Here is a 115343-nt window from a genome sequence, read left to right as displayed (position 1 = left end):
TCGAGTTGAATGGCAGCGACTATGTTCTGTACGCACGTGCGATTGATGGAACGAGCCTGATTACTGTGAGCGTTGTTAACCATGACTCTCTGGTTGCGCCACTATTTGATGCAGTGATTGGTCAAGTGTTGGTGACGCTACTTGTGGTGATCGTATGTACCATACTGTTTAACCTGTTGTGTACGATTCTATTCCGCCCGTTGAACCACGTTTCTCAAGCACTGGCGCAAATCGCGAATGGTAGTGGTGATTTAACTCAACGCATTCATGTTGAAAACCAAGATGAAGTGGGCGAGTTGGCTCATAACTTCAATACCTTTGTTGGAAGCTTACAGCAGTTGATTGGCCATATCCGTGGGCAGTCAGAACAGCTAAACAGCCAGTCAGAGCAAAGTGCTCAGCGTGCGAACCGTTCGGTGGATGAGCTTAATCATCAGCAGCAAGAAATCACTATGGTCGCGACGGCCGTAACTGAAATGGCGAGCGCCACGCAAGAGATAGCATCGCATGCCGAGCAAACAGCAAAAGCGGCGCAAGATTCAGCGACAAGCACTAACAGTGGTCACGCTCTGGTTGTGGATACCAAAGGTTCAATCAATAACCTAGCCAATGAAGTTAATGAAGCGGGTAGTGTGATTAGCGAACTTAACAAGCATGCTCAAGAGATCTCGACTGTACTCGCAACGATTCAAGGCATTGCAGAACAAACCAACTTACTTGCTTTGAATGCAGCGATTGAAGCGGCTCGTGCTGGTGAACAAGGTCGTGGATTTGCTGTGGTAGCGGATGAAGTACGTGTGCTTTCACAGCGTACCCACTCTTCAACGGAAGAGATCAAATCAACAATTGATATCCTGCAGCGTACAACGGCGCAAGCGGTTGAGCTGATGGAGAGCAGTTCTAAGTTGGCAATACATTCAGTAGAAGATGCCGATCGAGCTTCGCATGCGCTTGAAGAGATCAATACTGCAGTTGCTTTGATCAGCGATATGGCGACTCAAATCGCGACGGCTGCTGAAGATCAAACACATGTGACGGGTGAAATTACCCAGAACGTGACGACCATTAAAGATGTTACCGACCACTTAGTTGTGGGCGCACAGGACAGCTTAACTGAGTCGAACGAACTTAAGAGCCAAGCCGCTGGCTTAAGTGACAAAGTGGCGACTTTTAAGCTTGCTTAACTGGTTCGCTCACTGATGCCTGATCAGTGAGTGCACGTTAAGCAATAAGCCAAAGCGACGTAGATTACGTCGCTTTTTTTGTATTTGTGAGTAATCGAATTCTTTACTAATCTACTTCTGAAAACTCTTTCAGCGCACTCATTGCAGCTTCAGCTTTGTCTTTCTGAACGAAGATATGGTCGTGATAAAAGCCAGCAATCACGTTGGCGCTAATGCCGTAAGAACCAAGCTTGGTGGCAAAGGCTGCTGTTAATCCAACCGCTTCAAGACTGGAATGTACCGACAATGTAATCAGGCTAAACACACCATCGAAGTCTAGCTGAGCTTTGGTCGCAACTTCTTCTTTCAGAACCAGTGTTAAACCTTCTTTCTCACGAAAAGTCGAGATTGGATTGAGCTGAACATAGTCTGCCAATCCCCCGCCTACAGTACAAAAAACATAGCTCCCGTCGATTAATTCTGGTGACATGGATTTCAGTAGAAGGTCTAGGTCGGTAATGGCAGCCATAGTCAGTTTCCCTGCGTGAATAAGCTAATTGATGATGTATGCAGTCACGATAGAAGCAACTGACAGTTAAGTAAAATTAATGATTTTAATTCTGCATCAGTTTTACTAATGGCAAGTTTTCCTCCTTAGTGATGGCATCGTACTTCTACCAACTTGTCGATTGTTCCATCTCGTCAGATAAATGGTCGATAAAGGCTCTTAACAGCGGTGTGACTTGTTTACGCGTTCCATAAATAGCATGAACACCGAGCGTTTTAGGTTGCCATTCAGAAAGCAGTGGCACTAATAGACCATCACGCATCAAGGTTTCCACTGAAGGGAAGGGCAGTAAACAGATACCGTTGCCTTTGAGTGTGGCAGAAAGCAGAACCTCTGAGGTGTTTGCACTGATATTCCCTTTAATCGGAACCGATTCGAGCCCATTGGGGCCATTGAACGTCCAAGCGGTTTTGCCAAAGTAACTGAACGACAAACAGTTGTGGTGCGCTAGATCTTGGGCTTCTGTGGGTGTGCCTTTCTCTTTTAGATATTGAGGCGATGCGCAAATCACGGAGCGGCATTCACCGATCTGCTTCGCGACAATATTGGGCGTCAGTTCGTTGGTTATGCGAATGGCCAAATCGATGCGTGACTCAACCAGGTTGACGGTCTGATCAGTCGAGATAATGTCGATAGAAACCTCTGGCCATTTGGCGATGAAGCGACTAATTGATTCCATCAAGAAGCTATCGACAATCGAGTAGCTCGCAGTAATACGCAGCTGACCTTTTAAATGCTCTCGGTTTTGGTTTCTGATCCCAGCTAGGGATGTTTCCAGTGCCAAAAGTTCTCTGGCGACCTCAAGTGTTTCTTTACCTGCGCTGGTTAAACTCAAGCTTCGTGTTGTTCTGTGAAGCAAGCGTGTGTCCATCCATGCTTCTAACTCACCCAAATAACGAGTGACCTTGGTTCGTGAGAGATCAAGGTGCTCTGCCGCAGCGCTTAAACTGCCACGTTCCACTATGGTGACAAAGACATTCATTGCCTCGAGTTTATCCATTGTTTTATTGCCTAGAGAATTAAACCGACCTCAGTATATGTCCGAAAACTGCAACAGTTAAAGTTAATTTGATGTCTATTTCATCTAAAAACAATCAAATAAGATATTTGGACATTCAGCGAGTTGGCAGGTGTTCAACTCCAAATATCGGAATAAAGCCATGAATACGTTATCGAAAACCCTGTTATCAAAAAGCATGCTTTTAGGAACCATAAGCCTAGGAACCGTGCTGGCATCAAGTGTTGCGCTAGCGACAGAACTGAACATTACTCACTATAACCCCGGCGAGAACGCGATATTCCCGGCAAGCTCGGTATTGGTCTCGGGTGAGAAAGAAGTGATTCTGTTTGATGCGCAATTTAGTGTGGCTGATGGACAAAATTTGGTGGAGCAAATCAAAGCGACTGGCAAAAAATTATCGATGATTTACATCAGTAGCGGCGACCCAGATTACTACTTTGGTTTGGAACCGATAGTTTCGGCATTTCCTAACGTTAAAGTCGTTGCCAGTGAAGCCGTTGTCGCGCATATCAAACGCACCAAAGATGCAAAGCTTGAATACTGGGGGCCTATATTAGAAGGCAACGCGCCCTCTAAGGTGATTGTTCCAATGGTGATGAACGACACAACATTAAGCATCGAAGGTGAAACCATCGAAGTGAAAGAGATAAATACACACCAAGCTTACCTATGGGTTCCGTCTGAAAAAACGGTGTTTGGTGGCGTGTCGGTGTATAGCGGTGTGCATGTATGGATGGCAGATACTGCATCGAAAGAGATTCGTAGCCAGTGGTCACAATCGTTGGAGCGTATGAAAGCACTAGAGCCAGAGGTTGTAATTCCGGGTCACTATTTAGGTGAAATGCCAACAGGAATAAATGCAGTTCACTTCACGAAGGATTATGTGGTTGATATTGAAAAAGCGTTGGCGAGCAAAAGTAATCCAACATCGGTCGAGATCAGTGATTACATGAAGAAAGCCTACCCGAAATTTGAGGCTACGGAAGGCGATTTAGAACTTGGCGCGAAAGTGCTAAGCGGCGAGATGGCTTGGCACTAGAGTTGATTATCTCGGTTGTGTCCCAGAACAGTCTGAAGATTGTATGCTAGATTTATTGGTGATACACAACTGGAGATATCGATGATCTGGCTTTCAGTGAAAGTACTACAGATTGGACTTGTCTATGGATACAGGAAGTATCAAAAAACGAAAAGAGCTCCAGCTTAGGAGCTCTTTTTTTGTTTCGGAGAGACGACTTTCTATTTCAAGTGAGAAAGAAAATCAGCATTTACCCGGTTTACAGTTAGTAGTCAGATTAGCCTAGTAGCCAGATCCGCCCTGCAACTCAATATCACCAATAAGCGAAAGTATGTTGAAAATAGAACCCATTACTCCTCACATCGGCGCTCGTATTCACGAACTAGAGCTTTCTACATGCAGTGCTGATGAACTCGATAAGGTGTATCAGGCACTTATTGCCCATCAAGTGATCTTTCTCGACGGGCAGACTTTGTCTCCAGAACAACACTTGATGATTGCACAGCGCTTTGGAACGTTAGAACCTGCACATCCTTTCTTCCCTCGCGTGGAAAGTGCGCCACAGGTGAGTGTGATTGAAACAACCCGTGGCAATGCGCCAAAGGAAAGTTATTGGCATACCGACTTAACGTGGCGCAGCTTGCCGTCGAAAGCTTCCCTGTTGCATGCTCAACACATTCCAAGCATTGGTGGTGACACTATCTGGTGTTCTATGACTGCGGTTTTTGAATCTCTACATGAAGATATGAAAGCTAAGTTGAGAGGGTTGTCGGCGACTCATTCGCTTGTGGCCTTTGAAGGTATAGAATCAGAAGACATTGATCTCGATTGGCACAAATCCTTGATTAAAACAGCACAGGAGAATCCGCCAGTGGTTCACTCTGTTGTTCAAGTTCATCCTGAAACGGATAAAGAAACGCTCTGTATCAATGAACAGTTTACTCGTTATATCAACGAACTCGACCGCAAAGAGAGTGATGTTTTACTCAGCCAACTGTTTGAAATTGCGAGACGCCCTGAGTTTCAAGTTCGTTTCAAATGGGACAACGGCTCAATGGCGATCTGGGATAACAGGGTAACGCAACATCACGCAGTGATAGATTACGGGGATACTCCAAGAAAAATGCATCGAGTAACAGTGACATAGCAGTAAGCTGAACACAGTTATCAAAAGAACACCGCGCATGCCCATCCCTGAACCAAGCACTCGTACTTAAATTTAAGCGTCAGCAGGGTGCATCATTCATCTACGCTTAATAATAAAAACAAATGCGTTGGTACATATTTGATTGAAACCTCACTGCTCGGACGTGATGTGTAATATAATCGGCGCCAAAATATAAGTATAAAAACCAAATCATAGAATTAATAAACGTCAGGGCTTAGAGAGCAAAGTATTTCGTATGAACGCGATTCGTAAAGTTTACCAGTACGCAGAACCGAATTTAACCCTCGTGGGTTGGATGGGCTTTGTCGGCTTCCCAATTTACTACATTGTGTGGGAGTTTTTGTTCCCGCAACCCTACGAAAACTTAGCGCTTCGCCTGTTTTGCTCGGTATTGTTCTTTGGCATTATATTTCGCAATCGCGTCCCATTTGAATGGCGAAAATACCTTCCGGCTTATTATCAAGTTGCCGTAACTATCTGTTTGCCAGGTTTCTTCTTCTACATGCTGCTAATGAATAATTGGTCCAACGTTTGGGTTATGTCATTCATGTCGGCTATTTTCCTCCATATTTTATTGGTGCACGTGACGAGAGTGATGTTTGCACAAACCTTTGCCGGTATTGGGATTGCTACCTTGTGCGCTTGGATTGCACAAGGCTTCTACCTCGAACTCACAATGGATTGGACGCATGTGCCAATCTTTTTGTTTATCTACTTATTCGGCAACTTGTTCTACTTCCGCAATCAGGTGGAACATGAAAACAAGGTGTCATTGGCGAAGTCTTTTGGTGCGGGTATTGCCCATGAGATGCGAAACCCTCTAAGCGGATTACTTACCTCTATTGATGTCATGCAGTCCATATTGCCGAACCCTAAAAGTGGCGATCAAAAAGGGCAATATGCGTTAAGCAATGAAGAAGTGATTCAGTTGCGTGAAGTGGGCGATGAAGCGATTGAGATCATTCATTCCGGTAACGAAACGATAGATCTGTTACTGACTTCAATTGATGAAAACCGAGTCTCTCGATCTACGTTTAAGAAGCATTCAGCGCAAGCGGTGGTTGAGGATGCGATAGACAGTTTCAATTACAAGCGCTCTGCTGATAAATCAGCAATCTCTTTAGACGTACAGAGTAACTTTGATTTCTTGGGTAGCGACACTTTGTTGAAATACGTCATGTATAATCTGTTCAAGAACGCATTCCACCATCGCTGCCCTGAAGATTTTCATATTCATGTCACCATGTGTAGTGATGAAGTGGCCAATCAAATAATGGTTACCGATAACGGATCAGGCATCTCAAATGATGTGATTCGACGCATTTTTCAGGACTTTTATACTACTGGCCAATCGGGTAATTACGGCTTAGGTTTGCCATTTTGTCAGAAGGTAATGCGCTCGTTTGGTGGTGAAATTAAATGTCAGTCTGAAGTGGATCAATGGACACAGTTCACGATGACTTTTCCGTCTTTGTCTTCCCATTCGGTGAAAGAAATCAAGAATGAACTGACTAAACTTAAGACTGTGCTAATGGTGAGTGACCAGAAAGTTCTCACCAATAAAATGACTGAGGTAGCCCGTTTTATGGGGTTTGAGCTCACGGTGTTGGATGTAGCATCAGCGCTTAAAAATAAGGAATACCAGTTCGAATTCGACTTGATATTCGTTGACATGGAGAGCTTGGATTTAAGAGCAAGTTGCCTCGATAGGGTTGAATCTTTACTTTCATTCACTGAAGCTCGAATCATCTATTTGTATGAACATCACCCAATTAAACGTGTCCGAAACGTTGCTTTTGAACCTATTTGGGTGGAAACACAAGTTTGGCTACTGAATACCAAGGCGACCATCGAACGCTTACTTTTCGACTCCAACTATGTGATGCCATCAGTTTCTGTAAAACCGTTAGAGGCTACCAATAAGCGCACGATCATGGTGGTCGATGATAACGAATCTCTGCGCCGATTTACCGCGATGTTATTGGAAAAGCAGGGTTTTGATGTCGTGCAGAAAGAAGATGGGCAACAAGCCTTAGACGCGTTGGACAGCGATGATATTGATTTAATTCTGATGGATATCGAGATGCCAATCATGGACGGTGTTGAAGCTTCTCGTCGAATTCGAAGCGCTAACAAAGCATACTCTTCAGTGCCAATTATTGCTCACACGGGTGACAGTTCTCCCGTTACCTTGGAAAAGATGGAATCATCAGGCATGTCGGACTTTATTGTTAAACCTGCCGATAAAAACCGACTGTTTGATAAAATTGCTCACTGGATTTAGCGGGTGTAATAGTCTGAAGTTCACGGCCATTGGGTAGACATAGATTCAAGAAAGAGCTCAGCGAATTGCTGGGCTCTTTTTGTATCGCGACATGATAGCGTCCATTCAGTCCTGCCGTTGGTGTTGGTTATAAATATGGTTCGAAAAAGGTTACACGAACTCTAACTCGGGGTGATGGTACGCTTCGTGACAAACCGTGAGCACATGGTCAATGTCTCTTGGTGTCATATCGGCATTCACTGAAAAACGGATGATGTTTTTGTTCTTGCCAGTCGCAGGGCGGCAGAATACCGCACCGAACACATCACGTTCTTCTAAGAAGTCTCGCACACGCTCCGTGTTTCTTTCATTGCCGCACTCTAGCGCTACAATTTGAGACTCACTGCGGATATTAAAGCCAATTCGCTTTAGCCCCGTAGTCAGCGACTTAGCCCGATTGAATAAGGCTTCTCGTTTGTCTTCCGCACCTTTGATCACCTCCAACGTTTTCTCTAAACGAACCACCTCTTGTGGTAACACCGTCGAGCTAAAAATCGCAGGGTACGCGACAAACGGCAAGGTTCTAGACAGTTGTTTAGGACCAAGGATTGCCCCGGCGCGATAAGCAAAGGTTTTTGCCAAGCTAACGGTGATGAAGTCTACTTGGTTGGTGAGCCCTAATGCTTGTACTAAGCCTGCACCATTTTCTCCATGTGTACCCAGTGAATGGGATTCATCAACGACGACCGCACAATCAAACTCTTGCGCCATTTCGTAGATGTCGCGTAGTGGGGCAATGGTGCCTATTGTGCTGTAAACAGAGTCGACAACAATGACGCCTGAGCCGTGGCGCTCTAACTGTTTGCGTAGGTGATTCATATTGTTATGCATAAACGGATGGGCAACTGCGCCGGCAGCGCGAATGCCTTCCCAGAGTGACATGTGTGCAAGGAAATCAATATACACAGGTGTCCCCGGTGGGCAGATGGTTTGCAATAGCCCAATATTGGCCGCCCAGCCTGATTGAGAAAGCAAACAGCTCTCCATTCCGACATAGTTAGCGAGTTCTGTTTCAAATGCGGGTTTAGACTGCTCATTTTGTAAGAAAATCGCAGACATCACCACGTTGTCATCGTGCTCACAGATCGCCGCTTGATGGGCTTGTTGGATCTGTTTGTTGTGTGACAGCGCTAGGTAATCATTGCTCTGCATCACAACGGAATTACGCTGGGGGCGTTTACCCAATACTAAATGCTTCTGGCTTTGGTTCTGGGTAATCAGGTCTTGAATATAGAAGTTCAAGCGTTCTTCGATAAAGGAAGGTAGTGGTTTGTTTTTTGTTTTATCACTCATAATAGTTCTCTTCAAATACAGGAAAACGCCAGCGCTGACGGCTGTATATTGACGATAAAAAGTGATGTGTCATTAGCCAAGTTGCATAATTTTGTGGGTGCTTGCAAACTCAGCATTTAAGGGTTTTGAGGCGAGTGGGTTTCCTTACGGTTCGGGGCTTTACCCGAATTAAGATAGGAATAATAGCCTTCTTTTTTATGACAAAAGGCTATTAGAATTCGGCATTCGAAGGCATTTAAAAAAGCGGATTTTGAAAGGCTACTTGCTACTTGCTACTTGCTACGTGCTGTTAGCTGTGAATATGGATAAGCTCGATTAAGGCATCCAATTGCTGCTTGGCTCCACCCTCTAACGAATACCCAATATTGATGCGTAAGCAATTGCTGTAAAGGTCGAGAGTGCTGAACAGGTGTCCAAGCCTAATATCAATGTTCTTCTCGGTAATGCCCTGAGCAAAGGCTGACTGGTTCAAGCTTGGGATTTGCAGCCAAAGCACCATGCCACCTTGTGGATTACTTATCTTCACATCTTGAGGAAGGTGCTGAGCCAAATAACTTAGGTATTGTTGGCGCAAAGACAAGATCTGAGTGCATCTTCTCCTCACGTGCTTAGCGTATTGGCCAGATCCAATAAAGTCAGCAGCCGCAAGCTGAGTGGGCAGGGCAACGCCGTAGCTCGCAGCTGAGAACTGAGCCTTGTATTCGTTGATAAACCTGCCCGGCAAGCACCATCCCAAACGGTAACTCGGTGACAAACTTTTCGATACTGATCCACACCATAAGACAAAACCGCCTTTGTCGTAGTATTTCGCGGGGAGCGGCGTGTGTGAGGAGTAGGGCAGTTCCAGATACACATCATCTTCAATGATCGGCACTCGATAGTGATTCGCTAATTCAGCCAGTTTCTGCTTTTGAGTGGCTGACATGTTGATCCCTTGAGGGTTCATATGAGAGGTACAAAAGATCGCGGCATCGACTTGTTTATTTTTCAAATGCGCTTCCAGTTGTTGCAAGTCGACACCATCATCTAGAGACGGGATCTCGATGATTTTTCGCGACATTTGTCCGAGCAATTCCAGAATACCGTTGAAACATGGCGAGCTAATAGCGATGGTGTCGCCTTCTTTAGTGCAAGATTCAAGTGCGGCCTTAATCGCAGACATACAGCCAGCCGTAATCACCATCTCTTCAGGTGAAAAGTGCACATCGAGCTTGGCAAAATGAGTGGATAATGCCTGTCGTAAAATCGGCTCACCTTGTGTATCTGGGTAATGGTTAAGCCTGTTGCTCATACGCCTAATAGCGCGACGAAAACTTCGTTCCAGTTCAACGATCGACTGCTCATCATTAGTGGTGCTCGAAACCCCTAAAGGCCCATTGATTGAGTTGTGAGTCGATGAGGTTTGCCTAACGCTGGACACCTTACTCTCAAACTGTGCCCACTCTGGGGTTGAGTGAGCAGGTTTATGAGGAGAAACAAAATATCCCGCTTGCGGTCGAGAATGAATCCAACCTTGTGATTCCAGTTTTTGGTAGCAGCTCACCACGGTCGACATGCTGATCGCCTGTTGCTTGGCGCTACTTAGTCAGTTATGGCTTTGTGTTCGGTGTGGGTATCTGGGGTATGGCTTCATGGTCGATCACTGCTGGTTTATCGTCTGGGCTTTCATCGGTCTTGCTTTCAACCAACGTATTAATCGGCATGGCGGTAGGCGTGTGGTTGTTCAAGGAGAGTGCTTCTATTCGTAAATTATTGGGTGCGATGCGAGCTATGTGTGCATTGGCGGTATTGGTATCTGCAGCTACGGGTAATGTCACCGTTAATGGCGTGATCTTGATTATGATTGCGGCGTGCAGTTGGACCTTGATGGGCGTGATTGTTAAGGCATCGAAAACCACTCAAGCTTTTGCGTTCAATGTCTGGGGGATGCTGTTTGCTCCAGTGCCATTTGCCGTGATGTTACACGGTGACCAAATAATCTGGCAGGGCATCGAACAATGGGATTGGAACACGACGATTGCGGTGCTGTTTCAAGCTTACCCAACCACGCTATTTGGTTATTGGGTATGGAATAAGCTGCTAATCCAATACCCGTTAAGTACGACCGCGCCGTTAACCTTGTTAGTGCCTATCTTCGCATTGATTAGCGGTTACTTTATGTATGATGAGGTGCTGTCTGTGGCTCAGGTTGTTGCATCAATACTGTTTCTTGTCGGGATTGGTTTGATTGTGAAACCTGCGAATGTAACGAATACCAAAGCGACACAAACACTTGCTGAACAAAAATGATTGAAGAAAGCTGATATTGCATGAGCAGCTTTGAATGACAAATAAGACCTCGCACTTGTGAGGTCTTATTCTATGTCGAAGAAGTGAAGTTATTTAAATAACCAACTTACTAAGCAATCAACTAACCATACACGCAAGTAACTGGCTCTCAAGATCATATTCTATTTCTAGACCGATCATTTCTATTCTGATTTCGATACACTCATCGAGTTCTGATTCCGTCAAGCCATCCTCTGTTAAGTTGTAACCGAAAACCTCAAAAGAACATAGGCTTTTATAAGTGAATTCGAATTAAATTCTGAAATGATACAAATCTTATATTTAATAACGCTTATTTAGTAACCTTTGTTGAGTCCCATATCAAATCAAGTGGCTGATTTTATTGGGTATCGGAGAAAAGTCTCAAAAATTATTATTTAGTTCGCTAAAGTTTTAAATTCTATTAATGGTTGTTTGTATGGGATATAACTCCATTTCGCTACTGTTGAGTAGATGGTTTTTAGCTATATATGTGAAATTTGAAGCGAGTTATCTTTCTGATTTGAAAGAATAATTAAATAGTTAAGATAAAAAAGTTGGCGAAAATCAGAAGCTTGGCATACACTTTCCTTGTAAATGACCTTATCTCATTGATTGAATAGGGTAAATGCTTTGGCGCTACTGGCGATGGTAGCAATGTTTAACATAGCTTTGAGGAAAGTTTTATGGCACTCACGAAGGCCGATTTGGCTGAGAACCTGTTTGAGACACTCGGATACAGCAAGCGGGATGCCAAGGAAACGGTGGAAGTGTTTTTCGAAGAAGTTCGTAAAGCGCTCGAAAATGGCGAACAGGTAAAACTGTCTGGTTTTGGTAATTTTGATCTTCGCGAGAAAAACGAGCGACCTGGTCGTAACCCGAAAACTGGTGAAGACATTCCAATTTCTGCTCGACGTGTTGTTACTTTTAGACCGGGACAAAAACTAAAGGCCCGTGTCGAAAATATTAAAATCGAGAAGTAGCCAAGCAATAGACCACGCCTAGCGTGGTCTTTTTGTATCTGCATAGAGTTTAAGCTAAACGCATTTCTTTAATTTTTAGTAACCTTTCTCAAACTCCATCTATTTACTGTCCGGTAAGAACTTGCTTTAGATGCGAAAACAGAGGCTAGGCCTCTGACTTTGAATCTTCACTCTAAAGGGCTTGTTGAACCTTACTTGCGATGTCTTCAGACACCCAAGGCTTCCATACCTGTGGTGAGCTTTCTAGAAAGTAATACATGGCTTCTTCGGCGTCGGCTTGGTTGTCTTCCATCCAGGCCAGCAACTCACTCATTTGTTTATTGGTAAAACCACGCTTTTCAAAGTATTGGTAGGCAAGAGGTTCGTTATTAGCAAAGGCTTCTGTGGTGATTGTGTGAACCGGTGCTGGTGGATACATGGTCACTTTAGGAGGTTCACCATCAGGTTGTGTCGTACAGTTACGGAATTCCTCAATGTCAGTACCACTTCCGAAATCAACCTTCACCATTTCATACTTACCTAGCACAGGCGTAGGCGACCAGTAATATCCAAACCATGCTTTTTTGCGTTCGTAAGCTTTCGCTATCGTACCTGCTAAAGCGGCGCCTGAGCCGGGATCAACCATTTCAAAATTGTGATCTTCTAACTTAAGCGCATCGAACAGGTGACCGGAGGTAATCTGACAAGTCCAACCCGCAGGGCAGCTATAAAACGCAAACTTCTCATCATCTTCTGGGTGTTCAAACAGCTTTGCGTTTTTAATCACACCTTCAATGGTTGTAAGCTCTGGGTACTGTTCAACAAGGTAGTTTGGTACCCAGAAACCTTCTTCCCCGCCGTTGACCAAAGACTTGCCCGCGTAACGTAGACGCTTATCCGCAACACCCTTATCCAACGCTTCTTTGATGCCATTAGTCCAAAGCTCTGGCGCAACATCAGGTTGACCTTTTTCAATCATTGACGTGCCCGTAGGGACGCTATCACCGGGGATTAAGTCCGCTTCACAGCCGTAGCCGTTATTCAAAATGAATTGGTCGACATGAGCAATAGGCTCGCCGAGTTCCAGTTCATGTCTGCAATGGTGATCTTTCCGCATTCGTCAGCACTAGCGTGTACAGAAAACGCAGCAAGTAGCGCGATGGAAAGCATGGATTTGTTATTCTGCATTGACGTAATTCCTTTTCTTGTCAGAAGCTTATTCGCTATAGAAACAGAAATGTTCGATGGAGAAAAGAGACTGAGATCTAAATTTAAACGATCTGATTATTTGGGATAGGAAGTGGAGAGGCTACTCAACAAGTACTAAAAAGGGCTGCGAGTGCAGCCCTTGTGATGTTTATTGGAATAGCCTATCTATGTGTCAAGCCGCTTTAATGTGCGTTGTAATGTACGGTTGCCATGCTTGTTGGTAAAGCTCTAAAGATTGGCGTCGTAGGCTATTGATTTGTGCCGCTTCGATATCGTTGATTGGGCGATGTTCTGCAATTGCGTGACGCTCAATGCCTTGGATAATTTCGTACAGCTCGTGCTCAGGACCACTTTTCACGTCAGCAATCGCTTTTAAGTGAAGTTGAACCTCTGCAATGATGTTGGTTTTAGGCAAACGAACCAACAAGTTAAGGTCACGGTAACCAGAGTCAGCCGGCGATTTAAACTTATTTTTCAGCTTAACAACGTCTGCTTCACGGCTTAGCGCTTCGTAAACTTCAACCAAGCTCTCTACATCGTTCGCGATGATAGTTGCACGGGCTAAGTCGGTAATTTTTGTCACATCACCATCAAGCTCAAGGGCGATTTTTTCTTCTGCGCGAGCTTGAGATTTAACGCCAGCAAATAGCGCTTCAGAATTGGTGAGTAGGGCAGTACTTTTACAGATAGTTTCTAGTTCAGCTTGGCCTTGATGCGCTTTGCTGTACAAAATATCGAAGTCGGTGTAAGGCTGAGTCGGGCGTGAGTCGAAGGCTTTGATGCCGTAAAGGCCGCTCAAACTATGACGGAATACGTTTGAAGATACTTGGTTTTGCGCAGGAGTGCGCGTTTGATCTGTTGAACTTGTTGAAACAGGTGCTGCTGCGAATGCAGGCGCTCGGCTCAATACCAAAAGCATTAGGGCCGCCGTACGGAGAAATACACTCATTCAAACTCCAAAATACAAGGTTACAAAAAACGGGTAGTCAAAAGGGCTAACCAGTAACGCACAAGAGTAAAAACAGCTTAACTAATTTCACTACATATTAAATGAGGCTAGCTAAGACAGAAACCAATTCTAACGTTTAATATTGCTTTAAAATGTGAAGATATAGCCAAATAACCCAACCGTTAGTTCCGCAATTATCAGAACTTTGAACTTAGCCAGTTTCTGATTTTATCGAAATCAATTTAGTACTTTAAACCAAGCTAAGGTTGCTCTTACCTCTCTATACTGTACCCTTGCATTATGACTGTTTAACATGAACGAAAGATGAATAATCCTGAATTTTGGCACAATAAATGGGCAGCCAACCAAATTGGTTTCCACCTCGAAGATGTAAACCCACTTCTGATTAAATTTTGGGAAAAGACTGAGCCTAGCTACGAGAAGAGTGTGTTTGTTCCACTTTGTGGCAAAAGTGAAGATCTGATTTGGCTAGCTTCAAAGCATGAAGATGTTCAAGGTGTCGAGTTAAGCCAGATTGCGGTTCGCGCATTTTTTGCAGAGCACCTTTATACCCCGACTGTGACTCAAATTAGCGGTCAGCACGAGCTCTACCAATTCGATGAACTGAACATCTACACGGGCGATTACTTTTCAGCGCCAATCCAACCTGTCGATACCATTTATGATCGCGCGTCTTTAGTCGCATTGCCTGAAGAGATGCGAGTGCAGTACGTAGAGCGCTTAAAACAACTGCTGAAACCGGGCGGTAAGATCCTTCTGGTGACTCTGGATTATGATCAAAGCGAGATGGCGGGGCCTCCGTTTAGCGTACCTAAGTTAGAGATTGCTCAATTGTTTGCAGGATACAAAATTACATTGTTGAATCAAGATATAGCGAACGATGAACATCCGAAGATTGCTAAGAAAGGCTTGTCTCGCTTCTGTGAAGAAGTGTATTTGATTGAGTCAGACGCTTAAGTTCAGTCTGCTTAGTTAAGCGAACAGATAACACCAACAAAAAGACGGGCTCGATAGCCCGTCTTTTTATGGTTCAGATTTGAACTCGTGATTGTTCAGAATTGAATAGCAGGTTAGTAAATCACTTTTACTTTTGACGCGCTCTCAATGGCATCTTCAATCGCTGTTTCTGTGCTGTTACGACGAGTAAGCGCCACACCTAAACGACGGCGACCATCGATATCAGGCTTACCAAACAAGCGAACTTGCGTTTGTGGTGCGTCTAGCGCTTCTGCAAGGCCTTCAAAGCGGATATTCGTTGATGTGCCTTGACCAAGGATAACCGCTGATGCACAAGGGCCGTATTGCGTGATGGATTTGATCGGCATACCTGTAAATGCGCGTACGTGTAGTGCAAATTCCGATGAGTCTTGAGACATCAGAGTAACCAAGCCAGTATCATGTGGGCGAGGGGAGACTTCATTGAAGATCACGTGGTCGCCTTTAACGAACAGTTCAACACCAAAGATTCCGTGACCGCCTAATGCGTTAACCACTTGCTCTGCCGTGTATTGCGCCGCTTTAAGTGCGTTGTCAGACATGACCTGTGGCTGCCATGATTCACGGTAATCACCGTCTTCTTGACGGTGACCGATAGGTGCACAGAAGTGAACACCGTCGACAGCACGAACGGTTAGAAGCGTGATTTCGTAATCAAAGTCGATGAAGCCTTCAACGATTACACGACCCGCGCCAGTACGGCCACCTTCTTGTGCGTAGTCCCAAGACTTCTGAATGTCTTCTTCTGTTTTGATAACGCTTTGGCCTTTGCCTGAAGAACTCATTACCGGCTTAACAACGCAAGGCATGCCCACGAATTCAACAGCGGCTGAGAAATCTTCAAAGGTGTCTGCGAAGCGGTAAGGAGAAGTGCTCAGTTTTAGTTCTTCTGCCGCTAGACGACGGATACCTTCGCGGTTCATCGTTAGCTTGGTCGCATTCGCAGTTGGAACGACATTTAAGCCTTGCGCTTCTAGCTCTACCAACTTGCTGGTGGCAATAGCTTCAATTTCAGGAACCACATAATCTGGCTTTTCTAGTTCAATGATAGCTTGTAGCGCATCACCATCTAACATGTCTAATACATGGCTACGATGCGCAACTTGCATTGCTGGTGCGTCTGCATAACGGTCACAAGCAATAACTTCCAAACCTAAACGTTGGCACTCGATAGCAACTTCTTTGCCGAGTTCACCTGAACCTAATAGAAGTACACGAGTAGCATTTTCACGAGTAGCAGTACCAAACATAGAAATTCCTTCCGATCTTTTGAACGATTGATTGAAAACGGGGAGATCATACTTATTTCAATGACAAAAGCAAACGTTTGCGCAAGTTGTTGCGTTAATTACAGGCATAAAAAAAGCAGCCCTGTTAAATAGGGCTGCTTATTTAAATTTTTGTTAATTAGATGTACTTAGATTGCTAAGTAAGTCACTGGAATGTCAGGATTAATCGCTTCTAATGTAGATTGCGTATCCGCTAGGTGACTGATGCTACCTTCTGCGATTTCAACCAAAGCAGCACTTTCAATTTGTTCGAAATCGAAGCCAGCCAGTTTAAGTTGAATTAACGCGACTTGCAGAGGAGGTAGGCTCGGGTTGAACGCTGCGTTTTCAGCGTAAGCTCCCGTAAAAATTTCACCTGACGTCAGTTGTAGTGAAACACCACTTAGGTTTTTGGTGTAAGGAGCATGGCTGCGGTTTAGTGCTGCTAGCGCTTCTACAACAATAGGCGTTGTTTCTTCGGTCGTGTACTTATGATCAAGCTTTGTCATTAGGCCAGTTGTTACCCCTAAATCAGCAGGGCCGAACGAGTCTGGCAGGTACTCTTGCAGAGACATTTCATCACGTTGTGGAAGCTGAACTTTAAGTTCTCTTGCTGTTGTCAGTTCGTTCATGAATTGACGACAGTGACCACAAGGACTGAAGTTGATGGTGATATCTGAGATACCGAGTTCGCCTTTCATCCAAGCGTGGCTGATTGCAGATTGCTCAGCGTGAACGGTTTGACCAAGTTGAGCACCAGCGATTTCAAGGTTTGCACCAAAATACAGAGTACCAGACAAACCACGCACGATTGCACCAACATAAAAGTCAGATAACGGAGCGTAAGAATACGCTGCGGCAAAAGGAAGTAGCGCAATACGTAGTTCGTCATCCGCTAGACCACTTGCTTGCAGTAGGCTAGCAAATTGTTCTGGAGACAATGTCGCGTCAAAGTTGTCTGCTAATACGATGTCACTCAAAAGCGCTTTCATTGATGATGGAGCACTTTCCAGCGCCAGGGTAATACGACTGTTCATGTTGAATCCTTAATTGACCTTAGGCTTTAAGTTTATGCATTGCTCAGGAATTTTCTGTGATAAAGGTCACTATTGAACTGTTGTTGTTACATTGGCTTGCATAATTAGAGTGAGGTCACACTTGAAATCGATTACAAGAGCCATTTATACCGCTGATATCGCACTTATTGCTCGTAAAAGACCGTGACTTGACTGCTATTGCTAAATAAATGCGAATAAAAAGCCCAAACAGACACTGTAATAAACAGCATTCTGGTTGGGCTGAATCGTGTAGTGATCGTTTAGGTTAAGAGTAGAACCAAACCACGAGCGAAAATATACTCGGTGCGATGATTGAGGTAATGACGCCACAAAGCACAAGAGCCAAAGAACTGAATGCTGCATCTTCCTGATTCTTTTCCGCACAAGTCGCGGTGCCTAAAGCGTGAGACACGGTACCCATGGTTAAACCACGGGCGATCGGGCTCTTAATACCAATGAGGTTGTAGATTGGGTAAGCAAAAATTGCCCCAAATAGACCCACAATCAATACCAGTATTGCCGCAATCGCTGCTTCACCACCTAAATGGCTCGATACTTCCATTGCAATTGGCGTGGTGACTGATTTGCCTAACAAGCTCGCAATCAAAGTTAAGTCCGCTTTAAATGCTACTGCGATCACTGCCGTTGTTGTCATCGACATCACACTGCCTAGCGTGCACGCAAAGGTAATGATGCGCCAGTTGGCTCTGATTTGAGGTAGCTGCTCATAAAGTGGGTAAGCAAGTGCAACAACCGCAGGCTGCAGCATGTAGGTAATCCAAGTGTTGTCAGCATAGTAAGTCTCAAACGGTACTCTAAAGAACGTGAGAATCGGAATGATGATACCAATGCTGATAAGCAGGGGGTTACACAGCGGCGAGTTTACTTTTTGACTTACCCAGCGAGCAAATAGGAATACCACGATGGTGAGTAGAATCCACATGATCAGTTACCTCTCGAAAGCAAGCGGTCTAAGAACCATGATAAGGATACTAACACCAATAATGTGCCACCAACGGCGCTCGCCATAATTGGCAATGCGTTCGCGATGAGCATGTCGAAATGATCCATCAACCCAACACTGATCGGAACAAACAGTAAGATCATTAGGCGGATAATCAAGCTTGCACCGGGTTGTACCCAGTGCGAAGGAACAATACCAATCACCATGGCGGCAAACAGAATCAACATGCCAAAAATACTGCCAGGGATTGAGGTATCCAAAAAGTGCTGTAACGCGTTACCTGCTGTAAGTGCACCTATGATTAAGGTGAAGGAGATTAAGCAGTAAACCAGTTGGATCAATCTTTCTTTCAAAGTGTTACGTCTCTTGATAATGGAATTAGCTAGCTAACTTTTCTACGTACTGATAAACCGCCTTCAAGATAGCCATTTTCTTCTCGTCGCTTTCATGTTCGTGCGCGAGGTTTTCAAGGTTGAGCATGTACTCTTCTAAACGGCACTCATAAAACTCACGACAATGGTTCGCCCATTTCAATTGCTCAGCTTCGTCGAGCGTCCATGGGAAGTTACGCGCACGGTAACGGAACAGTAACGGTTTAATTCGTTCGTCACTGAAGGTGATATCCAAAGCCGCCAAGTTGTTCGGGTCAGTTTCGCGAATGATGTTCATCGCTGTTTTATCAGCAGGTGAAAAGAAACCGTCGTAAAGGTGTGTATCAACATCATCACTCTTTTCGTACTCGCGCTCTTGTGAATACAGGCCGATCAGTTTTTCGCGGATCTCTGGGTGTTCGCGCAGCAGTGCCAAGTTTTTCAGGCATTGTTGGCGATCGATACCGATGGTTTCAGCATTTTCAGCCGTTAGCGTTTTGGCTGGAGCAAGAATAGGGCACTTGTTTAGCTGAACCAATTTGATGGGTACGGGTAGTTCGTCTTCACCCAGTTCACTGCGTTTGGTATAGAGCCTTTCTCTGAGTTCATCAGCGTCCAGTTCTAACAGTGGGCTTGGATCTTTGGCTAAATCAACCACGATAACCGCATTTTGATTGGTTGGGTGCCAAGCCATAGGCACAATCCAGCTGGTGTAGTTGCAGTCACGGCCAAACATGCCTGAAACGTGCATTAATGGTGTCATGTTTACGATATCAACCAGATCATTCAGCTTACGCTTATGACGCATGTTGTAAAGGTAATCGAACATCTTAGGTTGCGCAGCTTTCAGCTTCTTCGCTAACTCGATGGTCGCAATAACATCGGCCATCGCATCGTGCGCGTTCTCATGTTCAATGCCGTTTGCCACAGATAGGTGTTCCAGTTTGAAGCTTGGGTAACCTTCTTCGTTCTCTGGCCAAACAATGCCTTCAGGGCGCAGTGCGTGAACAGCGCGCATTACATCTAATAAATCCCAACGCGAGTTGCCGTTCTGCCAGCTCCACGCATATGGGTCGATGAAGTTTCGGTAGCAGGTGTAACGCGTTACCTCGTCATCGAATCGAATACTGTTGTAGCCAAGGCTTGTGGTGTTTGGTTTGGCTAACTCAGTATGGATCTTAGCGATAAACTCTGGTTCAGGAAGACCTTGTGAAGCCGCTTTTTGTGGTGTGATACGGGTGATCAGTGCAGCTTCAGGCGCAGGGAGGTAATCAGCGGGAGGTTGGCAATAGATAACCAGAGGCTCTCCAATAACATTGAAATCTTGGTCGGTACGAACACCCGCAAACTGACTCGGACGGTCTTTTGCTGGGCTAACGCCCCATGTTTCGTAATCGAAAAAGAAGTAGGTTGGCTGATTATCTGAACTCATTGAATTTCCTGAACAGCAAGCGCGGAACGTTTACTGTGGCTGAAGGTTAGTTTTGTTCAGTATCTGATAGTATGCGGTACGCGTGCAACCCAGATCACAAATAAATTGCAGGAAAGTGCTGCATTCCTATTCAATCAGACCGCTATCGGGGGAATGGAGCCTTAGATTGATTATTTCTTGGCAAGATGAACTAACAAAGTGCTGCGGTTAAAGTACTCGAAGCGGACACAATTTGGAGAGGCGAGTAAGCTCTGGACAGCCAAAGCGCTCTGAGTCTAGCAATGAGTGTGTTACCGCTTGTATTTACCTTACATCAAGCTTTCAATGTCACGCGCTTTTCTGCATTCAACGCTCGTGAGAAATGAAACTGAATAGGTCATTAGAGCAAATCACAGAATCAGTCATTAATATCAAATTATTCTTCTTTTTGGACGTTATTTAATAGTCTTAATCACCGTAATAAATAATGATTTGATATGTCTTATTTTTAATACACTATCAATAGTGAGGTTAAATAATTAACCCCTGGCCAGTTATTATTTCAATTTTATTACAAGGTTAAGGTTTCTCCAGTTTGTTTCAAATTTGAGACTTTATTGCAACATGCTGATCTATATATTTCGTTTTTTAGTCTGACTTCAAATTTATCTCGTATTGTATTTTTTAATATATTCTAAAAAATTAGGTGTGCTTGATTAAATAAATAGATTAATTAACTGATTAGGATGTAAAACAAGTTTTATATATTGTTGGATGAAATGCTCCAATACCATTATTTTTATTAGTGTTATTTCTATCAATTTGCGTGATCTTATTCTCACTGCGCCTCATTTCTTTATAAATAAGTGTCAATATATATATTTTCTAAATAGGATTGTTGTTACTTAATTGTTAACTCTGATTGACTATTAGGTAACCCTAATAATAAAGCCGAATTTATATAAAGGATTAAAGAAATGAACAAAGTCTTTAAGGTTGTTGCTGTATCTGCACTTTCTATCTCTTCAGCGAACGTTTTCGCTGTGAGTGACACTTTTGATGCAACACTAGAAGTAAAACAAGCAATTACAATGACAAAAACAAGTGATCTTGACTTCGGTATCATCACTTCAGACAACACAACGGACGTTGTTATCGCTCAAGGTGATGCAGGAGCGGCGGCATTTACTCTTTCTGGAGAGTCTGGTGATGCAGTAACAGTCAGTATTTCTGATACTAACTTGGTGAATGGCGTAAATACGATTGCAGCTGAATTTGACTTTAATAATGCTATTACCCTTACGGGTGGTACTGCGGATCTTAATATTGGCGGCACTGCACGTACTTCAAGTGCGACATTAGTTGCTGGTACATATGCTGCTAACGTTGCAGTAGATGTCACTTACCAATAATTAAATGAAACCAGTATAATATTACGGCTGTTGAAAAGCAGCCGTCTTTACTATGAGTGTTCTATTCAAATATGCGATTTATATCGGCCTTATTTTTTATTCTAGTCCTTTTCATGCGCTAGAAATTATTCCTGAGAATATGGAAGTGAAATTTCCAGGCATGTATATCTCTGGATCGGGTCAGAATGCGGACTCAAACCCAGCCAATAGTCAGGTATATGTGGTGCGCTTTTACGTTGAAGGTGAGCCGGGTAAAAAAATCATGGTTTCTCTCCCTTCTAAGCAATACCTAAACCATTCTCGTAAATCCAAGCGCCTGCGTATTAGAAAGTTCTATTTTGGTTGTGGCTTATCAAAGCGTGGTAGAGCCAAAATCAAAGGGAATGGAAGAAGCAAATTATTGTGTATTGGTGCGAAAGTGAAAATCGGCGCTAACCACCCCGCTGGCCTTTACACCAGTACAATCCCTTTTGAGGTTAATTATAAATGAAGTTGTTTATCTCATGTGTTCTCGGCTTAATCTTCACAACAAAAGCCTATGCTCAGCTACTCATCGCTCCGACTCGTTTTGTTTTGGATGCCGACACTTCGGTGACTGAAAAAATCGTCGTCGAAAATAACTCAGATCAACCGATTCGCTTGGAGATAAAACCGATTTATCGCCCTGTAAAGGCGAGTGGCTTAGTTAGAACTGACGCTAATATTGCTGAATCGGAAGACATCGCGAGTTGGATTAAAGTGTCACCACCAATAATTCGTGAACTTAAACCCAATCAAAGACGCACGGTTCGTTTACGTATGAATGCTCTGCCTGCTGACATGGCTGATGGTGAATATCGTGCTTACTTGTGGTTTTCCCCAATAGCAAAAGCCGCAGAGTTATCAGACATTGCGCTATCTTCAAGTAAAACCAACAGTGACGGTTCAGCCTTTCAACTGAACTTTCACATAAACAGTTATGTACCCGTTTATGTTCAGAAAGGTGAGCAGGTACAAGATGTTAAGTTTGCGTGTGACAACCAAAGCATCAAGATTCGTAACGATGGTAACTTTCAATTTACTGCAAGATTGAATGTCGACGAGCATAGCGAAAAAGTGGTGCTACTTCGTAATGCTGAATTAACTAAGCCTTTCCCAAAAGGGTCGAAGATCTCACTGGTTCAGAACGAACAGCCTCTGTACGAATGTGTTCTGTAGTGCTCGTTTCATTGTCGCAGACTCTTTAAAGGCTAGTGTTCAATTGCATGCTTTGGCGACTCTTTTTGCTCGCCTCATTGTTTCCTTTTGCTGCGTATTCGCAATCTGAAGAAGAAAGTGAGGCGAGCGAGCTCTATCCAGCCCATGTTGAAGTTCGAGTCGGGAAAGTGGGGGATAGCTTTTATCGTGTCATGATGGATGACTACGAAGAACCCTTCATTTCGATATCCAACGCCGCTTTTTATCTGCTCGAAATGAATGGTCAGTGTGATAAAAGCGGATATTGCGAATTGTACTTGCCACAAGATGTGGGAAGAGAATCTCCGCCGTATATTGTTGATACTGAACAAGCCATCTGCTATCGCGATGATAACAATATCCAGTCGATCAAATATCAAGTCATCGACTTAGAAACTCACATCCACTGGTACAGCTTACAAGCTTGTATCCCAGCTAAAGTGCGTTGGGATATTGATGATTACCGACTCACCGTTTCTCCAGAATTTAGCTCATTGACTGAGTTGGAAGCGGCTATTTCTAAGATGAAAAATGAATCACGTAAGAAGGCCGAGGATCTCAAGCGAGCTGAAAACACGCCAGCTTTCGAACCTGTCGCCGCTGTGGGTTTGGCGACTCGGTTAGCGGCTTCTGTTTATCACGACAGTGAAACTGGCGGTGATGTATACGCAATCTCAGACACCATATTAAGCACTGAACACTCCTTGTCTCGCTTGTCGATTGATTCACGAGAAGATAACCCCATCGTTTATTATAACATTGCGGTTGAAGCTCATGATGGTGAAGGCTCTTTGGAAGTCGGCCATGTGTTACTAGATGGCAGCGTCTTTACTGTGAATCAAACCCTCGAAGACGGGCTCTATTACACCAATCGAAAGCGACAGACAGAGTTCGGCAACCTTCAACTCGAACGAACCACTCAACCTAACATCAGCATCGATGTTTTGGTTAATGGCATCTATCAAACCACTTATCGCTCTGATGAGTTCGGACGCTTCGTAGTTGAAGAAGACAATATTTCCCCCGGTGACACCATCAAGTTTCGCTACTACTTGTCGAAAGGTGTCTGGCAGGAAGAAGAGATCACCGTGGCCGGTTTAGAAGATGCATTTCTGCCACGCAACGAGTGGGGCGTGCAAGTGGTAGGCAATGAAGGTGCAGACCGAGCGGGCGCTGTGTCGCTTGAGTATGGGCTTGCCGATTACTTCACCGTGGGTAGCGCCTTTATGAGGCAACATGGCAAAGACCTGATTGGTTTTCAAGGACGATATTTACCTGCGCACTGGTTTGCGGGCCATATCGGTTGGTTACCAGAGTTCAATCGCTTTCCAATGGAGTTTGATATTTTGATCAACGGCGATCAGTCGGCATCGATAGAGCTCAATAAAACCGATGAATTGAATTTAGAGTCAATGGAATACGATGTTTTCAAATACAACCTGTCGCTTGCAAACCTAACAGCCTTTTTAACGGTAAGAGATGATGACGACGAATTGAGCGTTGAACCCAAGTTGAACTCGAAAGTGGCTCGTAATCTGTTTGTTTCATACGCTGGCGACTATCGATATACCAAAGCTTCTCATCAAGATGACTATCTACATACGATTGGCTTGGCCAAAAGCGGGTTTTCGGATACATCGTGGAATATATCTGGAACTGTTGATGGCTCTGGTCATCATGAACGAACGGAATTGTCTTTAAGAAATGCGTGCAAAGAGTGCCTGCTCGATCCGTTGGAGGTTTTTCAAGAGCTCACGACCAATGTATCGGCTCGTTATCAGAAACAAGAGGTTTCGTTTACGGCTTCTTTGGAAGCTCGAGTGAATCCTTATTTGCTCTTTAAGCTAGAAGGAACTGAAGACCGATATGGTGTCGAGATGACGACAGAATTCGGTGCGAAGACTTACTTTGATGAAAGCATTGGTGAGTTTGTTGAGTGGAATCGATACAACCATTCTAAGCTGACGGGCATTGTCTACGATCACCACAAACAACCCATACAAGGCGTAAACCTACAAATCTTGGACCAACGAGCGGTCAGTGATGCAAAAGGCCGATTTGAATTCTCAAGTGTTCCAGCTCGAGATAATCTGCCTATCTATATTGATGAAGGGGCACTCGACCTTAACCTCACGCCGATTCAAAACCCCGTATTTGTAAATACTAAGCAAGTCGGGCTAACTCATGCTCATATCGAAATGGTGGTGTCATTTGGCGTCGATGGCACGGTAGAAGGTGACCTAGAAAACAGTGCTTATCTGCACTTTAAACATATCCAGAAAGGCACCGAGTATTCGAGCGAGATTGAGAGTGATGGCTTTTACATGGTAGAGGGGCTAATCGCGGGCAAATACATTGTGACTTTAGAAATGGGAGACAAGCGATACGTGCAAGGTGCCGACTTGGACGGCGATTTCTGGGTAAGCGACCTCGCATTCAACCTCATCGATTTTCATAAGGTGTATTAGACCTGATCGCTTTGATTAGTCTGAAGGAGGTGAGAGTATCAATCGCACTTTCTGTTTCATGGTTAACTCTCGGTTCTTCAAATCTTTGAATATGGCCTTCCATTCTTGAAAGGTGACCACTATCGGGTTAAAACTGTTCACGGGCTTGGTGACGCCGTAACGCACGGTTTCAATTTCAGGCTCGAACGTACCAAACAATTTATCCCAAATGATCAAAACGCCGGCGTAGTTCTTATCGATGTATTGCGGGTTTTTGCCGTGATGTACTCGATGATGCGAAGGGGTATTAAAGATGTATTCAAGTGGCCCCAAGCTTCGTATCCATTGTGTATGGACGAAGAACTGCAAACCTAGGTTGAGAAGCACCACAAAGATGACCCACTTAGGGGCAAAACCTATGATGACCAACGGTATCCAGAAAAGCCACATCCCAGCAAGTGGATACATTAAGCTTTGACGGAAAGCCGTACTGAAGTTCATGTTTTCTGAACTGTGGTGTGCCACGTGTGCTGCCCACATCCAGCGAACACGATGGCTTGCTCTGTGGAACCAGTAATAGCAAAAGTCTTGCAACACCATCAATACAACAAAACTCAGCACGCCCATTTCAATGTCCATTAAGCGCCAACCAAACATCCAGAGATACAGCTGCACGACCAATAACCCGGTGAGCAAATCGGAGAGTTGATGCATTCCCGCCAGCGTGAAATTACACATCACTTCTGAAAGCCTATAGCTGGAGTTATCAGGCAGTCGACCTTGCTTCTGACCGATAAAATACTCAGCTAACATGCACACCACGAATAAGGGCGCTAATACCAGCAGTAGCCATTCTGGGTGATTGATTAATGCGTCGATATTCATGTTTTATCCTTGTTGAGACGCCATACGCGTTCTTAGTATCAAGTTTACTTAGACTTGCTCGCCTGAGATTCAATCAGCAGAATTACGTTACCAGCGAGCAAAGTGATCTTCTGTTAGGCCAAGAACACCATCGAGTTGATGTGTCACTCCATTGTTGTCTTCAATCGAGCCAGAAAAGTGACCAATGAACTGACGAAAGTTACTCTTTAACAGCCATAAATTGAGCTTTTCGCTGCGGTTATTTAAGGGCGTAAAGGTCAGGTTTATACGTCCATCTTGTGATGTTATCTGCCAAGGCAAGTTCGTGTCTTGGCGACTGAACGTAAACTGTACCGGGTTAAGCAAGTGTCTGGTTCCATTGACCCATAACACGTTTTCGCAGCCTCCGGTTTCATTCACGCCCGCCGCGAGATTTAGGCCAATATCTGTGCCATTGGATTGCGTGTTGATACTTGCCCAGCGCCAACTGGTTTCGCGTCTCATGTAGCCCGCTGAAAAGTCATAACCGGCACGAGCTTGTTCGAGAACGAGTGATTCTCCTTTGATTTGGATTTCACCGCTGATGCGCAAAGCATTGTGCTTTTGGGTGTAAGTCCAACCTGAATAACCCGTTGGGCTGCACATCGCCAAGGGCAAGCTGTCGGCTTCAGGCTCTAAAGCGATATCGGCCTTGATGAGTTTGGTATTTAATCGAACTTGCCATTGCCCGCCTTCAATATTAAAGATGATGCTTTGGCCTGCAATGTTTGTCGTGCCGTCAAATGGTGAAGGCGTTACATGCTTATCAAACCCTAATGGCCTCAACCAAGATGACTCTTCTAGATGGTTGTTTTCAATATCGTACAGATAACAAAATGCCGAGCCCAAGTAGCGAATATCCGCGATAGCGATACCAATAATGTGTGTGTCGGTGACGATGCTGACAAACTGAAATTGCTTGTAGTGGAAGTGCTTCTGCCAAGGGGCTGCTTTTGAATCCATCGAGTTTCGGTAGTCAAAGTTCTCGATGTTCAGGTGCTTGGGGATGCCATCGAAATGTCCAATGCTCGGCTGACCATTAGAATCAATCAAACTGTGTGGGGCTGGGTTCGTTTTTATCATTGCGATGCTTCACATTAATTTAACAATTAAAGCCATTGTGCGATGAGTAGCGTAGAATTGGGAGGTCATATTCGGACAAGAGCGCGTTGCCAATCACGATTTTGTCAGTAGTGTTGTTGAAGCTGAGTAGTCATGTTGATGGGAATGGGCTCGATATAAGGAGAGACGATTGGAGATTATCGCGGAGTATAAGCCGACCGGACATCGGCATCAGTTGGGTACATTAGATATCGCGCTGCTGTTGAATACGCTAGAGCAACGAGGTATCGATATTGAAAGGCTACTCAATGATGTGGGTTTGCCGAACATGGATTGGCGAGACCCGAATGGAAAGCTGACTTACGCTGATAAACTAGCGTTATTTAGCGTGGCGAATCAGAGCTTTCCTCACGATGGCTTAGGGCTTGGGCTGGGGGAACACGCTAGCTTGAGCCACTTTGGTGTGTTGGGTTATGCGCTATCGACCAGTCAAAATGTCGGGGAGGCCATCAAGTCGGGCTTTAAATATCTGCGCCTGAACGGTCCTATTTTCTCGGTTAAATTGTTTCTAGATTCCGAGCATGCAGTGATTCAGATTGAGAACACCTTGGAAGTGGGCGATCTGCTCCCTTTCTGCAGTGAGTATTTCTTAAGTTCCATCGTCTCTTTGTTCAAAGAACTGACTGGTCATGAGCTGGATATTCACACTTTGGCTTTGCCTTATGCTCGTCCCAATTACGCTAAGCTCTATGACGACCGTTTCCAGTGCCCTGTAGTTTTTGAGCAGAGCCATTGTGAATTGCGTTTTGATGCCTCGGTTTTATCACAGACCTTATTGACTCATGATGCCGCGACACTGAAGCGCTATCTTGCGTCTTGCCAGTCGATAGTCGAAACGTTGGACTCTGAGCATCTGCTGACTAATCAGATCAAAACGATCTTTTATCAAACCGCAGGTAGTTTCCCGAATATTGAACAACTCGCGGATGAGTTTGGTTGTAGCTCTCGTACACTCAGGCGAGAGCTAGTGACCCATGAATCCAGTTACCAAATATTGCTTACCGAAGTTCGAGTGGAGCTGGCCAAAGAGCTATTACTCGGCACAACCATGAGCATTGATGACATCGGTGAAAGGCTCGGTTATAGCGACCCTGCAAATTTCAGAAGGGCGTTTAAAGGTTGGCTCAATAAAACGCCCGCTCAGTTTCGTGATGGTTTAAGTTAAGGCGTTACTTGCTAAAGAACTGCTCCCTGAAATCGGTGACTTGCTGTTGATAATAACTGTCCCAATCTTGTTGAGTCCAAGTGGCATAACTTGATGAGCGCTGAGAGTCTAAGGTTGCTTTGAGCTGATCCAGTTGCTCGTGATAACTCATCACGGTTTGTTGCTGTTGTGCGACTTGTTGTTCTCGCGCGGCAATGTTGCTGGCCTGCGCTTCATCTAAGTAGGCATCTTGAAGGTCGGCTTTGACTGATGCTACTTCAGCAGGGCTATACCTGCTGGGTATCAAAGATACTGCCAGTTCATATTTTTGAAGCTGTGTTTCGGCGTTTAACGTGCCCGTATTGTTTTGCCATTCACTAAGCAAATCTTGATAGTTGGCCAAAAACTGGCTCGCTTCGTTCTTTTCAAGGGTGTTAGCGTCAAGCGTAAAATCCAGATGAGCAAACTGGTCAGCGAATAGCTGGTGGGCCAACTCTCCCCATACTTGTTGTGCAGATTGCTTGAATAAGGCAACACGATCTTCAAGAGTCTCTATGGATTCAAGTGGGATAGTGCTTGGTGTTAATTGCCAGTCAGCCGATAGCTGCGGATAGTCGCTCAGTAACTCAAACCATATGCCCGGCAATTCTGATTTCAATCGTGCGAGTTGCTCTGCGCAGTCATCGCGTTGTTGGCAAAGCTTCCAGAACCCATCGAGTTCATCGAACAAAGCCTTGCCTTCAAGCTCACTCAAGTTTTCAGCAAGAATTTTACCGTCCAGTGCTCCGGCTTGGGCTTGATTGCTGTGCGATGCGGAGTTTTCCGAACTAGCGGTTGCAGTAGGCGTGGAATTATCGTCATTAGTTGTCGTAGAAACACGCGGCTTAGGTTCTGTGTGTTGAGCAGAAGATAGCGCTGTTTCAGTGGATTTTGATGACCACGAATAGCCAATAATGCTCGCCGTTAAGACGAGCATTAGGATTAATATAACTCGATGCATTATTGGTTCACCGCGCTACTTGATCACGGCACTGACAGGGAAGTGGTCTGAAAGGTTGTAGTGCTTCCATAACTCACTGCTGGTTGATCTTGGGACATCCACGCGATTGTCGTTATGAGCTTTAGCTGCATATTCCGAGCTCACTACCACATAATCGAGATACTCAACGTTCTCACCACCCGACATAGGTTCACCCGCAAAGTTGTTGATGCGTGGGTCAAAGGTAGAAGCGGTATAACCTGAATACTCAGGCTCAGCGGCTTGCAGGTTAGCGAACATCTGTTGGTAGTCGTCTGGGAACTTCAGCTTGTTCACGTTGAAGTCGCCGCTGTAAATAACCGTCTCTGAAGTTGGTATTTCCAGTGATTGAGCAAGCTGACGCATCTGTTTAAATTGGCGCTGTCGGTAGTCACGAGCGGTATCGGTATCAAATGATGCCGTGTGAGTACCAAACACGTGGTAAGCCTGGCCGTTTTTGATGACTTCAGCGTAATTCACGCCTTTGTCTGCGAAGCAGTCCGTTCCGGTGCAATCAGGAAAAACGTACTGTGCTTCGTTGACGATAGGGTAGCGGCTGACAATGATCACGCCGCCGTCATAGATGTTAATCCCGTCTTTATCGAGCATTTTGGTTTGATAAGGATACTCTTTGGCAAGTTCACGCAAGAACTCATCTCTGCCGTTAGCAAACACCTCTTGTAGCGCCAACACGTCGTAGCCCTTTATGTATTGAGGAATCAGATCGTAGCGGTCACCAATATGCGAAGCGATGGCAGGCAGCGCCCAGATGTTGTAGGTCATGACTTTGAGTGTATCGGCATCCGGTTCTGGTTGCTCATCCACTTTTGGTGGGGTGATGGTGTAATAAATATCATCATAGCGCGCTGTAGAATCGGCTTTGAGGGCTAGCTCTGCATTGACCCCGAACGCATCGGTTGTGCTGCGATGAATATTACGATCGTCATGCAATGTTAGGTTGACGTCTGCGGCACTCAAACCATGTTGCAGTGTAGAGTTATACCAATGTCCCTTCATGGTTTGGTTGAGCGTGACACTTTCGCCCACAGCGTTTGATACCACAGTGTCAAACTCATAGGTCTTCCCAGATTTCACACCAGTCCAGCGGTTGAAACTTATCAGCTTCTTCGTCTCCCAAGGACCAATCTGTTCAACATGCTGTTGCCACTCATCACCGAGTTGAAGCAGGTCGGTACCAGTGTGGTTGGCTTGAATGGTCATCACTTGATTGGTGTTATTGGTGAGATACACGTCGGTGTCTGCGATCGCAGAGGTCGAAGCGATTGATGTGGATGCCACAAGTGCAGCTAACCAAGTCCATTGAGTTTTCATCGTTTACGTTATCCTTATTGATTGATGTCTAGAATAACGTAGTCAAGAGTTATGACATTGGAGTTATAACTCTATGGCATTTATTCAAATATGAGATATATGCCAAGGTTTTATAAAATTGATTAACCATTGAAAATTAACATATTGTCTTGTTGGAATGATAAATGGTACGCGCGCGAATAATAGAGTCAGATAATGGTTTTGAGTCGGTGGGGCAGCCAATGTTGGCATGCTTAAATCAAAACTGTATGTTCGGGGAGAGTAGAGATTGTGAGCAACAAGAAGGGAATATGGACACAGCTTAGAGCTATCAGCATAAATTTTGCGATTGTTCTGTAATTTACTCTTGTTCAGTAAACAGAAACCTCAAAAACAGGTATGATAGTGCCGTTTTTAATCCTGAACTGGGAAAGTCATGGCAAAGTTAACACTCCAAGAGCAGATGCTTAAAGCTGGCTTGGTAAATGAGAAAAAATTAAAGAAGGCGAAGAAAGGCTCTAAAAAGTCTCGCGTTCAGTCTCGTGAAGCAAAAGCGGCAGCTGAAGAAACTAAACTGGCGCAGCAAGCGAAAGACAAAGAGCTAAACCAACAGTTGAAAGAACAACAGTTGAGCAAAGAAATTAAAGCTCAAGTGAAGCAACTGATTGAGATGAACAAGATCGAACAGAAGAACGGTGAGATCAAATACAACTTCACCGACGGTACGCTAGTTAAATATCTTTACGTAGAAGAGCTGACTCAAAAGCAACTAAGTAAAGGCATTCTAAGTATTGCTCGTCAAGGCGAGAGCTATGTTGTTATTCCAACAGCAGTAGCGAACAAGATTGCTATGCGCGACGAAGAATCTATCGTTGATACGCAGGCAGGTAGCACAGACGAAGTAGACGAAGATGACCCGTACAAAGACTTCGTGATCCCAGATGATCTAATGTGGTAATCCGTTTTACCTAGCTCCATTTTAATGGTTAGCTAAGTTTACAGGATCTAAGAATGCAGCGAACAATCACTCGATTGGCGCTGCATTTTTTTTGGCGCGAAATGACTTCAACAAATCTTGAATAAAGCTTAGTGTTCTGACATGCCGTAAACAAGGCTATCATTGGCACTTGCATGATCGATAAAATCGGTATTAGCGCGCTGTTCGTGTTGGTCATAGCCATCGAAGTAACAGTCGCCAATTTCATTGCGCGGGCAAACGTGAATGTGGTCTTTGATGACCAGTTCGGTAGAGCAGCATGGGCAGTGTTTTACATGTCCAGTGAGTACCGTAGATCGATTTGGTTTCATACATCCTCCTGATAGGCACTGTAATATGATTGCCTATTTGCACCCTAAGTTACGCAAATTAGTGTGTCGTTATGATTTCATTTTTAAGTCAATAAAAAACGATTCGTAGAGTGAATGTTTAGGTATTAATGTAAATGTAAGAGCAAGAAAAAATAAAAGAACTAGGACGAATAGGCTTGAAAGTAGATCGGCCATATAGTCGACTTTCACTGGTATCACATTCAGCCGAAGAGGTTGAAGTAGAGCTCGCTACGACGAATATGTTGGCCAGATGAAACCAACAAGCCCTAGTGAGCTGTGCATCATTTTATCGACTTAAGCTTTCAAAGTAATGCTGAACAAATTTAACGAACACTTGGTGTTTCTTTGCCGGATAAATAACTTGCGGATAGAACAGATAAATACTGTTGCCTTGTTGCAGACATTCATCAGGCAGCACTCGCTCTAATTCTCCCAGTTCGACCTCTTTCGCAACGTAGTAACTTGCAATACGGATGATGCCACTGCCTGCCATAGCTTGTTGCTTAAGCAGGTGGTTGTCATTACTTGAAAGCCAGCCGGACACATCAATATTTACCGATTTTAAAGGCCACTCGGTTTGGTGCAGAGTTGCTAAGCATTGATGATCACTTAAGTCACTCACATTGGTAGGGCGACCAAATTGGTTAAGATAACCGGGAGTCGCGACTAAATCGTGTTGATAGCTAATCAAGTGTTTCGCCACCATGTTGTCAGGTGGCGTATTGGTGGCACGAAACGCGATATCGATATCATCTTGATTGAGATTAAAGTTGGTGTAGCTACTGTTTATCTCGAAACGAATCTCAGGGTATTGCTGCCTAAACTGTTGGCAGATATCGAATAGATATACCTCAGTAAACATCTTTGGCGCAGTGAGGCGTAATAGGCCTTTGACGATGTCGTGTTGCTCTGAAACGCTGCGTTCAAGTTGTAAGACTTGCGAGCGAATCGTTAAGCCTTGTTGTAACGCGCGTTCGCCTTCTTGGGTTAAACGAACACTGCGCGTGGTTCTGACCAAAAGCGGGCACTGTAAATCATTCTCTAGACGTTTGATCTGCTCAGAAAGGTAGCTCTTAGAGATACCGAGCTTTTCGGCTGCCTTGGTAAAATTAAGTTGCTGAGCAAGTTCTACAAACAGGATCAGTCGTTCTATTCTTTTGTGTTCGTTCATTCGCGCGTTCCTACCAATCTATTGTTCGTCATATCAAACAATCATTTCGTAAATAGCATATTCTGTTTTTTAAAAAGAACAATATGATAGAGGCATATTTCTGGTCAGCAAATCTTCTAAGCGAGAATCGATATGACGAACAGCACTGAATCTACAAACAAAACGAATGACAAAAAACGTATCCCATTACAAAATTATCTACCGAATGTTGGGCAAATTGCCTATGGCTGCATGGGGTTAGGTGGTGGCTGGAATGATAATCCAGTGACGAGTGCGGATGTTGCTCAAACACGAAGCGTAATCGACACCGCACTAGAATCGGGCATTAACTTATTCGACCATGCGGATATCTATACCTTCAGCAAAGCTGAGCAAGCCTTTGGTCAAGCATTACAACAAGCGCCTGATCTGCGTGAACAGATGTTCATTCAATCTAAGTGTGGGATTCGTTTTGAAGGCGAGGGCAATGTTGGTCGTTATGATTTCTCGGCTGATTGGGTAGGCCAATCGGTAGACGGTATTCTCAACCGATTGAATACTGAAAAGCTTGATGTGCTGTTATTACATCGCCCTGACCCTTTGATGGAACTCGATGAGTTAGCAAGAACGTTAGAGAACATAAAAGCGCAAGGTAAGGTCGATTTCTTTGGTGCGTCGAATATGAACAGCCATCAAATTCAGTATCTGCAATCTGCGCTTGGGCAACCTATCGTCGCGAATCAAGTTGAGATGAGCTTAGCCAAATTGGATTGGTTGAATGATGGGGTGATGATTAACTCGCAAGGGCATCATCAATCAGACTTTGCCGCAGGCACGCTAGAGCATTGCCAAATGAATAACATCCAACTGCAAGCTTGGGGCTGTTTAGCACAAGGCCGATTTGCTGAGCAAGGTTTGTATTCAGAACATGAAAACGTGAAAAAGACAGCGCACTACGTGGCTCAGTTAGCGAACCAATATGGCGTAGAAAGTGAAGCGATTGTGTTGGCATTTTTGCTTCGTCACCCTGCTCGTATCCAACCTGTAATTGGCACCACAAATCTAGAGCGAATCAAAGCTTCGGCAGTCGCGACTCAGATAAACCTGTCTCGTGAAGAGTGGTACAACCTATACGTGTACTCACGTGGTCAAGCACTGCCATAAGGAATGAATATGTTGAATCAAAAGATCGCGCAACAACTGGTGTCTAACGCTCTAGACATTGCTGAGCGTAATCAACAAGCAATCGCGGTGAGCGTGTGTGATACGCACGGTGAGTTACTGGCGTTTATTCGCATGGATAATGTGAGTGTTCAAGCCGGATTGTTAGCACAGAACAAAGCTTATACATCTGCAAGAGATAGACAGCCAAGCGGTAACTTAGGTGCTTGGGCGAGAGAAACTGGTAAAGACTTAAGTTACTGGACTGACCCAAAGATCACTGGCTTTAAAGGCGGTGTTCCCATTGAATTAAATGGGCAGGTGATTGGCGCTATTGGTGTCAGCGGATTAAGTGAAGACGACGATGAAGCACTTGCCGAAAAAGTCATTCAACTTGTGTTTTAAGCTGTTGCTCGTGAAGTAATGGAAGTTAGAAGTAACAGATAATAAAAAACCGATGCATGTGCATCGGTTTTTTTGTTTAACGAGACTCAAGTGCTTGAATCAATCGAACCCATTAAGCGTTCGCTTGTTCCAGATCTTGTTGCTTGTCTTTCTTGCCTAATAGGCGGCTTGTGATCGTACCGGCTGTCATAGCACCAGATACGTTAAGCGCCGTACGTGCCATATCGATAAGTGGCTCGATAGAGATAAGCAGTGCTGCAATCGTTACAGGAAGGCCCATAGCAGGAAGTACGATAAGCGCCGCGAACGTTGCACCGCCACCTACGCCAGCAATACCGAATGAGCTCACTGTGATAATAGCAATCAGAGACAGAATGAAGTTGATGTCCATTGGGTCGATGCCAACTGTAGGCGCAACCATGACTGCTAGCATTGCAGGGTAGATACCCGCACAACCGTTTTGACCAATCGTCGCACCGAAAGAGGCAGACAGGTTAGCAATCGCTGGTGGCACGTTTAGCTTAGTGATTTGAGCTTCAACGTTCAGTGGAATTGTTGCTGCAGAACTACGAGACGTGAAAGCGAACGTCAGTACAGGCCAGATCTTTTGGAAGTACTCTTTCGGGTTTACACCAACAAAAGAAACCAACACACCGTGTACGACGAACATCAGTAGAATCGCAACGTAAGATGCAACGATGAAACCCAGTAGGCTGAGGATGTCAGAAGCACTTGATGTTGCAACTACCTTCGCCATTAACGCTGCGATGCCGTATGGCGTTAGTGCCATGATCATCTTAACTAAGCGCATAACGATAGATTGTGACGCTTCAACGAAAGTACGGATTGGAGATTCTAGTTCTTCTTTCTCTGCCATCACTTTACGAGCAGCGATGCCCGTTAGCACACCAAAGATAACAACCGCGATGATAGACGTAGAGCGAGCCCCCGTTAGGTCTGCAAATGGGTTAGTCGGAATAAAGCTGATCAGCATTTGTGGAATTGTTAGGTCTGAAACGCTACCGATGCGGCTTTCAAGTGTTGCGATACGTGCTGTTTCGCGAGCGCCTTCTGTTAAACCTTCAGCAGACAGGCCGAATGCTTGCGTTACAACAATACCAACAATCGCAGAAATCGCGGTTGTTGCTAACAGTACAGAAATGGTGATACCAGAAATCTTGCCCAGTGAGCCGCCTTTTTCAAGCTTCACTACTGCTGCAATCATTGAAACCAATACTAATGGCATGATCACCATTTTCAGTAGGCCAACATAACCACGGCCAACAATATTTACCCAGTCTAGTGTTTCGTTGATGACCGGATTGCCTTCACCAAATAACAGCTGTAGACCAAGACCAAATGCGCTACCAAATACTAAACCGAGTAAAACGAGGCGAGAAAGTGTGTTTTCTTTTTTCTGCTGTCCGTAGAGAAAAAAGAGGATACCAGTGAATACCGCTAAGGCAGCGATAGCTGAAAATGACATTTGTTTTCCTTATGAATCTCTTTAAATCGATAGGGCGCTTAGATATATGGGCGCAAATACTGTTAGCTACATTAGCGACCTGTAACAAAACGTAAAATAAGGAAAAGTAATTTATTAGAACGATTAGTAATATCCACTCAATAGGATGGGTGGATATTCAACATTGTGATGAATAGGTGAGCTTTTTAGCGATATTTTGCCAATAAATTGAGCATGTCACTTGACGAGTAAATTTCGATATTTTGGAAATTATTTTCGAATAACCGGAACAACATTGCTTTGGCTACGTCTTCCGACTGAATAGGGCGTAGGTTTTTGAACTTACCAAGCATAAATGGAGACAGCAGAGGAAAGACACTTTGCAGGAGTTTTTCATCAGCTCTAGGTTCATCACGCTCACCCACCAGAGGCCCAGGGCGTGCGATGAAAAGCTGCTTGAAGCCAATACGTTTTAAATTTTGTTCCATTTGTCCTTTACAGCGAAGGTAGTGCGAATAGGAATCTGGTGAAGCGCCATAGCTAGAAACGACCGCTACGCGTTGAACCCCAAGAAACTTCATCGACTGTGCGACTTGGCTAACCAGTTCCACATCGATTTTGCGAAGCGCTTCTTTTGATCCTGCCTTTTTCTTAGTCGTACCTAAGCAGATAACGCCAAGATTAGGCGTCGCATTCGTGTCATCCCAACTGGTAACTTGCAGGTCGCTGTGAATGAGTGTGTGGAGCTTGTTGGAATCAAACTGTGAATCTAACGCTCGGCGAGATAGGGCATAGATATGATCAACGGCGGGTTCATCGATGAGCAACTTCATCACATGATGACCAATTAACCCGGTTGCACCAGCCACCACGACCGATGTTTTGTCTCCAGAAATGCTCATTTTAATCCCTTCTTCACTCCACAAGTGCTTGTTTAATATAAACAGTGTTTGAATTTTAAGCGAATAAAAGTTTGTTAAACGAGTGGTCAGTAGTATGTGGGGAGTCGCCTGTTTATGGAAAAAGAGATGATTTAGTTTGGCTCGACGCATAAGTACGGTCTGAAGCATAAGTACGATATGAAACATAATGGCGGTGGGAAAGATAAATGCGGTTTGAAACTTAAGTTAGGCGTTAAACATAACAAAGCCCGCTGGGCGACGGGCTTTGTTACTTTTCTTGCTTCTTACTAGGTAAAGGACAGTGGGATTTTCCTTACCTTTTTGCTAGCTTTCTTACTTGATTTATTTGGTTTTCTTTTACTTGAATTTGGAATCATTACACCTCCTAAATCGTTGTTCTGTTTTGTCTTTCAATCGATGGTCTTTCTTCGTGTAGCGTCAGTGTTGTGGGCATTCACTGTATGGGTACTTATCAATGGAGAGATTAATAAGTAATTTAGATAAGGCATAAACGATGCCAAAATGTAAGTTATTGATAAATCTATTATCAGCATTATTTGTGTTTTAGGGTTCGTCAATTTGACTGTCAATCTGAGAAAAAACCAGTGTGATCTGTTTAAATTAAGAACACTCTCTGCGGTTTCTGCCACATAGCCATAGATACAGCCTTGCTTAACACGTAAACTGAGTCGTAATTCACATAGACCAAGGACGTGCTATGAACCTCAAGCTTGATACTCTTGCTCCCACTCAGATTTATCACCTGATGACACAAACCGTTGTTCCTCGCCCGATTGCGTGGGCATTGACGGAATCTTCTGACCAAGAGTACAACCTCGCGCCTTTCTCTTATTTCACGCCTGTTTCTAGTAATCCGCCGTTACTGATGTTATCGGTTGGGAAGAAGCCGTCCGGCGAAATCAAAGATACCACTCGTAATGCCCTAGAAACGGGTAAGCTAGTGATTCACATTGCTTCTTCAAGTTCTGCCGAAACCATGACGGCGACAGCAGCTACCCTTGAACATGGTGATTCGGAAGTCACCGCGAATAACATTGATCTGGTTGAATTTGAAGGCTTCTCTTTACCGAGATTGAAAGAGTGCGCGGTCGCTTTTGGATGCACCTTGTACGAAGTAAAAGAGGTTGGAGAAGTGCCACAAAGCCTTATCTTTGCTCAAGTCGAAACCGTGTACATTTCCGAAGACGTGATCGACAAAGACAGTGAGCGTCTTAAGATCGACGCGTTAGCACTTGATCCTTTATCTCGATTGGGTGGCGGTGAATACGCCACGCTTTCCAATGTGTTTTCTGTCGCACGCCCTAAGTAGCAATACCTAAGTAGCAGCCCTATATCAACGTACCCAGAATAAGCGTTTTTAAAAACTATGTTAGATACCCAATACTCGCAGTACATCCAACACCGAATTGACCAAAAAACCAAGCCACTTGGCTTACTAGAAAAAGTCGCACATCAACTGGCTTTGATTCAGAGCCAAGGCAAAGAAGCTGCGGTTGAACACATCGAATTGAATAAGCCAAGTATCATCATTTTTGCTGGCGACCATGGCATTGCTGACGAAGGCGTGAGTATTGCTCCAAGCGCGGTAACACAACAGATGGTGTTGAACTTCTTAAGCGATGGCGCGGCGATCAATTGCTTCTGTGCGGTGAATAATATCGATATCACGGTAGTCGACACGGGGATATTGTTGCCTGTGGAATCAGACAGTGACATGTTGATCTCTCAGCGTTTGGGTACGCGAACCAATAACTTTGCCAATGAAGCGGCAATGAGTTTAGAAACGGTTGAACGTGGGATTGAACTGGGTACATATCTTGTATCTAAAACCATTTCGAATGGCACCAATATCATCATGTTTGGTGAAATGGGTATCGGCAATACCAGTAGCGCGTCAGCGATTTTAAGTGCGGTAGCAAACCGAACTGCTGCAGAGTGTGTAGGCTTAGGCACTGGTATCAACAACGAACAGTTATCACGAAAAGTCGAGGTGGTTGAGCAAGGTGTTGCACGCTGCACAGGACTCGATCCTAAATCGATTTTAGCTCAAGTCGGTGGTTACGAAATAGTGCAAATGGTCGGTGCTTTCCTTGGCGCTTATCAAAACAGAACTCCTGTACTAGTCGATGGTTTTATCGTGTCAGTCGCTGCGTATGTTGCGACCTTAATTGAACCGAATTGCCGTGACTACATGATCTTCGCACATCGCTCTGAAGAGTCAGGACACAACATTCTGTTAGAGCTGCTCGACGCTGAGCCACTGCTCGATCTTGGATTGAGATTAGGCGAGGGCACAGGTGCTGCGCTAGCTATGCCAATCATTCGTGCGGCAGCCGAGTTCTATAACAACATGGCGAGCTTCGAAAGTGCTGGAGTCACGGTTTAATGAGTGATGCACCAGAAAGATCGTTGAAAGATCGAGTTACTTATCAGTGGGAGCTTTTTGCGCTGGCGATGGGTTTCTTTTCTCGCTTGCCAATGCCGAAAAACACGCCCTATTCAACAGAGCGAATGAACCGTTCTGGTCGCTACTTTTCAACGGTTGGTTTGTTGCTTGGTGTTCTGTGTGGCGGTGTGTTCTTGCTACTTGATGCCATACTGCCGAGTGCAGTAGCGATCTTTTTGATGATGAGTTTTAGCCTGATGCTCACTGGTGCATTCCATGAAGACGGTTTGACCGATATGGCAGATGGCATTGGTGGCGGCATGACCCTAGAACGCCGTTTGACCATCATGAAAGACAGTCGAATTGGCACTTATGGCGCGTCTGCACTGGTTATGGCTTTGCTTGGCAAGTGGGTGTTGTTGAATGAGCTTGTCAACATGACGGCTCTGTTTATGGTTATCGTGACCAGTTATACCTTTAGCCGCGCGATTGCTGCATCGCTAATTTACGACATGCCTTATGTCAGTGATTTAGATACCAGTAAAAGTAAACCATTGGCCAACAAGCAAACCAAAGGCGAACTTGTCTTCTTGTTGCTGGTAGGCGTGCTGCCTAGCCTGTGGTTTGGTCTTGAATTCGCTTTGGTTTTATCTGTCGTCGCCTATCTGTTCAGAACAGGTTTTAAAACGTGGTTAACGGCTCGAATTGGCGGCTTTACTGGGGACTGCTTGGGTGCGGCTCAACAGTTAATGGAGTTGCTGACTTACCTTGTATTCATTACTGCATTTTACAATGGCTTTCTATAACGGCTTCCTATGACCAACACGAATGAAACTATTCAAGCTAATCAAATTAATCAAGCAAGTCAGCGAAACAGCCATTTGGTATTGGGCGGGGCTCGTTCTGGTAAGTCTAGTTTTGCAGAGCAACAAGCATTATGTGCGCTTGAAGCATGTTCAAATGGACGCCTCAATTATATTGCGACAGCGACATATCTTGATGATGAAATGCGAGAACGAATCGCGCACCATCAACAACGTCGTGGCGAGCAGTGGATTGAGCATGAAGTCCCCGTCGAATTATCCGAAAAACTGCAGTCTTTTGAGAAAGAAGATGTGGTATTGATTGATTGCCTAACCTTGTGGTTGAACAACATCATCTTTGAACTGGGTGATGACGCAACTAATGAACAGGTTGAAGCCGTGGTTGAAGTATTGGTCAAAAGCGTCGAGCAAAGTCCGGCGCAAATTATCATGGTCTCTAACGAAGTCGGTTTAGGTGTGGTGCCGCTGGGTAAAGTGTCTCGCTTGTTTGTGGACAATGCAGGACGAATGAACCAAGCGCTAGCTCGCGTCGTTGAGCGCGTCACGCTGGTTGCTGCCGGATTGCCGCTGCACTTAAAACCATCTAATCACTTGCTTGATATTCAAGGCTAGGTCGCACACATGGTCAATGGAACAACCAAAAACATCTATTTGTTAAGACATGGCAAAGTCGAAGGAAAAGCTGCGCTCAATGGTTTATCTGATGTGCTGGTCAACTCTGATCTTCAAGAACAGATATGTGAGGCACTAACTACACAAGACATTACCTTTGATAGCGTGGTTAGCTCTCCACTAAGACGATGTGGTGATCTCGCGAGCTTGTTTGCAGAGCGTATGTCTGTGCCTTTATCAGTTGCATCGGGTTTTCAGGAAATGAACTTCGGTGAAGTAGATGGTGTCCCATTTGATGAACTTGAAGACAAGTGGGGAATGTTAGAAACCTTTTGGAAAGACCCTGCTAATCATCAATTAACTGGCGCAGAAAGTTTACAGAGCTTCCACGACAGAGTAACTCAAGCTTGGTCGCAACTTTTGAATGATTCAAGTGACAACATATTGTTGGTTACTCATGGTGGTGTGATTCGCATACTGCTAGCGCACTGCCTTAATATTGATTGGAAAAACCCGAGTTTGTACTCGAAGTTATCGATAGAAAACGCATCGATAACGCATATTCAAATCACTCAGTTTGCGCAGAGCTTTATCAGCGTTAAATCGATAGGGATACCTGTTCTCTGAGTGTTCAAAAAACACAGTTTAAGAATTAACAATCTTTTAGATCTGTAAATAGAAACAGAAATATAAATAGAAGTATAAAGCGGCGTTCACAGCCGCTATACCTGATTGGTATTACTACCTACGTGAAAGGAATTTAGTCATGACAACACCAAGTTGGGATCTAAGCATTGCTTATAGCGATCTTAATGATGCAAAAATCGAACAGGACATTGAACTCATTCAGCAGTGCATTGAGCTGTTGAACCTACACGTTGAAAAGCGTCATATCATTCTAGCGATGCAAAACGCGATTCAGACTTCAGAAGCGGCAGGCACGTTACTGAGTACAATCAACACCTTCGCTAATTGCCACGCATCGGTCGACGCGACCCACACAGAAGCCAAAGCGTTGCTTGGCCGTGTTGCAAAGCTTAACTCTGAAATGTCTCAAGCGTTTAGCCCTTATGAAGACACGCTGATTCACGCTGAACCAGAGTTTATTGATGCGGTTTTAGAACACGAGAGTGCAGATGTTGCAGGCCAACGCTTCGCGATTGAGAGTTCACGTAAGCTTTCAAGCAGCCGACTCAGTGTGGCTGAAGAACAGCTGTTAGCAGCAATGAAAGTGGATGGCCGTGATGCATGGGGTCGTTTATACGACAACCTAACGGGCTCTTTGAAACTGTCGCTAAAACTTGATGGTGAAGAAGAAGCGCTTGGTTTCTCACAAGCGGCGAGCTTGTTGTACGGCAGCGAATTCGACAAACAAGAGCCTGCATGGCGCGCTGTTCAAGGTGCAATGAAGACACACCAAGAGTCATTTGCTTCGATTCTAAATGCGCTTGCAGGTTGGCGCCTGACTGAAAACAAAAAGCGTTCGAAAATCTCAGATGTACATTTCTTAGATCCAAGCTTGCACGGCAGCCGAATTGTGCCTGAAACGCTAGACACCATGATGTCTGTGGCGAAAGCTAATCGCGCAGTAGGCCAGAAAGCGGGTCTGTTGATGGCAAGAGTTCATGGCTTAGATGAAATGAAGCCATGGAACCACTTAGCTGCGATGCCGCCGCTTGGTGACGCTGAATCTAAGGTTTATCCATTTGATGAAGCGATTGAAGTGATCAAAACTGCCTTCGCTGAAGTGAACCCAGAGATGGCTGACTTCGTTGCTTTGATGGTTGAGAATGGTTGGATTGATGCCGCACCAGCAGCCAACAAGCGTTTAGGTGCTTACTGTACTAAGTTTGCCGCGACACGCACACCGCTTGTGTTCATGACATGGAGCGGCAGCCGCTCTGACTTAATGACATTGGCACACGAGCTAGGCCATGCGTTCCACAACTGGGTAATGAAAGACATTCCGTTGTGTCAAACACGCTACCCAATGACGCTAGCAGAAACCGCTTCTATCTTTGCTGAAAACATCGTTCGTGATCACTTGTTAACGCAAGCTCAAACACGTAACGAGAAACTTGAGATGTTATGGGAAGAGTTGTCTTCTTCACTCGCTTTAATGGTGAACATTCCAGTGCGTTTCGAATTCGAAAAAGCCTTCTACGAGCAGCGTGAAAAAGGCGAGCTAACGGCTCAGCAGCTGTGTGACTTGATGGAAACGACTTGGAAAGAGTGGTATGGCGATGCAATGACAGAAGCTGACCCTTACTTCTGGGCGAGCAAACTGCATTTCAGCATCTCTCAAGTAAGCTTCTACAACTACCCATACTTGTTCGGTTACCTGTTCAGTAAAGGTGTTTACGCTCAGCGCGATGCGAAAGGTGAGCAATTCTACGGCGATTACGTTTCGTTGCTTCGTGATACGGGCAGCATGATGGCGGAAGAAGTCGTTCAAAAGCACTTAGGAATGGACCTGACTCAAGCTGATTTTTGGCAACAAAGCATCGACATGGTCAAAGTTCAAATCGATGAATTTGAAAGATTGCTCGATCAGGAAGATTAATTGATCTCAATCTGTTCATAGCAGGTAAGAGCTGTGTTAGCTTACGTGGCTCTTATCTTGCTGGCATAACCTGAGATAAGCCGAAACAACCAAAAGTCTCTTTAAATAGAGAAAGTTATTTGGAACAGATGTCGGTTAGTAAAGTCAGCAGGTAATATAAAAATATATGGGTAGTATTTGTGAGTGATAACGGAGTTTCTGTTGATAAGTGCGATCCTAGCAACACAATTTCTATGTACAATTTATTAACATACGGCCGTGCAATTAAGGAGTAGCGCATGACGAAGACCCTCTTTCGCCAATCATTTCTTTTTGACAGCCTAGATCTTGAGCAAGAAGTGTTTGCAGGACAGACCGTACTGAGTAACGGTGTTCAAATTAAGCTTCATCAACGCGGTGTCTTGGAAGTGATTCCCGCGGATTTTAATTCTGAAACCAAGAACATCATTTTTTCAACCGGTGTTCATGGCGACGAAACTTCACCAATGGAGCTGATCGATAAGCTCATTGAGGATATTGAAACAGGTTTCCAAGTAGTAAACGCGAGATGCTTGTTTATCATAGCTCACCCAGAAGCCACTAACGCGCATACTCGTTTTCTTGATGTGAACATGAATCGTCTGTTTGATGAAAAGCAGTACGAGAGCAATCGAGAAGTGGATATCGCGAAGAACTTGAAGTTCTTGGTGACTGAGTTTTACAAAGAAACGGAACCTGCCACTCGTTGGCATCTAGATTTGCACTGTGCAATCCGTTTATCTAAGCATTACTCGTTTGCAGTGAGCCCTAAAGTTCGCCACGAAGTACGCAGTAAAGAGCTGTTTGATTTCATTAACAGTGCGCACGTGGAAGCAGTGTTGTTGTCAAATGCGCCAACCAGTACATTCAGTTGGTACAGTGCTGAAAACTTCGAAGCGCAAGCACTGACAATGGAACTAGGGCAGGTCGCGAGAATTGGTGAGAACCAACTTGATAAGCTAACGGCTTTTGACTTGGCGATGCGTAACTTGATTGCTGAAGTTGAGCCAGAGCATTTACCTAAGCGAACCATCACTTATCGCGTGAGCAGAACCATTGTTCGTTTACATGATGACTTCGATTTCATGTTCTCAGATTCTGTAGAGAACTTTACCGCGTTCAAGCACGGTGAAGTATTCGGTCATGATGGTGATAAACCGTTAATGGCTAAGAATGAAAACGAAGCGGTGGTGTTCCCTAATCGTAATGTTGCTATCGGTCAACGAGCAGCCTTAATGGTGTGTGAAGTTGAAACGCGATTCGACCATGGTCAGCTTGTGTACGATTAATATCGACTCGGGTTTAAACGACGAAAACAACCGCTCAACTGGTTGAAATATCAAGGTTCACATTACGGTGTGAGCCTTGAGTTTATTTGGGGATACAGGTAAGGTTACGCGAACATTTTCAAAGTAGCTTGATATGGATTTCCAACAACTTCTTCACCAAAAACAGCGCAAATGGACTAGAGCCATTTATCTGATGGCAGCACTGCTTGTCGCGCTGAGTGCGATTTACCTAATGGTTGGCGATCTTTTCATTTCCCCTCTGGGCACATTGTCCACGTTAGAACAAAAACTACTGGTTGATTTACGCTTACCTCGACTATTGGCGGCTATTGCTATCGGGGCAGGGTTAGCCGTATCTGGCGCAAGTTTACAAGTCTTATTGGGTAACGTATTAGCAGAGCCCGGTGTGCTCGGCATTTCTGGTGGTGCAAGCTTGGCGATGGTTATCGTACTGTTCTTCTTGCCGTTTGCTCCTACCCCAGAACTGTTCATGATTGCCGCCGTTTTAGGGTCACTTTGTTTTACCGTGATTCTAGTGAGCATGGTAAAAACCATGCGACTCACCACGGCTAAATTACTGCTAGTGGGTGTCGCGTTAGGCATTCTTTCTGGCGCGATGGTGACATGGGCGTTCTATTTTAGTGATGACTTAAGTCTACGCTTATTGATGTATTGGCTGATGGGCAGCTTAGGTGGCGTCACTTGGTATCAACACTCGCTCACGTTGGTGATGATCCCCGTGATTATTTGGCTGTGCCTGCAAGGTAGTAAGCTAGATAAGTTAATGATTGGCGAAACGCATGCCGCACAGTTAGGCGTAAACGTACCGAGATTGCGCTGGCGTCTAATTTTCGCCGTGTCTATTTTAGTCGGCTGCGCGGTAGCTTTAGGTGGCGTGATCAGCTTTGTTGGCTTGGTTGTGCCACACTTGTTGCGTTTAGCGATTGGTACTGATAACAAATACCTTCTTCCTTTGTCTGCCGTTGCTGGCGCTGCGTTGTTGGTGTTTGCTGATATCTGTGCAAGAACCTTATTAGATTCCGCAGAGCTGCCTTTGGGTGTGATGACCACCAGTATCGGTGCGCCTATCTTCATTTGGATGTTAATTAAAAATCATGATTCAAATTAAGAGCCTGAGCGTCGGCGCTCGTTTATTACCACTATCATTTGAGCTCAAGCAAGGGCAGGTGACTCACGTTATCGGCCCTAATGGCAGCGGTAAAAGTACCTTGCTCGAAGCGATATCTGGAATTGGTGATGGTTACAAAGGCGATATAAAGATCGACGGGCAGGATTTGTCGGAGCTGTCTTTACAAGATTTATCATTGCATCGCGCTTACTTGTGCCAAAGCGCAAGGCCAGCCTTCAACTTAGAAGTGTTCCAATATCTTGCATTGTCACTGCCAGGCTCCTCACACGGCCTTGATGCTGAAATCAACGCAGCTTTGGAAGAAATCAGCCAGATGCTAGACATTGCAGACAAACTTCATCGCTCAATTCAGACACTGTCTGGTGGTGAATGGCAACGCGTACGTTTGGCGGGAATGTGCCTGCAAATTTGGCCGACACTTAACCCATACGCGAAGCTGCTGATCCTCGACGAACCCGCAGCTCCGTTGGATATTGCTCAAGAAGCCTTGTTGTACAAGCTTATCGAACGAGTGGCTGAGAAGGGCATTGCGGTTATTATGGCTAACCACGACCTGAACCGAACCTTGAGGCATGCCGACCAAGTACTGCTGCTCGAAAAGGGCGTACTACAAGCATCTGGCAGTGCAGAGCAAGTGCTTGTGCCTGAACAGCTAGAATCCGTATTTAACACGCAAGTAAAAAGCATCTCGGTCGACAATCAAACTTATCTGCTGTTTGGTTAACTTAAGCTCATCAATACAAGGCAATCTATATGTTTAGATATATTCAACGACGACGAATCAAGAAAGTAATCAAATCACTTTCTGCAAAGTTGGTGAAAGCGTACGGAAGCAGTGACTTTTTCTCTATTGGGCAAGTAGAAACGAGTTCATGTGAATTAAGTAAGCGCCAACAACTGGTTGCCTTAGCATTGTTTGCTGATCCACAAGACCTTGCTGCTGAAATTGCTCCAGCCATTCAATTGCTGCGTAATAATGTGTCTAATGACTTCTTCGGTGGTGAGGAATATAACGCGCGTGATGTACTTAATTTGTTGGGCGGTGGCGGTTGGAAGGGCGGTCGTATGGACGATGATATGTCGAATCGATTTGGCATGAATAGCCGCTATTAGTTTAGCTCGTTCAAATTAACGTTTAATGATTTATCCATTTATAAACGTATACGCTCAATAGCTTAGCGACTTTACAGCAGTCTCAACAACGTAATAATAATGATGATAAAAAGCACTCAATATCATTATTTATGCGAGCGTTTCACTCCAATTAATTCAATGAAAAAATACCTTCCTAGCGATCTATTTTCTTAGGGAATGCGTAATTTTTGTCGGTAAAAATTGATAATTCGAACCAATATCATCTATCTACAACGCATTTGTTTGAGTTGTGTGATGCTGATTCCTATTAATATAAAACCCGCTGTTATTGATAAAATTGACGTATATATTTTTCGTTGTTCTTTAAGTCGGAAACTATAAACCTTCGAATTACGGTGCTGGTTGGTTAGTAACCAATTGGTTTTGTGTTTAGGGTAAAATAATAGAGAGTGGGAAAGTGACAACAATAAATAATAATATTCTAAAAATAGCAGTGGGTATGGCTATGCTATCGAGTGTGCCGTCAGTGGCAAATGCTCATGGTTGGTCTGAGTTTCCAAGCGCGCGTCAGAACACGTGTTACGAGCAAGGCGGGATTTGGTCGGGTACACCACCTAATGCTGCGTGTGCTCAAGCAAAAGACATTTCGGGTTCATACCCGTTTGTTCAACGTAACGAGTACGCGAAAAATGTCCAAGATTTCAATAATATCAATGCTGTAAAAGCGGCGATTCCTGACGGCACGTTATGTTATGCCAACGATTCGCAAAAACGCGGCATGGGTGCGCCTCATACTGGTTGGACTCGTACCGAGCTAAATACTGGTACGTTTGAATATGTATTCAATGCGACAGCGCCACACAACCCTTCTTTCTGGGAGTTCTACCTAACGAAACCAAACGCGGACCTAAGCAAAGGCCTAGCGTGGGGAGACTTAGATCTTATCCAAGAAGAGGGTAACGTTCCGGTTAATGGCGGCAAGTACCGCATTAATGTCACTATTCCTTCAGACCGTTCTGGCGATGCGATTCTATTCGTTCGTTGGCAACGTGATGATGCTGCGGGCGAAGGCTTCTACAACTGTTCAGACATCACTATCGCGGGTGGCACAACCCCTCCACCAGAGCCTACACCTCAACCTGATCTAGTGCGTGGTGACCTGTTTGTTTCTGACCAGTTTGGCACGCCAGAAATTGGTGATACGGTTAAATACGACATCATCAACAAGTACGGTGAAGTAGCGCGTAGCTTCACCATCGTCATCGACGCTTCAAACGTTAACGATTGGGCTCGTTTGTTGGCTTCAGAAATTAACGGCTGGCATGAAGAGTTTAAAGACGGCGCGATCTTCATTGGTGATTGGCACGCTGAAATGCAGCACTACATGTACTTCCAAAACGATCCTTCACGCAACTTCTTCAACTCAAAAGATAGCCGTGCTTCTGGTCAGTTAACGCTGATTGACGGTGGCGACGGTGGTGTTGAACCATTGAAAGGTGATATCTACGAGCTAGTGAAGAGTGACAACGTAGTGAATGCTGGCGACAAAGTTGTAATTGCAACAAGCGAAGCGGCGACATTGACTCAAACTCAAGGTACTTCTGTAAGCATTCAAAATAACGGCACGGCTTCTATCGTAGTTGATACCACTGGCATCACTGCAAACGAAACTTTATCGTTTATGGCTAGCTCGATTGAAAGCGACAGTGTTGAAACCTTCACTTTTGAAGTAATTGCCGATGACGGTGGCGTGACACCAGACCCAGATCCAACGCCGGATCCTGATCCGACTCCTGACCCAGACCCTACGCCAGATCCAGGTACGTGGGACTCATCAGCGACTTACCTTGGTGGCGAAGTCGTGACTTACTCGAACCAGTCATGGAAAGCACAATGGTGGGTTCAAGGTGGCACTAACCCTAAAGCGACTTACGAAAATGACAAATGGGGCGTTTGGCGTCCAGCCAACTAATCTTAACTATTGTTAGTTAATTAGCCTTGCAATAATAACCAAGACACCACACTTTTTGACGAGTGTGGTGTCTTTTTTAGCCTCTGCATTTGCGGTTTTGAACGTCATTAGCTTAGAGAAAAGTGATTCAGAAACGGAGTCTTAATCGCTGAGTAGGGCTCTATAAGAAGATGAGAGTTATATAGAAAACAAGAGCTATATAAAAGACCAGAAGCGTGAGTTTCTGGTCTTTTACGTTTTGTAATGTGTTGACGAATTATTCCAGAATAAGGTTTTCTTTAATCTCATCGTTAAGATACCCCTGATCAAAATCTGGTGTCATGAATTCGACTAAGGAGGAGTCTAGATAGCTGGTTTCTAGATAACTCGGTTCTAGATAATGGGAGTCTAAGTGATCAGCACTTGCGTAGGTGGGAATCGCAGAAAACAAAACGATACTGATCGCTGCAGCGATATTAATGACTTTGTTGCGTTGAGAAGTAATTTTCATAGTAGTGCCCTCGAAAGGTGGGCAAATCCATCTGCCTATGAGAATTGAATCTGAGATGTTTAGAAGTCGTAAGACAAACCAAGTGTAATGATGCTGTCGTTGTCGATTGAGCCAATTAGATTGTCGCCAACTTGTAGGTTACCCTCGTTGGTGTTGAAGTAGGTGTATTTCACGTAGGGCGTCCAGTCGTCGATGCTTTTAGAGAGAACGACTTCGTGCTCATTGGTACGGTAGTCACCTTGATGAAAATAGATATTGTCACCGTCATGGGTAAACCCGCCATTGGATCCATCACTGTTTTCGTGAGTGTATTGGTAAGCTAAATCCCAGCCTGCGAGTGAGTACCCAGCACCGGCGATGAACTTATTGGTGTTAATCGTGGTGTCGCTTACATTCTCGAGTACTTGCCCTGACTGGTTATATCCCAATCCACTGAATACATTGAAGTTGTCGTTCACTTGATAATCGATAATACCTTCGATTAATAACTCTTCACCGTTGTCCCATTTACCGAGTTCACCGTATAGGTTGAACGTGAAAGACTCGCTGATGTGAAAGTCGTGTCCGTAACCCGCGGCTAGCCAACCCTGGTCATCAAAACCTATATAGACTTGTCCATTTTCTGAGGTATCGATTAATGCGCCAGCTTCTGTGGTGTAGACACCGTTATCAGCAGCATTAGAGGCAACGTTTTGTTCGATGTAAACTTGAGTCGAAGTCGCAAACGCTGCGCTGCTGAGTAACGTAAGTGGTAGAGCAATAAGGTTAAGTTTTTTCATGGATTCTCCAGTGTCGTTCTATTGAATTAACTTGCTAGAGAGTATGTGATTAAACTGAATTTATATTAATAGGGTTAACTTTAGTTAAAACCTCAGTTTCATTTATGTTTTCTTAATGCTGACTTGATTGCTTCACGGGTTTTGATGTGTTGTTCGTCATTAGCATAACGGCGGTGATAGAGCATTCGAAACGTGAGCGGTTTTAATTTGATGGGGATAGGGTGAACGCGTAAGCCAAGCGCCGGTGCGAGCATTTCTGCAAAAGAACGAGTAGAAGCGGCGATATAATCTGTCGTGCTTGCCAAAATCAGCATGCTTGAAATTGAGCTGGTTTCAATTCTGACTTTTCTCGGCTCGATATCGCTCTCTGATAAAAACTCGACTGTGTTCATGTTGGCGCGTTTGATCTTGAGCGCAATATGCTCCTCTTGGAAATACTCTTCTTTACTTAGTGTCTCACCAATTCGAGGGTGGTTGATTCGAGTCAGACACACGGGCTCCTCATCGACGATGGTTTCTTCAATCAATGAGTGTTTCTTACTCGAAAGTACATCAATGACGATATCCACTTTTTGTGCAGTAAGCGCATCAAACAGTTCTTCCTCTTCGAGCGGCGCTTCCGTAAAGCTTACGCCTTCAACCTGGCTAACGAAATGAAGCAAGCTCTCTGTGCAATAGACTTTAAGGTCATTCTTTTGCTGTTCAACCGTTCCAATGATGTTCAATGGGTCTTCTATCTTATTAGCGAGTGATACCGCTGCTCCAGTGGGCGCGATACCTCGTCCTTCTCTCACAAATAAAGCTTTGCCCACGACACCTTCGAGTCTCTTAATAGCCGCGCTTACCGCGGGTTGAGAAATATCGAGCTGCTCTGATGCCACGGTGATAGAGCTGTGTTTGTAAACGGCCAAAAATGTAGTCAGTAGATTAAGGTCCAAATTCAGTTCCCTCTATTCTTATTGCCACTCATCCAAATCATGGTGGAGTCGTTATTAACTCATAAATGAAATGGAGGTTTTAAGTAAAGTTTACACTATATATCAAGGTTCTGTTTATTAATAAACTTGTTTGCATCGGAGTGAGGAAGGAACTTCATTCATTTACTAAATACTCAGACCGATAGGTGAAACTATGAGAACTTTCGCAAAATTATCAATCATCTCTACAGCAATGATCATCACGACAACCGCTTTTGCTGCTGACCCAATGATGCAATACAACACCAAGCAGACTAACTCTGATATTCAAAAACTCGAGAAATTTGAATATCACGAGGGTGAAACCCTTGAAGAGTATCTGAGCACTCAACCTAAGGGGAACTTGTACTCTTCAGAAGAAGAAGTGCTTTCTGTGTTAATGGGAGGTGTAAACAATGGTGACTATCGCAAAGAAACCAATTCAGGTTGGAAAGAAGGCCTGATGTTTGAGGGCATTGCACCTTATGGTGATCACATGGTGTCGGGCGCAAACTGGTTCCCACGCACTGAAGAAGTTCAACCGGATGAAATGCGTGTCACGTTCATGGGGACATCACCAATGATTCGCCCGGGGCAAGCAAACACCTCGATATACGTAGAATTGGGTAACGGCTCTAACTTTGTCTTTGATTTGGGTGAAGGGTCAATTGCGAACTACGTAGCGGCGGGTGTCGCGATGAATGAACTCGACCATATCTTCATTACTCACTTACACGTAGACCATTACGGCTCGTTACCTTACCTGTATCAATTTGGTGGTTGGAATGGTCGCTGGGAAAAGCCGCTTAACATTTATGGTCCGAGTGGTGCGACTCCAGAATATGGCACTCGTCATATGATTGAAGGCATGCAGCAAATGTTGAACTGGCACACCGATGCATTTGATGTGTTTCCATCAGGCAACGACATAGTGGTACACGAGTTTGATTTCCGCGACGACGGTGGCGTTATCTATGACCAAGACAATGTCGAAGTCATTCACTGGCGACGCAGCCATGCAAAAGATGGCGCGTCTGGCTATCGCTTAAATTGGACTCAAGATGACGGTCGAGTGCTTTCGTTTGTTTGGACAGGAGACGGTCGCCCAACCGAGTTGGATTTGAAATACGCAAAAGGTGCAGACTTGTTCATTACTGAACTGCAAACCGAAACGTTTGGTGTGTCTTCGATTATTCAAGGTGTGCCGCCATTCTTAGCACGTTACACCGTTGATACTCACCATACACCAGCGTACGCGGCGGGTTATGTGGCGAATGAAGTACAACCGCGTTTGTTCATGACAACGCACATGACATTCGACCCATATCTTAATGAGGAAACCGTTGCAGAGGTTCGCCACCATTGGCAAGGGCCTTACCACTTCGGTGCGCCAGATGGCATTGTCGTTAACATGACTAAAGATAATGCGTGGGTTCGTGAAGGTATTTTACCTGATTTCCCGAATGCGCGAGCGCCACAATTTGATATGGCCGATGGGTCTGATTTTAGAATTCCATTACCGAAAAACAGCCGTGAAGACATACAAGAACAAGAGATTCGTGATTTAGAGTTGGATCCAAAACTGTACTACCCAGAAGGCTACCACCCAGAGCTGTTAACTGAGTGGCCAGTCGACCGTGACATCGTGATCCCAGCTGAACAAGTACCAGAAGCAATGAAGCAAGGTATGAACACCAAGCAAGAATACATGGATAGAGTGCGTGCTCACCACAATCTTGATCGCAAGTCGGTAAGTCGTCCAACTGAGCCTGGTGAAGGAGCAGGAACCGACAACAAATAGGGTATTTGCAGTGAGGGCTGATATTGCCCTCACATCCTAAAAAGTTAGGTAAATAAACCCATTCTCTTACTCAATCATAAAAACTATTGCTTACAACATCTTTGCTTAGAATATCTGGAGTTCATTATGAAAAAATCAATTTTAGCGGTCGTCATTCTATCTTTAGTGTCAGCGTCTGTTTTCGCTAACGGACAATCCAATGCTCACAACTATCAACCTGGTGCGACGAATAACTCAGAACGTTTAGCGGATATTGATCCTAACTACGAACTGACCTTACCTTCAGAAAAAGAAGGCTACACCATGTATGACAACCAATCCATGTCAGATGGTGGGACCTACACAACGTATGTCAAACCGAATCCTTCCGATGCAATGCATGTCGCCGATGAAGGCTCGCTAAAAATAACGCATGGAGAAGGTGGTGTCATTATGACGGAATACACCACAAAGAATGGCCAACACACGTTTTCAGTGATGTGCGGCTACACTTCGGGCCCATCATACTGGGCTGACGGAAAACCAGCGAAGGTATGTGAAGAGGCGCAAGCACTAGCGGTTGCATTGGAAGCAAAAGGTGAATGGGAGGTGAAGCCAATGACTTACACCATCGCACCAGCAAGAATCGTAGTTGATAAGTGATTTTTGTCTACAGAACGCTCGTTATATCGAGCCTTGTTATCCAATCACATTGATTATTTGTAGTGAGACAGAGGGGTACTCAGGCTGAAATGCTCATGAAGTTCCCCTCAGCTTAGCTCACCTTACAAGAAGCTAAGTCAGCCAACTAATCAAATTTGTATTCGAAAATACAGAAGGTCTATCCCATGAAAAATACCATTAAGCTACTGGTTATCGCATGTGTTTTACTTACTCCAATGCTTGTCGCCGCTGCCGAACATAATCACAGTCACAATCATTTTAACCCTGCATTAGAGCAACTTGGCGATGACATTATTGGTCTAACCGTGTGTTACAAAAATGGTCATCTATCAGATGAGAATCAAGAACCTGCTTTTATGAATCTTATCAACCACGCCAATGTAGAAGGTGAGGAGTTGGGGATGTACTACATGGATAAGTTGGGCCCTAAAGCTGAGCAAATCATGAGTGATGACGACGCTCGTCGCTTATGGACTCAAGATTATTGTGCTGATTTGACTGACACTTATTTGGATTCAGATAAGTTAGCTCAAAGATCAAATGAACATCAAAGTCATTCACACGGCCACGATCATGGGCATCACCATAACCATAATCACGATCACCATGGACATGGCGACTTGACACCAGAGGTACTTGAGCAAGATATCGAACGAGGGCGTTTACTCAGTATCAACTAAGCCCAATAAGATAAGCGTACTTACTTTGTTACCTCTTGGCATAAAATGGTAAGACTCGAATCGAGTGAATGACTAGAATTATCTCAAACGAAACAAGTGAATTAGGGTGGATCCTAGTCACTTTATCTTATTCGAATGGATGCTTTTAAAGCTCGAAAGAGGATTATTTTATGTACGAACTCACACTGATTCTAAGCCTAATGATGGGTGGCGCTGATAGCACAGCAGAAATGGAAGTTAACACCCAATTTACGACTCTTGAGCAATGTAATGAAGAAGGCGCAGCGCTAGCTGAGAAGCTAAATGCAACAGACCTTAAAGTCATGCAAGTTCAATGTGAGCGTGATTAACTAGATCAGGATGAACTAGTTCATGATTAACCAGAACAGAATCAGTTAGATCATGATGAACCAAAGCTAACTAATTCCATAGATTTTGCGGCGTGGGCACACCCGAGGTGCCCATATCGAATTACCTCCAGTTTAATTAACCTTGATTCCTCAAATTTACTTCTTCAGATCATCCACATACATTCCCCACATCAGCGCTAATAAAAACAATTTCATCTAACCTATTGTTAAATATTTACTATTTGATAGTGTGTCTAGGTGCACATTGAGGATGTGTTTCATATTTAGCGATGAAAATAGTAGGAGTTGCGATGAGTATTATAGTGAGACGGTCTGAACCGTCAGATGCAAAGGGAATAAAAGAAGTTTACGAATGCACTAATGCTTATACCGGTACGCTGCAACTCCCAAATCCATCTCTGGAAAGCTGGCAAAAACGAATCTCTAATATGCCTGATAACGTGTACTCGTATGTCGCGATGATCGACGATGAGATTGTTGGCAACTTGGGAATGGAAGTGTGCGTGAATCCAAGAAGACGACATGTGGCTTCATTTGGTATGGGTGTTAAAGACGATGTACTAGGCAAAGGTGTGGGTAGTCAGCTGCTCGCGACCGCGATCGACTTGTGTGATAACTGGATTAACATCAAGCGAATGGAGTTAACGGTATACACCGATAATGAAAGAGCGATCAGCCTGTATAAGAAGTTCGGTTTCGTGATTGAAGGAGAGTCCGCAGGGTTCGCTTTCAGAAATGGCGAATATGTGGCGGCTTATCATATGGCTCGACTGGTATAGCACTTAGCTACTATTAACACTCGGGTACAATTAGCACACAGCTACGATTAACACAGTTAGAACTAACTGACAGATAATAAAACGCCACGTTATTTAAACGTGGCGTTTGCTATTTTGGTGCGCTGGTGCTTTAAAGAGCTACAGCCATAACCTTAGTTCAGTCGTAAACTTAGTTAAGCCGTTAGTGGCTCAAGGTTCGCAGGACGGTAGTGTACAGATTTTAGTACTTTACCTTGGCGAACTGTCTTGCCTTCCGATACGAAATCTTCCGCACACTTAGCGATGATGTATTCGCCTTTTTGAACCGCCATCAGCTTGATGTTCTGCTCAGCATAGAAAGCTTCTGTTTCAGCATATTCAGTTTCGTTGCGACATACTTTGCTCATGTTGCTTGAGTGTACTTCGTCCCAGCAAGGTAAGAAGTCAATTGAGCGGTTTTTAGAAACATTCAACAGTAGGTCGATCAGGTAGCTGATTGCTAGGTTGTCTTCAACCTTAGCTTGGCCAAGGTGAACCAGACGTCCCATCAAAACATAAACGCTGTCTACGATAGCGTCCGCTTGTTCGATTTTAGAGTCAGCTTCTGCAAGTTCTGTTAGTTCTTCGATCGCTAGAGAGGTATGTAGCGTATCGCCTTTTTCGTCCATTGTTTCAGGAGCAGCAACAGGCAGATCAAAAGTACTGCGGAACTCTTCAATGTCGCGGTAAAGGTGATCGTAGATTTCTTGGCTTAGTTGAGAAAGGTTCATTTTCCTATCCATTCTGTTTCGTTAATGGATTATTTTACCAAAGCTAGGAATAGGGTGCTAACGCAAAGTCGAAGAAGTCGACTTTTATTCATTGGACCAATGAGGTATTTTGCATACAAACCAATTGATTATTATGTTTTTTTACACTTTACTCTTCTTAATATACCAAATATTAATGTTGCCATTAACTTCGGCTGCAGTGGGATCCCAGTTATGAACCAAGCCAGTGAAAGCGAAATTGTTATACGTCGCTTGTATCAAGTCACCAATGATTACCGGAAGGGCTTCGATATTCAGATCGCTCAGCTGCTTATCATGGGGCTTGAACGCTTCAACCTTGATATCGGTATTTTATCTAAAGTCGAGGGTAATTCTTATTTAGTCGAGCACTGTGTTACGCCAGAAGGGGTTGAACTCAATAGCGGTGACACCTTCGATTATCGTTCAACCTATTGCGAAATTACATGTAAATCGATTGGTCCTATCTGCATTGAGCATTGTGGCAAACACGATAAGTATGCGACGCATCCCGCTTACCAGTCTTTTGGTTTAGAGTCTTATATTGGCATCCCGATTTTCGTTAATGATGAGCTTTATGGCACTTTAAACTTTTCAAGCCCAGCCCCCTATCATCGCGAGTTCAAAGAGTTCGATGTCGACGTGATGAGACTAATGGCATCATGGATTGAAGTGGAGCTGGTTAGAAGACAGCAAGAACGAAAACTCAAAGAGCTGAATGAGAAGTTAGAGTACCAAGCTCTTTATGACCCTCTTACACACTTACCGAATAGACGTTGCTTGTTCAAAACGTTGAACGCAGAAGTGGAGCAGTTAAAAGGATCTTTAGGAAAGGGAACCTTAGCGGTTGTCGACATCGATTTCTTTAAGGTCGTTAATGATACTTACGGTCATCAAATGGGTGATGTTGTCTTAAAGAAAGTGGCGAACGTGCTGAGCAATAACACTCAAGAAGGTGAGTTTGTGGCGCGCTTTGGTGGCGAGGAGTTCATTCTTTGGTACCCAAATAAAACACCAAGTTGTGTTGAAGATAAGTTCATGACTCTTTTGCAAGAGATGAAGAAAATCACACTGGATAGAAAGCCTGTCACTATATCAATCGGTGCGTGTCATTTTGAGTTGAGTACAGGGGATACCAAAGGGGAAAGGATGTCGGCGTTAGATAAGCTCATCAAAGTTGCCGATGAATGCCTGTATATTGCGAAACAAAATGGACGAGATCAGTTCATTTCTCGTCCATATCATCAAGAACGCTCAGGAATATGAGCCATTTTGTTAGCGATTAACTGAGCGATTAGCTGAACAGATAAGGGAACAGTTGACGACGTTCTTCCGGAGTTAAGGATTCAACTCTCGCGATGTTGGTATCAGGAATCGCTTCAGGGTTAGGGTAGTGCTTCAACACTTTTTCCATACTCGCTTCACGAATCAAATGGTAAACCGGGTACGGAGAACGGTTCGTTAGGTTTTCATCGTCTTCTGGATCCGCACCACCAAAACAATAGTCTGGGTGGAAGGTTGCTACTTGGTAAACGCCTTCCCAATCTTCTTGCTTGATCAACGCTTCAATCCAATCAATGAACATGTTGTAGTCGAAGAAATCTTGCAGCATGTTAGGTACAACAACTAAAGTCGTCTCTAATTCCGCGACTGGCGTGTTATCTAACTCTACGAAATGCGTCATGATGTCTTGCAACAACACTTCTTCCGTATTTGCTTCACTCACAAAGATCTTAATCTGTTTATTACGTTGTGGCTTGGCTGCGAATGGACACAGGTTTAGGCCAATAACGACATCGTCTAACCACTGTTTTACTTGGTCGTGGATGGTTTGAAGATCTGTGCTTTGAGTGTTCGACATAACAGGTTCCGAAATGAAATTTTGCGTAGGATATCAGAACGAACGTCAATCAAAAGCAATAATTGAGTTACAACCTCAGTCGTACCTATGCTTGTGCGAGTTTAGAGGCCGATACTTGAAGTTGTTTTAATTGGTAGACCCAAGCAAATATCGCAACATAGAAGATTGAACCGCCCGCAATCACGCCATTCCAACCGAACAGTTGCCAGCAATACAAGAGTAAGAAACCACCCAAGCTCCCGCCTATGTAATAGTGTACTAAGTAAAGAGCGGTTGCCGTTGCCTTAGCGCTCGGTGCTTTTTGACTTACCCAAGAGTAGGCAAGGGTATGGGCGAAGAACGCGCCGCCACTTATCAATAACAAGCCTGCTAGCATGAACGGAACTTTGTCGACGGCAGAAATTAGCATTCCGATTAAGCTAATACACACGCCCATCAATATTCCGCTTAACGGGTCAAAGCGAAGTGTCCATTTGTTGGAGAGCTTAGAGCTTACCGTACCGGCCAAGTAACATAGGAATATCAGTGAAGCTAAACCAACAGGCACTGAGTGAGGTTCGGATACCAACCTAAAGCCCATTACTGAATACAAGTTAACGAACAGCGCGAAGTTAGCGCCACCAATCAACATCGCGAGCCACAAGGTACGGTTTCTTAAGTGCATCACAACCGAGCGGTTATGATGAAAGAACAACCCTTTCTGAGGTTTGAAGTTTTGTTGGTCAGGCAGGCTATACGCAATATAGAGAGCGCCGATTAAGGAGCCGACCACGAAAAACAAAACCGTTGCGTGCCAGTCAAAATAATCCGTAATCAAGCCACCCAATACACGCCCGAATATTCCACCTAGTGAGTTGGCTGCAATATAACCACCGATCGCGACTGCAAATGCTTTGGGTGATAGCTCTTCCACCATATAGGCAACCGCCACGCCCGCAAAAGCAGCGACTGCGATTCCCATGAATGCTCTGGCAATAACAAGTTGCAGTAGAGTGGTTGTGAACACCATGCTCAATCCAATCAAAGGAATAGCGAACAGACTGAACAGAATAATGGGTTTTCGACCAAAGGTTTCAGAAGCGATTGCCCAAGGCACCAAACTGATGGAAAGCCCTAGCGTTGTCGCGGCAAACAGCCAGTTGATCTGAGTTTCAGATACTTGGAAGTGCTCCGCCATGTGCGGCAAGATAGGCTGAAAGAGGTAAAGGTTACAGAAAATGATAAATGAACCAATCGCCAATGATTGAGTGATACGTTTGTATTGAGGACTGCCTTTATCAAACATTTACGTTGTGCCTGCGCGAGTTAGTAAGCTATTTGTGAACAAGTTATCAGTACAGGCGCGATTAAAGAAATATATTAAAGATATCACCTCCATATATAAAATATATCGACATGCTTGAATCAAAACCACTTCGACATTTTCTGGCTGTTGCTCAGTTTGGTAACTTTACTCAGGCGGCCAAGGCGCTGCATATCGCACAGCCTGCATTGAGTATCTCCATTAAAAAACTAGAACAGACGCTTGAGTTGATTTTATTCCGTCGTGGAGATAGAACCGTCACCTTAACGGAAGAGGGAAAGGTACTTTTTGAGCATGCGAAGCGAATTGCTCAGCAGTTTGATGATGCTCAGCTTGCGATGAATGAACTAAAGGGACTAGAAAAAGGCGAGGTTCGATTAGGCGCTCCAAGCATGATGGGCAGCTACTTTTTCCCCCAAGTCGTGATGGCATTTAAAAGCCAATACCCAAACCTAAAGTTGACCTTGATTGATGCTGGCACCGCATCGATTCGTGAAATGCTGTTAAACGGCGAACTCGATATTGGTGTAATTAATCATGAGAACGTTCCTGATGATTTGGAAACGGATCATCTGTTAAGTTCTGAGATGGTCGCCGTTGTCGGTAAGGAGCATCCGTTAGCACAACAGCCTTCGATGACCTTTGAAGAATTCTTTGCTCAAGAGCTGATCATGTTCAAATCGGGCTATTTCCACCGCGATTTTATTGATGCGACCTGTAAGAAGTACGATCTTGATATGACCATTGCGTTTGAAACCAACTTGCTCCCGATGATTCTTTCTATCGTTAAACAAGAGTTTGCGATCACCGCGCTGTTGAGCTTAGTGACGGAATATGAGAAAGACGTGATAGGCGTGCCATTTAAAGACCCTGTAAAACTGAATCTATCTTTGGCCTGGAGAAAGGAAGGGTATTTGTCGAAAGCCGACAGAACCTTTATTGATTTCGTTAAGCGGTATGTGTGATTGAGTAAGATTTAAATAAACAAAGCCCGAGTATCCTAGGTTGGATATTCGGGCTTTGTTGTATAGAAGTATGACTGGCTCAGAGCACGTTAGGTGTTCTTTGAGTTATACATCTTATCGAAGTTTTTCTGATTCCAGCCGACCATCACTTGGTCACCGATTTTCAGCACAGGGATAGAGCGAGCACCCATCGCCTGTAATTCTTTACGGCCACGCTGCATTTTTGCATTCGTTAGGCGATATTCAATTTTCTTCGAATCCAAATAGCGTTGTGCATCTTTACAGTGCGGGCATTTGTCTGCGACGTACAATACAACACGTTTCATTTTTACAATCTCTTTTTGAGTGTAGCTCTTGGTGAATCTCGCTAAAGTGTAACGAATCCTAGGTGATTAGAAAAGTGTGATCAGTTACACTATGCGGCTCAATTTTCAAGACCACAACATATTGTCGTGGTGTAACTTGTACGGTCTTTCAGCATGCATCCTTCTTTACGCTATATTCAAGGCTACCCGAAGCACATTCTCGACCCGGTAACTCAACTTGTTGAATCAGGTAAATTGGTGCCGTGGTTTGAAGCTCGCTACCCAAAGAATCATGAAATAAAAAGCGAGAAAGCCCTGTTTGACTATGCGATAGAGATTAAAAATCGCTACATGAAAAAAACGCCACCGATCAGTAAAGTGATTTATGACGGTAAGATACACCTAATCAATAATGCGTTAGGTCTGCATTCTTACGTTGCTAAGAATCACGGTGGAAAGATCAAATCAAAGAATGAAATTCGTATCGCCAGTGTTTTTAAAAATGCACCAGAACCTTTGCTAAGAATGCTGGTGGTACACGAACTGGCGCATATCAAAGAGAAAGAGCACGACAAAGCCTTTTACCAACTATGCTGTCACATGGAATCGGAATATCATCAACTTGAGTTGGATGCCCGTTTATTCATGATGTATTTAGATTTAAAGAAGTAGCCCAATGAGCCAATCACAAAATAGAACGACGCTAAGCCTGTCGAAAAACAGCACTTCATCAGCAAAAACAAAAGACAACCAAGCTGATGTTAAGCCAAGTACAGCTAAGCCAAGCAGCGACAAGCGTATTTCTACAAAGAACACATCTGATAAAAGCCGCAAGAATAGTGCACCTAAAGGCGCGGGCAATAACAAAGCAAAGCGACCTTTTGCAAAAGATAGCAGAGGTAAACCGGGTGCCAATAAAGGATCATCGAATAAGGGTTCTTTCAATAAAACGGCTTTTAACAAGAACGCAGCTCAGAAAAGACGCTCGGCTGAAAAACCTCAAGGTGGATTACACCCAAGAAACCAGCACACTGGCCGCTATAACTTCGAGTTACTAGTTGCAGCCTTGCCTGAGCTAAAAGAGCATCTGATCAAGAATCCGGTTGGCGAAGACACCATTAATTTCTCTGATCCATTGGCTGTTAAGCTACTCAACAAAGCTTTGTTGGCGCATCACTATGGCGTTAAACATTGGGATATTCCTGCTGGTTACTTGTGCCCGCCAATTCCTGGTCGTGCAGACTACATTCACAGAGTGGCCGACATCCTTAATAGCGATGGCCAAGGTGAACCCTATAACCACGCGTCTGTGAAAGCATTAGATATTGGTGTCGGTGCAAACTGTATCTACCCAATCATTGGTGCGACAGAGTATAAGTGGCGTTGTACAGGGACAGATGTTGATTCAGTCTCCATCAAAACAGCGAACTTCATAGCGGAAAGCAACCCTAATCTAAAAGGTAAGATCCGCGCTCGCCTACAAGCTGACTCTGAATCTATCTTTAAGGGCGTGATTAAGGATAATGAACGTTACGATGTCACTATTTGTAATCCTCCATTCCACAGCTCTCTTGAAGAGGCTGAAAAGGGGTCACAACGTAAACTGGATAATCTAGCGGCGAACCGTGCTAAGAAAGCCGGTCAGTCATTCAAGCCTGAAACGAACAAGAAGCCAGTTAAGTTAGATAAATCAACTAAGCAAGCTAAACCAACCTTAAACTTTGGTGGTCAAAAAGCCGAGCTTTGGTGCCCAGGTGGTGAAGCCGCTTTCATTATGAAGATGGCAAGAGAGAGTCAACTTTTTGCTACTCAAGTTTTGTGGTTTACGACATTGATTTCTAAGAAAGATAACGTCGATATGGTTCGTTCAGAGCTTGGCAAGCTTAGAGCTAAACAAGTGAAAGTCGTCGAGATGTCACAAGGCCAGAAGGTAAGTCGCTTTATCGCATGGACCTTTATGGACGATGAGCAAAGACAAGAGTGGATCGCGCTAAAATAGCGGCTGCACTTAGTTAAGATATTAAGTTGAAATTACGTAGGGGCTTGTTGTTAACGCAACAAGCCCGTTTTTTTGTGTTTTTCATATGCGCTAAGCAGAAAGTAACTCATCTAACTTACTCTGATATTTCTTCTCTAGAGCACTGTTACCTGCTTTGTTTTCGAGCTCGACCAAGATTTTAAGCGATGGAATTTGGTAGCCATAACGCTGGTGGAATTTGAATAAACGGATTCGAGCGTCATTGTAATCGGCGTCACTCACTTCAATTTTTGATAACTGTAGTATCGATTTCACGCGGTTTGGATCGTGGTCAATCGCTCTGCTGAAGTAGTACTTCGCTTGGTCTGTATTGCCAGCCTTAAATGCGCAAAACGCGGCGTTTTCATAACTTGCAGACACCAAGTAGTAGTAGGGTTGGTCGATGGCGCGATTGAAGTAATTATCGGCTTGTTCGTATTCGCCCTGTTTACACAAGAAGGTACCGTAGTTGTTCAATACATTGCCATTTCTTGAATCAAGACTGAGTGCTTTGCGGTAAGTGCTTCTCGCTTCATCTACTTCACCCACTTGTTCGTAGTAATGCGCCATTGAAAGCCGAGCACGGTAGTAGCTAGGTGCGTGTTTAATCGCGAGCTCAAGGTTTTCACGCGCTCTCACCATATTGCCTTGTCCCATATAGCCCAAACCTAATTCGATTCGAGATTCAGACATCGCGATAGGATCACTTTCAATCTTTGGCGGTCCTTCAGTGACAGAGACACAACCGGCCAAGGAAAGCGAGGCAAGTAGTACCACACTTGATAACGAAAGAGGGCGGGACAACGAAATCGGATTTGAAAATGATGGCTTGGCAGGCATGTGAAGCTCCTTATGAACACCAACCCATCATATGAAATCAAACCCATTGAAGTCGTAAATCTATCATGGAATGCGACCCACACACCATAAAAAAACCGCGTCCAATTCGTCGTTTTATCAACAACATACTGAACACGGCTTTATGTGTTTTTGAATCGGAAGAAAGAACTTAATCGTCTTTGGTAAAGTTGTCTTCGCTGAAGTGATCCAGATCGTAAGGCGTTTGTTGGTAAACGCAGTAGTTTAGCCAATTTGAGAACAACAAGTGTCCGTGGCTACGCCAACTTGCAACCGGTTTGTTGTCTGGATTGTTGTTCGGGTAGTAGTTGATTGGAATCACAGGCTCCATGCCTTCACCCAAATCACGAATGTATTCATTGTGAAGTGTATGAGAGTCGTACTCGGGGTGACCGGTTACAAACACGTTTCGTTTATCTTTGGTCGCCGCTAGATATACACCCGCAACATCAGAAGTCGCAAGAACATCAAGGTCGGTATGCTCTGCTAAGTACTCTTGAGAGAAGTCCGCATAGCGAGAGTGCGGAGCTAAGAATGTATCGTCGAAGCCACGTAAAATAGGGTGGTATGGGTTATGTATCTCGTGATTATAAACACCAGACAACTTCTCTTTACGCGTGCGTTTTGGCAAATCATACAGTAATTTCAAACCAGCCTGAGCCGCCCAACACACGTATAGAGTTGAAGTAACGTGCTTGTTTGCCCATTCCATGATGGTTTTCAGATGGTCCCAGTAGATAACATCTTCAAATTGAACCAAGCCAAGCGGCGCACCAGTGATGATCAATCCATCAAAGTTTCTTCCTTTGACCATTTCAAATTGGCGATAGAAGTTATCAAGGTGTTCAGTCGGTGTGTTTTTACTTGGTCGATCATCAATGCGCAGCAGCTCTACATCAACTTGCAATGGGCTGTTCGATAGTAGGCGTAAAAATTGAGTTTCAGTTTCAATCTTCTTCGGCATTAGGTTGAGGATCAAGACTCGAAGTGGACGAATTTCCTGTGTCGATGCTCTTGATAACGGCATAACGAAGATGTTTTCTTCACGAAGAACATCGGATGCTGGCAATTGGTCTGGAATGCGAATAGGCACAGCTTTCTCCCTAAGCTAGATATGTAGACGTCTATACATCTAAATCTATAGTAGTTTGGTACGCTTGTCGATATGCAAAATGGCTAGATGTAAATTATTTGTGTTTTCTATCAGAAGCAATACCCGCACTTCGAGGGGAGTCTCATTGTATTCAGTGATTATCTGAGTCGTGTTTAAGTAGTTGGTTTTCGGATGCTGAGCAGAGGCAGTTATCAGAGCAACTCTTTACTATTTACGATAAACTCATGTTTTCGAATTAGCCTGTAAAGTGACAGATGAAGTTAATACTCATTCGAGGGTTGCCCGGTTCTGGCAAATCAACAAAAGCAAAAACCTACGATGCATTGCATGTCGAAGCGGATATGTATTACGTGAATGAGCAAGGTGAGTACCATTTTGACCCTAGGCAGCTGCAACAAGCTCATGGGTGGTGTAAGAACACGGCAGAAAATGGCTTGAAGCAAGGGTTGGATGTGGTTGTTTCGAATACCTTTATTAAGCATTGGGAAATGAAGGCTTACCGTCAACTTGCAAGAAAATACAAAGCTGACTTGATCATCGAAGTATGCCGAGAGCAATATGGCAGCATTCACGACATCGAACCGTCTGTGATTAAGCGCATGGCAAAAGACTGGCAAGAATAGCCTCGTGCTTATCCAGCTTGGCTGAATGGCAAATAGAATTAAATTAATAGAACAACTTCAAGGTAACGATTGAAATGGCAAAGCGCTCTGTTGTGGTCGACATGACTTCTTATGGTATCTATTCCACATGGGATTCCAAATCTAAAGATCTTCCAAAAATCCAAAAGTTCACCACTACCGTTGATGCCGAAATCGATGTGGAATTTGGCTATATCTTGAATATCAAGAAAGCCAAAGGCGAAAAGATTCGTTACTGCATTTATCACCCAAACATCACCACAGACAAAGGTGAAGTGCTCGAACCGTTTGATGGTGAGGAGTATGTCGGTAACAATGACTGGGATTTCTACTTAGGTGACACTATCTGGGCTCCTGTCTCGAACAAGCTAGGAAAGTGGCGCATGACGGTTGAGCTAAAAGGCAACATCATCGCCGACAAGACATTCGACCTAGTAGCAAAAGACGAAGGCCAATTCTGGAAGCGTAGAGGGTTTTAGGTTCGACCTACTATGTTCACCTAAACAACAAAAAGCCGAGCATCGTGATGATGTCTCGGCTTTTTTCATTGTGCTAGATAGAAGTGACTACCCAACTAATGGATTCGATTATTGCGTTACGTAAGCCACAACAAACTCAGTGATTGCGACCATGTCTTTCACTGCAATGTACTCTTCAGTGGTGTGAACTTTCGCCATACCAGTAGAAAGGTTAACTGTTGTCAGGCCTTTTGCGTTGAAGTTGTTTGCATCGCTACCGCCGCCAGTGCGTTTAGTGTTCGCTGTGACGCCAAGCTTCTCAAACGCCGATTTGATAGAAAGAATGTGCGGATGATCGTCTGCAATAACGAATGCATCGTAAGCACGAGTTGATTCGATTTCTACTTCAGCGCCGAACTGCTTAGCACTTTCTTGGAATGTAGAGATCATATGTTCAACTTGAGCCGTTAGCTTTTCGCCGTTTAGAGAACGTGCTTCAGCCACGACTTTAAGCTCTGGCATTACGATGTTAGTTGCTTGACCACCTTCAACAATACCAACGTTTGCTGTCGTTTCTTCATCGATACGAAGTAGGTTCATCTTAGTGATTGCGTCTGCAGCAACCTGAATTGCGCTGATGCCTTCTTCTGGTGCTAAGCCAGCGTGAGCAGGGCGACCTTTGATGTTAGCTACAATCTTCTGTTGGCCAGGCGCTGCGTTTACGATGGTGCCAATTGGGCCGCCTGTATCAAGTACGATTGCGTGCTCAGATTGAATGTAAGACATGTCGAAGTTCAAAGAACCAAACAGACCGCCTTCTTCGAATACAGTAAACGCAATCTCGATAGTTTTGTGCTCTTGGCCTTCTGCTTTGATGCAACGAACCGCTTCCATGATAGCTGCGATACCAGACTTGTCGTCACCACCTAGAATTGTGTTGCCTTTTGAACGGATGATACCGTCTTCGATGATTGGTTCAATGCCGATGCCTGGCGTTACTGTGTCCATGTGGCAGCTGAACACTGTGCTACCTGGAAGAGTGCCATCTAGACGAGCGTAGATGTTGAAACCGTTAGATACTTCTTCAGGAACCGCCAGTTTGTGAACTTCAAAACCTAGTTCACCGAGTTGCTCAGCCAAAGCTTCAGCAATCGCTTTTTCGTTACGAGATTCACTATCAATTTTCACTAGATCGCAGAAATGTTCTACAAGACGTTGTTCATTAATTTGGGTCATTGTTAATTCTCATTATGCTTCCGCTTGTTCAAAAAGAAGCCGCGGAGGTAGGAACAGGAAAATCACTATAACGCCAATGAGGTAGATGATTGTCTGAGTTAAATCAAGAAAGTTGCCTGATTATTCTAATTAATGAGAAAAACCCAATTCAGATCCACCAGTGCGCAGGATTTTAATCTGTATATCTGTCGGGTATAATGTTTGACCGCTCTTAAAAAAAACGTCAATAAAATTGGAATTCAATCAATAATGGCCCTGATAAATGAATAGAAACAATGTGTTAGGTTCATTCCTTTTCGTGGTGCTGATGAGTATTGTGCTGGGGCTGTATTTGCTCTATCCAACTTATGACGACGATTTAAAGCATATTCGCCCTGAAAACCCGAGTGTTTATAGTCCAGAGAAAGAGTTATCACTCTCTCAATATGGATCTGCGTTGATCGATATTCTCGATGTATCTCGCGGTGACCCTAATTTAGCTTCCCAACAACTTGAGGCTCTCCAAGCCAAGTTCCCAGACCAAGATAAAGCCATCTATCGTGCTTACGAATTGATGATTTTGTCCAACCTCGCGCAACATAAGTTGGATACCAAAGCGGTTTCCGAATACGTCAGGCAGATTAAAGCACTCGCACAACACGAACATATGGGTTGGCTAAAGGCCCAATCTCTCGTTGAATTGGCGATTGAATACATCAGTAAGGGTGAGCTAGCGGAATCTGAAATCCAAATCAGAGCAGCGATAGATATCGCAGAATCGCTTCACTATGAAGAGTTGTTGATTAAGGCCTATAACACGGCTGGTGTCATCAATAACATCCGCAATGACTTTCCTGAAGCTCAATACTTTTTCCATAAAGGTTTAGACCTTGGTAAGAAGTACCCTCATCACATCTACAACAGCAAGTTAGTGTCAAATATGGCACTGCTTTATATCTATTTGGAAGACTGGCCTAAAGCGCTCAAGCTGATTAAAAGAGCCAAAAAGCTCTATTACAAGAGTGGACTACTCGAAGCGTCTACCATCGGCGTGCTGCATGTGAATGAGTCTTTTGCTTATCTGCGCAGTGGTGATTTAGTCAAAGGCCGAGAAGCATATCAAAGTGCGGCTAAGATAAATGGCGATAACGTGAGTGAACGATACAAAATCATCCTATTAAAAGCAGAGAGTGATGTGTTGTTGGCGGAAAAGAACTTTGAGTCAGCACGACAAGTCGCAAACTTGTGTCTTAGATACCCAGGCGTGGACAAATACACACTTCAATTGGGGCAGTGTTACCTAAATAGAGCCTTAGCGAACATTGGTTTGAACCGAGATAATTTTGTTTTTGCTGATCTAAAGCGATCGTCTGCAATGTTCGATGTTGTGGGGACTCGCAGCTGGAAGGTCCTCGGCTTAAGAACACTTGCTGAATACTATGATTCAAGAGGCGACAGCGAGAACGCACTTCGCTACTTCAAGCTCTATTACAAGGGTAATAAAGCGCTGCTATTTGATAAGCGCCAGAGTGATATCTTTTTACTCGAGCAAGATTTCGCTACGGCATCATTAGCTCAAGAAAACGAACTGCTTAACGCAGAAAAAGAGTTGGGTGAGCTGACATTAGATAAGCAGCAATTACGGAATCGAATCGTCGTCGCTTTGGGTATCATGGTGATGATAAGCGCCACGTTACTATTGATAAGGTTACGCTCGATCCAGAAGACCAACAAAGAACTACTTAAGCAATCAACAAGATGCGAACTGACAGGCTTATACAATAGGCGTTACTTAGAGCAACGGTTAACTCAGCCGATGCCACATCATTTGTCGTCGTTTGGGTATACGCTCGCTATTCTAGATTTAGACCGCTTCAAACAAGTTAATGACACTTATGGCCATGATATTGGTGACCAAGTGCTGGTGGAAGTCGCTAAGCGTTTAGAGAAAATCTTATCAACAAACGATGTAGTGGCAAGATGGGGTGGGGAAGAGTTTGTTTTGTTGCTGGCTGGGAATCAAGATCCTAATAAAGAGCTTAAGCTTATAAGGCAAGCGATCGCTGACCGAGCGATTGAAACGCATTCTGGCCCATTAGAATTAACCACATCGATTGGTGCGACGACTCATCTAACGGAGCAACAGTTGAATAGCCGTACCTATAAGAAACACTTGAAATCGGCAGACGATGCTTTGTATCAAGCTAAGCAGTCAGGGCGCAATAAAGTCGTTATCATTTGAGTTCCTAAACTTAGTTAATCCCCTGCAATCAAGAAACCTGAACTTCAATAACTAAGCGAATAAGAGTGCTTATCTGAACTAATACGGCTATTTACTCTTATTCGCTTAATTCATACTGTGATTTGGCTTGGTGGGTTACTTAGCGACACCTTGAAGCATTTCAACCAATTCGCCTTCTGTCGCTGGTTCGCTAGCGAGTTCAATCACAGCCGAAGCTCCTCCCTTTAACATGTAGGCTTGGGTTCCGCAGTGGTCATAGTGGAACCATTTACCATCTACACATACGTCGGTATAACATCTTGGGTCTTGTTTAAGTTCCATATCAATTTCCTTATTAACATTTGCCTAACGTTTTTCAGACTAGTTGATCACAAATCTAGGTAAATTGATCTAAATCAATCTAGAGTGTAATTGATGATTTAATTATCAAAATAAGAGAGGTGTGTCTAGCGAAGGAGCGACCTCTCGTTGGGCACTGCGCTCAAAGGTCGTGATTCTGGTTGGCGACTCTCGCTCTTTTGCTTGCCAGGTGATGCTTTTCTACATACGCTAGCTACTCTCTTAATCCCTATACAGACTTGATTGTGTTGGAAAATGACTAATATCTTTATCGTTGTAATTGTTCTGGTTGTGTTCTTTTACTTTATTCAAAAGTATGTGGTGAAACACGATGACACCAAAGACCACGCTTATCAGAAGAAAGGCGCGTTGATGTCGGCGCAACAGGCGACATTCTATAATGCGCTAAAATCAGCTGTGGGCAACCATGGGGAAGTGTTTGCTAAAGTCAGCATGTCGAACGTACTTGTTCCTGCTAAGACGAACAATAAGAAGAATTGGTTTATCGCCAACAACAAGATCTCACGTAGTTACTTCGACTTTGTTGTTTGCGACCCGCGAACGCTAGAGCCCCGCGTTATTATCGAACTTGATAACGGCAAAGAGCTCAATAAAGGGAAAGTCGATCGCGAAAAGCTACTAATTCACGTGTGTAAATCGGCAGGTTTACCTCTGATTGGTGCATCTATTAAACACAGCTACCAAGTGAGCCGTTTGAAGAGGTTACTGGCAGCACACATCGATTTAATCGAGCCATCAAAAGAAGTGCGATTTTGTAAGAAGTGTGGTAGCCCAATGATCATCAAACTGGCAAGCCAAGGCGATTACAAAGGCCGACGCTTCTTCACTTGTAGCCGCCAGCCAAACTGCACCTATACCGAAAACTACAACGTTGTATTCGATGTTGAAGAATAGTTGGTATCGATAGTAATGCATCCGGTTGGACTCCATTCAATCGCTTAGATACGAATAAGTTATACAAACTAAAAAGCCGAGCATTGATTATGCTCGGCTTTACTAATATTAAGTGGATTGGTTTAGACTAAAACGCGTAACGCATACCGAGCTGTAGCTCATCTTCGTCGTTATCGCCTTGCCCACCTTCGCCCTCGTCTAACATGTTAAACTTATAACTACCAAAGAAGGCCACATCGCCAATATAACGTGCGTATTCTAGACCGATAAAGTTAATGTCGTAATCTGCAATATCGTCAGCTTCAAAGTAGCTGTAGGTCAGGTTGACGGTGTTGGCACCAAACGAGTATCCCAAGTAAGCATCGGCAGAATCGTAGTCTGAATCTTTTACGCCTAGACCTGAAATACTACCAAATTGATAGAGTGCGGCGAACCAAACCCCCTGATCGTTGGTGTACTTAACCGCACCAATATAGGCATCAGAAGTTTCTGTATCTGTCCCAGCGCCATAGGTTTCATCACTTGACGCATAACCGACGCCAATATCTAACCCAATCGAAGTGCTGCCGGCGACAACTGCACCGAAGCCGTCACTTTGTGCTGATTCACTATCTGAATTGAAATTGCCATCAATTTGAAAGGTGATGTTGTCGCTTGTCAGTTCATAACGTAAAACATTTTTTGCTCGATCAGCAGTCGACACCGTGTATTCATTGATATAGCCGCTGAAGGTTTCAGCCATATCCGTCCAATCGGTTAAGTAGGTAACGGCATTATTTTGGTGGCCATAATAGACGTTACCGTGATTGGTTTGAACACCCGTATATAAGAATCGAGTGTTAATGCCGATATCATCTGATGCGCCATCTTCAGACTCTGTTAGTTCGAATTCATATTTCCCAAAAAAGGAAACATCGTCCGACGCTTTTTGTGTGCCATCGACACTTAAGCGGACACGTGATCTATCACTATAGGTGCTACTATTACCAGCACTTTTATTCGCATCAGAGAAATTCCCTCGAACTTCTGCGCGGCCGCCGATATTGAATACTGTTTCATCTGTCTCATAAATGGTCGCCGCCGATACGGCAGATGTCGATAGTATGCTCACCACTGCAATGGCGATATGTGATTTTTTCATAATTTATTCCCTATTTTTCACACTTGTATTTATCGCAAACCATAAATTCACGTATAGCATTGAATTTAGATTATTGATTCCTACAGGTTATGAATATAGGCGCGCTTTACCATTATGCAAATTTCATTATGTATTACTGTGCTGTATGTATTCAAAATAGCTATGATGTGTGGGGTTGGGTTTTGAATTGCTTATAGATTGTTGCTCTTGAGGGAGATTAATTGTAGCTGATGTTTTTCGACTATAGAGTGCTATCGTATTTATGTATGTTGGTAATAACCCGGCCACTTTATATGAAAAATCCGAATTTAGTCATTGCGGCCTAGTAATTCGATGACGACGATTACAAAATCGTGGTGATTTTTATGAATGATGTATTTCAGTGAGTTACAAAGCCTCTGCGTGCCTTTCACTTATAATGATCAAAATACTACGGTAACCCAATGGGCAAGCAAAATTTTTGACACTAAATATAGGCATTGATCTATACCTGTATGGTTACTGTAAAGGCCAAGAAAAACGGTATAGACAACAAAAATCCCAAATTGAACACATTAGGTTAGTTAATTGGTTGTCATCAAGGATTAGAATTTTTTCTAACTAAACTTTGTTTTTCAGCGGTTTGACGATAATCTGGGTGTAAAATCGACATGTTGTTATGTCTTTGATTGCAAAGTGAGCAAACGAATCGCAAGATGCCAGTTAATACTTGCACCATCTGTTTATCATGGATATCATCGTTGGCGTTTTAAGGGAATGCGTCCGTAGCTCAGTTGGTTAGAGTACCGCCTTGACATGGCGGGGGTCGGTGATTCGAGTTCACTCGGACGCACCATTCCTTCTTTAGTTTTTATTGCATAACTATTGAGTTTGTCACAATGGTAGTAATAAGAAATTAGAACATCGCCCGCTTAGCTCAGTTGGTTAGAGTACTTGCATGACATGCAAGGTGTCACTGGTTCGAGTCCAGTAGCGGGCACCAAATTCGTTCTTTATGAACAAGCAAAAAAGCCCACCTAGTGTGGGCTTTTTTGCACCTCTCACATTTGCATAGTTATTCATTTCGTATCAGCCTCAATGGTTTTGTTTCAGCTGACTCTTGTCTGGTTAGGCACAATTAGTTCCTTTCGTGCCCATGCTGTGCCCACGTTCAATGGATACGGTTAGTTTTACAAGAACGAAATAAGTTGCCAATAAGCCCTCAGACTTCAGCTTACTTTTGGACAGAAATCATGTAGATTCAGTGCTCTAATCTACATGTTTCGCATAAGCTGAGTTTTGGCAAAGAATGGATTGCAAGTACCGAATGATGACCCTCGTTACTTCTTGGTGTCGCTCGTCTGTCAATCAGTGTTGGGAGACTTTCTTCTGCATATCCGAGCAATTTACTTAATGTAGGGCGGGCTTGTTCAACAACCAGATAAAGTGTCGGCTGTGCGATACTTATCCTTATTTGTTAATCAATTATTTTTAACACCTTTCAAAGACTGCTATCTGGGTTGATTAATGGATTGTTGCTGCAAACTTTTCAAAGGAGTACTTTTCTAACAATGGGACTCGTCTCTTCGTTAATTGTATTCGGTATTCAGGCGCACTTTTTAGGCCTTCATAACTTTTATAAATGAGTAAACCATCCTCAGAGCACCACATATCCCCAGAAAATACGCTAATCGTAGGGCTTTCCCCTTCTACGAGGCGAACAAGAACGACCAAGAAACTAGCGCTAGATTTAAGTTTTGATTCAGTAATAAATTGCTGATTTTCATTAGTGATAGTCTTAACCTGAACTTCGAAAAACTGGCCACCTTTGCGCGCGATAAAGTCAATTCCTCTATCGTCTACTTCCGCTGTGTAAACTTCGAAACCGAACATGGTAAATTCCATTTTTGCAAAGTACTCACCATATGTTCCTTTTTGTTGGTTATTTAATTTTTTCCATTGATATCTCATGTTCATTCCTGTGTTAGTTTTAGCTTTTCACAAACTGTGAAAATCAAATCCGCTAAATCCGAAATCGTAGCGCAATCGTAGTAACTACCAAACTCATCATCCATTGCCTCAAATGTCGCGTCGGCTGCATCGTCTACTTCCTTAATGCCGACAAGGTCGGAAAAGTCGAGCATAAACATCGTCGCAATCATGATACCTTTATCTTCCATGCCGCCGACGGCATTACCATCTTCGTCTTGACCACAAAATATCCGACCGTAGGTGACATCCTCAAACGACACGCCCAGCTCTCGAGCCCATACCATGCGCTCAATATCATCGGCCAGGTCACTGTCAGGTTTGATCTTGTCCTGTGGTAGTTCGAAATAATAGGCGAACAGTTCAATCAAAAATGCCGTGATCTGTCCATGGCTGGTGGTCGCGGACAAGTGAATAGTTGGACACTTTGCAAGTAGTAGCCGCTCTTGCTCTTCTGATAAGTCATCATCGAGTGTTTGTGGCAATACAGGCGCTGTAGGTGAAATTTTGATGTACATAGATTTCATTTCTTTGTTCATTTCATCGAGCTTTTCAAAGGTTGCAATCTCTTCTTTAGTTACTGGCGGCTCTGGATAATCCATATTGTTTCCTAATACTGTAATGTGTGCACTAATCGCGGAGAGCGGTTCGTTTACTGTGATTGAATAAGAGTGGTTATCTGCGCTTCGATATCATTCTTTTCATTGATTAACTGCTCTAATCGGCGGTATTTCTCGTCCAGATCTAGGGCTTGAGCGGGCTTTAGATTCGGAATTTCGAGTGAATTGAGTTGACGGGGTGTCAACCGTAGTTGCGCGAGAGCATTCACTGAAAAGTCTCTGAAGGTGTATTCAAGCAAAGTTTGGCCTGTCTGTGACTTTAAGAATAAGAACAGGCGTTTTCCATTCCATGGGCCGAATGTGGTCGGTCGCAGTACGCAAAAACGATCGGCGCATACAAATTCTTTCTGGTGTTCTGCTGAATAATAAGCAACGTTCACTTTTTTCTTATTTATGCTTTTATATAGCAAAATGTCGCCGGGCTTCGCCAAACAATAACGCTGCCTATTGTCTACTTTTAGCATTGCAGTCTTTAGTGCTTGCGTGTCAATCATGCCAAATTGATTAATGGCGTTTGGATCAAGTTGTTGAACCTCAATCTCATGACCAGAACCTAGATGTGGATCATCAATACTGTCTAATCGACTAGGCCTGACGAGATCAAAGGTCTGAGTAAGCGAGTGCCACTCAGAGTTGGGAACGGAATACGTTTGTTCAATTTCGCACTTTAGGATTTTCAAATTGTGTTTAAAGCCGACCTGATGCATTTGGCTGCGAAAGTAGCGTTGGACGATTGGGTGCCAAGGGTTGCACAATGTATTGATGGCATCATTATCTGTAGCGATGTCTATGTTGGTTGGTGATTTATCTTGATTTTCAATTAAGCCAACGCATTGGCTAAAATCATTCCAAACCTTCAACAGTTGCTTTGAATCATCGCCACTTATAAATAGTGCGAGCTCATTGCGTGTATCTTCAATGCGGAACTTTAGTCGGTGGTTGAAGAGTCTTGCATCGACTTTGAACTCGAAATGAGTTTGATTTCTTGCTGAAAGTTTGCCCGTAAATTCAGACTGGTGCAGCTGACAATCGATGGAGAAATTGTCCCAATCTTCGAGCGCGAGTTTTAGCGTGTTGAGTTTTTCAGGTGTAATGAAGATCTGTTGACATTGTTCGACAAAGAACAGCCCACCAATTGCTGTTAACTCGGTAAAATTTGTAGTATTAGTGGAAAACTCGCGCTGAGTCAAAATGCCGAGGTCAAAAAAGTAAGCAGGAGTAGCGTTAAGCGCTTCCAGTGCTGTATCTAGGGTGTAGTTCCCAAGTTCTCGCTGCTCTGCGATGAACTGGTCGCGCTGTTCAAACCACTCTTTGGTTAGGCTCATTGGTTGATCTCCCTGATCTTTTCATTGTACTGGTTGTATTGGGTTAAGATTGCTTGAGCGATTTTCGCCGCACCGTGTTTAGAAGGTTCAATCGGAGAGGCGGGGGCGTAGTCTTGGGCTTGGTTACAAATAACGCGAAGGTCGAGTACGGGTATATGATGTTCGGCAGCCTCTCTTAGAATGACTTCATTAAACAGCCCTAGGGCGACGATTTCCGCACTAGACAGTTTGGGGATCCCATCGTAAATGGTGCTAACCGTAAGTTTTGGAAATTTTCTAAGCGCAACGGCCAAAACGTGTCGGTAGTCTCGACGAAAGCTCTCCCTTACCTGGTGCAGTGAACTTAACGCGTCACTAATGTTATTGGCGTCAATTTCAAGTAAGCCCGCAGCAGAATAACCCAGTAAATCGTTGCCGCCACACGAAAGAAACGCACATTGCATATTGAAATATGTCTTTGAGCGAGCTCTGGCTATTTGGCTCGGAACATTGGCCATAACGTGTCCATCAACAGCAAGTAATTCGACTTCAGTTCTCGCGGCATTATCGCCCTTAGCCTCATTTATCCCTTCAGTTCGGATTAAGTTTGTTAATTGCTCTGCTACCGATTCCCCGTCACTCACATAGGGGGCATTGTCAAATATAGAATCGCCAAGTAAGACGATTTGATCGGTTAAGTACCGGGCAGTGGGTTCACTGACTTTGATATTCATGATCTATACCTGTTGTCGAGCGTTGCACTTACTTTACTTGTCTAAATGCGAATGCGTAAGTGTCGCAAAATGGTACATGCTTCATTTTGACAGCGTATTAAAGGCGTTTTAGTAGCCCTCGTTCTTGCAGTAAACGGGAGAGCTCTTCACGATTTTTAATCCAGACTTGCTGGTGCCCTGGCTCTGTTTGCACGTGATTGAGGCTTAGCCCTAGACCATGAATGAGGTAGTTTACCTGTGACAACCTGCTTGGTATGACAAGCTCCCCGTCGCACATCCCGTAATCTCTCTCTATTAGAGACACTTGATGGTTATTAAGTCGAGGATCGGCTTGTAGTATAAGATTAATGGGTGTGTTCCAATCACTGTCTTCTTCTATTGGATTGGGGGAAGCATCGAGAATGTCAGGTTCACCAATAAAGCGACTTAACACGAAATCACGATAGGCTCTGTTTTTTTCACAGTACGCTCGAACATGCCAGCGCAGAGGGGTCTCTACCAATGAGTGGGGGGCGATAACTCGAGCCTCTGGTACTGTCGAACTCATCGACAAATATTCAATTTCTAATCTCCGTCCTTTGCTGATTGCTCTCACGAGTGCGCGCATTATAACGGGGTCAATCGCCCGTGTAGGAGGCATCACTGAGGTAACTTCCCGAAACCCAAGTGCGGAATGATTGTTTTTGGACACGAGACGTTCATTAAGTGCTAATAGGTTAAGGTACTCGTCGACACTACCCCGAGTAAAGAGTGGTTGAAAGTTCTTTGATGCGGTATAGCCAGCATTTTGCATGTCATATTCGAGGTTGCTAGGAGCATGTTCAACCTTGTAGGTGTTAATTTCTCTAGAGGCTTGTTGCCTTCCAATGTCGAAACAGCTGCACAAGTGTTTTGTGGTCACTCGACCTTCCCAATAGGCGATGATTTCTATGACTTGGAAGCGTAGTAGTGTCTTTTTGTTTATTTTTGTTGTTAGAGTTTGTGCTTGCTCGATCATTAAACTACTCAAATGGTAAAGGTTAGGTGGTTAGTCGATAACAGGGTAAATAGAGTCGCCCCAAAGTTCATTGGGGTGGTTCATCATAATCTCGATGAGAAGTGGGATAACTTTTGCCATGATAGCTGTGCAGTCAGCGATTTGTTGACGGTTTACTTTTCCGTTCCAAGTAGCGCCTCCATGCAGAAGTTGATTTCTTAGCGTGTATAGGCGACTAAATACTATCGATAACACAATCTCGGTTTGCTCACTCGCGAGTGCTAAATGACTGGCGTGAATAGATTTTGTGCGCAGTTGCTTCCACTCATCTTGGCTAACGGTACCGTTTTGGGCATCCCAATAGGATTCAAAGATAAACTCATTATTGAGAACCACACGTATCGTGTTGGTATATTCCTGCCATACAAATTCAGCCAGTTGACCCTCATTGTCTAGAGAGACAATCTTTGAAAGGAATTGCTGAAACTTACCTCGCTCGCTCATTAATATTGAACGGTCAATGTGTTGAGCATAGGCTGCGTTAAAGGCGATCCAGTAGAAGATAAATTGGCTGTCTAAATCGCCCGATTGTTCGGCTTTGTTGAGCCAACTTAGTGCTCGATGGACACGAACCGCCAATGATCTTGTGTGTTGTTCTCTGACTTCTCTGTGTTTCGATTTTAGCCTTTCGTAGTGCATACCAATCCTTTGATAATGCCTGTAGGGTTGATTTTCTAGAATGCAACAAAATGAGTAAGCGGTGTTAAGAGGTGGATCAAGAAACGGACGATTGATGTATCAAATATTGGCATGTACCAAAATGGGACACTTATGTAAGTGATAGGGATCAGATAGGATAGTCGTTGAATTTATCGGGAAGAGGGTTCCATTTGAGTCGTTCAGAAAATCACGAAGGTAATAAGCAACTTATATTAGATAAAGCGAAAGGTGCAATGACGGGTTTGGCTATGGGAGATGCGCTAGGCACAACACTGGAGTTTTGTCCCAAAGATAGCTATTCGCCACTAACAGATATAGTAGGTGGTGGCCCATTTCACTTAAAGGCAGGTCAATGGACTGATGATACTTCGATGATGTTGTGTTTGGCAGACAGTCTTTTGGCTGTGGGTAACCAAAACGCTGAAGACCAAATGGAACGTTACACGGCTTGGTGGAAATTTGGAGAAAACTCGGTCACTGGTCAATGTTTCGATATCGGCAATACAGTTCTTGACGCTTTAACCTCTTTCGAATCTACGAACGTTGCTATTGCAGGTTCAGCTGATGAATGGAGTGCTGGAAATGGCAGCTTGATGCGCTTAGCCCCCATACCTATTTTCTATTCTTCTTTCCGGTCAGTCGGCGAAGATGACGCTGTTAAAGCGGCAAGGCATAGTTCCGTTACCACTCATGCGGAGAAAAGAGCTGTTGAGTCCTGTGAAATTATGGCTTGGCTAATGTATCGAATATTTGATGACCTGAAAGGTACGTTAAGTAAAGCCGAATTATTCGCCCAACTGGAAAACTATTGGGGTAGCGCAGATATTCATAATGATTTACGTGAGATAGTGAATGGTTCATTTATAACTAAGACAAGGCAACAAATTGAGGGGAGTGGATTTGTTGTTAAGTCGCTCGAGGCGGCATTGTGGTCTTTTGCTCATAGCAGCAGTTTTGAGCAAGGAGCACTATTAGCGGCAAATTTGGGCGCTGATGCAGATACGACGGCTGCAATCTACGGGCAACTCGCTGGCGCATTCTATGGATATAGCCAATTGCCAAAGTTATGGCTTGAGAAACTAGCTTGGCGAGAGCATATTGAAGAGCAAGCAACATTGCTGGCAATGCTTCCTACGTTTGAAGATCTTGCTTCAATGCTCAACCAGATAACGAGTATGCCTGAAAGCTCATTGCAAGAGTCTATCTATCCGCTGTTGTATGACTATGGCTGTATCTTGGTTGATTACCGTTGGATGGATTTTCCCAATCGAGCGCTGATCGCGACTGATCTCAGGGCCCCTGTTGCAGAGAGTTATCAAAAACAGCAGTTTCTTGAGCGCATGAGCTATGTTGAGGGCTTTCAAGTGATCACAACCATCATTAGAGGCGACAGATTTAATGATGGTTTATGGCAAAAATTTGTAGACGATGGTTCACTATACGTCTGGCTAGAACGAATGACACAATTCGCAAATAATAATGAAAATATTAGAGGTTAAAATGGAACAACAGGTTCAAAGTTTGTATGCCAATATCACGTTAAACGATGTTCAGTTGGCCGCAATTTACTATCCAATTTTAGTGGATCTTGCTCGTCATAAGCATTGCCTGACTTATGGTGAGCTGGTTAAGCGAGCTAAAGAATCACATCCTGATGCTGAATACGTGCAACGTGCGTTACCCGTGTCGGCTGGTCGCAAGCTTGACGTTGTACGATTGTTTACCTCTGAGCGCGGCTTACCTGATGTGACATCCCTTATTATCAATAAGACTGCGGGTGAATGCGGTAATGGCGTTACTGAGTACTTCGATCCCGTTAAGTTAAGAGACGAAGTGTTTGCTTATGACTGGTCTTCAGTCTCTGACGATTTTGATATGTACATTGAAACGGCGGAACAAAAGGCTACCCCTCCCGTTAGGCTTTCACGTGCTGATGCAATGACAATGACGTTGGACTTTTTTAAAGCCAACAAAGCAAGTCTTCCGAAAGCTACTTCCCAACATAGAGACGACATCATCAACTTGATCCTTGATGGGTATAAAACTGAAGAGGCGTTTAAGTTGGTTGGTGATAGCCTATAAATTGGCTTTTATTGGCGAGGTGAGATGAATCAATCAGATAGTTTTGGGGGAAATACGATGACGAACGAAAACTTAACGGCGTGTCTTGCGAAGCAGTTTTGTGATGGGTTGTGGGATAGCTACACCAAAAAGTATCCCGATTTCCTCAATCGTATAAGTCCCATATTTGTGCATTTGGCGATTTATCAGCACCTCGTTAGCCAGCGCTCTATCATTGGCAGTAAAGGGCGACAACGTCAGCAAGAGTTAGTCGAATCGTTTGAGCAGTGGTATGAGGGAATAGAGCATGCTCGTGCCATTGATTGGATTGACCTAAATCTCGCAGCGCTAGATACAATTCAGGACAATACAGGCGACTATAGCTATGGCTTTGATGCGGCGGGGGGCTTTATTCGTGATGATGGTACAGAACAGGCCTGGGAAAGCAGTATTAACCACCAGCTTTTTCAGGCATTGCCAATAGTATCTTCAATTGTTGACGCCAATAACCATAATAAAGAGATCGTTAGGCAAATTGAGAATCTGTTATCAGCTCTTGTACCTTTTCCAATTACCACTCCGATACCTGGCGAGCTAGAATTGTTGTCGCTAATGGTCGATGATATTTCACGCTTGTTGATTGGTAAACCACATGATGCGGGCAAAGCGCATGCTTTAGATGGCTATTTATATCTATTTCAAAGTGCGGTACTCGGGAGCCATAGAACCAAACAAGAATGTGTCCAGCTCGCGATTTCGATTCATGAAAGAGTTACGAATATTCAAAACGAGGGGAGTGTGCCTCGGCTCATTGATTCATTCTGGCAAATGGGTTTTGGTTACTCTGATGAGTTAGTTAAAGACTACAACCAACTGGTTGTAATGTTGGATAGCCAGGTGTGCACCGTGCATAGAGAGGATATCGATGATGGCTTTGAGCTGAGTGTTTGGCGCTATCCGTTTAAGGAACAAACGCAGCAAAAGATTATTCTAAGAGGTGACGGAAAGTTTAAGCTAATGGGCGAAAAGCCGCTCATTTTTGATGATCCTCGTATGGTTGTAGATCTCTTGATGAGTATGGCATCACGTGACAGTTAATAAGATCGTCTGGAGAGTAATAGTCCCACTTGTTCGGGGAGTATGTCTCGTGATATCGCCACTGTTACTTCGCTATATCAGGAGAATCAATAGAAAACATATACCACTCGCCAACTCATGCCAGGAAGTTGTCCCTTTCTTGTCGGTTTACTTCAGTAATGAATTGTTGGCCAAAACGAAGGTGATTTATGTCAAGGAAGTGCCAAAATTACTGCCTTCGGGGTTGTTATTTGGCAAGGCGGCAGGGATTGCCCTTGAAGACACCGTCTACGTGAAAGAAGAATATAGATATCGCTGGCACCTCCACTTTCACGAACTTGTTCATACTCAGCAATGGCAACGGTTAGGGTCGATTGAGTTTTTGTCTCAGTATATCGTTGAGGCATTGACTCGTGGGTATCGTTGCAACAATTTTGAAGTGGAAGCCTTCGAGCTTGAAGAGCGGTTTAAACGTAATGATGTTTTTAGGATTTGTTGACCTTTGCGGCTTTGTTAATGATCAAATCAAGCGACCCGATATAGATCTTGCCGTTTGGGAATGTGATTTTGTAGATAACCTTGCTATTACTATCCATATTGACCTTCAACTAAACTGTTTATTCATAATCTTTTAACATTAGAAAATGTTGGTCAATATGAACATCGTCGTTTAGAGAAGAGTATCGACTCTAAACGGTTTTGGGGCAAAACTAAGTTAGCGACTAGCTGTATTCAATAAACTAGCAGCAACTGTGCTTTTAGAGCAGGGGCCTATTCCAAACAATAGATCATCTGGAAGGGGAAATTGAAGTGGGATAGTTGAGAGATCGCTATGATCTAGATACATATCTAACTTGGCTCTTATTCTGGTATGTACTCTATAAGCTCTTCGATCTTGCATTCGAAGAATTTACACAATTCATTCAAAGTGGTCGTTGTGGTTGTATAACCTTTGTTATTAGCAAGCTTTGACATCGCGGAGCTTTGAACTCCAACGGCTTCGGCAACTTCAGATAAAGTAATCTTACGTTTTTCGCGTAACGATTTAACCTCTAATAATTCTTTTATCTTATATCTAATCATTTATATATAATTATTTGGTATATAAATCGTCTTGATGGGACGAATTAATGGCTCTATAGTTTGTCTTGTCAGGACGAAAGTTATTCTTGGCTAGCAAATAAGGAGGTCATTATGGACCAAACATTATTGACTGCAAAAGAGCTCGCAAGTCGTATCAAATTTAGCGCCAACTATATTAACGCGACATTGCGAGACTCTCTTTTCATCGAAGGTAAGCATTACATCCGACCTTTCAATGGTCGCAAAATTCTCTACATTTGGGAAGCAATTGAGTGGGATTTGTATCAATCTGCATCTCGAAATCAAAATATAATTCCAATGGCTGGAGGGCGTATCTGTTATGGGTAAAGTACGAGAACGAAATGGAAAACTATTTCTGGATTTTAGGTACAACGATATCCGATGCAGAGAACAGACTGCCTTACCTAATACCATTCAGAATACCAGGAAGTTGCAAAAGCTGCTTAATCAGATAGATGCAGACATAAGACTGGGGTCTTTCGTCTATAGAGATTACTTTCCAAGCTCAAGTAGAGCTGCTCGATTTCTTGAGGAGGACTGTAAGGCCGAAAAGGTAAAGCAAGAAATGTTGGGGAGTTATAAAAGTGCAATACACGAAGCACAAGGTACTTCTCTTATTTCATTAGAAGACTTTGCCGCTGAGTGGTACGAAGAAAACGAAAGTCGATGGAAAGAAAGCTATAAGGAGAGTATTCGTTTATACCTTTACAGATACCTTGTTCCACACTTTGGAAGTACTTCTATTGATCAGATCTCTAGGCCAGATATTTTGAAGTTCAGAGCTGAATTAGCTAAACCAAAATCGGGTAAGAAACTATCAGCAGAGTTTATTAATCACGTGATGACGCCATTAAGGATGATGTTGTCAGAAGCTGCAGATCGTTATGAATTTAGAACTCCGTTTGAAAATATTAAAGCGTTGAGAATTGATAGAAGAGACGTTCAGCCGTTTAGTATTGAGGAAGTAATGCAGTTTCTCGACAAAATTAGGGAAGATTACAAGACGTATTTCACTACACGCTTCTTTACTGGGATGCGGACTTCAGAGATTGATGGTTTGAAGTGGCAATACGTAGATTTCAATTTGAAGACAATTTCTGTTCGTGAAACTTATGTGCATGGGCGAATGGATACAGTTAAGACGACAGGTTCTACTAGAGATATTCAAATGAACTCTCATGTTTATGAGGCTTTGGAAAAGCAATTCAAGTTAACAGGGGAAGGAGAGTTCGTCTTTACAAATGCTTCAGGGAACCCTTTGGACAAAGGGAATGTCCGTGACCGAATTTGGAAGCCTGCGTTAAAAGAGATGGGGTTGAAGTATCGTCGTCCATACGAAACGCGCCATACTTATGCCACTCTGATGCTTGCCGCTGGTGAAGCCCCTGAGTGGATAGCTAGGCAAATGGGGCATACGACGACCAAGATGCTTTTTCAGACATACAGCCGTTTCGTACCTAATTTAACTCGGAATGATGGAAGTGCATTTGAACGTCTATTGAAAAAAGTTAATAGTGGTGGGTTAGGAGGTGATAAATGAAGTATTCTCCTTTGACAATCCATTGCACTAGTTTGTGCTTCGATGTGATTCAAGGGCAACATTTCAAAGCCATGTCACATCAGGATATCGATGAAAACTATCAAGAAGTCTATTGTTTGGTAAGAGAAAGAACGTCATTATACCCAATGCATTATGTAAGAGAGCATAAGTTTGTGAGTGAGGTGGCGGAAGTTGTAGTAACGGTGCTTCATCACTGCTTGAATGAGCCAATAAAGCGGGATTCTGATTGGGTACTTGAAGTTATTGAAGCATCAATTGATAAGTCAATAAAACGATATGTAAATTGAATGCTTAGCTTTATTGCTCATAGCTCCTAGAACGTCGATGTTCGCTCGAATCTAGGGGCTAAAATATTATTGTTACTTCTGCACGAATGTTCGTTTCGATTGTTACTAAAAAGTAAATGAGATTTAAAAGGGATTAATATGCTTAAAGTTGGAGTGATCGATTATATAGCGACAGGAGAAGGTCGACATATATATATAAAAACCGGAACTGAAGACTCTATTCGACGCAACGTTGGAGATTGGCTTTATCAAGGTGCAGACGTATATTCTATTGAAGAATGGTTGGAAATTGATAGAGCCTCTGATTCCAGTAATCAGCGAAACTCAGCTGTGGTTATTCTTAAAACATATGCTCCTGCGTTATGGGATGCGATGGTAAAAGGTTTAGTTATGAAAGTGGACATTGAATACCACGATAATCAAAGCTAACTAAGGCTTCGCTTTAGCTACATTCATGAACCTCATCTTGGTAGATACGTTTTTCACAAGCTTATAAACCTCATTTCGAAACCCCTTTCAAATATTATGCTTCTCAACGAAACGACTTAGTTTGAGAGGCCTGTCATGTGTAAACAATCTAGCTACAGCAAATACCAAAAGCGTGTAATCAAATTTTTAAATGACCAACTTGGTACAGCTACGCCTTTCTCTTACGAAAGAACTCAGACAAATCACCTAAAAGTACTTATAGATGGTGTACCAAAGCCCATTTTTACTGGGTCTACGCCATCAGATTGTAAATCAATCAATAACTTTATGGCTGAAGTAAAGCGTGAAATTAGAGCGAGTAAAGCTGAAGTGGATGATTCGAAACCTACCCCTGAATTACCTAATCCCATAAAAGCCTCTAACGATAAGCTAATTCAGGGTTGTATTAAATCTTTGCGCACACGCCTACCGGTGTTGAAATCTCAAGAAGAGTCTCGTGTTTTAGAGACTCAAGAGCTAGACGATATCACCCCGAATCGCTTAGACGCGGTAAAGCATTCCATCTCATTCGCATTGCAAGCGCGAAAAGATGGCGTCTATATCAAACGAAATGAAATGAAAGAGCTTGAGCAAGCAATTCTAAAGCATTTAAATTTCATGCTGCCAACAATGGCTTATTACGCTGAACTTCTCGTTAATAAAAACAAGTGTAACCAGAAGAGTCTTGAACCTTTACCTGCAGAAACCGTGATGAACGAGTCTGATGTTCGAGAGTTTCGAGCTACGACTGTCGTGAGCATAGATTCTCCGTCGAGAGAGAGGGAGAAAGAAGAAAGCCTAACCAATTCTAAAGAAGCAAAAAAGCAGAACATTGCTCATTCAGCTAAACAAACCAAAGATTCCGCCTTAGAGTTGATGACAATGTCAGCGGATAATCGAGTGAGTTTGCTACGAAATCTGACCAAAGCGCAGGCGCTGACACTCATTGATGATTTAAATCATGCGTTAGCTTTGAACCGCGAACAAGATATCGAAGCTGTCGTTGAGTTAATCCGTGATAAAGACTTGCCTTTAGAAGCCATTATTTCTCGTTTAGAGGCCGCTTAAGGTGAAAAAAATTAACCCGCTATCGTTTAACAGTTTGGTGTTTGAATAATATGAAAACTTCTTTAGCAACTATACCTACTAGTTCAATAGGATATAACTTTGATATCGTTATTTGTCATTGGAGCGATCGCTTAACGGCTTATCGCAACTATCCAGATGGTAGACAAGATATGATTGAGGGAGGTATTGGTATTGGCCTAGATTTTATCTGTAATGAGGCGACCAGAGATGGGTGGTTATCTGCCATTCCTAAACCGTTGTTAGCTCAGAGTGAAATTTTTCCAGATCACCAGTACCAAATGCTCTGGCTTGCAGCTAATAGTGTCAACGCTAGAGAGATACTAAATGTCCGACCGATTATTCTAGCGATGCTCTGTGAGCATTACCCTGTTGATAATGAACAGGCTCTAGGACTAGCAAATCAGGGACAAAGAAAGATCCTAGAGCAACTTGGACTTGCAGGCACCAAGTCTGCGTTAAGATTTATCGATAAGTTAGATTTGACGTATGAACGTGCGGGGGAAATCTTCCACGTGATGAAGCTCCTTGATGCCAGAACTTGCCATTATAAGAGGTTCAGTCATTACAAAAAAATCAACTTCTCTAGCTTATCATTAGACAATACACATCCATTTCTGACAGGTACACGTCTAGGTCAATCATTGGAGAACACCGGCTACACAACGCGACTAAAACTAACGTTATGCATCGAAGATTCATTGCGACTTGGTCAAGCGTTGGGAGTACAAGAGCCAATGCAAAACATTGTTCGCCTTGAAAACAATGAGGCTTTGGTTGCGTTGCATGATGATTGGGTGCAAAGACATAACTTAGCTCGAACACAGTCTATGAGGCCCATTGACGCCAATATACCCTATATGCGCTGCCTTTGTAAGACAGACAAGATAGAGCAGATCCAAGATTATGATGACCTATGCAAGGAAGGCGCTGAGATGCGCCATTGTATCGCTGTTTATCATAACCGTATTGCTCAAGGTCGGTATGCTGTATTTAGACTTTTTCAACCTGAGCGAATGACCATTGGGGTTAGTATTCTTCCCGGCAAATCATTTCCCTTTGAAATCGATCAAATTGCTGGCGCTCGAAATAAACTAGCAACCGAAAGTACCCGTAAAGTTATATTTGATTGGCTTGAATCAGCAAGAAAAGCCAAGATAAATTGATTGTTTTTTGTAAGCTTACCAATATCCCACACATTTTATTTTAGGTAAACGGGTCACATAATCAAAACGTAATATCGTATATCGTAGCAGTCCAATAAATCGTGACAAGGAACCTTCATGAATCTTATGCAGCAGTACCGATATAAACGCTACATAGCGAGGAGTCACGAGTTGGCAATATTGCGAGGATAAAATCGCCCAATAGCCAGCGGGCGATTCAATAACCCACTCACCATTCGATAATCATCAATAAACAGCGTCAGCAGTAGGAGCACTCCTTGGCCTTAATTGAAAGCAAATATATTACCACTCTGTTCAGTGAATTAAACCAATACGGCCTGCGTGGTAACAGCGCATTATGGTCCATCTTACCCGTCGAGTTAATCGCCAATAGCGACCGCTACACCACCGTAGGCTTACTTAAATGGGTGGATGATTACGTTGTGACACTACTTGAGCAAGCAAGGCTTGCATCGAGTGAAGCAGGACTAGTCGGATGGCGAGCAAACGACAGCAATGACATTTATATCGAGTCTCTTAATCAAGGTGGTATGTCGGGTGGGCTACTTGATATACGTTATTGGCAAGAGGTGATGCGGCCAATGCTTGAGCAGCGCTGTCTGCAGCTAGAGCAAGGGTTACAGTTTAAGCAACAGCATCATTTGGAAAGCGTGTTTTTTATTGGCGATCTTCACGCTCAGCAAGATAAATTAACCACTTTGCTCGACAGCCAAGGGCTACCAGAACAGAGTGATGACTCTAATACCACTATTGTCTTCATTGGGGATTTAGTTGATAACAGCCCAAATTCAGCAACCGATCATATCGCGACGCTGAATACGGTTAAAAACTTAGTCGACAATAAACAAGCGCTTTGCTTACTAGGCAACCACGAGTTTAATGCGGTGGGTTGGTACCTAAAGGGCGCTGACGGAAAGCACCTTCGCGATCGCAGTAAAGCAGGCAATCAAAAACAACACGCGCATTTTCTCGCGCAGGTTGGTGAAGACTCGCCATTACATCAACATTGGGTCGAGTGGTTTATGACCCTGCCTTTGTATCTTAATTGTGGCGATATTCGTGCTATTCATGCCTGCTGGCACGAAGAGAGCATCGCACGCTTAGAGCAGTACCTTAATCCAGACCGTTCACTAAAATCAGAACATTGGGAAGAGGCTTTTAATCGTAATCACGAACTGTTTGGTCTAATTGAAACTCTGCTTAAAGGGCCAGAAGCACATTTGCCACAAGGCATTAGCTTTGCAGATAAGAATGGCATTGAGCGTAACGACATTCGTGTTGCTTGGTGGAAAGACGAGTACGCAGTAGATAGCTATCGAGAATTGGCGGTGGTTCCAGCTGCTCAAAAAACATCCATCCCCGATACGCCCGTTGAGTGTGGTGCAATGGCTTACAACACGCCACCTTTGTTTCCTGTCATCGTCGGCCACTACACACTCCCCCTGACACCGTTTCCGCAACCTGTGAGCGAGAGTGTCGTGTGCGTTGATTATAACGCCGCGAAGGAAGAGAACCCATTGGTGGGCTATCACGCTTATCTGCCCGGTTGGGACGAGTCACCCAACGAGTTAATCGGATCGCATGGCTTTGCGTATGCGAATGAACTGAACTGTGCTGAGGTGGTTAGCAACGGTATTACTCAACTGCTAAACGCGATGTTAGCCACGCTACCGGCAGCAAAAGCTGACAATGGCTTTTCTCAAACAGTGAGTGAAGTGCTGCTAACCGAATGGGACCCAATTGGGGTTTATGACCCTGATGAGGTGGATGAAGATTTGGCGGATGAGTATTCGCAATACGAGCCTGATGTTAATCGGTTGGCACAAACAGGCAATCTTCAGCAACTCGCGGCTTATTTACTGTTAACTGAGCAGCATGTTATTGGTGTTGAGCGAGAAGATGGCGCAGATTACTGCACAAAAACAGCGTACAAATTGGTAGAAAAATGGTCAGAGCTATTATCACAAAAAAGTGAAGGCGATTTTGATAGTTTGTTCTGATAATTATTCGATATTTTTACAGTTACTCCAAACCGATGAGTTCTAAATGACTAAATATACAAGAAAAGCCAGTAAACATGGCCAGAAACCAACCTACACATTTACCGAAGTTAATAATCGAACGCTCAACGTGGTTAGAGACAATGATGGTGATCTGTTTGAGTACAATTTTTCTATTGGGCACAAATTTGAAACGTACGCTGGTACACCAGTAGAAATGATTGGTCTTAACCCTAATGGGGGGAACCCAGATTCAGGCTACTACATCATTGTGCGAGAAATTACACCGGAAGGTTTAGGTAAGTTAACAGATGTCAGCGCACAGAATCAGGTTGATAAAATTTATTGGGGTCTTAAACAAGCTGATGATTCTTCGATCAGTGGTGAAATCAATACACAAGAGCCACAGGAGTATGTTGAAGGAGCTGTTAAACAAGTCACTGTTAATAAATATGAAAGGGATCCAAAGGCAAGAAAAGCATGTATCGAATATTACGGTACAAGATGCCAGATTTGCAGTTTCGACTTTGCGAAAAAGTACGGACCTCATGGGTCGGGGTTCATTGAAGTTCATCATATCAAGCCCCTTAATACCATCGCTAAAAGCTACAAGGTAGATCCAGTTAAAGACTTAATCCCAGTCTGTTCAAACTGCCATTCAATTTTACATCGAGGAACAAATCCTCTGAGTGTTGACGGCTTACGCTCAATTCTGAATTAAGGGAGTAAAATGATGGAAAATGAAATAGTTCAACGAATTATCGCACATTTTAACAATGACGAATGTCTCGTTACAGGTAAGAAAAGCTATGAAGCGACCCTAAGAGGCAAGACTATCATTGTGAAGTGCAATGGCTGCATTGAAGAAAATATTAAAGTGCTAGATGATGGTTCTATTAGACACAAAGAGATGACATTTAATAGCTTCGTTGAATGGCTATATTGGTATGAGATGTAAGCTTATAAGTCGCTATCATTTACGCGCTTCAATTAGAATACCTCTCGTCAATGAAAGGTATCTATCATGTACAAACAATCAGGCTTTGCTCTATTTAAGAGCATAACCTTGATGTCGTGGTGATCCCCACTCGTGTAAAGACTTACAAATAACTGGCACTATTTCCGACTTTTGCTGCATAAAATGTTATGCATTGTTTCAGAGGAAATATATAACTCAATTGCATACACGGTCATCGTAATAAGAGCAATTATTTGATATAAGGTATGCAATTCAAATTTGGAGTATCAATGGCTTATGGCGACTTCTTTAAACTTCGAACTCATTCGTGAACATAACGAAAAACTGGCAAATTTAGGATACCTCGCTGAGCAGATCCTACATTTAGACCCTGGCAGCGCGATTACGCGATTGCGTGGCTTTGCCGAAGAAGTCACCAAAGAGATTTATGCCATTGATGGTTTAGCAAGGCTTCCGCAGGCAAGCTTTATGGAACTGCTAAAGAACGATGCTTTTATTGATGTCACTGAATCACGCCTTCGAGATCAGCTTCATTTCTTGCGAGTAGAAGGGAATGACACTGCACATGGTGGTGACGGTTCTACGCGTAAAGCTTATGCGGCACTGGGTACAGCTCACTCTTTATCTCAATACCTTGCGATTAACTATTACGGCTTTCAAGTATCCGAGCTCAAAGAGCTTGTATACCCAGAGGCACCTACCTCAAACTCTTTAACGCAAAAGCAACTTGATAAAGTTATTGAAGAGAACGAACAGAAGCAACAAGCGCTGTTTGATGAATTAGAGCGCGAGCGCCAGAAGCGACAAGCAGCAGAAACTCAGGTCGAGTTAACGGCTGAACAACTCAAGCAAGCAAAAGCACAGGCGAAATCGCGTAGTCAACAAACGGCGAACAGCCTTCAATGGGATGAAAATAAAACTCGCCAGTTGTTAATTGATACATTACTGGCTCAGGCGGGTTGGGATATTAACGATCCAGAAAAAGTAGGCATTGAAGTTGAAGTCGAACACCAACCGACAAACTCCGGAGTAGGATATGTTGATTATGTTCTTTGGGACGACGACGGTACGCCACTTGCCGTTGTCGAAGCGAAACGTTCGCGTGAACATATGCAAAAAGGCAGAGAGCAAGCTCGCTATTATGCTGAAGGTCTAGCAAAGCAACATAACTGTCCAGAGCCGATTGTGTTTTATACCAATGGCTATGAGATTTGCATTTGGGATACCAAGCAATACAACACCTATCGTCAGGTGTTTGGCTTCTATTCCAAAGATAGCCTGAAGTTTTTGCAATACCAGCATTTACATAAAGATCCAAACTTAGAACAACTCAACCCTAGCGCGAATATTGCAGGTCGACCTTATCAGATTGAGGCGATCAAATCGGTGACCAACCAATTCCAAAATCAGCGCCGTAAAGCATTGATTGTTCAAGCAACAGGAACGGGGAAAACTCGTGTATCCATTGCATTAGTTGAGTTGCTACTTCGTTCTCGCTGGGTTAAGCGCGTGCTATTCTTGTGTGACCGTAAGGAGCTGCGCCGTCAAGCCGATGGAGCGTTTAAAGACTTTTTACCAAGTGAACCGCGTTGTGTCATCGGGGAGAAAAACCAAGTCGACCAGTCAGCTCGTGTATTCGTCTCGACTTACCCGGGTATGATGAACCGATTCTCACAATTGGATGTAGGCTTCTTTGATTTGATCATTGCCGATGAATCACACCGTAGTATCTATAACCGCTATCGTGACATTTTCGACTACTTTGATGCAATGCAGGTAGGTTTAACTGCAACACCAGTCAAGTTCATTGCGCGTAACACTTATGACTTGTTTGGATGTGAAAATGGCGACCCAACCTTTAACTTCGACCTAGCAGAAGCGATCTCGCATGAGCCACGTTTCCTAAATCCATTCAGAGTAAAAGAGTTCACTACCGAATTCTTACGTGATGGTATCCACTACAGCAAACTCACTCCAGAACAACAAGCGCAGCTTGAAGAAGATCTAGGAGAAGAAGAGGCGCAAAATACCACCATTAAAGGCAAAGACATTGGCAAGAAGATTTTCAGTGTCGAAACCGACAGTGCCATCCTAGAGAACTTGATGGAAAATGGCATTAAAGATGCCACTAAGTCGCTAGTGGGGAAAACCATCATCTTTGCGCAAAACCAAGCGCATGCTGAACAACTTGAGAAACTCTTCTGTGAAGATCTGTATCCACAATACGGCAGTAAAGTGTGTAAGGTGATCCACAATGCCGTTGATCGACCAGAAGCTCGAATTGACGAGTTTAAAAAGCCAGATAACGATTTCCGTATCGCTATTTCAGTAGACATGATGGACACCGGTATCGATGTTCCAGAAGTGGTCAACCTTGTGTTTGCACGCCCTGTGAAATCTTGGGTGAAGTTCTGGCAGATGATTGGGCGTGGTACAAGACTTTGTCCAGATCTGTTTGGCCCCGATAAAGACAAAGAAGAGTTCTTGATTTTCGACCACTATGGCAACTTTGAATATTTTGAAGAAGAGTATGTAGAAGCAGACACTGGCGTTAGCCGTTCACTGCTGCAAACCGTCTTTGAAGCACGCTTACAACTTGCCGATGAAGCTCAAAAGCGTGCCGACGTTAAAGCCTTTGAGCTCGCTTGCGCGCAGATGAAAGCGGATATTTGTGACCTACCCGAAGGCGCAATTGCCGTTCGCCGTGAGCTGAGAAACGTAAAACAGCTCCAAGAAACTGATCAGTTACTCCAAATGAATGGTTCCACTAGGCATTTACTGGAAACTACAATCGCGCCTCTGATGGGAAATCGCACACTAAAAGACAAAGATGCCTCAATGCTGGATCGCTTAACCTCACAAATTCAAAGTGCTCAGTTATCAGGTAGTAGTGAGATCGAAAACCTAAAAGCGGATTACATCTCTCGCTTACAAAACCTAGCAGTGACCATTACAGAAGTGCGCAAACAAGGCGATGAAATCGCAAGAGTGCAAACCCAGAAATACTGGCAAGACATTACGCTAGAGCAGCTTGAAAACACACGCACTAAACTGCGTGGGATTATGAAGTTCAAAAAGAAAGAACTGTCTCCCTATGAGAATATTCAGACAACCACAGCGCAAGATGGCGAGGTTCGTGAAACTGACCGTGTGGTGGTTATCGGTGATGAAACAGAAGCCATGGTTTACCGTAAGCGTTTGAAAGATATTCTCGATAAAATGCTCGCTGATAATCCTGTATTACAGAAGATTCATAACAACCAAGCAGTGACAGAAGATGAACTAAAATCACTGACTTCAACAATTTTAACGCAGCACCCCGGTGTTGATGCGAATGCTTTGAACGCTTTTTATGGAAGAACTTCAGAAGAGCTGAGCCAAACGTTGGTTCAGCTAGTGGGTTTAGACGCCGATCTCGTCAATCAACGCTTTACCGATTTCATTCAAAATAACCAACTTAGCTACAAGCAAGTGCAGTTTTTGAATCAATTGAAACGCTTTATTTGTCAGAACGGGCGTATCAAAGTCGCAGATTTATACGAGGGGCCGTTTGAGCGCCTAACCGATGGCGAAGGCTTAGATATCTTCACCGATTCAAAAGCGGACGAGCTTGAAGCGTTAATGCAGCCATTTTTGATGCCACATTAACCAAACGGTCATTCAAAACACCGAAAAGGGAGTTTGTAAGGTTACGAACTCCCTTATTCATTATAAAATCTCATAATCTACACCTCTTAACTTTGTCGTTTGCAAAGTTGATAGCCACTAAAAGAAGAGCGCACTATGCTAACTGGTCAATTACGTAACGATATCGATGGTCTGTGGGAAAAGTTTTGGACGGGTGGGGTAACCAACCCGCTGGTGGTGATTGAACAGATAAGTTACCTAATGTTCTCTCGAATGTTAGATATGCAAGAAACCACGGCAGAGAAAAAGGCTAAACGTACAGGTAAACCGTTTAATCGCCAGTTTCCGGAAACGCCTGAAGGTCAGTTGCTACGTTGGCAAAACTTCAAAAACATGTCGGGTGCAGAACTGCTTCCTCACCTGCGTAACAACGTTTTTCCTCACTTTTCTGATATTGAGTTAAACGGTTCAGACATTGCGCAGTTTATGGCGGATGCTGATGTGGAGATTCGTAGTGAATCGGTACTGCTATCTGCGGTTGAAATGGTTGATAAGCTTCCGCTCGAGCAGAGTGATGTGAAAGGTGATATCTACGAATACCTACTGAGTAAGCTCTCTTCTGCTGGCATTAACGGACAGTTCCGTACGCCTCGTCATATCATCGACATGATGGTTGAAATGCTGGATGTGCAACCAACAGATGTGATTTGTGACCCTGCGTGTGGTACCGCGGGCTTCCTTTCTCGCGCAATGGAATACCTAACGCGTACTCACACTAGCCCAGAAAGCATTTACCAGGATGAAGATGGCAATAACGTTTATACCGGTGACATGCTGCACGAATACCAAGACCACATTAATAATAAAATGTTCTGGGGTTTTGACTTCGACACCACCATGCTACGCGTTTCGGCAATGAACATGCTGCTGCACGGGGTAAGCTCTGCAAATATCACCTACCAAGACAGCTTGAATAAGAACTTTGCAGGCAAAGCTCAAGAAGAGAACTTCTTTGACAAAATTCTAGCTAACCCGCCTTTTAAAGGTAGCCTAGATGAGCAGTCGGTAAACCCGCAAGTACTTTCGATGGTGAAAACCAAGAAAACGGAACTACTATTTGTGGCGTTAATCCTGCGCATGCTAAAACTGGGTGGACGTAGCGCAACCATTGTGCCTGATGGTGTTTTGTTTGGTAGCTCAAAGGCGCACAAAGACCTACGTCAAGAGCTGATTGAAAATAACCAACTGGAAGCCATGATCTCATTACCAAGCGGTGTATTTAAGCCATACGCTGGGGTATCTACCGGTATTCTTATCTTTACTAAAGGCGGTAGCACCGACAATGTGATGTTCTATGACATGCAAGCAGACGGCTACTCACTGGATGATAAGCGTAACCCTATCAAAGACAACGACATTCCAGCAGCACTGGCAAAATGGAAGCGTTACAGCGAGCTATACCAAGCGAACGATACCGAAACGCTGACCGCAGAGTTTGGCGACAAAACCCAGAAAGCCTTTATGGTGTCGGCGAAAGATATTAAAGCGCAAAAGTACGACCTTTCTATCAACCGTTACAAAGAAGTCGTTTACGAGGAAGAGGTGTACGAAGATCCTAAGGTGATTCTTGGTAAGCTGAAAACACTTGAGAATGAGATTCTGGCTGACCTAAATGAGTTGGAGGGGATGCTATGAGCATTTCTGTACAGAAGTTAGGAGAACTCGTTACGATTAAAGGTGGGGGTACGCCAAGTAAGAAAATAGACGAGTACTGGAATGGTGATATCCCATGGGCATCAGTTAAGGACCTGAAGACAAGGGTTCTATCGAAAGCTGAGGACTATATTACAACGCAGGGTGCTGAGAATTCTGCGACTAATATAATACCTAAAGGGACGATAATCGTTCCTACTCGGATGGCTCTAGGAAAAGTTGCTATTGCGGGTGTAGATTTGGCAATTAACCAAGATTTAAAAGCTCTTTTTATTAAAGATGAGAATGTTCTTGATAAGCAATATTTGGCAAGATTTCTTGAATCAAAAGCCAAGTATATAGAAGGCGAAGGTAAAGGAGCTACGGTTAAAGGGATTACTTTAGATTTCTTGAAGTCGATAGATGTCCCACTCCCACCACCAGCTGAACAAAAACGCATAGCAGCCATCTTAGATAAAGCTGATACCATCCGCCAAAAGCGCAAGCAAGCCATCGACTTAGCCGATGAGTTCCTACGCAGTGTCTTTCTGGATATGTTTGGTGATCCGGTTACTAACCCGAAAGGGTTTCCGTTAGGTACTATTCGAGATCTAGTTGATACCGCAAATTATGGAACATCAGGTAAAGCATCAGAGACAGATGGAGAATTTCCTGTTCTGCGTATGGGTAATATTACCTATCAGGGTGGGTGGGACTTTACTGACTTAAAGTATATTGATCTGACGGAGAAAGAACTACCAAAGTACCTTGTTCATAGGGGTGATTTGTTGTTTAACCGTACTAATAGTCGTGAGCTTGTGGGGAAAACGGCAGTATATAATCAAGATGAACCAATGGCATTTGCCGGATATTTAGTGCGTGTTCGACCTAACGAGCTTGGTAACAATTACTACATCTCTGGATATCTAAACTCAGGGCATGGAAAAAAGGTCTTAGTTGGAATGTGTAAAAGTATTGTTGGTATGGCAAATATCAATGCGCAAGAATTGCAGGACATTAAGATTTTATTACCACCAATAGAGATACAAAATCAGTATGAATCATTGGCGAAATCTGTTTATGAAAAAACGATGACGCACAAGTCTAGTAGTACGGAACTTGAGTTATTGTTTAACTCTCTATCCCAAAAAGCTTTCTCTGGCGAACTGTAAACCAAGCCCTAAATAAACCCTCAAATTATTAGCAATGCTGAGAATTTTCAGCATTGCTATCAACAACAATGGCCATCCTTTATTGTTTATCCAGCTAAATCCCTTGAATGACTATCAGGCTCAGTTACGAAAAAGGGTCATCAAAACTTGAACTCCCGCAGCCAAAACTATCATCGTCAAATAGGCTCGAATCATCGAAACAACTGTTTGTACTGTCATCAAACAAACTACTGTTCATGCTATCGTCACTCAGTGAACTGATCGAGTCGTCAAAGAGGCTAGTACTATCAAAGCTATCCGATGAATCTATGCCGAATGGATTGCCTCCTGCATCCACGCCGCCAATGCCACCGATCATAGGTAACCCCGTAGCAGGGTTAATTGTATTGTCATCAAACGTTGTGGTGTCTTCTGAAAACAAAGTGCTTTCGATAGTGTCGGATTCAAACTGATCATCCTGGTCGTTACTGGGCGTGGTGTCTGAATGTTCACTGCCTGAAGCTGTATCTGAAGTTGAAGCCATAGGGGAAAAGTCGCTGGTCTCAGTCATGTGAGAGACGAAAAAGTAGCTAAACACTCCGATGAAGATCCCGAAAGGTATCGCCAGCGAGCCAATCATGAGGCCGATGGCAGGAAAAAGAATAGCTAAGATATATTTCATATAGAGCCTCATCACTCGGCATGTTAGAAAACTAGATGTTCAAATCATCCTTATGTCTAAACAATAGCAACCCAACCATTTTGTGTTGTTATCAATGTTGAGATTTGCAGTCCATCCTTCACTAATAGTATTGACTCAATTTTTAATTTGTATATGTGATGTCAACTCTATAAATATATGCAATTTGATGATAATAGTATGAGTTAACTCGCTGATTTGTATCAGCATAACCACTTAAAGTTAATGATTACCGCTGAAAATGAATATCACCAAGCTATCTCTAACCAATTTCCGCTCATTCCAGCAAACACAAACTATCGAGTTTGCACCAGTCACCTTATTGTTCGGCCCAAATAGTGTCGGTAAGAGCAGTGTCCTTATGGCTCTGTTCTACTTACAGCATGTAATTAATAAGGGGCAATGTGACCCTCAGCGAATTGAAGCGCTCGGTAATAAATACGTTGGCGGCTTTAAGAATCTTATTAACGGTAAAGATCTCTCTAAAACCATGGTAATCAAGGTTGAGTACCAGAAACCAAAAAATCAAGCAGGACACAGCTTCGATGATAGCACTTGGTTTATTGAGGGTTTACATCAAAAAGCGGCACAGTTAGGTGAGTCCGTATCTGAACCTTTACTCAATATGAGTAGCCCTAGTGAATGGGCCGACGAGATCGCGATTGAGTTTGAAATCAAGTGGTCTCACGCTGAAAAAACAGCGTTTGTCTACCGCCAATCTGTGTGGTTAGACAACGAGTTCATTCTGGAAGTGAAGAACACCAAGCCGAACGACAACGCTGAAGTGAGCCGAGTTAACTATCTTCATCCTTTATTTAAAACGGATGACGAAGATGACACAGAAATGACTTATCGGGAAGATGGCTCCTGCGGTGAATTTCATCACCATGTTTTAGAAGCAGCAACCTCTACCCCGATAGATGTATTGTTACCGAATAGTCAACGAAGGTTTGTTCACGCTCCATTTCACTTTCAATCTCGATCAGGTGCACTACCAAGGCTAGATAAAAGGTTAGAAACTAGCTTAGAGTCCGAACATGACTTGATTACTCGCAGAATCGAGGAGATTTTTAGTGATGTGATTGTCGCATCGCTCGCCAACCTAAACGATGTTCTTTCAGACAGCGTTGCTATTGGACCACTAAGACAAATTCCTGATTCTACTTTCGATGCTGAAGATAAGGTGATTCAAAAGGATTGGTACTCGGGTAAGGCGAGTTGGGACACCATTTTCAATGCCGATATGGAGGTGGTTCATCGAGTTAACCGCTGGATGGCAGGCCGTGATTGGCTTGATCTTGGTTATGCCTTGGTTGAAAAGTCTGAGCAAGGGCGAATCGACTATATCAATGATGGCGATAAGTTTAGTGATTTCACACGTAGACAACTGGATGAAGCGTCGAGCGAAGGTGTCAATCATAAGTATTTTTCTTCACGAGAGTATCAACAAGACGTGGTTACCTTGTGGGACCTTTCAAATGATATTGAGGTTTCAGCAAGTGACGTTGGTGCCGGCATTTCACAAGTCTTCCCCTTGGTGGTTGCGGCAGAGTCTAACAAGCGTGGCCTGATTTGTTGCGAGCAACCTGAATTACATTTACATCCCAAAGCACAAGTTTCATTGGGTGATTTGCTAACCCAAACAGACAGTAAAAACCATTACCTCATTGAAACTCACAGTGAGCATCTGATCCTGCGCTTACTTCGCCGTATCAGAGAAACGACAGATCAAGCGTTGCCAAGTGGCTTTACGCCAGTTAGCAAAGCGGATCTCTCTATTGTCTATCTAGAGTCTTCTGATGCAGGAGTTGTGGCACATAAAACACTGCTTACCGATGATGGTGATTTAGAAACAGGTTGGCCGAGTGGTTTCTTTGATGAAAGAGATGAGGAGCTTTTCTAATGTACAAGGAGATTGCACTCGACCCTCACTGTATGTCGGAATATCACTATTATGCGTTGCTTAAAAGTGCCTTTGGTTTTGAAAATGGTCGATATCTGGTAGCCCCAACTAAAGAGTGGGTTAGGGAGGCGTATCAAAGTGTTAAGGCTTCTGATATTGCGCCAACTAAGAAAAAGTCAGTGACTAATTTTCTTAATAAGTTGCAGCGAGATAAAGCGAATCCTTTCATTGTGTTACCAAAAGATCGAGCAGATTCAACACTGCAGGGTGGATATGAGAATTGGCTCAATTGGATGACATCACAACACTCACTAAGAGCATTCAACGCCGTTGTGTCAGAGCAAGCGGGCACAGAACATATCAATTATGAGCAGATCATTGACGGAGACACGAGTTGGTCGATTCCTCCAACACTTTGGATCGATAAAACCGAGCACAATCTCTTAGAGGTGACTGTTCCACTACTGAATGTGGGCAAAGATCTAATCATTGCGGATCCCTATTTTAAACTCCCAGGTAATGCATTACTCAAAGCTATTTTGCGTAGGGCCACATCCGCAGGTGTTCGCACCGTGAGTATCGTGACCACAATGGATTGCAGTAATTTACCAGGTGTTTTTGAACGTGAGTATCAAGCTTCAATGGTTGATTTGCCTTTGGTGAATTATATCCGTGTGCCACATGGGTTTATACACGATAGATATCTATTGAGCGACAAAGCGGCAATAAAAGCGGGACAAGGCTTTTCAACGGCACCTGAAAAAGGCCTGCAGTCGGATCGATTAAGCATCAGTTTGTGCGGTTTAGAAGAATATAGAGAAACCAAAGCGTGTATCGACGAGTATCAAAACAAGCATCCAGAAATGTGCACGCGTTTGGGTGAATAATAAAACAATGGCTTAGATAAATATTATGGAATTACAGTTTAAGGATGTATCCGGTAAAGACAATATTGGCGATTTTACTTGGATCCATCAATCAGGGCGTCAGGCACTTATCGCAGACCTGGTATCGGGTTGCGACGTTGCTAGGGGGATAGACCTGCTAAGTAGTTGGTTAACCGTGAATCAAACTAATGAGCTGTTTGTCGCGGAACAAGTGATAGAAGATCTGCATCAACTCTTTTTCAACAATGGGGTTCAATCTACATTTGGCATCATCACTCAGAAGGCAGAACAGTTTGAATTGTATTGGGTAGGAAATATTCGGCTTTATCGAGTTGAGAAGGGGGTTAAAAGAGCCGAATCTCGTGGTTTTGAATCACAACCTATTTCTGTTGTTGGAAGTGAAGTCACGCCTATCGTTCATCACATGACCCTTGATAATGATGGGATTTCGAAGTTTATTTTAACCAGCGACGGTTTAAGCAGCCAAATGATGTGCGAGCTTAACTTAACCTCTGATGCTCTAAGCAGTGGCCAACTGCAAAAAAAACTGCTTCCAGCGGTTGTCGACCAAGACTGGTCTGCACTTATCTTTCCGATGGCGAACTCGCACTCTTTTGTAGCAAATGACTGGCCATACAACCCGTTTGTCGGGGCTCAAGAAGAGCGTTTACATGAACGCCGAGGCTTAGCTGAATTAGCAACACAACTTTTCACACAACCGCTTTTTGAAGGTTTTAGAATTGTCTCTTGCCCTCCGATCTTGAGTGAAAACTCATCCCGTTTGTTTGATGGACTGCTTATTTATCCGTTTGGTGTGATTCCGCTTGAATTGAAAGATCATCACGGCAATATCGCAGTTGATATGTGCACGAACAAACGAAGCAGCTTGTTGGTCGATAATGATATGGGGCGAACTTACCTCTCGAATCCGGTTACTAAGCTCAGAGAAGCGTTAAGAAGGTTTGGTGATCTACCTGAGTTAAAAGCGTTGCTGCCAGAATTAAAAAATACTGGCTTAGTACTGTTTACGAATCGTAACGCCAATGTTGAGTGTATTTATGATGGCCAAACGGTTTCGGCTCCTTTTATGGAGATGGGTGAAGTCATCGTTGCGCAAACCGAGCAGGTGTCTTCGCTACTCGTTAAGTTCTGCCGCTCTCGATTCGGTAAAAAACCAAAACGGCGTTTGTTTGAATCGGAAATAAATCAGCTCGTTCAGGAACTGACGGCATCTCCTGTTGAACAGTATCAAGGTGCCATCACCGTTGGAGATTATGAAGTAGAAATGGAAGCGGTTGAGTCGGAATCAACAGATTACTTTACCGTTTATAACGCCGTTCTGTTTAACGAACAGGTTTGGGCGAAGTGCTTTAATTTAGATCACTTAAGCGCTGTACATCGCCAAACCGAGCTCAAGAGCTTGGGTCGAGAAGCTCTAGTGCTTAAGCGCTTGAGCCGAGTGGATGGTGTTCAACGCTATCAAGATAAGGAACTACTTGAAGACAAGTTTTATGTGTTCGTTGAAAAAGCTCCTGCTGTAACACTTGAACAATGGCTTAGTGCGAACCCTACAAAAGAAGAGAAACTGAACCTACTGATCGAATTAGCAGAAACCATCCAACAGATTCAGAGCGTGGGTGACCCCGAGATTATTCATCGAGCCATTAACTTATCAAATATTCGTGTCACCGAACGAAGCGAGCCAATGTTGATAAATTTCGAGTTATGTCAGCAAGAAATGGTAGCGACACTGCCCCTAAATGCAAGAAGAACGTTTGAGCAAAAGTACCAAGCGCCGGAAGTAAATGAACCTGGTCAGTCCTTAACGTTTTCTTCCGATATTTTTAGTCTGGGATTAGTCGTGTTTTATTCGTTAAGTGGGGAATTGCCGTTTGAGCAATCGACAAAAGAATTAGTCAGTAAGGGACGCCGCCCAGCATATTGGAAACAGCTGTGCCAAAAGTTAGAGCTATCAGGACAATATGCTGAGTTTTGGCAGAGAATACTTCACGTTACACCTAAATACCGTCCAACAATTGAGCAAGTGATAGAGGTCTTAAAGACATGGAAATGACGACAAGTGGCTATGCCAAACAATACCCCAAGGAAAAGGTAATCTATCAGTGCGAAGCGACGAAACGTGCTTTTTATCGCGTCAAATTGCCTCAGCTTGGTTTGTATTACGGGTTAAAAGAGATTGAGGTCGAGGATCTTAAAGCTAGTAAAGCCATTAAAAATGAGATTGTTGCTCTGAACCGTTTGCCGTTTGGTGTTGCAGCTAAGTGCCATCAATATTGGCAAGAAGGAAAGAAGCATTATCTTCTTATGGACTGGGTTGAAGGTAAGCCTCTTAATGAGTTTGTAACGGTGGCACCAGATAATCGTAGAGAGTTTGCACAACGCCTGCGCTTGGCAGAGAAAATTGGTTGGAAGTTGGTTGAACTTCATCGTTATCGTGTTACCCATCGAGACCTCAAACCAGAAAATATCATTGTGCACAGCGACAAAAATCAGAATGTCGCTGGAGTTAGTTTTATTGATTTTGGTTTGTCCAACCAAAAGCGTTACCTTGAGGAAGGGACAGCACATTATCGCTCTCCAGAGCAAGAGTTTGTGAGACACGTGAGCCTCACACAGTCGTCGGACATTTTTTCATTCTGCCAACTTATTCACTATTTATTGACGGGCCAACCACTGGTACTTCAGCCAAATTTTGATAATTCGGATTGGGATGAGATGAACATTCATTTGCCTACCTCTATACCATCAAAGCTCCATGATGCATTACAACAGGGGCTAACGTTCGACTGTAGTAAGCGCAGTAAACAAGTATTTACTATCGTCAAAGCCTTACAAGAGGCTTCTAAGCAACTCAATAGCAAGGTGTAATCGTAATGACTGCATACAATCAAACCGTGCCTTTTTGGCCGGAAGATAAATCAGCTAAATATGGTTCTGTTCTTCCTCTACTGTATCGTTTGGAAAATAATTATCTGGATAAAAACTGGCCTGACAATGGTGAAGGGCAAGAGGCGGTTATAAGCCAACTAAAGTCAACTAATAAAGCTTGGGCTTCTTCATTTAAGCCGAAAGATACCGTCATCGTTACCTTACTTATTGGTAAATATAAAATCACAATTAATGTTGCCAAAAGTGAAGAAAAACCTAGGCTTTGGGTGAGTCGCATTTATTATGCCAACAACCAAGACCGTCAGCGTATGCTGGAGCACGGGACTTTGCTTGAATTCGATGGTATTGAGTTTCTGACTGGCCGCGAATTTGGCAATGGATTGGAAGCTCGTGATATTAGGTTTAAGTATGGCTTGTACGCAACCGAGTTACTCGATGCAATCAATTCTCCATGGAATGTGGAGGGCGAAGAGCTAGAACCAGAACAAGCAGAAGAGGAGGCGCTTTGCTGCGAAGAGCAAGAGATGGTCGATGTGTTGCGCTGTTTCATTGACTCTGAGTATGAACTCGAAAGAATTGCGGCTCAGCAATGTATGCCTTTCAATGCGACCTCTATCAGTGCTCGAAGTGAGCGAACAACCTACCGTCTTCACTATGAAATTACGTTGGATGAATTCGATTATTCCCGCTTACTTGAAGTACAACCAACGCTGCTTGAAATGCTCGACGAAATGCGAGAGCCAACAGATATATTATTAGAGGTGGCGGATCTCACCCCTGTAGAGAATGAACCTATCATTCACGTTAGCATCGAGAAACAAGCGTTAAATTCACAAATACCAGATCAAGCGCTTTTGGCTATTGCGGCTCTACCGACGTTAAAGAAGGTAAGAAACTCCGTTGTAGATTCTTTAGAGTCTGAGTCATCCAAAAACCCATGGTTGTTACCTTTAGCCGCTAAAGTGTATCAACATGAGCCTCTTACCCCAGTTAAGGTTCCATTACCTCCAAGTAAATTCCCGCCGACACCGTCGCAAGTTAAAGCGATTGATAGTGGTGCTGGTAGTAATGATTACACTTTGGTTCTAGGGCCTCCGGGCACAGGTAAAACCACGGTTATTCTTCAGTGGGTGAAGTACTTCGCGGCGCAGGGTAAACGTGTTCTTGTGACATCACAAAACAATAAAGCGGTCGACAATGTTCTAGAACGTTTGGCTGAAGAAGACGATTTTGAGTGTTTACGTATAGGAAACGAAAATAAAATCAGCTCTTGCTTGGAGGACATTACACTCGATAATAAAGCCGCTGAATTGCAAGCGCGTATGTTTAGTTCAGCCGATGAGACACTGAAAAACCTAGAGTCTCAAGTCACTTATATTCATGAACTGCTTGCGAGTAGAAATGAAATTATCGCGAAAATGGATAATGCAGATAAAGCTCAAAGTGATCACATCCATCATATTAATAGGCAGAAAAGCTTACACGTAGAGTTGGCTGAAATAGAATCGCATATTCTTTCTCACGACAATGTTATTCGTCGATTAAATGCTCAATTAAAAGAAATTGAGCAAAAAGAGTGGCCGATTTTTAAGTCTGTTTCTCGATGGATAAACACTAAAAAGACCAATCTAGTCAATAGCCGTATAGAAAGCTCTCATATAAAGTCTGGAAAACTTAGCGAATCACGAACAACGACTATGGCCTCTATTGCCAATACAGAGAAGTCTATAGAGGAAGCTCAACAGCTTATTGAAAGCTGTAATCAACAGATTGATGCTTACTTTAGAAAGGTCACTTCCCTAGTTGATGAGGTAGTTCTGCCAGGGCAGTCTGAGGACAGAGTAACGAAATTAGAACTGGTTCAATTGGATGAACTGTTGCGTAAAGTTTCGGGTATTCATAGCAACCTCACGCAGTGGTTCAATAAATTGAAAACCGAGCGTCAACAGGCGCTGTATAAAATCTTAATCGAAAACGTAAACGTGGTTGGTGCTACTTGTATTGGTATCAATACCAAAGCCCTATTTAGAGAACTCGACTTTGATGTTGTGATCGTAGATGAGTCTGGTCAGATACAACTCCACAACTTGATTGTCCCTTTGTCCCGAGCCAATAAAGCGATATTAGTAGGGGATCATAAGCAGTTACCGCCTGTCGTCAGTGATGAAGTACTGGAAGAAGTTGAAGCTAAAGACTTCGGAGACTACAAAGACCTTTATCGACTGAGTTGGTTTGAGCACCTATGGAATGCCGCTCCGGACGACCGAAAAATCATGCTGGATACACAATTCCGCTGTCCTTCCATTATTAGTGATTTTGTCTCGGAAGCTTTTTATGAGGGCAACTATTTTGCTGGTGTCGGTATGGATAAGAAAAAACCGCTACTGTCATATTGCCCACAGCCGATGATTTGGATAGACACGACTTGGTTAGAAAATAAAGGTGAAAAGTCGACATCAGAAGAGGGCAGAGCGGTGGTGCAAGATAACGTTTGTGAGACAAATCTAGTTATTGAGCTTCTTAAGTCTTCAATTCAGGAGATGCCAGAACTTGCTGAGAACCGAGAGATAGGGGTTATTGTTCCCTACGCAAATCACGTGAAAGCCATCCAGAACGCAATACGCAGAGAACAAAAGCGTGGTGAGCTACTGGAACTCAAGATGCCACTAAATGAACTGGTTGCTTCTGTAGATAGTTTCCAGGGGCAAGAACGAGATTTGATCATATTCACATTCACGCGTTCGAATCGACAAGGTAAGGTTGGATTCCTTGCGGATTGGCGCCGACTTAATGTTGCTCAAACACGAGCTAAGAAGCAGCTTGTAATGATCGGTGATTCTCAAACATTGACTAAAGGTGCAGACCGAGATAGTGCTCATGATGTGGAATTCAAGAGAGCGATGGTGCTGCTGAAGAGTCAGTGTTATGAGAAAGGGGCGCTAATCCAAGCGAGCCGTTTTCTGCCAAACGAAAAGGTCGTTAAGCGCCCAAGCGTTCAAAACAAATATAGAACGACACACAATCCTAGCTCTAAAACAATGTTGGTAAGTGAAAATGGCTAAAAAGAAAACAAATAGTAATCCTTACTTCAATGTCTTGAAGAGTTACGCTGAAGTACTAAATTCTCAGATCGGATCTGATGAAACGCTCTTTTATGTTCGAGATAGTCTGTTACCTATTCTAAATGTGAAAATATTGGTAAAAGAGCGAAGTAGAGAGGAGTTAAGTGATATAGATTTAATGATCTTCAAGTTGATAGAGCAAGGTGTCAGTTCTGTTCAATCTATCGTAACTTTGACTGGTTTAGCAGAAAAACTTGTCACAAAGCACTTGAGTGAAATGGCAGGCCGTTCCTTTGTTACTTTTATTGATGGAAGGTTTAAATTAACAGCGTTGGGGGAAGAGACGCTTGAACACGGTGTCCCAATTCGCACCGTGCAGCGAGCCTATCGCTATTGTGCTGTTTCAGAACAACTGCTGCCGAAAGATGCGTATAAGTTACCTTACACCGAGGTAGATAAGCTTCGCTCTAGCGACTTTACACGTACGATTAGCTCGAACCATATCTTAGAAGAGTCTCAATTAGTTAACCTTAAAGGATTAGACTTATCAAAGGTCAGTTCGAAAAGAGCACTTGGTATTACCGACGAAGCATTATCCTTTGACGAGATTATTGGGTACTCATCTGGTTATCTTCAAACACGGGTCTTTTTGGTCGGCAAAAATAAGCCTCAAAGAGCGATTGTGGCATTTGGAGAAACCTGCGTTGAATATGATTTAGAGGGAATATTGGCGACAGTTACAGCATTAAATGACGAAAATATCATAGGTAACTTAAACGAGTTTCATCAAAGGCAAAAGGTCTCTTTTGGAGATGGAGAAGTCACACTTGATGAGTTCGGTCTCCCAGTTGTCAATATTACGCGAGCAAATCTCGATTGGTTGTCAAAAGGGTTAGAGTCAGGGCAGAAAGCCATCCTTATGTGTGGGACTCAAGCTTTACCTGCTAAGCCTATAGGCTTGAAAGCTTGGGGTAGGCTATCAAGTATATCTGGCTTGACCATTCGTTACTGTCTGCTTGAGGAAGAGTTACAAAAGGATGCATCTAGCCTAAGGGAGTACACTGATTTATGTGATTCGTATATGAGAATTCCTCGAGACGAAAGACCTTATTCAAAGCTAAGTGCTTACATTGAAAATACACTATCGGTGGAAGAGATAGAGCATGTACGTGTACTTGCTGAGCGCTATTCTATAGCTAGGATCAGTAATAATTTACCCAAGACAGAGGCGGTTGAAGCTTAATGGCTGAGTATAAATGGCAGGGGTGGGGATTTTTACCGCTCTTTATCTCAAAGAAATCATTTTTAGAACTTGTGAACTCAGGAAATTGGAAACATTGGAGCGAAGATTTACAAGATCATGAGATCAAAGATATAAGACGCTTCTATACTCGATCTAGTGCCGATTTGTTAAGGCCAATGAAACAAGGTCGCTACGTGTTTGAAGCTAAATTGAGTGATAGCCCGTTGTTATCTTTGGTACCTAATCAACAATCGTTTAATCACGAATTTTCGGTCTGTATTACCAAGCTACAGCTTCTCCAAATGGGCGAGGTGAGTCTGCTTTATTTGCATTTTGAATCTAGCGATAACCTAAGTGCAACTAGTATTGCTGAGCTCAATAGAACTGTTTTTCAATGGGAGCCGAGAACGGAAAGGCATAATGTTTGTCTATGGGAGGATTCAGAACAACAAAAGAAAGGATTAAAGCAACACATTAGTGACTTACTAAGCCTTCCTCTAAGCAATAACAGCCACTATGAAGAAGATGCTTTTGGTCATGAGCTTGTTAGTTGTTCTTGGATTAAGCAAGTAAGTGATTTTGACCAATCTGACACTATTTGTGTGAGTGAGCTTAGCGCAGGAATCAATTTTTCTAACCCTAGGTATAAGCTCTCTGAAAACGAAAAACAGAGGCTTATCGAGAACCAATTTCACTACTGGTCTGATTGGCGCTGTCAATTTAATCTGAATCGTCTTGTTTTTGTAGATCAAACCCCAGGAGAATCATCACTAAACTGGAACTTAGCGACGAACCAGTACTATCTTGATTTGTTAGCCGCGGTAATTTGCCAACGAACAACGCTCGGTCGTTTTAAAGATGAGATGATTTTAAGCCCGAACAAACAAAGAGCGAGGCTTTACGAACGGATATCCCTATTTAGACGATCGTATAAAATGTCTCATGTCTCTACTTACCCTTTTGCAGAGAGATTGTATCAATATCTGTGCTGCCAAGCAGATTTAGAGTTAATAGAACAAAAAGCATTCGTCGAGCTGGAGCATAACCATGCGTTATGGAAGCAAGAGAAAGACGAATCATCCAACACGGTTTTGTTGTTAGTATCACTTGTGGCTGCTTTGCTCGTCCCCGCCAGCTCTATAGCCACAATTATGGCATTAACAAAAGAACAAATGAATCTAACCTTTTGGGCTATATCTGGAAGTATCACTCTAGTTACCGCGATTGTAATGGTGTGGCCGCCACTTAAACGTTATTTGAAAAGTAAAGATTGATGAGAGAACCAGAATCGAGCAGTAATTTTGTAATTGAACTTATTATCGGCATTGTATTGGTTGTGTCTCTTGATTCGGCCTTAATAGCTGTACTAAATATTAGCTTAGTACGGCTAACTGGTAACCAATTGGTGGATGTTTTGTTAATGAGTTTGTTCTTTTTTGGTTTGTATATGACAAAAGTATCACTGTGGCTAAGGGTGCGATTAGTGTCTTTTATCTATAGGTTTTGCAAGTAAACTTCTTAGCTACTTTACCCAAATATGACTCTTTCTATAAACTCTCAGCTCAAACACGCAAGGAGTTTCTCATTTTGAGCATTCATAAGCTTAAGAATACCAATCTGAATTATCTAACTTTTATCATAGCGTTCGAACAAACAAGGGTTTAGCGCATATGACGATACAATTGGTAAAAATTCAAGGTGATGAGACACCGCTGTTCGCCCCGTTTGCGTATTTCGGTGATTGCGATCGCTCGTTTCGGTTTATTCCGATCACTTGATCCTGCCGTTTTTCTCTCTTCCTATTTTTACTCTAAGTGATCGGATTGCGCCAGTTTTCTCATCGACTCACCTCCTAGTTCTATTCGATGACTATTGTGTACCAGCCGATCCATTAGAGCGTCTGCGACAGTGGCGTTACCGACCATGTTGTACCACTCCTTTACAGGTAACTGACTGATGACGATCGTGCTGCTGTTTTGGTAACGATCTTCAAGCACTTCTAATAAGTGACCTGCATGCTCTTGGGTTAGCTTTTCCATCCCCCAGTCGTCGAGGAGTAGTAGAGCTTTCTTAGCCAACGATTGAAGTTGCTTTTGATAGCTACCGTCCAGACGACCTGCGGTCAGGTCATCAAGCAGGCGAGTTAATCGGTAGTACCTGACGGTTTGCTGTTGGTCGCAGGCACTGGTTGCCAGAGCGCAACCAAGATAGGTTTTGCCAGCACCTGTTGGGCCTGTGATCAAGATATTCTGATGCTTATGCAGATAACTGCCTGTTAGCAGTTCGCTCATCTGTTTACGATTGAGATTTCGTCCCTCTTTGTAGATGAGTTGGCTCGGCTGGGCATCCACTCTCAGCTTTGCTTGCCGTTTTAAGCGTTGGATTTTTGTCTGATTGCGATTCAAGATTTCACTTTCCAGAAGTAGGCTTAGCCTTTCCTCGAAGTCCAGCTCTGCGTAGGTGGTCAGTTGCTCTTGTTGCTGCTCTAACGCTTTCGCCGCATGGCTCAAGCGCAGGGTTTTAAGTTGGTCATTGAGTGCGTTCATATCCTTTCTCCTAGTGATAACAGTTCGGGCCACGAACATTGCTGTGAACAAGGTTCGGCGTGCTCGTGTTGTCTTTGCTCAGTTGTCCTTCACGATTGTTCTTCAGCAGATTGTTGATGAAGGTGTAGTTCGGTTTTGTCAGCATCAGCGCATCTTTACAGGCTTGCTCTAAGCGCGACTCGCCATGCGCTTTACTCAGATTGAGCAGCCCAAGGCAGGAGCGATACGACTGCTCTGGATGAGGCTTGGAGTAGAGCATCTTATTGATGACTTCTCGTGTGGCTGGGCCGATATTGGCTCCCCAGTTGAGCAGGCGTCCAGGCGACCACTTCTGATGTTGATGATTACTCGGCATGTGCTCTGGTTGGGTGCTGTTTCCGCGCTCTCTTTGGCTGCGTGGATGCTGGGCTACCAAGTTACCTTGATGGTAGATCTGCACCAGACGGTTGGAGGCTTCCAGTTCGACATGGTGACCAACAAGTTGATGTGGCACCGAGTAGTAGTGGCGGCGATATTCTATGTGATAATCAGGCCCAACCTTGGCTCGCTTGGTTTCGGTATAGAGGTATCGCTGCTTAGGTAGCGGCTTTAACGCTGGCTTATCGAGTTTGTCGAACAGCGCTTTGCGGCTCGCACCATACTGTTTCATCTCACGTTCGTTTAAGTCATTCATAAGCTCACGGATGGCAAGGTTCAGCTCTTTGAAGGTATGGAAGGTTTGATGTCGTAGTCGCATCATGATCCAGCGTTCCACTAGGAGCACGGCATTCTCTGCCTTGGCTTTGTCTTTCGGTTTGTAAGGGCGAGCTGGCATCACTGCGGTTTGATAGTGATTCGCCAGTTTTTGATAACTGTCGTTAAGTCTCGGCTCATAACGATTGGCTTTGGTGACCGCGCTACGTAGATTATCGGGAACCAAGAGCTGTGGTACACCACCGAAGTGCTCGAACGCATTGGCATGCGCCTCTAACCAGTAAGACTTACCTTGACTCGGGAAGGCTTCAACATAGGTGTAATTGGACGCACCTAAGGTCGCCACGAACACTTCTGCTTCGCGCACTTCACCTGTATCAGGGTTGACCACTTGAAGCCGAGGCCCACAGTAATCGATAAACAGCTTGTCACCTGCCACATGGAGCTGGCGCATGCTGCGCTTTTGAGTTTTGAACCAACGAGTGAAGTGCTCGCAGAACTGAGTGTAAGCGTAAGCTTGTTCTTGATATTGCTCATGGTATTCCTGCCACAACAACATCTTTGTCATGCCTTTACGTCTGAGTTCGACTGCGTATTGAGTGAAGTCTGGCATGACTTTATCGCGACTGGCTTTCTTGCCGTGATACAGCGCTTGCGTGAGATCAGCATCGCTGCAACTTTCGGGTAGAGGCCAGCCAAGTTGGCTTTGTTTAAAGCGAGTAAGGAGTTCCGATATGGTGGACGGGCCGAGTTTCAGGCAAGAAGCGATACCACGATTGGAGAGACCGCAGTCGTACTTAAGGCGTAATACCTCTTTGATTTTGTTCATTGGAGTTCTCTTTTTGGCCATTGTCGCTTCCTTACGTTCTTGTTTAAGAAGTAAAGAATAGCGAGCTATTGATTTAAAAGAGAAAAAGGAAGGATTTCGGGCATTCCGATCGCGGTTTTCGCTATTCCGATCACCGATTTCGGAGTTAGGCTAAAAGTGATCGGATAATCGCGGAATCAGTGATCGGTTTAAACCGAAATGGGTGATCGGATAATCCCGAAATGACTGATCGGAATGCTCCGAAATATGCACCCGTTTTCTGGAGTTCAAATTGCAGGAGAGGGCGTGCAGAGTTGGGATAAGCTTGAGGAAGATCCGACGTTTCTATTCGGTTTTTGTTTAGAAGCTGGTGAGTTTGTTTATATCAACAATGAATTATCTCAAGCTGTTGGCTTTGATATTTCTGATGTTGAACTTACGGTAGAGCAGCTTTGTAGCATGCTGAAAGTTCGCAATGGTGTTTGTATAGAGCACAATACTGGCTGGGGCGGTAGCTACATTGTAGCGTTTGGGGAGCTGAGTGTATGCTAACACAAGGTGATATATGCCCACATTGTGGTTTGATAATCATGATGCCAACTGACTTAACTCCAGAGTGTTTAGGCTGTGGAAAGATTATCAATCAGGAAACAGACCAAACAGATGGTGACGAATTTTATGGTATCTAGACGATAGCATAACTATTAAGTCCTTCTTTTTCATACAAGACCAAATAACTTAGTGAGCCTATTTTGAAAAATATTTTGGTAGCCGTAACAGGCGCAAGTCCTCAAGTCCTAACTGAAACGTTGTTTGCATTGAATCATCAAGGTAAAACAATGCCTGATGAAGTATTTGTGATTACTACCGCTAACTCTAAGCTAACGCTAGAAGAAGGGTTATTTCAAGATGGTCATTGGAACAAGTTAATACAAGATTATCAACTTCCAGACATTAAGTTTAGTTCTGACAATATTTGGTTGATCTCTGATGAAGAAGGCAATGTGTTAGATGATGCAAAGGCCGAAGCAGACCAAGTCGTCATGGCTGACTTTATTACACAGAAAGTAGAGGAGCTGACTCGTAATGACGATGTTGCGATTCATGCTTCAATTGCTGGCGGCCGAAAGACAATGGCTTTTTACATGGGCTACGCAATGTCTTTGTATGGCCGTGAGCAAGATGTGCTGAGTCATGTGTTCGTAGACGATGATTTTGAGTTTGTGAGTGAATTTTATTACCCAACTCCTTACGACAAGTACATCGTCGGGAGAGATAAAAAAAAGGTCGTAAACACCAAGGACGCTAATGTCACCCTGGCTGAAATCCCGTTTGTAAGAATGCGTCGTCAGGTTGATGAGTCAATTTACAACCAAATGCAAAGCCATTCGTTTTCAAAAACTGTATCAGCTTTGAATAGTGCACATAGCTCGGAAATTAAAGTAAAAATTTCGACCAAGGATAAGACATTAGATGTGGCTGGTGTACCTGTAAAACTTACAGCTAAAGCGCTAGCGATTTACTTATTCTTCGTCAAAAAAGCCATGAGAACGGAAACGTTGGGGCGAATATTTGAAGAAGACGTTGACCAAACACGTGAATATTTAGAAGTATTAGACTCAATGAAAGCCGACGTGCGTTTGTACAAAAGCATGGGTTTAGAAGATGAGGGGCAGTGGCGTCAGAATGATTTTGAATTGACACCTAAATTGACGAAAGACTTTGTACGTCAGTCATTAAGTGCATTCCATAAAACGTTAGAAGGGCGTTTAGTTCCAGATATCGTGGAAAAAATCAAAGTGCACTCTGATGGTGCCAAAGCCGGTGCGAGTTATAGTGTCAATAGTGGTATTACTATTGAGGTAGATGGGCTGGTTGTCTGACGCTAAACAAATGTTTGGTCTGAAAACCTTGGACCCATTTAACATTAGTGCGTTAACGCAGGTGTGATAATAGGATCTTTGATGGCATGGTGTATCTTCTTTGTGAGTAAGCATAAATAAGGTACATCAATGAGATTTCTGAAAATAAAGGAAGTTATAACAAAGACCGCTTTAAGTAGGTCTTCTATTTATCGAAAGATGAGTGAGGGCTCATTTCCTAAGCCCGTACCTATAGGGGAGAGGGCCGTTGCTTGGGTCGACAGTGATGTAGAAGAGTGGATGAAAGAGTGTGTAAAGCAGCGATGATTGCAGCTAGTCGAAAGGGAACACATCCAAATAAACATCCAGTAATTGAAGAAAGGTAATGTATGACCTGCTTCGCTGTGGGCTCATCGGCACCAGTTTCCTAAATTCTCTTGTGAGTGAATCACGGTTCTCTTTTTTGGTCTGAAGCAGGTGGATGCTAATGTTTCCTTTTTCATGATAGCCAAGAAACTTAGCTTCATCCGAACGGTGTATATCGACACCAATTGCTGTCATTTTTTGAGATAACCGATCATATCTATGTGGGATAACTGCTTCAATAGTTGTGGCATTAAAGCCAACTCGGCTTTGTACTAACTGTTCCCAATATCGGTAATGAGAAATGACTTTATCAATCGTTATTTCATCGGACGCTAGTTTATGAGAAAAATGCCATTTAATTCTTACGTGCTCATCCTTAATGCCAATCACTTTCATGGTTTTGAGTAAGAATGCGACGGTCTTTATATCATGCGTTCGAACTAAGTGTCCTTTAGCCCCTACACAATGGTGAAGCGCTTTGGTTACTTGGGATAGGTTGATCTTGGCATTACGTAGCGCCTCTGATTGCAACGATTTATCAAATTGCTGCATAAAAAAGTTGAGTTGATCTATTTGATATTGATTTAGCCTGTTTATGCCGCAAAACTCAGGAAGGGTGTTTTTGGATCTTCTCGTGTAAATCTCGCCATGTGATTCCAGCCTAAGTGCAATCCGAGTTATGAGCTGTGCAGATATCTTTGTTAATTCTGCGGCTTGTTTTATAGAGTAACCATAACTTAATAGGGAAATGCATTTAAAAACGTCAGCAATGGGAACACTGTTCGACGAAGGTTTTCTCTCTTCTTTGTTAATAAGTAGCTCAAGAGATCGTTCAAGGTCGGGCTTGGATTTTCCAACCATAGTCATTGGCAATGCGTCGTGATAAAGAGCCAGCGGTTTGCCATTTCGGATTGGCCTCATACTCTTGTTATCGAGTTTTACTGTGTAATCAATACTATACTGCAATAAGTGAAGGGGAGACTCATTTCGCCTCCTATTTAATAAGTAAATATGAAGGGCGGCTAGGTGTATATAAGAGCTGAATGTCGTTTCAATGGTGCCATGTCCAAGTAAACGTGATAGTACAAATGCCTTTTTCCTTGTATTAGTGCATATACCCAAGCGATGAAATAGCTGGTTTTGCCTATCTGCCGAGAAGAAATTGTGCTGCAATGGCAGAGGGAGGTTATTAGTAGGGTAGCGATTGAAATTGATTAATAACCAATTCCAATTTGCAAAGCTGTGCCGTAGGTGATGAAACCTAAGTTTATCGTCTTGGGTGATCTCTTTTAAGACGACAGTAAGTAATGTAAATGCGTTTTTTAGTCTTTTAGGATCCTGAAAAATTAAAGCATTTGTCTTTTGAGAGCTAAGTTTAGATTTGTCGATAAATGATATGAGCTTCTTTTGCCAGTGAATGGGCATCAAGCAATCTAGTGGTAAGTTGCGAGCACTGTTTCCAGTTTTTAAGGATCGATACTTATTGAGTCTGATATGTACTTGAAGGTAGCCGTGGTCGTTCAAATGAAAGTCATTAAGTTGTAGCCCTCCAATTTCGCCTCTACGCAAGCCGCCGTAAAATCCAAGTAAAAATACAACAAGAGCAAGTTCAGCTTCTAAACTATCTTTGTTGAGAAATGATGTTACAGCATCGGCTTCGTGCATTGTGATTAAGTTAGCACTGACATTTGATTTAGATGTTGTTATATCTAAATCAGAGAAGCATAGTTCGGGCACAATTTGAGAACTCACGACAAAATCAGCAAAGTAGAGGACGAAAGGTTTCCTTTTAGTTGAGTTGATTCCCTCCGCAACGATATTCAACTTTTCTGCCCACTCTAGAGCATCCATTGTGAATAGGTTACAGTAATTGAATTCTGCTATGAATGGGATTGCGAAGGTTCTCACATAATCGCGAATGGTACTAAAAGTGAGTACTTTCTTCCCTATGTCACCCCGATAAAGCAATTGATACATCCAACTGACTAGAACCCAAACTACTGGATATTTACTAGCGTTATTTTCGGCTTCAAGCCATTCAAAAAGCCCCCTCCTGATTAGCCAATGCCGTTCGGATAAGCATTACTGTTTGAATCTAAACGGATATTTAGCTGGAA

The 115343-nt window shown here is 43.6% G+C and carries 104 protein-coding genes, 2 tRNA genes and 4 pseudogenes (1 of these 110 running past the window's edge); 67 read left to right on the top strand and 43 right to left on the bottom strand.

Annotation, left to right across the window (positions count from 1 at the left end; all coding sequences use genetic code 11):
• Positions 1-1184 carry the 3' portion of a methyl-accepting chemotaxis protein gene (locus AB6E52_RS03930; protein ID WP_102320063.1) on the top strand. 703 nt of this gene lie to the left of the window's left edge, so only the last 1184 of its 1887 coding nucleotides appear in the window; its start codon lies off the left edge, out of view; its stop codon occupies positions 1182-1184.
• A gap of 106 nt (positions 1185-1290) precedes the next feature.
• On the opposite strand, the gene AB6E52_RS03925 is transcribed toward AB6E52_RS03930, so the two are convergent.
• Together AB6E52_RS03925 and AB6E52_RS03920 are read right to left on the bottom strand one after the other, a co-directional pair.
• A complete protein-coding gene (locus AB6E52_RS03925) occupies positions 1291-1692 on the bottom strand; it encodes an ACT domain-containing protein (RefSeq protein ID WP_102320064.1) in 402 nt (133 codons plus the stop codon).
• 145 nt (positions 1693-1837) lie between these two features.
• A complete protein-coding gene (locus AB6E52_RS03920; RefSeq protein ID WP_017069834.1) occupies positions 1838-2731 on the bottom strand; it encodes a LysR family transcriptional regulator in 894 nt (297 codons plus the stop codon).
• A 160-nt stretch (positions 2732-2891) separates the two neighbouring features.
• Between AB6E52_RS03920 and AB6E52_RS03915 the strand changes: the two genes are divergently transcribed.
• The 3 genes from AB6E52_RS03915 to AB6E52_RS03905 all read left to right on the top strand — a co-directional run bounded on the left by AB6E52_RS03915 (position 2892) and on the right by AB6E52_RS03905 (position 7222).
• Positions 2892-3791, top strand: coding sequence for a Vmh family MBL fold metallo-hydrolase (locus tag AB6E52_RS03915; protein WP_102320065.1), 900 nt, complete (start codon positions 2892-2894; stop codon positions 3789-3791).
• A 310-nt stretch (positions 3792-4101) separates the two neighbouring features.
• Complete coding sequence (locus tag AB6E52_RS03910) at positions 4102-4917, top strand: TauD/TfdA family dioxygenase (RefSeq protein ID WP_102320066.1); 816 nt, start codon at positions 4102-4104, stop codon at positions 4915-4917.
• Positions 4918-5173: 256 nt separating this feature from the next.
• Positions 5174-7222, top strand: coding sequence for a response regulator (locus AB6E52_RS03905; RefSeq protein ID WP_102320067.1), 2049 nt, complete (start codon positions 5174-5176; stop codon positions 7220-7222).
• Positions 7223-7372: 150 nt separating this feature from the next.
• Here AB6E52_RS03905 and cqsA read toward each other — a convergent pair whose 3' ends face one another.
• Positions 7373-8554, bottom strand: a complete 1182-nt coding sequence (gene cqsA / locus AB6E52_RS03900; RefSeq protein WP_102320068.1) for an alpha-hydroxyketone-type quorum-sensing autoinducer synthase — start codon at positions 8552-8554, stop codon at positions 7373-7375.
• A 289-nt stretch (positions 8555-8843) separates the two neighbouring features.
• Positions 8844-10130: pseudogene (locus AB6E52_RS03895) on the bottom strand (PLP-dependent aminotransferase family protein); the annotation flags it as partial.
• On the opposite strand from AB6E52_RS03895, the pseudogene AB6E52_RS03890 reads away from it, so the two are divergent.
• Positions 10121-10843: pseudogene (locus AB6E52_RS03890) on the top strand (DMT family transporter); the annotation flags it as partial. The pseudogenes AB6E52_RS03895 and AB6E52_RS03890 sit on opposite strands and share 10 nt — an antisense overlap.
• A gap of 117 nt (positions 10844-10960) precedes the next feature.
• Here the strand turns inward: AB6E52_RS03890 and AB6E52_RS03885 are convergent.
• Positions 10961-11098, bottom strand: a pseudogene (locus AB6E52_RS03885) (GTP-binding protein); the annotation flags it as partial.
• A gap of 449 nt (positions 11099-11547) precedes the next feature.
• On the opposite strand from AB6E52_RS03885, the gene ihfA reads away from it, so the two are divergent.
• Positions 11548-11844 (top strand): integration host factor subunit alpha, encoded by a 297-nt coding sequence (gene ihfA, locus AB6E52_RS03880; protein ID WP_004734853.1) that lies wholly within the window; start codon positions 11548-11550, stop codon positions 11842-11844.
• A 172-nt stretch (positions 11845-12016) separates the two neighbouring features.
• Here ihfA and AB6E52_RS03875 read toward each other — a convergent pair.
• A pseudogene (locus tag AB6E52_RS03875) lies at positions 12017-13011 on the bottom strand (ABC transporter substrate-binding protein).
• Positions 13012-13204: 193 nt separating this feature from the next.
• Positions 13205-13981: a RelA/SpoT domain-containing protein gene (locus AB6E52_RS03870; protein WP_102320071.1), complete on the bottom strand. Its 777-nt coding sequence runs from the start codon at positions 13979-13981 to the stop codon at positions 13205-13207.
• Between the two features lie 324 nt (positions 13982-14305).
• Between AB6E52_RS03870 and AB6E52_RS03865 the strand changes: the two genes are divergently transcribed.
• Positions 14306-14959, top strand: coding sequence for a thiopurine S-methyltransferase (locus AB6E52_RS03865; RefSeq protein ID WP_017065505.1), 654 nt, complete (start codon positions 14306-14308; stop codon positions 14957-14959).
• Positions 14960-15072: 113 nt separating this feature from the next.
• Here AB6E52_RS03865 and purT read toward each other — a convergent pair whose 3' ends face one another.
• From purT to sbcB, 5 genes are all read right to left on the bottom strand, one after another.
• The gene (gene purT / locus AB6E52_RS03860; RefSeq protein WP_017069826.1) at positions 15073-16248 is read right to left on the bottom strand and encodes a formate-dependent phosphoribosylglycinamide formyltransferase; all 1176 of its coding nucleotides are present in this window, start codon (positions 16246-16248) and stop codon (positions 15073-15075) included.
• A 167-nt stretch (positions 16249-16415) separates the two neighbouring features.
• Positions 16416-17303 carry a cytidine deaminase gene (cdd, locus tag AB6E52_RS03855; protein ID WP_102320072.1) on the bottom strand — a complete coding sequence of 296 codons (888 nt, stop codon included), beginning with the start codon at positions 17301-17303 and terminating at the stop codon, positions 16416-16418.
• A 286-nt stretch (positions 17304-17589) separates the two neighbouring features.
• Positions 17590-18267, bottom strand: coding sequence for an LrgB family protein (locus AB6E52_RS03850; RefSeq protein WP_017059134.1), 678 nt, complete (start codon positions 18265-18267; stop codon positions 17590-17592).
• Positions 18268-18269: 2 nt separating this feature from the next.
• Positions 18270-18641 carry a CidA/LrgA family protein gene (locus AB6E52_RS03845; protein WP_004734867.1) on the bottom strand — a complete coding sequence of 124 codons (372 nt, stop codon included), beginning with the start codon at positions 18639-18641 and terminating at the stop codon, positions 18270-18272.
• A 25-nt stretch (positions 18642-18666) separates the two neighbouring features.
• Complete coding sequence (gene sbcB / locus AB6E52_RS03840) at positions 18667-20091, bottom strand: exodeoxyribonuclease I (protein WP_102320073.1); 1425 nt, start codon at positions 20089-20091, stop codon at positions 18667-18669.
• Positions 20092-21047: 956 nt separating this feature from the next.
• Between sbcB and AB6E52_RS03835 the strand changes: the two genes are divergently transcribed.
• From AB6E52_RS03835 to AB6E52_RS03820, 4 genes are read left to right on the top strand one after another with little or no spacing between them, the layout of a single operon-like run.
• A complete protein-coding gene (locus tag AB6E52_RS03835) occupies positions 21048-21482 on the top strand; it encodes a DUF4402 domain-containing protein (RefSeq protein WP_102320074.1) in 435 nt (144 codons plus the stop codon).
• A 52-nt stretch (positions 21483-21534) separates the two neighbouring features.
• Positions 21535-21972, top strand: coding sequence for a DUF4402 domain-containing protein (locus tag AB6E52_RS03830; RefSeq protein ID WP_102320075.1), 438 nt, complete (start codon positions 21535-21537; stop codon positions 21970-21972).
• Positions 21969-22679, top strand: a complete 711-nt coding sequence (locus AB6E52_RS03825) for a molecular chaperone (RefSeq protein WP_102320076.1) — start codon at positions 21969-21971, stop codon at positions 22677-22679. Before AB6E52_RS03830 ends, AB6E52_RS03825 begins: the two co-directional genes overlap by 4 nt.
• 47 nt (positions 22680-22726) lie before the next feature.
• The gene (locus AB6E52_RS03820) at positions 22727-25165 is read left to right on the top strand and encodes a carboxypeptidase-like regulatory domain-containing protein (protein ID WP_102320077.1); all 2439 of its coding nucleotides are present in this window, start codon (positions 22727-22729) and stop codon (positions 25163-25165) included.
• Positions 25166-25180: 15 nt separating this feature from the next.
• Here the strand turns inward: AB6E52_RS03820 and AB6E52_RS03815 are convergent, their stop codons facing one another.
• Both AB6E52_RS03815 and AB6E52_RS03810 read right to left on the bottom strand, forming a co-directional pair.
• On the bottom strand, positions 25181-26029 hold the full coding sequence (locus AB6E52_RS03815; protein WP_102320078.1) for a sterol desaturase family protein: 849 nt from the start codon (positions 26027-26029) through the stop codon (positions 25181-25183).
• A gap of 87 nt (positions 26030-26116) precedes the next feature.
• On the bottom strand, positions 26117-27130 hold the full coding sequence (locus tag AB6E52_RS03810) for a DUF2804 domain-containing protein (protein ID WP_102320079.1): 1014 nt from the start codon (positions 27128-27130) through the stop codon (positions 26117-26119).
• A 169-nt stretch (positions 27131-27299) separates the two neighbouring features.
• Here AB6E52_RS03810 and AB6E52_RS03805 point away from each other — a divergent pair, with 169 nt between their 5' ends.
• Entirely contained in the window at positions 27300-28334 is a 1035-nt protein-coding gene (locus AB6E52_RS03805) for an AraC family transcriptional regulator (RefSeq protein ID WP_102320080.1), read from the top strand.
• 4 nt (positions 28335-28338) lie between these two features.
• Here the strand turns inward: AB6E52_RS03805 and AB6E52_RS03800 are convergent, their stop codons facing one another.
• Positions 28339-29289, bottom strand: a complete 951-nt coding sequence (locus AB6E52_RS03800) for a chromosome partitioning protein ParA (protein ID WP_102320081.1) — start codon at positions 29287-29289, stop codon at positions 28339-28341.
• A 39-nt stretch (positions 29290-29328) separates the two neighbouring features.
• Complete coding sequence (locus AB6E52_RS03795; protein ID WP_102320082.1) at positions 29329-30663, bottom strand: sphingomyelin phosphodiesterase; 1335 nt, start codon at positions 30661-30663, stop codon at positions 29329-29331.
• 415 nt (positions 30664-31078) lie between these two features.
• Between AB6E52_RS03795 and AB6E52_RS03790 the strand changes: the two genes are divergently transcribed.
• Positions 31079-31600, top strand: a complete 522-nt coding sequence (locus AB6E52_RS03790) for a DUF2058 domain-containing protein (protein WP_010441213.1) — start codon at positions 31079-31081, stop codon at positions 31598-31600.
• A 128-nt stretch (positions 31601-31728) separates the two neighbouring features.
• On the opposite strand, the gene AB6E52_RS03785 is transcribed toward AB6E52_RS03790, so the two are convergent.
• Together AB6E52_RS03785 and AB6E52_RS03780 are read right to left on the bottom strand one after the other, a co-directional pair.
• Positions 31729-31950 carry a hypothetical protein gene (locus AB6E52_RS03785; RefSeq protein ID WP_017059142.1) on the bottom strand — a complete coding sequence of 74 codons (222 nt, stop codon included), beginning with the start codon at positions 31948-31950 and terminating at the stop codon, positions 31729-31731.
• Between the two features lie 307 nt (positions 31951-32257).
• Positions 32258-33142, bottom strand: a complete 885-nt coding sequence (locus AB6E52_RS03780; protein WP_017068270.1) for a LysR family transcriptional regulator — start codon at positions 33140-33142, stop codon at positions 32258-32260.
• 132 nt (positions 33143-33274) lie between these two features.
• Here AB6E52_RS03780 and AB6E52_RS03775 point away from each other — a divergent pair, with 132 nt between their 5' ends.
• Both AB6E52_RS03775 and AB6E52_RS03770 read left to right on the top strand, forming a co-directional pair.
• Complete coding sequence (locus AB6E52_RS03775) at positions 33275-34285, top strand: aldo/keto reductase family oxidoreductase (protein WP_102320083.1); 1011 nt, start codon at positions 33275-33277, stop codon at positions 34283-34285.
• Between the two features lie 9 nt (positions 34286-34294).
• A complete protein-coding gene (locus AB6E52_RS03770; RefSeq protein WP_017066157.1) occupies positions 34295-34687 on the top strand; it encodes a heme-binding protein in 393 nt (130 codons plus the stop codon).
• A gap of 112 nt (positions 34688-34799) precedes the next feature.
• Here AB6E52_RS03770 and AB6E52_RS03765 read toward each other — a convergent pair whose 3' ends face one another.
• Complete coding sequence (locus tag AB6E52_RS03765) at positions 34800-36173, bottom strand: L-cystine transporter (protein WP_017059148.1); 1374 nt, start codon at positions 36171-36173, stop codon at positions 34800-34802.
• A 185-nt stretch (positions 36174-36358) separates the two neighbouring features.
• Positions 36359-37054 (bottom strand): NAD-dependent epimerase/dehydratase family protein, encoded by a 696-nt coding sequence (locus tag AB6E52_RS03760; protein WP_017059149.1) that lies wholly within the window; start codon positions 37052-37054, stop codon positions 36359-36361.
• Positions 37055-37772: 718 nt separating this feature from the next.
• Between AB6E52_RS03760 and AB6E52_RS03755 the strand changes: the two genes are divergently transcribed.
• From AB6E52_RS03755 to AB6E52_RS03705, 11 genes are all read left to right on the top strand, one after another.
• The gene (locus tag AB6E52_RS03755; RefSeq protein WP_017065519.1) at positions 37773-38384 is read left to right on the top strand and encodes a flavin reductase family protein; all 612 of its coding nucleotides are present in this window, start codon (positions 37773-37775) and stop codon (positions 38382-38384) included.
• Positions 38385-38441: 57 nt separating this feature from the next.
• The gene (gene cobT / locus AB6E52_RS03750; RefSeq protein WP_102320084.1) at positions 38442-39461 is read left to right on the top strand and encodes a nicotinate-nucleotide--dimethylbenzimidazole phosphoribosyltransferase; all 1020 of its coding nucleotides are present in this window, start codon (positions 38442-38444) and stop codon (positions 39459-39461) included.
• Positions 39461-40267, top strand: coding sequence for an adenosylcobinamide-GDP ribazoletransferase (locus tag AB6E52_RS03745; RefSeq protein WP_102320085.1), 807 nt, complete (start codon positions 39461-39463; stop codon positions 40265-40267). The genes cobT and AB6E52_RS03745 overlap by 1 nt, the downstream gene beginning before the upstream one ends.
• A gap of 9 nt (positions 40268-40276) precedes the next feature.
• The gene (gene cobU / locus AB6E52_RS03740; protein WP_102320086.1) at positions 40277-40897 is read left to right on the top strand and encodes a bifunctional adenosylcobinamide kinase/adenosylcobinamide-phosphate guanylyltransferase; all 621 of its coding nucleotides are present in this window, start codon (positions 40277-40279) and stop codon (positions 40895-40897) included.
• Positions 40898-40906: 9 nt separating this feature from the next.
• Positions 40907-41524: an alpha-ribazole phosphatase family protein gene (cobC, locus tag AB6E52_RS03735; RefSeq protein ID WP_017059155.1), complete on the top strand. Its 618-nt coding sequence runs from the start codon at positions 40907-40909 to the stop codon at positions 41522-41524.
• A 139-nt stretch (positions 41525-41663) separates the two neighbouring features.
• Entirely contained in the window at positions 41664-43460 is a 1797-nt protein-coding gene (locus AB6E52_RS03730; protein WP_102320087.1) for a M3 family oligoendopeptidase, read from the top strand.
• Positions 43461-43738: 278 nt separating this feature from the next.
• Positions 43739-44767 carry a succinylglutamate desuccinylase gene (locus AB6E52_RS03725; protein WP_017059157.1) on the top strand — a complete coding sequence of 343 codons (1029 nt, stop codon included), beginning with the start codon at positions 43739-43741 and terminating at the stop codon, positions 44765-44767.
• Between the two features lie 133 nt (positions 44768-44900).
• Positions 44901-45896 carry a vitamin B12 ABC transporter permease BtuC gene (gene btuC, locus AB6E52_RS03720; protein WP_017065523.1) on the top strand — a complete coding sequence of 332 codons (996 nt, stop codon included), beginning with the start codon at positions 44901-44903 and terminating at the stop codon, positions 45894-45896.
• Entirely contained in the window at positions 45883-46641 is a 759-nt protein-coding gene (gene btuD, locus AB6E52_RS03715; protein ID WP_102320088.1) for a vitamin B12 ABC transporter ATP-binding protein BtuD, read from the top strand. The genes btuC and btuD overlap by 14 nt, the downstream gene beginning before the upstream one ends.
• A gap of 29 nt (positions 46642-46670) precedes the next feature.
• Positions 46671-47030: a DUF6559 family protein gene (locus AB6E52_RS03710; protein WP_102320089.1), complete on the top strand. Its 360-nt coding sequence runs from the start codon at positions 46671-46673 to the stop codon at positions 47028-47030.
• A 487-nt stretch (positions 47031-47517) separates the two neighbouring features.
• Positions 47518-48984: a lytic polysaccharide monooxygenase gene (locus tag AB6E52_RS03705; RefSeq protein ID WP_102320128.1), complete on the top strand. Its 1467-nt coding sequence runs from the start codon at positions 47518-47520 to the stop codon at positions 48982-48984.
• A gap of 256 nt (positions 48985-49240) precedes the next feature.
• Here the strand turns inward: AB6E52_RS03705 and AB6E52_RS03700 are convergent, their stop codons facing one another.
• The 3 genes from AB6E52_RS03700 to AB6E52_RS03690 all read right to left on the bottom strand — a co-directional run bounded on the left by AB6E52_RS03700 (position 49241) and on the right by AB6E52_RS03690 (position 51191).
• Complete coding sequence (locus AB6E52_RS03700) at positions 49241-49474, bottom strand: hypothetical protein (protein ID WP_102320091.1); 234 nt, start codon at positions 49472-49474, stop codon at positions 49241-49243.
• A 59-nt stretch (positions 49475-49533) separates the two neighbouring features.
• Positions 49534-50253: a hypothetical protein gene (locus tag AB6E52_RS03695; protein ID WP_102320092.1), complete on the bottom strand. Its 720-nt coding sequence runs from the start codon at positions 50251-50253 to the stop codon at positions 49534-49536.
• 98 nt (positions 50254-50351) lie between these two features.
• Positions 50352-51191 carry a LysR family transcriptional regulator gene (locus tag AB6E52_RS03690; RefSeq protein WP_017078016.1) on the bottom strand — a complete coding sequence of 280 codons (840 nt, stop codon included), beginning with the start codon at positions 51189-51191 and terminating at the stop codon, positions 50352-50354.
• A 193-nt stretch (positions 51192-51384) separates the two neighbouring features.
• On the opposite strand from AB6E52_RS03690, the gene gntH reads away from it, so the two are divergent.
• The 5 genes from gntH (at position 51385) to AB6E52_RS03665 (ending at position 55503) form a co-directional block, all read left to right on the top strand.
• On the top strand, positions 51385-53010 hold the full coding sequence (gene gntH, locus AB6E52_RS03685) for a guanitoxin biosynthesis MBL fold metallo-hydrolase GntH (RefSeq protein ID WP_102320093.1): 1626 nt from the start codon (positions 51385-51387) through the stop codon (positions 53008-53010).
• A 126-nt stretch (positions 53011-53136) separates the two neighbouring features.
• Positions 53137-53652, top strand: coding sequence for a hypothetical protein (locus tag AB6E52_RS03680; RefSeq protein ID WP_017068282.1), 516 nt, complete (start codon positions 53137-53139; stop codon positions 53650-53652).
• 185 nt (positions 53653-53837) lie between these two features.
• A complete protein-coding gene (locus tag AB6E52_RS03675) occupies positions 53838-54353 on the top strand; it encodes a hypothetical protein (RefSeq protein ID WP_102320094.1) in 516 nt (171 codons plus the stop codon).
• 170 nt (positions 54354-54523) lie between these two features.
• A complete protein-coding gene (locus AB6E52_RS03670; protein WP_017095358.1) occupies positions 54524-54703 on the top strand; it encodes a hypothetical protein in 180 nt (59 codons plus the stop codon).
• A 311-nt stretch (positions 54704-55014) separates the two neighbouring features.
• The gene (locus AB6E52_RS03665; RefSeq protein ID WP_017068284.1) at positions 55015-55503 is read left to right on the top strand and encodes a GNAT family N-acetyltransferase; all 489 of its coding nucleotides are present in this window, start codon (positions 55015-55017) and stop codon (positions 55501-55503) included.
• Between the two features lie 173 nt (positions 55504-55676).
• On the opposite strand, the gene AB6E52_RS03660 is transcribed toward AB6E52_RS03665, so the two are convergent.
• The gene (locus AB6E52_RS03660) at positions 55677-56252 is read right to left on the bottom strand and encodes a nucleoside triphosphate pyrophosphohydrolase family protein (RefSeq protein WP_017059167.1); all 576 of its coding nucleotides are present in this window, start codon (positions 56250-56252) and stop codon (positions 55677-55679) included.
• Between the two features lie 213 nt (positions 56253-56465).
• Here AB6E52_RS03660 and AB6E52_RS03655 point away from each other — a divergent pair, with 213 nt between their 5' ends.
• The gene (locus AB6E52_RS03655; protein ID WP_102320095.1) at positions 56466-57536 is read left to right on the top strand and encodes a diguanylate cyclase domain-containing protein; all 1071 of its coding nucleotides are present in this window, start codon (positions 56466-56468) and stop codon (positions 57534-57536) included.
• 28 nt (positions 57537-57564) lie between these two features.
• Here AB6E52_RS03655 and AB6E52_RS03650 read toward each other — a convergent pair whose 3' ends face one another.
• Entirely contained in the window at positions 57565-58131 is a 567-nt protein-coding gene (locus tag AB6E52_RS03650; RefSeq protein WP_017059169.1) for a DUF1415 domain-containing protein, read from the bottom strand.
• 85 nt (positions 58132-58216) lie between these two features.
• The gene (locus AB6E52_RS03645; RefSeq protein WP_102320096.1) at positions 58217-59416 is read right to left on the bottom strand and encodes an MFS transporter; all 1200 of its coding nucleotides are present in this window, start codon (positions 59414-59416) and stop codon (positions 58217-58219) included.
• Positions 59417-59526: 110 nt separating this feature from the next.
• Between AB6E52_RS03645 and AB6E52_RS03640 the strand changes: the two genes are divergently transcribed.
• Positions 59527-60399, top strand: a complete 873-nt coding sequence (locus AB6E52_RS03640; RefSeq protein WP_102320097.1) for a LysR family transcriptional regulator — start codon at positions 59527-59529, stop codon at positions 60397-60399.
• Positions 60400-60488: 89 nt separating this feature from the next.
• On the opposite strand, the gene AB6E52_RS03635 is transcribed toward AB6E52_RS03640, so the two are convergent.
• Entirely contained in the window at positions 60489-60725 is a 237-nt protein-coding gene (locus tag AB6E52_RS03635; protein ID WP_004734934.1) for a glutaredoxin family protein, read from the bottom strand.
• Positions 60726-60878: 153 nt separating this feature from the next.
• On the opposite strand from AB6E52_RS03635, the gene AB6E52_RS03630 reads away from it, so the two are divergent.
• Positions 60879-61376, top strand: coding sequence for a YgjP-like metallopeptidase domain-containing protein (locus AB6E52_RS03630; protein ID WP_102320098.1), 498 nt, complete (start codon positions 60879-60881; stop codon positions 61374-61376).
• Positions 61377-61380: 4 nt separating this feature from the next.
• On the top strand, positions 61381-62703 hold the full coding sequence (rlmF, locus tag AB6E52_RS03625) for a 23S rRNA (adenine(1618)-N(6))-methyltransferase RlmF (protein WP_017066172.1): 1323 nt from the start codon (positions 61381-61383) through the stop codon (positions 62701-62703).
• Between the two features lie 90 nt (positions 62704-62793).
• Here the strand turns inward: rlmF and pilW are convergent, their stop codons facing one another.
• Together pilW and metA are read right to left on the bottom strand one after the other, a co-directional pair.
• A complete protein-coding gene (gene pilW / locus AB6E52_RS03620; protein ID WP_102320099.1) occupies positions 62794-63561 on the bottom strand; it encodes a type IV pilus biogenesis/stability protein PilW in 768 nt (255 codons plus the stop codon).
• 169 nt (positions 63562-63730) lie between these two features.
• Entirely contained in the window at positions 63731-64672 is a 942-nt protein-coding gene (metA, locus tag AB6E52_RS03615) for a homoserine O-succinyltransferase (protein ID WP_017059174.1), read from the bottom strand.
• A 275-nt stretch (positions 64673-64947) separates the two neighbouring features.
• Between metA and AB6E52_RS03610 the strand changes: the two genes are divergently transcribed.
• Both AB6E52_RS03610 and AB6E52_RS03605 read left to right on the top strand, forming a co-directional pair.
• Entirely contained in the window at positions 64948-65316 is a 369-nt protein-coding gene (locus tag AB6E52_RS03610; protein ID WP_102320100.1) for an ATP-binding protein, read from the top strand.
• Positions 65317-65390: 74 nt separating this feature from the next.
• A complete protein-coding gene (locus AB6E52_RS03605) occupies positions 65391-65813 on the top strand; it encodes a DUF3859 domain-containing protein (protein ID WP_017065538.1) in 423 nt (140 codons plus the stop codon).
• A 108-nt stretch (positions 65814-65921) separates the two neighbouring features.
• Here the strand turns inward: AB6E52_RS03605 and AB6E52_RS03600 are convergent, their stop codons facing one another.
• Positions 65922-67028 (bottom strand): M20/M25/M40 family metallo-hydrolase, encoded by a 1107-nt coding sequence (locus AB6E52_RS03600; protein WP_017065539.1) that lies wholly within the window; start codon positions 67026-67028, stop codon positions 65922-65924.
• A gap of 262 nt (positions 67029-67290) precedes the next feature.
• Between AB6E52_RS03600 and AB6E52_RS03595 the strand changes: the two genes are divergently transcribed.
• Positions 67291-69249, top strand: a complete 1959-nt coding sequence (locus AB6E52_RS03595; protein ID WP_102320101.1) for a GGDEF domain-containing protein — start codon at positions 67291-67293, stop codon at positions 69247-69249.
• A 135-nt stretch (positions 69250-69384) separates the two neighbouring features.
• On the opposite strand, the gene AB6E52_RS03590 is transcribed toward AB6E52_RS03595, so the two are convergent.
• Positions 69385-69570, bottom strand: coding sequence for a hypothetical protein (locus tag AB6E52_RS03590; protein WP_017059179.1), 186 nt, complete (start codon positions 69568-69570; stop codon positions 69385-69387).
• 273 nt (positions 69571-69843) lie between these two features.
• On the opposite strand from AB6E52_RS03590, the gene AB6E52_RS03585 reads away from it, so the two are divergent.
• Positions 69844-70503, top strand: a complete 660-nt coding sequence (locus AB6E52_RS03585) for a DUF2726 domain-containing protein (protein ID WP_017065541.1) — start codon at positions 69844-69846, stop codon at positions 70501-70503.
• Between the two features lie 127 nt (positions 70504-70630).
• Here AB6E52_RS03585 and AB6E52_RS03580 read toward each other — a convergent pair whose 3' ends face one another.
• A complete protein-coding gene (locus AB6E52_RS03580) occupies positions 70631-71644 on the bottom strand; it encodes a porin (protein WP_102320102.1) in 1014 nt (337 codons plus the stop codon).
• A gap of 758 nt (positions 71645-72402) precedes the next feature.
• On the opposite strand from AB6E52_RS03580, the gene AB6E52_RS03575 reads away from it, so the two are divergent.
• Positions 72403-72479, top strand: a tRNA-Val gene (locus tag AB6E52_RS03575).
• A gap of 70 nt (positions 72480-72549) precedes the next feature.
• Positions 72550-72626 (top strand) — tRNA-Val (locus AB6E52_RS03570).
• 521 nt (positions 72627-73147) lie between these two features.
• Here the strand turns inward: AB6E52_RS03570 and AB6E52_RS03565 are convergent.
• The 6 genes from AB6E52_RS03565 to AB6E52_RS03540 all read right to left on the bottom strand — a co-directional run bounded on the left by AB6E52_RS03565 (position 73148) and on the right by AB6E52_RS03540 (position 77945).
• Positions 73148-73594 (bottom strand): hypothetical protein, encoded by a 447-nt coding sequence (locus AB6E52_RS03565; RefSeq protein WP_102320103.1) that lies wholly within the window; start codon positions 73592-73594, stop codon positions 73148-73150.
• A 2-nt stretch (positions 73595-73596) separates the two neighbouring features.
• Positions 73597-74214: a hypothetical protein gene (locus tag AB6E52_RS03560; protein WP_102320104.1), complete on the bottom strand. Its 618-nt coding sequence runs from the start codon at positions 74212-74214 to the stop codon at positions 73597-73599.
• Positions 74215-74264: 50 nt separating this feature from the next.
• Positions 74265-75557, bottom strand: coding sequence for a hypothetical protein (locus AB6E52_RS03555; protein WP_102320105.1), 1293 nt, complete (start codon positions 75555-75557; stop codon positions 74265-74267).
• A complete protein-coding gene (locus AB6E52_RS03550; RefSeq protein ID WP_102320106.1) occupies positions 75554-76270 on the bottom strand; it encodes an SGNH/GDSL hydrolase family protein in 717 nt (238 codons plus the stop codon). The genes AB6E52_RS03555 and AB6E52_RS03550 overlap by 4 nt, the downstream gene beginning before the upstream one ends.
• Before the next feature lie 97 nt (positions 76271-76367).
• Complete coding sequence (locus AB6E52_RS03545) at positions 76368-77267, bottom strand: YafY family protein (protein WP_102320107.1); 900 nt, start codon at positions 77265-77267, stop codon at positions 76368-76370.
• A 30-nt stretch (positions 77268-77297) separates the two neighbouring features.
• Positions 77298-77945 (bottom strand): HEPN domain-containing protein, encoded by a 648-nt coding sequence (locus AB6E52_RS03540; protein WP_102320108.1) that lies wholly within the window; start codon positions 77943-77945, stop codon positions 77298-77300.
• A gap of 191 nt (positions 77946-78136) precedes the next feature.
• Here AB6E52_RS03540 and AB6E52_RS03535 point away from each other — a divergent pair, with 191 nt between their 5' ends.
• From AB6E52_RS03535 to AB6E52_RS03520, 4 genes are all read left to right on the top strand, one after another.
• Positions 78137-79465, top strand: coding sequence for an ADP-ribosylglycohydrolase family protein (locus AB6E52_RS03535; RefSeq protein ID WP_372084390.1), 1329 nt, complete (start codon positions 78137-78139; stop codon positions 79463-79465).
• A 1-nt stretch (position 79466) separates the two neighbouring features.
• The gene (locus AB6E52_RS03530; protein ID WP_102320109.1) at positions 79467-80048 is read left to right on the top strand and encodes a hypothetical protein; all 582 of its coding nucleotides are present in this window, start codon (positions 79467-79469) and stop codon (positions 80046-80048) included.
• 24 nt (positions 80049-80072) lie between these two features.
• Positions 80073-81125, top strand: coding sequence for a hypothetical protein (locus AB6E52_RS03525; RefSeq protein ID WP_102320110.1), 1053 nt, complete (start codon positions 80073-80075; stop codon positions 81123-81125).
• A 139-nt stretch (positions 81126-81264) separates the two neighbouring features.
• Complete coding sequence (locus AB6E52_RS03520; RefSeq protein ID WP_133151371.1) at positions 81265-81603, top strand: hypothetical protein; 339 nt, start codon at positions 81265-81267, stop codon at positions 81601-81603.
• A 362-nt stretch (positions 81604-81965) separates the two neighbouring features.
• Here AB6E52_RS03520 and AB6E52_RS03515 read toward each other — a convergent pair whose 3' ends face one another.
• On the bottom strand, positions 81966-82187 hold the full coding sequence (locus AB6E52_RS03515; RefSeq protein ID WP_017070422.1) for a helix-turn-helix transcriptional regulator: 222 nt from the start codon (positions 82185-82187) through the stop codon (positions 81966-81968).
• Between the two features lie 111 nt (positions 82188-82298).
• On the opposite strand from AB6E52_RS03515, the gene AB6E52_RS03510 reads away from it, so the two are divergent.
• From AB6E52_RS03510 to AB6E52_RS03455, 12 genes are all read left to right on the top strand, one after another.
• Entirely contained in the window at positions 82299-82535 is a 237-nt protein-coding gene (locus AB6E52_RS03510) for a hypothetical protein (protein ID WP_102320112.1), read from the top strand.
• Positions 82528-83748 (top strand): site-specific integrase, encoded by a 1221-nt coding sequence (locus tag AB6E52_RS03505; protein WP_017070424.1) that lies wholly within the window; start codon positions 82528-82530, stop codon positions 83746-83748. The genes AB6E52_RS03510 and AB6E52_RS03505 overlap by 8 nt, the downstream gene beginning before the upstream one ends.
• Positions 83745-84056: a hypothetical protein gene (locus AB6E52_RS03500; protein ID WP_017070425.1), complete on the top strand. Its 312-nt coding sequence runs from the start codon at positions 83745-83747 to the stop codon at positions 84054-84056. The genes AB6E52_RS03505 and AB6E52_RS03500 overlap by 4 nt, the downstream gene beginning before the upstream one ends.
• Before the next feature lie 138 nt (positions 84057-84194).
• Positions 84195-84485 carry a hypothetical protein gene (locus AB6E52_RS03495; protein WP_017070426.1) on the top strand — a complete coding sequence of 97 codons (291 nt, stop codon included), beginning with the start codon at positions 84195-84197 and terminating at the stop codon, positions 84483-84485.
• 135 nt (positions 84486-84620) lie between these two features.
• On the top strand, positions 84621-85592 hold the full coding sequence (locus AB6E52_RS03490) for a hypothetical protein (RefSeq protein WP_102320113.1): 972 nt from the start codon (positions 84621-84623) through the stop codon (positions 85590-85592).
• 50 nt (positions 85593-85642) lie between these two features.
• Positions 85643-86776, top strand: a complete 1134-nt coding sequence (locus AB6E52_RS03485) for a PcfJ domain-containing protein (RefSeq protein ID WP_102320114.1) — start codon at positions 85643-85645, stop codon at positions 86774-86776.
• A gap of 278 nt (positions 86777-87054) precedes the next feature.
• Complete coding sequence (locus AB6E52_RS03480) at positions 87055-88797, top strand: metallophosphoesterase (RefSeq protein WP_102320115.1); 1743 nt, start codon at positions 87055-87057, stop codon at positions 88795-88797.
• A 46-nt stretch (positions 88798-88843) separates the two neighbouring features.
• Positions 88844-89518 carry an HNH endonuclease gene (locus AB6E52_RS03475; RefSeq protein ID WP_017072273.1) on the top strand — a complete coding sequence of 225 codons (675 nt, stop codon included), beginning with the start codon at positions 88844-88846 and terminating at the stop codon, positions 89516-89518.
• A gap of 9 nt (positions 89519-89527) precedes the next feature.
• Positions 89528-89755 carry a hypothetical protein gene (locus AB6E52_RS03470; RefSeq protein WP_133151372.1) on the top strand — a complete coding sequence of 76 codons (228 nt, stop codon included), beginning with the start codon at positions 89528-89530 and terminating at the stop codon, positions 89753-89755.
• Positions 89756-90052: 297 nt separating this feature from the next.
• The gene (locus AB6E52_RS03465; protein WP_102320116.1) at positions 90053-93424 is read left to right on the top strand and encodes a DEAD/DEAH box helicase family protein; all 3372 of its coding nucleotides are present in this window, start codon (positions 90053-90055) and stop codon (positions 93422-93424) included.
• 135 nt (positions 93425-93559) lie between these two features.
• On the top strand, positions 93560-95098 hold the full coding sequence (locus AB6E52_RS03460; RefSeq protein WP_102320117.1) for a class I SAM-dependent DNA methyltransferase: 1539 nt from the start codon (positions 93560-93562) through the stop codon (positions 95096-95098).
• The gene (locus AB6E52_RS03455) at positions 95095-96267 is read left to right on the top strand and encodes a restriction endonuclease subunit S (protein WP_102320118.1); all 1173 of its coding nucleotides are present in this window, start codon (positions 95095-95097) and stop codon (positions 96265-96267) included. The genes AB6E52_RS03460 and AB6E52_RS03455 overlap by 4 nt, the downstream gene beginning before the upstream one ends.
• Before the next feature lie 124 nt (positions 96268-96391).
• On the opposite strand, the gene AB6E52_RS03450 is transcribed toward AB6E52_RS03455, so the two are convergent.
• Positions 96392-96928, bottom strand: a complete 537-nt coding sequence (locus AB6E52_RS03450; RefSeq protein WP_102320119.1) for a hypothetical protein — start codon at positions 96926-96928, stop codon at positions 96392-96394.
• 259 nt (positions 96929-97187) lie between these two features.
• Here AB6E52_RS03450 and AB6E52_RS03445 point away from each other — a divergent pair, with 259 nt between their 5' ends.
• Genes AB6E52_RS03445 through AB6E52_RS03415 form a run of 7 tightly spaced genes read left to right on the top strand, consistent with a single transcriptional unit; the run spans position 97188 to position 108225 of the window.
• Positions 97188-98849 (top strand): DUF3696 domain-containing protein, encoded by a 1662-nt coding sequence (locus AB6E52_RS03445; protein WP_102320120.1) that lies wholly within the window; start codon positions 97188-97190, stop codon positions 98847-98849.
• Positions 98849-99736 (top strand): hypothetical protein, encoded by an 888-nt coding sequence (locus tag AB6E52_RS03440; RefSeq protein WP_102320121.1) that lies wholly within the window; start codon positions 98849-98851, stop codon positions 99734-99736. The genes AB6E52_RS03445 and AB6E52_RS03440 overlap by 1 nt, the downstream gene beginning before the upstream one ends.
• A gap of 25 nt (positions 99737-99761) precedes the next feature.
• Positions 99762-101810, top strand: coding sequence for a protein kinase family protein (locus AB6E52_RS03435; protein ID WP_102320122.1), 2049 nt, complete (start codon positions 99762-99764; stop codon positions 101808-101810).
• Positions 101801-102625 carry a protein kinase domain-containing protein gene (locus tag AB6E52_RS03430; protein WP_017071032.1) on the top strand — a complete coding sequence of 275 codons (825 nt, stop codon included), beginning with the start codon at positions 101801-101803 and terminating at the stop codon, positions 102623-102625. The genes AB6E52_RS03435 and AB6E52_RS03430 overlap by 10 nt, the downstream gene beginning before the upstream one ends.
• 5 nt (positions 102626-102630) lie before the next feature.
• Positions 102631-105708: a DEAD/DEAH box helicase gene (locus AB6E52_RS03425; protein WP_102320123.1), complete on the top strand. Its 3078-nt coding sequence runs from the start codon at positions 102631-102633 to the stop codon at positions 105706-105708.
• Positions 105701-106951 carry a hypothetical protein gene (locus tag AB6E52_RS03420; protein WP_102320124.1) on the top strand — a complete coding sequence of 417 codons (1251 nt, stop codon included), beginning with the start codon at positions 105701-105703 and terminating at the stop codon, positions 106949-106951. Before AB6E52_RS03425 ends, AB6E52_RS03420 begins: the two co-directional genes overlap by 8 nt.
• Complete coding sequence (locus tag AB6E52_RS03415; RefSeq protein ID WP_017071517.1) at positions 106951-108225, top strand: hypothetical protein; 1275 nt, start codon at positions 106951-106953, stop codon at positions 108223-108225. Before AB6E52_RS03420 ends, AB6E52_RS03415 begins: the two co-directional genes overlap by 1 nt.
• Positions 108226-108756: 531 nt before the next feature.
• On the opposite strand, the gene istB is transcribed toward AB6E52_RS03415, so the two are convergent.
• Both istB and istA read right to left on the bottom strand, forming a co-directional pair.
• Positions 108757-109497 carry an IS21-like element ISVch3 family helper ATPase IstB gene (gene istB / locus AB6E52_RS03410; protein WP_102320125.1) on the bottom strand — a complete coding sequence of 247 codons (741 nt, stop codon included), beginning with the start codon at positions 109495-109497 and terminating at the stop codon, positions 108757-108759.
• Between the two features lie 10 nt (positions 109498-109507).
• Positions 109508-111040: an IS21 family transposase gene (gene istA, locus AB6E52_RS03405; RefSeq protein WP_017101221.1), complete on the bottom strand. Its 1533-nt coding sequence runs from the start codon at positions 111038-111040 to the stop codon at positions 109508-109510.
• A 213-nt stretch (positions 111041-111253) separates the two neighbouring features.
• On the opposite strand from istA, the gene AB6E52_RS03400 reads away from it, so the two are divergent.
• The 3 genes from AB6E52_RS03400 to AB6E52_RS03390 all read left to right on the top strand — a co-directional run bounded on the left by AB6E52_RS03400 (position 111254) and on the right by AB6E52_RS03390 (position 113187).
• Positions 111254-111550, top strand: a complete 297-nt coding sequence (locus AB6E52_RS03400) for a hypothetical protein (protein WP_133151373.1) — start codon at positions 111254-111256, stop codon at positions 111548-111550.
• 200 nt (positions 111551-111750) lie between these two features.
• Positions 111751-112881 (top strand): CRISPR-associated ring nuclease Csm6, encoded by a 1131-nt coding sequence (gene csm6 / locus AB6E52_RS03395; protein ID WP_017071513.1) that lies wholly within the window; start codon positions 111751-111753, stop codon positions 112879-112881.
• A 129-nt stretch (positions 112882-113010) separates the two neighbouring features.
• A complete protein-coding gene (locus tag AB6E52_RS03390) occupies positions 113011-113187 on the top strand; it encodes an AlpA family transcriptional regulator (RefSeq protein WP_102320127.1) in 177 nt (58 codons plus the stop codon).
• A 6-nt stretch (positions 113188-113193) separates the two neighbouring features.
• Here the strand turns inward: AB6E52_RS03390 and AB6E52_RS03385 are convergent, their stop codons facing one another.
• On the bottom strand, positions 113194-115077 hold the full coding sequence (locus tag AB6E52_RS03385; RefSeq protein WP_372189944.1) for a tyrosine-type recombinase/integrase: 1884 nt from the start codon (positions 115075-115077) through the stop codon (positions 113194-113196).
• Between the last annotated feature and the right edge of the window lie 266 nt (positions 115078-115343).

This window comes from Vibrio sp. 10N.247.311.13 (assembly GCF_041467595.1).
Classification (GTDB): domain Bacteria; phylum Pseudomonadota; class Gammaproteobacteria; order Enterobacterales; family Vibrionaceae; genus Vibrio; species Vibrio crassostreae_C.
This window is presented reverse-complemented; position numbering and strand designations above follow the sequence as displayed.

What these genes read in the sequence shown, in the direction of transcription:
- AB6E52_RS03435 (WP_102320122.1), top strand. Translation starts at nt 99,762, where the DNA reads ATGGAATTACAGTTTAAGGATGTATCCGGTAAAGACAATATTGGCGAT.
- purT (WP_017069826.1), bottom strand. Translation starts at nt 16,248, where the DNA reads ATGTTTGGTACTGCTACTCGTGAAAATGCTACTCGTGTACTTCTATTA.
- gntH (WP_102320093.1), top strand. Translation starts at nt 51,385, where the DNA reads ATGAGAACTTTCGCAAAATTATCAATCATCTCTACAGCAATGATCATC.
- AB6E52_RS03595 (WP_102320101.1), top strand. Translation starts at nt 67,291, where the DNA reads ATGAATAGAAACAATGTGTTAGGTTCATTCCTTTTCGTGGTGCTGATG.
- AB6E52_RS03770 (WP_017066157.1), top strand. Translation starts at nt 34,295, where the DNA reads ATGTTGAATCAAAAGATCGCGCAACAACTGGTGTCTAACGCTCTAGAC.
- AB6E52_RS03800 (WP_102320081.1), bottom strand. Translation starts at nt 29,289, where the DNA reads ATGCTCGTCTTAACGGCGAGCATTATTGGCTATTCGTGGTCATCAAAA.
- ihfA (WP_004734853.1), top strand. Translation starts at nt 11,548, where the DNA reads ATGGCACTCACGAAGGCCGATTTGGCTGAGAACCTGTTTGAGACACTC.
- AB6E52_RS03850 (WP_017059134.1), bottom strand. Translation starts at nt 18,267, where the DNA reads ATGTGGATTCTACTCACCATCGTGGTATTCCTATTTGCTCGCTGGGTA.
- btuD (WP_102320088.1), top strand. Translation starts at nt 45,883, where the DNA reads ATGATTCAAATTAAGAGCCTGAGCGTCGGCGCTCGTTTATTACCACTA.
- AB6E52_RS03745 (WP_102320085.1), top strand. Translation starts at nt 39,461, where the DNA reads ATGAGTGATGCACCAGAAAGATCGTTGAAAGATCGAGTTACTTATCAG.
- AB6E52_RS03390 (WP_102320127.1), top strand. Translation starts at nt 113,011, where the DNA reads ATGAGATTTCTGAAAATAAAGGAAGTTATAACAAAGACCGCTTTAAGT.
- AB6E52_RS03465 (WP_102320116.1), top strand. Translation starts at nt 90,053, where the DNA reads ATGGCGACTTCTTTAAACTTCGAACTCATTCGTGAACATAACGAAAAA.
- AB6E52_RS03640 (WP_102320097.1), top strand. Translation starts at nt 59,527, where the DNA reads ATGCTTGAATCAAAACCACTTCGACATTTTCTGGCTGTTGCTCAGTTT.
- AB6E52_RS03420 (WP_102320124.1), top strand. Translation starts at nt 105,701, where the DNA reads ATGGCTAAAAAGAAAACAAATAGTAATCCTTACTTCAATGTCTTGAAG.
- AB6E52_RS03580 (WP_102320102.1), bottom strand. Translation starts at nt 71,644, where the DNA reads ATGAAAAAATCACATATCGCCATTGCAGTGGTGAGCATACTATCGACA.
- AB6E52_RS03780 (WP_017068270.1), bottom strand. Translation starts at nt 33,142, where the DNA reads ATGAACGAACACAAAAGAATAGAACGACTGATCCTGTTTGTAGAACTT.
- AB6E52_RS03835 (WP_102320074.1), top strand. Translation starts at nt 21,048, where the DNA reads ATGAACAAAGTCTTTAAGGTTGTTGCTGTATCTGCACTTTCTATCTCT.
- btuC (WP_017065523.1), top strand. Translation starts at nt 44,901, where the DNA reads ATGGATTTCCAACAACTTCTTCACCAAAAACAGCGCAAATGGACTAGA.
- AB6E52_RS03605 (WP_017065538.1), top strand. Translation starts at nt 65,391, where the DNA reads ATGGCAAAGCGCTCTGTTGTGGTCGACATGACTTCTTATGGTATCTAT.
- AB6E52_RS03910 (WP_102320066.1), top strand. Translation starts at nt 4,102, where the DNA reads ATGTTGAAAATAGAACCCATTACTCCTCACATCGGCGCTCGTATTCAC.
- AB6E52_RS03755 (WP_017065519.1), top strand. Translation starts at nt 37,773, where the DNA reads ATGAACCTCAAGCTTGATACTCTTGCTCCCACTCAGATTTATCACCTG.
- AB6E52_RS03400 (WP_133151373.1), top strand. Translation starts at nt 111,254, where the DNA reads ATGCTCCGAAATATGCACCCGTTTTCTGGAGTTCAAATTGCAGGAGAG.
- AB6E52_RS03810 (WP_102320079.1), bottom strand. Translation starts at nt 27,130, where the DNA reads ATGATAAAAACGAACCCAGCCCCACACAGTTTGATTGATTCTAATGGT.
- AB6E52_RS03785 (WP_017059142.1), bottom strand. Translation starts at nt 31,950, where the DNA reads ATGAAACCAAATCGATCTACGGTACTCACTGGACATGTAAAACACTGC.
- rlmF (WP_017066172.1), top strand. Translation starts at nt 61,381, where the DNA reads ATGAGCCAATCACAAAATAGAACGACGCTAAGCCTGTCGAAAAACAGC.
- AB6E52_RS03440 (WP_102320121.1), top strand. Translation starts at nt 98,849, where the DNA reads ATGTACAAGGAGATTGCACTCGACCCTCACTGTATGTCGGAATATCAC.
- AB6E52_RS03765 (WP_017059148.1), bottom strand. Translation starts at nt 36,173, where the DNA reads ATGTCATTTTCAGCTATCGCTGCCTTAGCGGTATTCACTGGTATCCTC.
- AB6E52_RS03670 (WP_017095358.1), top strand. Translation starts at nt 54,524, where the DNA reads ATGTACGAACTCACACTGATTCTAAGCCTAATGATGGGTGGCGCTGAT.
- AB6E52_RS03555 (WP_102320105.1), bottom strand. Translation starts at nt 75,557, where the DNA reads ATGAGCCTAACCAAAGAGTGGTTTGAACAGCGCGACCAGTTCATCGCA.
- AB6E52_RS03495 (WP_017070426.1), top strand. Translation starts at nt 84,195, where the DNA reads ATGCTTAAAGTTGGAGTGATCGATTATATAGCGACAGGAGAAGGTCGA.
- AB6E52_RS03475 (WP_017072273.1), top strand. Translation starts at nt 88,844, where the DNA reads ATGACTAAATATACAAGAAAAGCCAGTAAACATGGCCAGAAACCAACC.
- AB6E52_RS03545 (WP_102320107.1), bottom strand. Translation starts at nt 77,267, where the DNA reads ATGATCGAGCAAGCACAAACTCTAACAACAAAAATAAACAAAAAGACA.
- pilW (WP_102320099.1), bottom strand. Translation starts at nt 63,561, where the DNA reads ATGCCTGCCAAGCCATCATTTTCAAATCCGATTTCGTTGTCCCGCCCT.
- cobU (WP_102320086.1), top strand. Translation starts at nt 40,277, where the DNA reads ATGACCAACACGAATGAAACTATTCAAGCTAATCAAATTAATCAAGCA.
- AB6E52_RS03485 (WP_102320114.1), top strand. Translation starts at nt 85,643, where the DNA reads ATGAAAACTTCTTTAGCAACTATACCTACTAGTTCAATAGGATATAAC.
- AB6E52_RS03815 (WP_102320078.1), bottom strand. Translation starts at nt 26,029, where the DNA reads ATGAATATCGACGCATTAATCAATCACCCAGAATGGCTACTGCTGGTA.
- AB6E52_RS03645 (WP_102320096.1), bottom strand. Translation starts at nt 59,416, where the DNA reads ATGTTTGATAAAGGCAGTCCTCAATACAAACGTATCACTCAATCATTG.
- AB6E52_RS03925 (WP_102320064.1), bottom strand. Translation starts at nt 1,692, where the DNA reads ATGGCTGCCATTACCGACCTAGACCTTCTACTGAAATCCATGTCACCA.
- AB6E52_RS03760 (WP_017059149.1), bottom strand. Translation starts at nt 37,054, where the DNA reads ATGAGCATTTCTGGAGACAAAACATCGGTCGTGGTGGCTGGTGCAACC.
- AB6E52_RS03795 (WP_102320082.1), bottom strand. Translation starts at nt 30,663, where the DNA reads ATGAAAACTCAATGGACTTGGTTAGCTGCACTTGTGGCATCCACATCA.
- AB6E52_RS03445 (WP_102320120.1), top strand. Translation starts at nt 97,188, where the DNA reads ATGAATATCACCAAGCTATCTCTAACCAATTTCCGCTCATTCCAGCAA.
- AB6E52_RS03830 (WP_102320075.1), top strand. Translation starts at nt 21,535, where the DNA reads ATGAGTGTTCTATTCAAATATGCGATTTATATCGGCCTTATTTTTTAT.
- AB6E52_RS03385 (WP_372189944.1), bottom strand. Translation starts at nt 115,077, where the DNA reads ATGGATGCTCTAGAGTGGGCAGAAAAGTTGAATATCGTTGCGGAGGGA.
- sbcB (WP_102320073.1), bottom strand. Translation starts at nt 20,091, where the DNA reads ATGAGTTCAGATAATCAGCCAACCTACTTCTTTTTCGATTACGAAACA.
- AB6E52_RS03905 (WP_102320067.1), top strand. Translation starts at nt 5,174, where the DNA reads ATGAACGCGATTCGTAAAGTTTACCAGTACGCAGAACCGAATTTAACC.
- AB6E52_RS03505 (WP_017070424.1), top strand. Translation starts at nt 82,528, where the DNA reads ATGGGTAAAGTACGAGAACGAAATGGAAAACTATTTCTGGATTTTAGG.
- AB6E52_RS03470 (WP_133151372.1), top strand. Translation starts at nt 89,528, where the DNA reads ATGATGGAAAATGAAATAGTTCAACGAATTATCGCACATTTTAACAAT.
- istB (WP_102320125.1), bottom strand. Translation starts at nt 109,497, where the DNA reads ATGAACGCACTCAATGACCAACTTAAAACCCTGCGCTTGAGCCATGCG.
- cdd (WP_102320072.1), bottom strand. Translation starts at nt 17,303, where the DNA reads ATGAACAGTCGTATTACCCTGGCGCTGGAAAGTGCTCCATCATCAATG.
- cobC (WP_017059155.1), top strand. Translation starts at nt 40,907, where the DNA reads ATGGTCAATGGAACAACCAAAAACATCTATTTGTTAAGACATGGCAAA.
- AB6E52_RS03730 (WP_102320087.1), top strand. Translation starts at nt 41,664, where the DNA reads ATGACAACACCAAGTTGGGATCTAAGCATTGCTTATAGCGATCTTAAT.
- AB6E52_RS03560 (WP_102320104.1), bottom strand. Translation starts at nt 74,214, where the DNA reads ATGGATTATCCAGAGCCGCCAGTAACTAAAGAAGAGATTGCAACCTTT.
- AB6E52_RS03820 (WP_102320077.1), top strand. Translation starts at nt 22,727, where the DNA reads ATGCTTTGGCGACTCTTTTTGCTCGCCTCATTGTTTCCTTTTGCTGCG.
- AB6E52_RS03590 (WP_017059179.1), bottom strand. Translation starts at nt 69,570, where the DNA reads ATGGAACTTAAACAAGACCCAAGATGTTATACCGACGTATGTGTAGAT.
- AB6E52_RS03600 (WP_017065539.1), bottom strand. Translation starts at nt 67,028, where the DNA reads ATGACCCAAATTAATGAACAACGTCTTGTAGAACATTTCTGCGATCTA.
- AB6E52_RS03665 (WP_017068284.1), top strand. Translation starts at nt 55,015, where the DNA reads ATGAGTATTATAGTGAGACGGTCTGAACCGTCAGATGCAAAGGGAATA.
- AB6E52_RS03660 (WP_017059167.1), bottom strand. Translation starts at nt 56,252, where the DNA reads ATGAACCTTTCTCAACTAAGCCAAGAAATCTACGATCACCTTTACCGC.
- cqsA (WP_102320068.1), bottom strand. Translation starts at nt 8,554, where the DNA reads ATGAGTGATAAAACAAAAAACAAACCACTACCTTCCTTTATCGAAGAA.
- AB6E52_RS03790 (WP_010441213.1), top strand. Translation starts at nt 31,079, where the DNA reads ATGGCAAAGTTAACACTCCAAGAGCAGATGCTTAAAGCTGGCTTGGTA.
- AB6E52_RS03500 (WP_017070425.1), top strand. Translation starts at nt 83,745, where the DNA reads ATGAAGTATTCTCCTTTGACAATCCATTGCACTAGTTTGTGCTTCGAT.
- AB6E52_RS03695 (WP_102320092.1), bottom strand. Translation starts at nt 50,253, where the DNA reads ATGAAAAAACTTAACCTTATTGCTCTACCACTTACGTTACTCAGCAGC.
- istA (WP_017101221.1), bottom strand. Translation starts at nt 111,040, where the DNA reads ATGGCCAAAAAGAGAACTCCAATGAACAAAATCAAAGAGGTATTACGC.
- AB6E52_RS03610 (WP_102320100.1), top strand. Translation starts at nt 64,948, where the DNA reads ATGAAGTTAATACTCATTCGAGGGTTGCCCGGTTCTGGCAAATCAACA.
- AB6E52_RS03550 (WP_102320106.1), bottom strand. Translation starts at nt 76,270, where the DNA reads ATGAATATCAAAGTCAGTGAACCCACTGCCCGGTACTTAACCGATCAA.
- cobT (WP_102320084.1), top strand. Translation starts at nt 38,442, where the DNA reads ATGTTAGATACCCAATACTCGCAGTACATCCAACACCGAATTGACCAA.
- AB6E52_RS03455 (WP_102320118.1), top strand. Translation starts at nt 95,095, where the DNA reads ATGAGCATTTCTGTACAGAAGTTAGGAGAACTCGTTACGATTAAAGGT.
- AB6E52_RS03415 (WP_017071517.1), top strand. Translation starts at nt 106,951, where the DNA reads ATGGCTGAGTATAAATGGCAGGGGTGGGGATTTTTACCGCTCTTTATC.
- AB6E52_RS03510 (WP_102320112.1), top strand. Translation starts at nt 82,299, where the DNA reads ATGGACCAAACATTATTGACTGCAAAAGAGCTCGCAAGTCGTATCAAA.
- AB6E52_RS03775 (WP_102320083.1), top strand. Translation starts at nt 33,275, where the DNA reads ATGACGAACAGCACTGAATCTACAAACAAAACGAATGACAAAAAACGT.
- AB6E52_RS03825 (WP_102320076.1), top strand. Translation starts at nt 21,969, where the DNA reads ATGAAGTTGTTTATCTCATGTGTTCTCGGCTTAATCTTCACAACAAAA.
- AB6E52_RS03565 (WP_102320103.1), bottom strand. Translation starts at nt 73,594, where the DNA reads ATGAGATATCAATGGAAAAAATTAAATAACCAACAAAAAGGAACATAT.
- AB6E52_RS03585 (WP_017065541.1), top strand. Translation starts at nt 69,844, where the DNA reads ATGACTAATATCTTTATCGTTGTAATTGTTCTGGTTGTGTTCTTTTAC.
- AB6E52_RS03675 (WP_102320094.1), top strand. Translation starts at nt 53,838, where the DNA reads ATGAAAAATACCATTAAGCTACTGGTTATCGCATGTGTTTTACTTACT.
- AB6E52_RS03915 (WP_102320065.1), top strand. Translation starts at nt 2,892, where the DNA reads ATGAATACGTTATCGAAAACCCTGTTATCAAAAAGCATGCTTTTAGGA.
- AB6E52_RS03870 (WP_102320071.1), bottom strand. Translation starts at nt 13,981, where the DNA reads ATGAGTGTATTTCTCCGTACGGCGGCCCTAATGCTTTTGGTATTGAGC.
- AB6E52_RS03700 (WP_102320091.1), bottom strand. Translation starts at nt 49,474, where the DNA reads ATGAAAATTACTTCTCAACGCAACAAAGTCATTAATATCGCTGCAGCG.
- AB6E52_RS03710 (WP_102320089.1), top strand. Translation starts at nt 46,671, where the DNA reads ATGTTTAGATATATTCAACGACGACGAATCAAGAAAGTAATCAAATCA.
- AB6E52_RS03650 (WP_017059169.1), bottom strand. Translation starts at nt 58,131, where the DNA reads ATGTCGAACACTCAAAGCACAGATCTTCAAACCATCCACGACCAAGTA.
- AB6E52_RS03725 (WP_017059157.1), top strand. Translation starts at nt 43,739, where the DNA reads ATGACGAAGACCCTCTTTCGCCAATCATTTCTTTTTGACAGCCTAGAT.
- AB6E52_RS03680 (WP_017068282.1), top strand. Translation starts at nt 53,137, where the DNA reads ATGAAAAAATCAATTTTAGCGGTCGTCATTCTATCTTTAGTGTCAGCG.
- AB6E52_RS03490 (WP_102320113.1), top strand. Translation starts at nt 84,621, where the DNA reads ATGTGTAAACAATCTAGCTACAGCAAATACCAAAAGCGTGTAATCAAA.
- AB6E52_RS03515 (WP_017070422.1), bottom strand. Translation starts at nt 82,187, where the DNA reads ATGATTAGATATAAGATAAAAGAATTATTAGAGGTTAAATCGTTACGC.
- AB6E52_RS03430 (WP_017071032.1), top strand. Translation starts at nt 101,801, where the DNA reads ATGGAAATGACGACAAGTGGCTATGCCAAACAATACCCCAAGGAAAAG.
- AB6E52_RS03865 (WP_017065505.1), top strand. Translation starts at nt 14,306, where the DNA reads ATGAATAATCCTGAATTTTGGCACAATAAATGGGCAGCCAACCAAATT.
- AB6E52_RS03460 (WP_102320117.1), top strand. Translation starts at nt 93,560, where the DNA reads ATGCTAACTGGTCAATTACGTAACGATATCGATGGTCTGTGGGAAAAG.
- AB6E52_RS03635 (WP_004734934.1), bottom strand. Translation starts at nt 60,725, where the DNA reads ATGAAACGTGTTGTATTGTACGTCGCAGACAAATGCCCGCACTGTAAA.
- AB6E52_RS03525 (WP_102320110.1), top strand. Translation starts at nt 80,073, where the DNA reads ATGAATCAATCAGATAGTTTTGGGGGAAATACGATGACGAACGAAAAC.
- AB6E52_RS03920 (WP_017069834.1), bottom strand. Translation starts at nt 2,731, where the DNA reads ATGGATAAACTCGAGGCAATGAATGTCTTTGTCACCATAGTGGAACGT.
- AB6E52_RS03630 (WP_102320098.1), top strand. Translation starts at nt 60,879, where the DNA reads ATGCATCCTTCTTTACGCTATATTCAAGGCTACCCGAAGCACATTCTC.
- AB6E52_RS03655 (WP_102320095.1), top strand. Translation starts at nt 56,466, where the DNA reads ATGAACCAAGCCAGTGAAAGCGAAATTGTTATACGTCGCTTGTATCAA.
- AB6E52_RS03450 (WP_102320119.1), bottom strand. Translation starts at nt 96,928, where the DNA reads ATGAAATATATCTTAGCTATTCTTTTTCCTGCCATCGGCCTCATGATT.
- AB6E52_RS03425 (WP_102320123.1), top strand. Translation starts at nt 102,631, where the DNA reads ATGACTGCATACAATCAAACCGTGCCTTTTTGGCCGGAAGATAAATCA.
- AB6E52_RS03705 (WP_102320128.1), top strand. Translation starts at nt 47,518, where the DNA reads ATGCTATCGAGTGTGCCGTCAGTGGCAAATGCTCATGGTTGGTCTGAG.
- AB6E52_RS03530 (WP_102320109.1), top strand. Translation starts at nt 79,467, where the DNA reads ATGGAACAACAGGTTCAAAGTTTGTATGCCAATATCACGTTAAACGAT.
- AB6E52_RS03540 (WP_102320108.1), bottom strand. Translation starts at nt 77,945, where the DNA reads ATGCACTACGAAAGGCTAAAATCGAAACACAGAGAAGTCAGAGAACAA.